Origin of the sequence: Mesorhizobium sp. 1M-11 (genome assembly GCF_001303895.1) — a bacterium.
Taxonomy (GTDB): Bacteria; Pseudomonadota; Alphaproteobacteria; order Rhizobiales; family Rhizobiaceae; genus Mesorhizobium.
Genome location: NZ_LJSD01000038.1, coordinates 1 through 113,283, shown reverse-complemented (window position 1 = coordinate 113,283; position 113,283 = coordinate 1). Strand labels below are relative to the sequence as shown.

The following is a 113,283-nucleotide window of genomic DNA, read 5'->3' as shown; positions in this document are numbered from 1 at the left end:
GTTGCGGCAGGGGTCACTTCGCCGGCATAGGCGATCTCGGGGCGAGGACCCGGCACCGGCATGTTGACGTTTTTGTAGGTGGCCAGGGTCGTGGCGGCATTTGCCCGCACCAATGCCACCCTCCGGTGATAATCCCGAAAATCACAGGCCGCGAACTTTGCCGCATCCCTGTATCGGAAGGCGGAATGCAGGTTCTTGTACGGCAGCCCTTTCGACACGGAGACCATCTCCTCCGTTTCCTTGGCCGGATCGTCGAGCACATAGAGATCGATATTCTGCGTCCCGCAGATGTACTTGCACCGATCGAGCATGTTGGAGGCATAGTCAGTGCCGACGAATTGCGAATTGGATGCAGGGAAGTAGTAACCATCCTCCTGTCGCACACAGAAGAACATTTCTTTTTTCGACCCCCATGAGGGTTGCGTTGTCGATTGAGCCGGGCGGGACGTGCTCTCCCTGGCGGTCACTTTGGTCGCTTTCCGACTCGCAGAGCAACGCAAGCTGGAATATCTGGCCCGCAGCAATTCCAATCGTCCGGTCGACCCCGATCCCAACCTGCTCAGTTGCGACTGGATGCCTGCCTTGCGATTTGCCAGATCCCGACAGGCATTGAAAAGTCCGCTCATCGAATCCGAACTGCATCGACGCTGCTGCTCCAGCCTTCTGATTGCCGACAACTGCCGCATCAGCGGAAGCGCATCCGCACCGGAAACGGTCCGGTCGGCGGACCTGATCTGGCGTGCGATAACCGAGCAATCGTCAGCCTGGGCGAACGACCAGACGGCACACAATGGCAAGGCGAGAAGTACCGCAATGCCCATTTTGCGACATGAGAACAGATGGGCGAGAAACATCGAAACCTGAGACATGCCCGTACTCCACGCTGAAGGGCAAAAGATGCTCCTAGGAAGAACCGAGTTCGCTGGTGTTCGGTGTCCGCGAGCCGCCTTGCAGCTCCGACAAAATCCGGTCGGCATCCAATCCCGCCACGCATGCAGCCAGCATCAGCCGCAAATATCTGGGCGGATTGGGGTGATCGAGATGACGCAGGGCTGCGATTGGAAGATCCAGCCGCCGGGCAAGGTCCTGTTCCGAAACAGCAAGGGTGACTGTTGCTTGCCTGAGCAAGGCTCCGGCTTTCTTTCGCCTTCCTGCTCTAGGCACCGGAACATTCCCGGCCTGCCCTATTCCACGCGTACCCGAACAAGGTCTGCTTACAATGGATAAGTTGCTTCATCAGCCTTCTTTCGAAGCTTACCCACCCGCCCGGATGCTAAATTAGCTATAGGTGAAATACGTTTGCAACCATAAAAGACACGATTTGGACAAATTGTCGTTACCAAGTCGCCACAATTGATCAGCTACATCGGATCACACGGGGCGTTATCGTAGCCGGCAAACTGTTGTCGAGCTCGCGGCTTGCACGCTCGATATGGCGGCGCAGCAAGGCCTCCGCGAATTCGATGTCGCCGTCGCCCATCATCGCTGACGCGGCCAAAGAGAGGCAGCCGCGTCATCATTCCATTCAAAGATCGGATCAGGCCGGCTGCAGCGACAGGGTCGCGCGGTTGTAGCCGCGTATGACGTTGCGCACGGCCTCGACCATCAGGGCGTGCGGCGCCGCGCTGACCTTGCCTGCCGCGACCGCAGGATAGAGCGTTCCGAGATTCTGGCTGATCAACGTCTCTGGAATGGCGCGCCCTTCCAGCCGCTTGAGCAAGGCGTCAACGGCGGCCGAAGCCTCGGGATGCGGCCAGTAGTAGCGGATGCGGTCGCTGTAGGAAAAATGGCGCTGCAGGCGCAGCTCGTCGGCGTCGCCATGGTAATATTTCTCCCAGTTCTTCGGCTCGGCCAGGAGCAGTTTTTCCATCTTGCCGCGCAGGGTCTCCTCTTCCGGCAGGCGGTCGAGGAAAGCGGCGATCTGGTCGAGGCCGAACAGCGCCTCGCGCAGCGCGAAGGTGAGACCCGGACCGACCTTCAGGATCGCGAAGCCATCATGGACCAGGGCCGACAGCGCCTCCTGCGGCTGGTAGTCGGTCGAATGCGCCTCGAAGACGAATTGCGGCATCTGGCGAAGCACACCGCTGAGCTGGGTAGCCTTGGCGCTGTCATAGACGACGACATTCTCGTTGCCGAACTCGACGCCGGGCTGCACCACCACGCCGATGGCGCGGGCGAAGGCGTCCTGAAGGCCCAGTGCTGCGAAGGCGCGGCGATGCACCTCGACCGTCTCGATGGCGGCGGCCGGCGTGGTCAGCTCCAGATGATCGAGTGCTTCCATCGCGCCGCCCGGGATCGGCACCTCGGTGCCGATGATGTAGACCGGCAGGTCGTAGCCTGCCTCGGCCGCCGCCTTCTCCGAGACCTTGGCCAGGCGCGCGGCGCGCTCGGCCGTCACCGCATCCGGCAGCGCCACCGGTTCGCCGGCACAGCCCATCGAGGTGTCGAGGTGGATCTTGGTGAAGCCCGCGCGGACGAATGCATCCATCATGACGTCGGCGCGCTGCATCGCCTCATCGGCGGGCAGATGCTTCCAGGGATTGGGGCCGAGATGATCGCCGCCGAGGATCAGGCGGCTGGTGTCGAAGCCGAGGCGCCCGGCGATATCCTCGACAAATTGGCGGAAGTCGGCCGGCGTCATGCCGGTGTAGCCGCCTTCCTGGTTGACCTGGTTGCAGGTGGCTTCGATCAGCACATCCGTGCCGGTGGCGATGCCTTCCAGAAGGGCGGCCTCGATGACCAGCGGATGCGCCGAGCAGATCGAGGTGATGCCGCCGCGTTCGCCCCTCGCGTAACGGGCGGGCAGATCGGCGAGTGTCCTGGTGGCGCTCATGCCGCAACTCCTTGGCTGTTCAGGAATGTCTCGATCTCGGCCATGGTGGAGGTGCCCTCCATCGGCCCCTTGACGCTGACGGCGCGCGCGCCGGTGGCGTTGGCGATCGTCAGCGCCTTTCCGGGCGCCATGCCGCGCAGCCAGCAGGTGACGAAGGCCGCGCCGAAGCTGTCGCCGGCGCCGGTCGGGTCGACCTCCTCGACCTTGAAGGCTGGGGCGGAGACCTCACCGGTGCGGTCGAAATAGCTGGCGCCTTCCGCGCCGCGCTTGACGACGATGGCCTTGATGCCGCGATCGAGCAGTTCGGCGACGGCCGCCGCCTCTTCCGTCGCCCTGGTGAAGAGGAAGATCTCCGGGCCGCTCGGCATGAACAGGTCGGTGTTTTCGAGCGCATGGGCGAGGGCATCGCGCATGCCGGGCAACTCCAGCATCTCCTTGCGGATGTTGGGATCGAAGGAGACGGTGCCGCCCTTCGCCTTGATGCGCTGCGTCGCCTCGAAGATGGCCGAAACGATGCCGTCGAAGAACAGCGCCGAGCCCATGATGTGCAGGTGGTCGGCGCTGTCGATCAGCGTCTCGGCCTCCGGCGTCAGGCCGATGGCGCTGCAGGCGCTGTGGCGGATGTTGTAGATGAAGTCGCGGTTGCCGTCCGGACGGTAGCGCACGAAGGCACTGCCGGTGGCGGCCGTCGGATGGACGCCGATGGCCGAAACGTCTGCACCGTCGCGGCGCAGGCGTTCGACATTGAGTACGCCGAAATCATCATTGCCGACGGCGCTGACAATGCCGCAGGGCTGGCCGAGCTTGGCCACCTGGTCGATGAAGATCGCCGGCGCGCCGGACGCGAAGGGACCGATGAGCGAGATGGCAGTGGTGAACCCGTGCCCCGGCTCGACGGCCATGATCTCGACGACGATCTCGCCGATGGTGATGATCTTTTTCATGATTGCATTCCGATGGGGATCATTGCCGTCCGGTCCGGGCAGTTGCGTATGAGGTTGCCCCTCTCCGTCTCGGCTTCGCCGAGCCACCTCTCCCCGCCTTCGGCAGGGCGAGGAACCGCAGTTGCAACGTCGGCGCTTTTCCAGCCTGGGTTCCTCGCCCCCATGAAATGGGGGAGAGGTGGCACGCCCAAAGGGCGTGACGGAGAGGGGGAAACGGCTCAGAAGACGGCCACGAAGCAGTGACGGAGCGTGGGAACCTCAACGCGATGCCCCTTCCCTCAAGTCCGCGCCGACTTGCTGCGCACATCGAGCCAGACGGCGACGAGGATGACGACGCCCTTGACGATGAGCTGGTAGAAATAAGGCACCGACAGCATGTTCATGCCATTGTTGATGACGCCGATGATCAGCGCGCCGAGGATGGTGCCGACGATGGTGCCGACGCCGCCGGCCAGCGAAGTGCCGCCGAGGACCACTGCCGCGATGGCGTCGAGCTCGTAACCTGTGCCGGCGTTGGTCTGCGCCGACGACAGGCGTGAGGAGAGCAGCATGCCGCTGATCGCCGCCATCATGCCCGAGATGGTGAAGACGATGATCTTGATGCGGTCGACGCGGATACCGGAATAGATCGCCGCTTCCCTGTTGCCGCCGGTGAGATAGACCTGCCGCCCGAAGATCGTCTTGGACAGGATGATGTGGTTGACCACGAACAACACGGCCATGATCCAGATGATGATCGGGATGCCAAGCCAGCTTTCGCCGCCGATGGCCAGCCATGTGTCGTTCTCGATCATCGCCGGCGCGCCGTTGGTCGGCAGGCTGACCATGCCGCGGTAGATGCCCATCGTCGCCACCGTCACGATGAAGGAGGGCAGCATCAGCTTGGCCGACAGCGCGCCGTTGAGCGCGCCCATCAGCGCGCCAGCCGCCAGCGTCAGCGCCACCGCAGGCAGGAAGCCGAACCCCATGGCAAAGGCCTGCGCCGCCACCATGCCGGAGACGGCGATGATGGAGCCGATCGACAGGTCGATGTCGCCCAAAAGGATGACATAGGTCATGCCGTAGGCGGCGACCGCGATGACGGCCACCTGCTGCATGATGTTCATGAAGTTGTTGAAGGCCAGGAAGCGCGGGCTCATCACCGAGAACACGACGCAAAGCACCGCCAGCGAAATGATGATGCCGCCATACTGGCGCACCGTCGGCGACGCGAAGAAAGAGCGGCGGACCTCTGTGTCGGCGGCCTTCTTCTGGATGTCCTGAACATTGCTCATGCGTGTATCCCCGCTGCATAGGTCATGACGGTTTCGGGTGTGAGGCCGTCGGCTTCGAGCACGGCGGCGACTGTCTTGTTGTGCATCACCACGACGCGGTCGCTGAGGCCGAGAACCTCCGGAAGTTCGGAGGAGACCATCAGGATCGCGGTGCCGTTGGCGGCGAGCTCGCGGATGATGCGGTAGATCTCGAACTTGGCGCCGACGTCGACGCCGCGGGTCGGCTCGTCCAGGATCAGCACGCGCGGCTTGATCTGCAGCCATTTGGCCAGCACGATCTTCTGCTGGTTGCCACCGCTCAGTGAACCGGTTCTGGTGTCGATCGAAGCGGTCTTGATGGCGAGGCGCTTGACCTCGGCCCTGGCCGCTTCGCGCTCGGCGGAGGCCCGCATCAGGCCGAGCGGCCCGGAAAGCTGGCCGAGCCCGGCCATGTTGATGTTGCGCTCCACGCTGTGGAGCAGCACCAGGCCCTCTTCCTTGCGGTTTTCGGTGACGAAGGCGATGCCGCTGCGGATCGCCTGCGCGGCCGAACGGAAGGTCACCGGCTTGCCGTCGAGCCGGATTTCACCTTCTGGCTTGTACATGCCGAACAGCGCCTTCATGACGTCGGAGCGGCCCGAACCGACCAGCCCGAACAGGCCGACGACCTCGCCGGGTTTGACGTCGATCGAGACGTCGCGGAACTTGCCGGCAAAGCTGAGGTTCTTCGTCGCCAGCACCGGCGGCGTGTCGGCCGACGGCCGCGGTGCCTCTCGCGGCGGATAGATGTCGTTCATGGCGCGGCCGACCATCAGCGTGATCAGCCTGTCGATGCTGGTCTCGCTCTTCTGCGTCGTCATCACATATTCACCGTCGCGCATGACGGTGATGTCGTCGGAAAGCCGCATGATCTCTTCCATGCGGTGGGAGATGTAGATCACCGCCTTGCCCTGGCTTTTCAGCCGCTCGATGATCGTGAACAGGATCTCGGCCTCGCTGTCGGACAGCGACGAGGTCGGCTCGTCGAGGATGACGACGTCGGCCGGCAGGCTGAGGCCCTTGGCGATCTCGACCAGCTGGCGTTGCGCGATCGACAGGTCGCCGACCTTGGCGCGGACATCGACCGGCAGGCCGAGCTCGCGGATGAGCTGCTCGGCCGCCGCATTCAACGCACGGTCGCGGATGAAGCCGAAACGGCTCGGTTCGTGGCTCGCGAAAATGTTCTCAGCCACCGACAGGTTGCGGCTGAGGCTGAGCTCCTGGAAGACGATGGAGATGCCGTGCGCACGCGCGTCGCGCGGGTTGCGCGGCGTGTAGGCCTCGCCGTTCAGCACGATGCGGCCGGCAGTCGGCGTGAAGACGCCGGCGAGGATCTTCATCAAAGTGGATTTGCCGGCGCCGTTCTCGCCGAGCAGCGTGTGCACGCGTCCGCGCCGCACCGTGAGGTTCATACGCTTGAGCGCGGCAACCGGGCCGAAGGACTTGGCTATGTCGTGGATCTCGAGCACCACATCGCCCGAAGGATTCGAGGCAGCGGCATGCGGCGTCTGGCTGATGGCTGTCACGGATTGCTCCTCCATAGGACGGAATGCGATCGAGACGGCATTCCGCAGCATGCGCGAGCGTCGGCCGGCATCGCCGGAGAAAGGACGGCGGCGAGTTCCACCACCGTCCTTTGCCTTATCTTACTTGGTTTCGCCGTCCTTGGTGACGACGCCAGGAACGATCGGCTGCTTGGCCTCGACGGTCTCGCCCTTGATGACCTTGGCCGCAGTCTGGACCGCAACCTTGCCCATCTGGTCCGGGTACTGGGCGATGACGCCCACCATCACCGGGTCGTTCTTGACGGCATTGCGGGCTTCTTCCATGCCGTCGAAGCCGATCACCTTGACCTGCGAGTCGAGCTTGGCGGCCTTGACCGCGGCAGCGGCGGCGAGTGCGGCGTCGTCGCCGAAGCCGAAGATGCCGACGATGTCGGGATTGGCCTGCAGAATGTTCTGCGCAGCGGCGAGCGCTTCGGGACGGGTGATGCCCGGCTGCACCGCCACGATCTTGACGTCGGGATGCTTCTCCAGGCCCTTCTTGAAGCCTTCGACGCGGTCGACCACCGACTGCACGGTGGGATAGTCGATGACCGCGACATTGCCCTTGCCGCCGATCGACTTGGCCATCAGCTCGGCCGCCTTCTCGCCGCCGGCGAAATTGTCGGTGCCGACGAAAGAGGTGACATCGACATTGTTGGCGGGCACGTCGACGGTGATGACCTTGATGCCGGCCTTCTCGGCCTTGTTGATGGCCGCCTTCACGCCCTTGGAGTCCACCGGCGAGATGATGATGACGCTCACGCCCTTGGTGATGAAGTCCTCGACATCGGCGAGCTGCTTCGAGAGATCCTGGTTGGCGATGGCGATCTCGAGCGGCACCTTCTCGGCCTCCGCTTCCTTCTTCATCGCGTCGGCCAGCGAAATGTAGAACGGATGCTGCTGGGTCAGCAGCGATGCGCCGACGCCTTCGGCGGATGCGATGCCGGCCATCATGGCAAGAGCGGCACCCGACAGGAGAATACGGCCAAGCGTTTTGCGAAACATGAGTTCCTCCTTGGAGCCGGCATCGGCCAGCCCGTTGCTGATTAGAACGCGAACGAAGCGCCTCCCGCCTTGCGGACCAATATCGGCCGCCACCTCCGGGGCAGGAACTTCGGCCCGAAACCCGAGCCGCCATTCAGATGCCTCACTATCTCCTATGTGTCAACTTATTTTTTTACACGTGATAAAAACTTGCATAAACCAATAAATATGGCAACTATCGCATCAATTGAAACGCATCGCACAGGAAACGATCGTTTCGGAACGCCCAGCGACTTGCCTCGGTCAAAAAATAAATTTACGCATGGAAATAAATCGATTTATCCCGTTCGGGCGCGCCCGCAGGCCAGGAAGCCGAGCATGAACGAGCAGAAGATCCGGACCATGGAGGAGTTCGCGGCAGCCACCGGCCTGTCGCGCCCGACAGTCTCGAAGTATTTCGACAACCCCGACAACGTGAAACCATCCACCCGGGCGCGCATCGAGAAAGCGCTCAAGGACTACGACTACCGTCCCAACATCTTCGCCGTCAGCCTCAACCGCAAGCAGCCGAAGAACATCGGCGTGATCGTGCCGCACATCTCCGACCCCTTCTATGCCGAGGTCGTGCGCCAGATCGAAATGCGGTGCCTGGCCGAAGGCTATTGGGCGATCGTTCTGTCCTCGCATGGCGAACACAGGCTGGAGGCGCGCGCGATGCGCACCCTGATGTCGCTCAACATCGCGGGCGTGCTGATGGCGCCGCTCGGCTTCGAGACCGACGCCACGCTGCTCGCCAGCCTCGTCAGCACCATGCCGATCGTCTTCCTCGACAACCGGGTCAACACCGATCAGTCCTTCGTCGGCACCGACAACCGGCAGAGCATGGGCATGATCACCGAATATCTGTGCCGCACCGGCGAACATCCCTGCTTCCTGGAGATGCCGGCGGTGAACCAGAACGCGCTGGAGCGGCGCGCGGCCTATGTCGCCACCATGGAGCGGCTCGGCTTCGAACCCATCGTGCTGCCGACCTCGGCCAAGGGCTGGGAGTTCGAGGAACTCGGCTACCGCGAAGCCGGCCGCATCCTGGACGGCGGCGGTTTTCCGACCCGGACCGTGCTTTGCGCCAACGACCGCCTTGCTTTCGGGGTGATCGCTGCCGCCTTCGAGCGCAAAGTAAGGGTGGGCCGCGACGAAGGCTGCGAACTGCGCGTCGCCGGCCATGACGACCACCCTCTCAGCCGCTTCACCTGCCCGCCGCTGACGACCGTGGCGCAGGACTACCAGGGCATCGCCGCCGCCGGCGTCGACATGCTTTTCACCCGCATCGCCGGCGTTCCGGAAGCGCTCGCCGGCAAAGCTGAGGTCAAGCAGCTGGAAGCCAAGCTGATCATGCGCGGTTCGGCTTGAGCCTACCGCGAAGAGCGAGCCGACGATGCCCGTTCGACGAGCAGCGGCGCCGCAATCGGCTTCGGTGACGACGACCTTCCCTCGATCAAACCTGTGAGCATGTCGATGGCCGTCTCAGCCACCTGGTCGAGATGCAGATTGACCGCCGTCAGCTGCGGCGAGGCCAGTCTGGCGCGCATGCCGTCATAGCGGGTGGCGAGCCTGAGATCGTCCGGAACAGAAAGGCCAAGCGCGGCGGCGGCGCGCAACGCGCCAGCCGCGAAAGCGTCGACCGGCACGCAAAGCGCGCCGATATCGGGGGTCTGACGCAGGAACGCCTCGACGGCGACGGCAGCTTCGTCCTCGCCGCCGCGCTCGTCGATGCGCATCGCGGCCGGCGTAAAACCTTTTTCCGCACAAAAGGCAGCGTAGACGGCCTCCATCTCGATATAGGAGTTACGCCTCTGCGAGCCGGTGATCAGGCCGACGCGCTGGCCCTGCTGGCCGAGATGATCGAGCAGCAGGCGGGCGGTTTCCGCGCTGCGCAGGTCCACGGCGGGCAGATCGGGCCTGCCCGGCGCGCGGCCGATGGCGACCACCGGCACGGCCCTTTCGAAGAAGAAATCGAGCACGCTGTCGTCGAGCGCGGGTTCCACGACGATGGCGCCGTCGACGTCCAGCGCATCGAGTTGCGAGCCGCGCTCCAATGGCGGCACCAGGCACAAGGTCGTGTTGCGCGACAGCGCGGTGACCGCGGCCGAGGCTGCGATCTCCATGAGGAAGCCGAGCCGCGACGGACCCGCGGCGACGGCAAAGGGCATTGACGACACCAGCGCGACAGAGCCGCCGCCGCCGCTGCGCAGGCGGCGCGCGGTGGGGTTGGCCCGATAGCCCATTTCCTGCGCAAGCGCGACGATGCGTGCCTTGGTGTCGGGGTCGACATAACGCCGGCCGCTGAAGGCATGCGAGACGGTGGTAGGCGACACGCCCGCCGCCTGGGCCAGATGCACAATGGTCGGCCTGGTCATGTGCGCTCGTTCACCGGCATCGCGATCCCGTTCCTCGTCCCTCCCGCACACATACCACTCCCCCGCCCATAAGCAAAACGATTTGCACGGCGCCAGAATTATGATATTGGGCTCGTATGCAAAACGTTTTGCATACCGGCATGGAGGTGCCGGGAGGAGGAGAAACGATGACACAACAAAATGCCTGGACCGGGGATCCGGTCGATGAGGTGCTGCCGGCGCGCAACCTTCTGCTTTTCGGTTTCCAGCACGTGCTGGTGATGGCGGCATCGCCGATCACCGCCGTTTTCCTGGTCGGCAAGGCGCTGAATTTTTCCGACGCGGTGACGACGTCGCTGATCTGCGCAACGTTCCTGGTCTGCGGACTGGGATCGATCCTGCAGAGTTTCGGCCCCGCCGGGTTCGGCGCGCGGCTACCTTTCATCATGGTGCCCGGCGGCGCGCCGATCGCCATTTTCCTGGCGATCGCGCAGCAGACGGACGTGCAGACCGCCGTCGGCGCGGTGATCCTGACCGCCGCATTCTATTTCGTCGCCCTGCCCGTCTTCCGGCGGCTGCTGCGTTATTTTCCGCCGGTGGTGGTGGGAACGATGCTCCTGCTCGTTTCCATCAATCTGGTTAGGATCTATGGCGGCACCATCACCGGCAAACCTGGCAGCGAGGGCTTCGCCGATCCGGTCAATGTCGGACTGGCGCTGGCGACGATCGTGCTCACGGTCATCTTCGCACGCGTGTTCACCGGCACCTTGCGCCGCATCGCGGTCATGCTCGGGCTCATCGCCGGCTCGCTGCTCGCCTTCGCGCTCGGTCATATGAACGTGAGCGGCGTCCTGGATGGACCGGTGGTCGCACTGCCGCAGCTGATGCCGTTCGGCATGCCGAAATTCGACCTTTACGCGGCGCTGCCGCTGATCGTGTTTTCCATCATCTCGATGGCCGAGGCCACCGGCCAGACCATCGCGACGGCCGACATCGTCGGGCGCCGCGGCGATGCTCATGCCATCGTGCCTTCGACCATCCGTGGCGACGCGGTCGCCTCGCTGCTGGGCGGTCTGTTCGGCACCTCGCTCATCATCACCAGCGGTGAGAACGTCGGTATCGTGCGCGCCACCGGGGTGAAGTCGCGCTATGTCACCGCTACCGCCGGCGCCATCCTGGTGCTGATGGCGCTGTTCGCGCCGGTCGGCCGCCTGGCGACGGCGCTGCCCGGCCCGGTGGTCGGCGGAACAGCGGTGATCGTGTTCTCCATCATCGGCGTGATCGGCATCGATCTTCTGCGTCGTGTCGACCTGCGCGAACACGGGCCGATGGTCACGTTGGCATCAGCGCTTTCGATGGGCCTGCTGCCGATCCTGGTGCCCGGCGTCTACAGCCAGTTCCCGCAATGGGCGCAGATGATCCTCGGCAACGGGCTCGCCGCCGGCACCATCACCGCCGTCATCGTGAACGCGATGTTCGGGGCGACGTCGGGACAGGTTGATCCCTCAACGAAGGAGGCTGGCCGCGAGGCCGTGGCGGAATGAAGGAGAAGACCCAAGTGACTGCCCAAGTAGATGCCTTGCGCGATGCGCTCCACGGCAGAACCGAATTGCTGCTCCGCCCCGGACAGGTGCTTTTGCCCGAAGGACCGAAGAGCGGCATGGCTGTGGTCGTGCGCGACGGGCGCTTCGCCGAAGTCGATGTCGAGGAAATCGTGACCCGGCACAATCCGGGTCTGGTTCCGGTCGACCTGCCAGACCATCTCCTGATGCCGGGCTTCGTCGATGCCCACACCCATCTGACGCAATCGCTCGGCAAGTCGCTCGTCTTCGGTGAACCGTCCGAGATCTTCCGCCGCATCTGGGTGCCGCTCGAAGGCAGTCTCGACGAGCGCATGGTCTATCTTTCGGCCAAGCTTTCGGCACTCGAATGCCTGCGCGGCGGCTTCACCACCGCCGTCGATGCCGGCACCCGCTCGGCAGGCCAAACCGGAGCGCTGGCCCAGGCCGCGCGCGAGACCGGCCTGCGCAGCGTCGTCGGCTTCATCTGCAACGATCTCGGCGGAACCGCCGTGGTCGCGGATCGCGCTGCGATCCTGAAGAATGCGGCAGCCCATCTGGCCGCTTACGAGGCAGACGGGCTCGTCCATCCCGCGCTCGCCATCTCCATCCCCGAGGTCGCCAGCGACGGCATGCTGGCCGATATCTCCCGGATGGCCGCCGAAGCGGGCGCCATCTTCCAGACCCATGTCAACGAACATCTGGTCGCCGTCGAACGCTCGCTGGTGGCGAACGGGCGACGGCCGCTCGAACATCTCTCCCACGTCGGCGCGCTCGGCCCGCATGTGCTGATCGCGCATTCCACCCTGGTGACGCCGCATGAACTCAACCTGCTGCGCGACAGCGGCACTGCGGTCGCCTACAACCCGGTGGCGAGCCTCTGGAAGGGCAATGCCGCAGCACCAGCGCTGCAGATGGCCGCACTCGGCATTCGCTTCGGCCTCGGCACGGACGGCACCCGCGCCGACGGGTTCAGGCTCGCCGACGCCGCCGAGGGGTTGCAGCGCGCCTGCTTCGGCCTGGCCGCCGGCGATTCCTCTTGCGGCGGCGGCTGGCTGTGGCTCGACCGGGCGACGCGGGGCGCGGCCGATGTAGCCGGCTTGGCAACGACGACGGGCGCGATCCAGAAAGGCCTCGCGGCCGATTTCCTGCTCGTCGATCTCGACCGGCCTGAATTCACGCCGTCACACGACCTCACCTGGGAGCTCGTGCGTTACGGCAACCGCGACCAGATCGACGCAGTCTTCACCGCCGGGCGCCTGAGGCTCTGGCAGGGATGGCCGGTCGACTGGGATGCAAAGGCATTGCTTACCGAAGTTCGCGAAGTCGCGGCCGCAGCGATCGCCAGTGCCCCGATCCAGCGGGTGCATGCCGTGTCGCAGGATCACCAGGCCCTGGGGCACTATCGATGAGCCTCGGCCTCTTCGCTATCCTGAGCGCGGTCACGCTCGCCGCCGCATTCCTGCAGGGCGCTGTCGGCATCGGCTTCGCGCTCATCACCGCGCCGGTGCTGGGCATCCTACAACCCGAGCTGCTGCCGGTGACGCTGCTGCTCCTGATGCTGCCGCTGAACTTCCTCGTCGCCTGGCATGAACGGGGCGCCGTCGACTGGTCCGGCGCGAAGTGGATCACGGTCGGCCGCTTCGCCGGCACGTTCCTGGGCCTCTGGCTGCTCGCCGCGCTTTCGGCCGGGCAGCTCGATCAGGCCGTGGGCTGGTTCACCCTGCTGGCAGCGGTCGCCGCACTCGCAGCGCCGCCTTTCTCGCCGGGCCATCGCAGCGCGCTGGGCGCCGGCCTGTTCACCGGCGTGACCGAAACGGCAACAGGCATCGGCGGCCCGCCCCTGGCCCTGCTCTACCAGCATGCCAAGGGCCCGGTCCTGCGTTCGACGGTCGCCGTGTGTTTCTTTGTCGGCGAAGTGATGTCGCTGGTCGTGCTCGCCGTCGCCGGCCGCATCGCAACGCATCAGATCCTGGCCGCTCTCTACCTGATGCCGGCGGTGCTGATCGGAAGCGCGCTGTCGCGCATGACGCACCATATCATCAGCCCGAAGGCGCTGCGTCTCGGCGTACTGGTGTTTGCCCTGGTCAGCGGCTTGTTCCTGATCCTGAGATGAGGCTATTTTTCTCGAAGCGCATTGGCGAGAGGCTCGATATGTCGACGGGCGACCGTCGTCCTGCGGCCAGGTCAGAAAGGACCTTTCCGGCCATCGGGCCTGGGCCGAAGCCGTGACCGCTGAATCCCGTCGCAACGAGCAGGCCCGATACGCCATCGACGGCCCCCAGGGCTGGAATGACGTCCGGCATGACGTCGATGATCCCGGCCCACGACGTCTCGATCTCCAGACCGGCCAGCGCCGGAAACAGATCGGCAAATTCGCGACGCGCCTGCTCGACGCGAAAGGCCTCTGGCCGCGGGTGATCCCGGCTTGGTGGGAAATCGGCCAGCGGTGAAATTATCCTGCACGGCAGCAGCCGCTTCACCGGAGCAAGATAGTCAATGCGCGCCGCATCGGGATTGGACTTTCGCGTGGCCTCGTACCAGCGCATGTGACGCCAGGAATCCAGGCGCAGATCGTATTCGCCGCCCGCGACGGAAATCACATAGGCCCCGTTCACGTCCTGGCGGATGCCGGTCTGCTGGCCCGAGATACAGGCAGCTATGCGCTGATCGGGCGCGGCAACCGTCCGTGCGACCGTTGCCCGTATGAACTCCTGCGGCAGGTTCAATCCCACCTTGCGCAACAGGGCACCGCTACCGGCGCCGGCGGCAGTGATCACCGTATCTGCGCGATGGAGCCGGTCACCGATCTGAACGCCGTAGACCTTGCCGGTACTCACCTCGATGCGGTTGACGGGTTCGCCGAAGCTGACGGCTACGCCCAATCCGAGTGCGGCATCGAAAAAGGCACGCGTCGCTCGCGCGGGCTCGGCTTTCCCGTCGCTCGGCGTGTACATCGCCCCGACGACACCGCGACCGGTCGCCAGTTGCGGTAGCATGGCATGGGTTTGTTCTGTCGACAGCATGCGGGTATCGAGGCCGAACTCTTCGGCCGCCCGCCGTTGCCAGTCATGCCGTGAAACAAGGTCGGCATCGCTGAACGCGAGCGACAGGTTGCCGCCCTGCTGCCACCCAACCGGGCGCCCCAGCTCGGCTTCGATGCCTTCCCAGATGCGCAAGGCGCCGATCATCAGCGAAAGTTCGCGGAAATCCCGGTTCTGCTGGCGGACGAAACCCAGATTGCGACCGGATTGTGCCGATCCCGGCGCGTCCTGTTCCACGATCAGAACCCGCATACCGCTCAAAGCGGCGTAGTAGGCCGCCGAGCATCCGACGATACCCGCGCCAATGACGATCACATCCCAGTTGCGGGTGGATTGCGTTCCCATCGGCATGCCGTGTCACTGCACCCTGGAAAGGAACGCCCGGGTCCGTTCGAAAGCCGGACTGTCGAGGACCTCGGCAGGCTTGCCGCATTCGACGATCCTGCCTGCCTCCATGAAGGCGATGCGGTGGCAGACCTCGCGCGCGAACGACATTTCGTGCGTGACGACCATCATCGTCATGCCGTCGGAAGCGAGATCGCGCATCACATCGAGCACTTCGCCGACCAGTTCCGGATCGAGCGCGCTGGTCGGCTCGTCGAAGAGGATGACTTTCGGCTTCATGGCCAGCGCGCGGGCGATGGCGACGCGTTGCTGCTGCCCGCCGGAAAGCATGCGCGGGTAGTTGTTCATCTTGTCCGACAGCCCGACCCGGGTGAGCAGCTTGACCGCCTGCGCTTCGGCCTCCCGGCGTGGAATGCCCAGCACATGGACGGGCGCTTCCATCACATTCTCGAGCGCGGTCTTGTGGCCGAACAGGTTGAAATTCTGGAAGACCATCGCGATGCGGGCACGCTGCCTGGCAATCAGCTTCTCGGGCAATTCGTGGGCGAGATTGCCGACGCGCCTGTAGCCGATCAGCTCCCCATCCACCGTAATGCTGCCGCGTTCGATCCGCTCGAGGTGATTGACGCAGCGCAGAAGCGTCGACTTGCCGGACCCGGACGGTCCGATCAGGCTGATCACCTCGCCCGCGGCCACCGTGAGGTTGATATCGCGCAGGACGGAGAGGTCGCCGAAATTCTTGGACACCCGGTCGAACACTATCATGGGAGCACGCATGGCTGTGGTCTCTGGCAGGGAATGCATCATGTCGACACGTTTCGAGAGCGGGCGAAGTGCCGTTCGATCCGGCTTTGCAGCCAGCTCAGGATGGTCGTTGCCAGCAGGTACCACAGGCAGGCGACGATCAGCAGCGGAATGGTCTGGAAGTTGCGGGAGTAGATCGTCTGCGCCGAATAGAGCAGGTCCGAGAGCGAGATCACGCTGACCAGCGACGACGTCTTCAACATGCCGATCGTCTGGTTTCCCGTCGGCGGGATGATCACCGGCATGGCCTGCGGCAGGACGATGCGCCACAGCGCCTTTCTCGCCGTCATGCCCAGCGAAGTCGCGGCCTGGCGCTGGCCGGGGTCGACCGCAAGCAGGCCGCTGCGGATGATCTCGGACATGTAGGCACCCTCATTCAGACCCAGCCCCAGCACCGCTGCGGTGATCGGCGAGATGAGCGTGTTGGTGGGCACCGACACGCCCCAGGACGTGAAGGGTATGCCGATGGAAAGTTCGGGAAACAGCGCCCCCAGATTGTACCAGAAGATCAGCTGGACCAGCACCGGCGTGCCGCGGAAAAACCAGATATAGGCATTGGCCACGGTCGAGATCACGACGTTCCTGGACATCGCCATGACCGCGAAGACCGTCCCGAGCACGACGCCGATCGCCATCGTGACGAGCGTGAGCCAGAGGGTGAGATAAAGACCGGAGAGGATGCGGGCGTCGAACAGATATTCGCCGACGGTCGACCAGCCGAAGTTGGAATTTCCCGCGATGGAGACCAGGAAATAGACGACCGCCAGCGACAGCAGGACCGCGGCCACCCGGGTTCCCCAGGCGCGGGCGGGGACATAAGTCAGCATGGGTTCGTCCGGCTGTTGAGAGCCCGACGGCGCTCGATCATCTTGCATGGCTATGGACATGGTCGCTCGAGTGGTTTCGCAAGGACAGGGCCGACGGTGTTCCCGTCGGCCCCTCGACACTATTTCGCCGGCACGGTCTCAAGGTTGATGCCGGGCTCGTGTTCCATTGCCATGGGCGTGACGCTCCAGGTGGAATAGATCTTCTCATAGGTGCCGTCCGCACGGACCTCCTTGAGTGCAGCCAGCAACGCCTTGCCCAGGTCTTCTTCATTCTTGCGGAAGGCAATGCCGCTCGGCTTGCGCGGCAGGATGGGCATCGGCACGACCTTCACCGGGTTTGGCGCCGCCTTCTGGATCTCCTGGGCGGATGCCGCGGAAGTCAGCACGAAGTCGGTGCGCCCCGAATAGACGGAGAGAAGCGTGGCATCCGAAGTTCCGAATTCGGAGACCGTCGGCGCGGGCTTGCCGGCTTCGGTGCAGGCCGTCGCCAATTCCGCCGTGATCATTCCGACCCATTCGGTTCCGCTCTGCGCCGCGCCCTTCAGGCCGCATAGTGCCAGATGGTCGTTGATGTCCGCGCCCTTCGTCTCCAGCACATAGGCGGACGACGTCGTGTAGCCGTAGTCGACGAAGCTTACGACCGCCTGGCGCTCGGCATTGTCGGTGATGCCTTCCATGGAGACATCCCAGCGGCCGGACTGAACGCCCGGGATCATCGAGTCGAACGACACCGATGTCACGTTCATCTTCACTTTCAGGCGCTCGGCGAGCGCGTTCCACAGATCGACCTCGAAGCCGACCATCTTCCCGGAATCGTCGATATACTGGAACGGCGGATACTTGGCGTCCGTCACCAGGTTGATGACGCCGGCGTCACGATATTTCTTGGGCAGGAGGTCGGCAGCGCCCTCCGCCTTGGCGGCGCCTGCTGCCAGCATCAATCCCGAAGCGGCTATCGCGAAACTGGCTGCGGTTTTGCTGCGCCAGCATTCATTGCTCTTCTTCATTACCAGTCTCCCATTGTTGTTATGGCCCCGCCTGCCGGTTCGCAGCCGGGATCTTCTTCATTCGGTCCGGCTCCCTGCGGCTGCCGGACCCGTCGCCATCAGCCGATGACGAAGGGGTTGGCGATCTCTTCCGCGGTCGAGAGCCAGACGGCCTTGGTCTGCAAGAACTCACGGATCCCCTCGATGCCGTTCTCGCGGCCGATACCGCTCTTTTTGTAGCCCCCAAAGGGGGTGGTGTAGGACACGTCCCGATAAGTGTTGACCCACACGCTGCCGGCTTCCAGACGCTCGGACATCAGGATCGCGCGGCGCATATCCGCGGTCCAGACGCCGGCCGCCAGGCCGAACTCGCTGTCATTTGCGATTGCAATGGCTTCTTCCGGCTCATCGAACGGGATCGCCGCAAGGACGGGACCAAAGACTTCCTCGCGCGCGATGCGCATGTCGTTGTTGACGCCGGCGAAGATCGTCGGCTCCACGAAATATCCAGCTTCGCATTCGGCGATGTCGGGACGCTTGCCGCCGAGGATCAGGTCGGCACCTTCCTGGACGGCGATGTCGATGTAGCCGAGGACCTTCTCGTATTGCATCGAATTGGCGATCGGACCGATGCGCGTGTCGGCATGCCTTGGGTCGCCGATGCGGGCGGTCTTCGTGAAGGCCGAGAGCTTCTCGAGGAACTGGTCGTGGACCTTGCGATGCAGCAGGAGGCGCGAACCCGCGATGCAGGTCTGCCCCACAGCGCCGAAGATGCCGCCCACGACGCCGCGAACGGCGTTGTCCAGATTGGCATCGTCGAAGACGATGTTCGGAGACTTGCCGCCGAGTTCCAGGCTGACGCGCTTGATGTCCTTTGCCGCCAGCGAATAGAGATGCGCGCCGGTCCTGGTGGAGCCGGTGAAGCCGACATGGCGCGTGAGAGGGTGGGTAACGAGAGGCTCACCAACCTCCGGGCCATAGCCGGTGACGACGTTGATCACGCCGGCCGGGAAACCTGCCTTCTCGACCAGCTCCATCAGCTTGATCGCGGTAGCCGACGTGTATTCGGCCGGCTTCATCACCAATGTGCAGCCCGCGGCCAGAGCAGGCGCCGCCTTGAGCGAGAACAGGAACAGCGGCGCGTTCCACGGCACGATGCCGACGCAGACGCCGAGCGGTTCGTGGCGCGAGAAACTCAACGCACTCTTGTCACAGGGATGAACCGCACCCTCGATCTTGTCGGCAAGGCCCGCATAGTAGTGATACCAGCGCGGGATATAGCGGATCTGGTGCCGCATCTCGGCCAGCAGGCGGCCATTGTCGCGCACCTCGATCTCGGCAAGTGCGTCTGCGTTTTCCTCGATCAACTCGGCGAAGCGCTGGATGATGCGGCCGCGCAGGCTCGGGTGCATCGTGCGCCAGAGACCTTCGGTAAAGGCTTTATGGGCAGCGCGGACAGCCCGGTCGGCATCCTCGGCATTGCCGCGCGGCACGAGTGCCCATGGCTTCGCGGTGAAAGGATCCACGGTTTCGATATACGCCCCTGAGGCCGGGGCCACCCATTCGCCGCCGATATACATGGATAGTTTTGGCAGGCTTTCGGTCGGCATGACCCCTCCTTGGTACGAACTTCTGCGCCGGCGGATTGCTTCGGGGCACCATTGCCCGATGCTTTTCAGCCATTAGTGATATCACTTTAAAAGTGATCTGATATTTTTTTAGATGTCAACGGGAGAGATTATGAATGCCAAAAAATAACAGAAACCGAGAGGAAAACCGCAAAAAGGCATGGATGATGGCGGGTTTTGGGCTATGTCGAGCTACCGATGGCGGAATCGGTTGAAAATTGGGCTTGATGTTGGCGGTGTGTATATGAGAGTTATCGAAGGGATAATGATATCATTATGGATAAGCGCGTGACCAACGACCAACCCCTCTACGAGCAGATCAAGACCGCCATCGATCGCCGTATCGAAACGGAAGAGTGGCCCGCCAACTTCCAGGTCCCGTCGGAGGGAGATCTCGCCGGGGAGTTCGGGGCTTCCCGGCTGACGGTTCGGCGGGCGCTGCGCGAACTGCAGGCCGATGGCCTGCTCGTGCGCATCCAGGGCCGCGGCACCTTCGTCATCGGACCGCGCATGCAATGCGCGATATTCAGCCTTCCGGACATCACGGAGGAGATTTCTGTATCCGGCGGGGCCCACAGCTGCCGGGTCCTGCAACATTCGATCCTCGGGAAGGACAGCCCCGGCCGCAACATGCTGCAACTGCCACCCGAAGACGTCGTCTTCTTCTCGCGGCTCATCCATCTCGAAGACGGAACCCCGATCCAGCTCGAGGACCGCTATGTCAACGGGGCGGAAGCGCCGGGTTACATCGAACAGGACTTCACCAACGTCACGCCGCACAACTGGCTGCTGCGCGAGACCACGGTGACGACGATCGACAACACCATCCGGGCAATCCGCCCCGATGAGGACGTTCGCAACTTCCTGCAGATCGATGCGAGCCAGCCCTGCCTGCTGCTCGATCGCTCCACATGGCGTGACGGAATCCCGGTCACCCGCAGCCGCTTCATCTATCCGGGCGACCGCTATCGTCTGCGTTCGACCCACGAAGCACGCACAAATCGCATTCTTAGCGCGCCCGGCAAGGGCCGCTGATTACCGGAGGTTGGTATGAGAGAGTTTGTCCGCAAGCTTGAGGAGCGCGGCGATGTCTTGCGGGTCGATCGCGAGGTCGATCCCGCCCATGAGCTTGCCGCGGTCACCCAGCTGGCGCAGAAGAAGTGGGCCAAGCCGGTGCTGTTCACAAACGTGAAAGGAACCCGGTTTCCCGTCATCACCAACGTCTACAGCACGCGCGAGCGGCTGGGCGAGATCATCGGCATCGACGCCGGCGACTTCTGTCGCCAATGGAGCAAGCTCGCCTCGCTGGGCACGTCGGAGATGAAGGAGCCGCTGGTTCCGGCAACGGAGATGCCGCCCTACGAGGAGGTCAAGCTTTCGGACCTGCCGCTCATAACCTATTCCGACAAGGACGGGGCTGCCTATTTCACCTCGGCCATGTTCATCGCCAAGGACCCCGAAACCGGGGTCGGCAACCTGTCCTACCATCGATCCATGTACATCAACGACGGCGAGCTGCGTTGCCGCCTCGCCCCGCGTCATCATCTGACCATCTACCACGAGAAGGCCGAGAAGATGGGCAAGCCGCTTGAGGCTGCCATGCTGATCGGCCCGCCCGCCCATGCCTTCCTGACCGCGGCGGCCCCGCTGCCCTACGACGTGGATGAGCTGGAAGTGGCCGCGCGCCTGCGCGGGCGGCCGATCGCGATGCGCAAATGCAACCACATCGATCTCGAAGTGCCGGCCGAAACCGAGGTCGTGATCGAAGGGCGCTTCCTGCCCAACGAACGTCGTCCGGAAGGTCCTTTCGGCGAATTCATGGGTTACTACGTGCCGGTCGGCCCCAACGCCGTCTTCGAGGTCCTCGGCGTCACCGTGCGCAAGGACGCGCTGTTCCACTCGATCCTTTGCGGCTCGCCCGAAGAGGTGCTCACGCTCGAGCTTTCGGTATCGGCCAACATCTACCAGCGCCTCAGCGCCGCGCTGCCGGGGATCGTCAACGTGACGTGCCAGCCCTTCGTCAACCATGCGATCGTGCAGATCGAGCCGCAGTTCGAGGGCCATGCCCGCCAGGTGATGCTGGCGACCATCGGCGCCGAACCGATCTGGGCCAAGCAGATCACCGTCGTCGACACCGACGTGAACATCTACAGCATGGACGATGTGCAATGGGCCATCCTGACCCGTTGCCGCCCCGACAAGGACATGATGATCATCCCCGAGACGCCTTCCTTCTACCGCGACGAGCAGAAGGACCATTGGGGCCGGCTGCTGGTCGACGCCACGAAGCCCTGGGGGCGTGAAGCCGAGTTCGAACGCAAACGCCTGCGGCTGGCTGACACGGTGCGGTCCGAAGACTGGTTCCCGGGCCGGTAATCATGGCGTCGCGGCGACTCATCATCGGCATCTCCGGCGCATCGGGGGCGGCATATGGCCTCGCGGCGCTGGAGATGGCGCGATCCGCCGGGGTCGAGACACATCTCGTGGTCTCCCGCTCGGCCATGCTGACGCTTCATCAGGAGCTCGGCCTGAACAAGGCCGGTCTCGAGGGACGTGCCGACGTGATCCATCCGGTGGCCGACGTCGGCGCGACGATCGCCTCGGGATCGTTTCGAACCATGGGGATGCTTGTCACCCCTTGTTCGGTGAAGACCATGTCGGAGATCAGCACCGGGGTCACCTCGACCCTGATGAGCCGCGCCGCCGATGTCGCGCTCAAGGAACGGCGGCGCCTTGTCCTGATGGTGCGCGAAACCCCGCTTCACCTCGGACATCTGGAAACCATGGTGCGCCTCACGCAAATGGGCGCGATCATCATGCCGCCCGTCCCGGCCTTCTATACAAAGCCGGCGAGCGTCGACGACATCGTCAGCCACTCTATCGCACGGGCGCTGGACCTCTTCGACATCGATACGGGCGCGATCAAGCGGTGGGGCGGGCTCAAGGAGAGCATTCGCGACACGCTGCTCGCGGAATGAGTGAAAGGCTGCTTTCTCCAGCCTGGCCGAACGAGGCCGTTCAACTGACAAGCCAGGGGGCCAGCGTGGAAAAGGCCGACAACGACAAGGCGCCGCTCGATCTCTGGGCATTCATGCTCGGCGTCTATGCCCGTCCCGATGTCGCCCCGGCCTGTCTTCGATTGCAGGACGCCCACGGGTTGGACATTCCGCTGATGCTGGCGGTGCTGTACGGCGGCGTCTGCGGGCGCGTTCCGGATCCGGAACAGATCCGGGCGTTCGACGAGAACTGCCGCGTCTGGCGCGAGACGGCGATCCGGCCGTTGCGGGAGGTGAGGCGCGCGATGAAGTCCCACGACTGGCTCGCATCCCAGCCACGGGCACTTCTTCTGCGCGAGCGCGTCAAGGCGGCCGAATTGGAGGCAGAGCGGGTCGAGGCGGATGTGCTTGAACGGATGCTCGGCGACATATCGCTGGGCTCCAGGCAGATCGATATCGACGGGCTGATCGACCTGACCGTGACGGTGCTCGATCTTTACGACCCTGGAAGAGCGAAACGGGTGCCACCGGACGTCGACACGATCGCAGCCGCGGTGCTGCAGACGGTGGAATGATCGGAGGCGAAGCCGATCATGCGTGGCCCGGCGCGGGTCGGTGTAACGACGCGGACGAACGGCTTCTTCCACGATCATCAGGCGTAGCCCGTTTTATGATGCGGGCACCGGTCTGATCCGTCATCAGATCAACTTGTGGCCCGATCTTCCGCTGCGATATCATCCGGCCATGAAGCTCAGCCAGAGCATCCGGTTCTGCACCTCGGCCGACGGCGCCCGTATCGCCGTTGCGTCGTGCGGAACGGGACAGGTGATCCTGCGGGCGGCGCACTGGCTGAGCCATGTCGACTACGATCTCGAAAGCCCGATCTGGCGGCCGTGGCTTCAGGCTCTTTCGGCGCACAATCGATTTGTGCGCTACGACCCTCGCGGCTGCGGGTTGTCGGACAGGCATGTCGCCGACCTGTCCGTAGAAGCATGGCACGCGGACATGGACGCAGTGGCCGCTTCGATCGAGGAGCCTCGCTTCGTCCTCCTCGGCCTTTCGCAAGGCGGCGCCCTCGCCCTCGCCTTTGCGATGCGGCACCCGGAGCGTGTATCGCATCTGGTCCTCCTGAATGCTTACAGCCAGGGCGCCCGGGTTCGGGCGCGGACGGAGGCCGAGCGGCTGGAGGCAGAGACGCTCGTCAACTTCGTTCGCATCGGCTGGGGGCGCGACAATCCGGCATTCTGCCAGTTCTTCACCAACCTGTTCATACCGGACGGGACACCCGAGCAGCACCGCTGGTGGGGCGACCTCGAGAAGGTGACGGCAACGGCCGACGTCGCCGCGCAACTGCTTTGGCACATGCAAGGTATCGACGTGCTGGACCTCGCATCCGGGCTGCGCGTCCCCACCTTGATCGCGCATAGCCGTTTCGACATGCGCGTGCCTTTCGAGGAAGGCCGCAGGCTTGCCGCCACCATACCGGGCGCGCGCTTCGTGCCGCTGGAGAGCAAGAACCATGTGCTGTTGCCGAGCGAGCCGGCATGGGCCGCGTTCCAGGCCGAACTTTCCACTTTCCTCGGCCGGGATCGTCCGGAACATGCGCGCGCAATCCGCGAAGCCGGCCTGACGGCCGCCGAAGCAGCCATACTGGATCTCGTTGCCGAGGGGCTCGACAACCGGACCATCGCACAACGGCTCGGCAAGAGCGTCAAGACCATCCGCAACCAGTTGTCCGCGATCTTCAGCAAGCTCGGTGTGCACAGCCGGTCCCAGGCCATCATCATGACGCTGTCCGGCAGGGAGTGACCGTCCCGGAGGCTGGGATGGCCCTCCACCAGGGACATCTGCCTCTCCACGTAACCGGATTTTTGTCCTCGTGCGGGACTGCCGCCTCATGTCCTGCGCCATGGTATGTCTCATCCTTGGACGGCAAACAAGGAGGAGCATGGACATGACACAACTCAACGAAACCGTCCTCAATGAGCTCGTCGGCCGCGTCCTTGGCGATCTTGGCGGAGCCGTCAGCGTGCCGCTGGTGCGGATCGGAGACGCGCTTGGCCTGTACGCGGCCTTGAAGCGGACCGGACCGGCAACGGCCGAAGAACTCGCCGAAGCGTCGGCATGCGCACCCCGCTACGTGCGCGAATGGCTGTCGGCGCAAACGGCCTCGGGCTACGTGCATTATGAGCGCGGGACGTTCTCCCTGACGCCGGAACAGGCCTTCGTCTTCGCCGAGCCCGACAGTCCAGTCAACCTGATCGGCGCGTTCGATACTGCCGCGGCGATGGTCGAGAACCAGGCGAAGGTCCAGTCCGCCTTCAAGACCGGGCGGGGCGTCGCATGGGGCGATCAGGCCGGCTGCATGTTCTGCGCGGTGGCACGGCTGTTCCGTCCCGGTTACGTGAATGCGCTCGTCCAGGAATGGCTGCCTGCGCTCGACGGGGTGGTCGACAGGCTGAAGGCCGGCGCGAAGGTCGCCGATGTCGGCTGCGGACACGGCCTGTCAACGATCCTCATGGCGCAAGCCTTCCCCAAGTCGCGCTTCACCGGTTACGATTTCCATCCGGCTTCGATCGCCGCGGCGACCGCTCATGCGAGGGCGCATGCTGTGACCAATGTGAGCTTCGAGGTCGGCAGGGCGCAGGACTTCGCCGGACGGGATTTCGACCTGGTCACCTGCTTCGACTGCCTGCATGACATGGGCGATCCCGCGGAAGCGGCGGCGCATATCAGACGGGCGTTGAAAGACGGCGGCACCTGGATGGTGGTCGAGCCGATGGCCGGCGACACGCTGGAGGACAACATCAACCCGGTCGGACGGCTCTACTACTCGGCTTCGACGATGATCTGCGTTCCCACCTCGCTGGCACAGGAGACCGGCCTCGCGCTCGGCGCGCAGGCGGGAGAGAAACGGCTGGCCGAGGTGATCCGCTCCGGCGGCTTCACCAGGGTTCGCAGGGCCGCCGAGAGCCCGCTCAACATGGTGCTCGAAGCGACCTGATGGCGGCGGCGCCCGCGTTTGTTCCCATGTTGCGCGGGCGCATTCCTGCCGTCATGTCGCCAGGCTTCGGCAGACGCGGTCGACCGGATGAGCGGCGGAAGCGGTACGGTGGTGATCGGCCGGTCCGTCTGGTCCAATCCTATTTTATCGACTGACTTGCACGAAGATGAAACCATCGTCCCGCGATGGGCGACGCTTTGGGGGCACTTGGCGAGAAGCTCATCGAGGATGACATGTCAAAAATTGTGAGATCGGCTTTCGTGCTGGCGATGGTATCCATCCCGGTGGGTTACGCGCAGGCGCAGGAAAAGGTGGACGAGAAGCGCCTTTCCGACCATGTGAAGGTGCTGGCGTCGGACGAATTCGAAGGACGCGGCATCGCCACCGAAGGCGAGAAGAAGACCGTCAAATATCTGTCCGAGCAGTTCGAAGCGGCCGGCTTGCAGCCGGGCGGCGACAAGGGCGACGACGGCAAGCGCGGCTGGACGCAGGCCGTGCCGCTGATCAAGTCGTCCTTCGACGGTCCGGTGACGGCGACGCTGGGCGAGGGCAAGCAAGCGCCAAAAACCCTGAAGCAGGGCGAGGACGTCGCGATCCTGCCCGCTCAGACCGACGACACCAAGATCGCCATCGAGAACGCTCCGCTGGTCTTCCTGGGCTATGGCGTCAGCGCGCCCGAGCGCAAATGGGACGATTTCAAGGGTGTCGACCTGAAGGGCAAGATCGGCGTCGTGCTGATCAACGATCCGGATTTCGAAACCGGCAAGGGCGATTTCGGCGGCAAGGCCATGACCTATTATGGGCGATGGACCTACAAATATGAGGAGGCCGCCCGCCAGGGCGCACTCGGCCTGCTGATCGTGCACGAGACCGCGCCGGCCGCCTATGGCTGGGCGACGGTCAAGAACTCGTTCACCGACGATCAGTTCGACATCATCCGCGACAACAATGCCGGCGTGCATGTTCCGCTGAAGGGCTGGATCCAGCACGATGTCGCGGTCGAGCTGTTCAAGAATGCCGGCCAGGATTTCGACGCACTGAAGACCAAGGCGCAGACGCGCGACTTCTCGCCGGTGCCTCTGGAAGGCGCAACGCTTTCGGTCGCCTTCAACGCCAAGCACGACAAGATCGTCACCAACAATGTGATCGGCTTCGTGCCCGGCAAGAAGCAGGCGGACGAGGCGGTGATCTATTCCGCGCATTGGGACCATCTCGGCGTCGGTGAGCCGGATGCGAAAGGCGACAAGATCTACAACGGCGCCGTCGACAACGGCACCGGCCTTGCTTCCCTGCTGGAAGTGGCCCGCCTGCAGGCCAAGGCGCCGCCACCGGCGCGCTCGGTCGTCTTCCTGTCGGTCACCTCGGAAGAGACCGGACTGCTCGGATCGATGTATTATGCCGCGAACCCGCTCTATCCGCTGCCGAAGACCGCCGCGGTGCTGAATTTCGATGCACTGACCACCAACGGCCGCGCCAAAAACATCAGCCCGTTCGGCAATGGCGATGTCAGCCTCGAGGACGAGGTCGCCAGCTACGCCAAGGCGGAAGGCCGCGTGTTCACGCCCGATCCCAAGCCGGAGGCTGGGCTGTTCTACCGCTCCGACCATTTCTCATTCGCCAAGGCAGGTGTCCCTGCCATGTCGTTCGGCCTGGATGGGGCCAGGGACCTTGTCAAAGGCGGCAAGGAGGGCGGCGAGGCGTGGTACAAGACATACGTCGCCGAACGCTATCACCAGCCGGCCGACGAATGGAGCGCCGACTGGGATCTCTCCGGCGTCGCCGAAGATGTCGGCCTGGTCTACAAGATGGGGTCGGAGCTCGCCAATTCGGACAAATGGCCGGATTGGCATGATGGCTCGGAATTCAAGAAGGTGCGGGAGGAAAGCGCTGCGGAGCGGCAGTAGGGATTTTCCCGCGCCGTCATAGCTTGCGCCATAGGCGAACGATGGGCGTCGGCCGAAAGCAACGCGTTGGCCGTCCCCATCCCGGTTCTCACCCGATCCTCGTTCCGTTCTCGTGATCAAAGACATGAACGGCGCCGTGGTCGAGCTCGAGCGACCGCTCCATCCCAACCGTGAAATCCGGCCGCTCACGCAACACCACCGAAACCAGCTGTTTGCCCAATTCCATTTCGACAAATGTTTCCGAGCCGGTGGGCTCGACATTTCGGACGACAGCCTTCAGCGGTCCCTGGGGTGACAGGCGAATTTCCTCAGGGCGCTTGCCGACAAGCACCCTGTGGCCGTCGGACAATCCGACGGGGGCATTCAGTCCGGTCCGGCTGCCGTCATCCAGAACAAGGACGCCTCCCTTGGCGGTTGCGGGGAACAGGTTCATGGCGGGCGAGCCGATGAACTGCGCCACGAAAGCGTTGGCCGGCCGATCATAGAGCTCCAGCGGCGTGCCGATCTGCTCGATATGCCCGCCCTGCATGACCACGATACGATCCGCCATCGTCATGGCCTCGATCTGATCATGGGTGACGTAAACCATCGTCGTGCGAAGCCTGCAATGCAGTGACTTGATTTCGCCGCGCATCTGGACCCTGAGCTTGGCGTCGAGGTTGGAAAGCGGTTCATCGAAAAGGAAAACCTGCGGGTTGCGCACGATGGAGCGTCCCATGGCGACACGCTGTCGCTGTCCTCCCGAGAGCGCTTTCGGCTTGCGGGTGAGCAAGTCGGTGAGCCCGAGTATTTCCGCCACCTCCCTGACCTTGCGCCTCTTTTCCTGCTTGTCCGCGCCGGCAAGCGTCAGCGAGAACGCCATGTTCTCTTCGACCGTCATATGCGGATAAAGAGCGTAATTCTGGAAAACCATCGAGATGTCGCGGCTCTTTGGCGGCATGTCATTGACCACTTTGCCGCCGATCGAGATCCGGCCGTCCGAAATCTCCTCAAGACCCGCAATCATCCTCAGCAAGGTCGATTTCCCGCAGCCGGAAGGACCAACGAGAACCACGAACTCGCCATCGTTGATTTCGGCATCGATGACGTGGATGACCTGCACGCCGCTATACCGCTTGACGATCTTGTCGATCGAGACGTTCGCCATGGCTGCCACTCCTATGCCGGACGGATGCGGATGCGGGTTGCCGAGAGCGCCCCCTCGTGGATGACCATGCCGGCCGCGCCGCCGGCAAAAGCATCATCGACAATTTCGGCCACGGTTCCGCCCAGTTCGACCCGCAACCGATTTCCCTTCGCGGAGACAATCATCGTGAAGGCCTTTTCGAACGGGACATGCAGGGGAACGGCCGTGAGCACATCTTCGTGCTCGTCTCTGCGGCGAACGATCTGCAGTTCACCGTCGCGGGTTACGCGCGCCGCATAATAGCGGCGCTGTCCCTGAGCTCGAATAACCAGACCACCATATCGGCCGAGGTGCAGCATCAGGTCCGCCTCCACCGCATAGTCGGTCCAGTCGCGCGTGCCCTGCAGGATCAGACCCTCGCCATGGTTCTGGCTGATGCGGAAATCCTGCGGGAAGTGCTTGGAAAACACGCTGACATTGCTGACCCAGGCTCTATGCCAGAAGTCGCCGGTACCGGCCGGCCGGCGGAACGTGACGTCAGGACAAGCGTCCCAGTTCAGCTTTTCGACAAGAACGCGGCCGTCGCATCGGCCTTCCGGGCTCGCAAGCACGATGCCCACTTCCGCGATGGGCTGAAATCCCGTCTCCGGAACCCTCCAGGACAACTCGCCGGAGCGACCCGGCAACAGCAGGACCGGGTTGGGCATGTCGATCTCGACCAGCCCGTCATTGCCATCATAGTGGCGGATGCGCAGTCTTGCCTCGACGGCGCCACGGTTGTTGGCATCGGCGCGCAGTGTCGCTTTGAGAGCCTGACCGGTGTGGATGCGCGGACTGGCGACCAGATCGTAGGTCCGCATGCCCTTCACCTCCGGTGGCGTAAAGACCGCGGTGGTGACAGCAGCCACCCTGCCAGGCGCCAGGGCGGAGAAATCAATCGCCAGTGCCTCTCCTGTGCCGCGGACGCTGACGGTGTCGAGACATGTCTGATCCTTCTGTGGCCGGAAGCCCTGTACCGAGCCCGGCAGGGAGAAATGGAATTGCGCGCCGCCTTTCGGCGGGGGCAGTGTCGCCGCGCCCGCCAGCTTGCGCCCGAGATTTGCCAGCCATATCGCAATCTCGACGGCATCGGTGATCGAGCGTCCGCCGTCCGCGGTCGAGATGAAGAGCCGGTCGGCTACCGGCCCACGCCAGTCCGGTCCGGCTTCAAGCCCCTCGAGACCGAGCATGATGCCGTGGAGGCAACCGAGATTGCCGGCATTGCAATCGGTATCCCAGCCCGACGTGTTGACGATCATCTGACCGCGCTGGAAGTCTTGCGGAGCGTGGAGCAGCGCCATGACCATAAGCGCGTGGTTCGGCACGACATGACAGTTTCCCGGATATTTGTCGTAGCCGTAATTGTCCTCGATCTTCTGGCGCGTCGCTTCCCAGTCTTCATTGCCTGACGCCCATTTGCGGATGTCGGCGACAAGCTTTGCGATCAGACAATCCTTCGCGATAAAGGAAAGGCCGGTGTCGAGCAGATGATCGACATCGTTGCTGACGAAGGCTTCCGCCTCCATCGCCGCCCACAGAACCGCTGCGTTCACAGCCTCTCCATCGTGGCTGACGGAGCCTGCGGCACGCGCAAGCTTTGCTGCCTGAGCTGGATTGCCCGGCGAGACGAGCGCCCAGCCGTCGATGAAAATCTGAGCGCCGATCTGCTCCGCGACCGTCAGACCATTCGTTGCAATCGAGCCGGATTTCGGCGCGGGAATGCCCCGCACGAGATTGAGCCACGCGGTATGTTCGGTGGAATTGCCGGCACCGCCCCACCACAGGATGGAACGTTCTTCGATGATGTAGTTGAGCCAGGCGCGGCCGATATCCTCCGACGACAAATCCGCGGAGATGCCATAGTCGTCCAGGGCACGGGGGAATGCGAAGGTGCCTGCGACATCGTCGTCGGTAACAACCAGCGGCTGTCCCAGCCGATCGTGGACGTAGTAGGTGATGGGACCGAGCTTTTCGAGTATATCCCGGTAGCGCCAGTTCTCGAACGGCCGGCCAAGGTAAACACCAATCAGTTTGCCGAGAACGCCGGCATAGACACGGTTCAGATAGTCTGCGGGAATTGGCATGAATAGCTCCTTGTCAGCCCTTCACCGATCCGCCGGCCATGCCTTCGATGAAACGGCGTTGCAGCAAGATGAAGAGGATCACGATGGGTAGGATGATGATCAGTGCGGCGGCCATGATCACGCCCCAGTCGGAGCTGTACTGGCCGGACAGAAGGAAGAACGAGACGACGGCGGTCAGCCGGTCCTGCTCCTGCAGGAAAGTCGTGGCAATCAGGAACTCGTTCCAGGAGTAGAGGCCTATGATCAGCGCCACGGTAAGAATTCCAGGCGAAACGATCGGCAGGAAGACACGGCTGAAAATCTGCCAGTGGGTTGCGCCGTCGATCAGCGCGGCCTCTTCGAGTTCGCGTGGCACTGCAAGGAAATAGGTCCGGAGCAGCATGATCGCGAAAGGGGAATAGACGGCGGTGTAGATGAACGACACCGCCACCGGGTTGTTGATGAGGCCCAGCTGGGCAAAGCCGAAATACAGCGGAAACAGGAAGAGCTGGATGGGCGCCGTCGTGGTGGCGAGCAGATAGAAGGTCAGGATCTTCCAGGTCTTGATCTTGCGTCGGGCGAGAACATAGGCCGTCAGCGAACCGGTCGTGCAAACGAGCACGATCGTCATGCAGGTGAGCACGGCCGAGTTCCACAGCGTTTGTCCGAAACGGGCATCGCTCCAGGCCCGCGCAAAGTTATCCCAGCGCAATTGTGAAGGCCATGCGAGGGGATTTTGCACGATCTCGGCGGATGGCTTCACCGAATTGAGCACCAGAAGGACGATCGGGAACAACGCGACGATCAGAAGTGCCGCGAGCGCGACATAGACCAGCGTCAGGGTCAGGCGACTTTCCGTGAGGTTCATCAGTCGAATTCCCTGGCCTGGACACGGATGTAGAAGATGGTCGCCGCCAGCCCGAAGAGGCTGATGACAACCGAGATCGCGGCTGCCTTGCCGACTGCAAGATCGTAGAAGGCTGAACGGTAAGCGAAGGTCGACAGAACCTCCGACGAATAGGCTGGGCCGCCCTGGGTCAGAATGTAGACGAAGTCGAAAACCAGGAAGGACCAGATGACCGTCATGATCATCATCAACGTGATGGTGGGGCGAATCCCGGGCAAAAGCACGTAGCGTATGGTCTGGAAGAAAGTCGCGCCCTCAACCCGCGCCGCTTCGATCTGCTCGGCCGGAACCTGCCGAAGCGCCGCGAAGAAGATCACGCACAGAAAGCCCCACCAATGCCACAGGTCGACGGTGGCGATGCCATAGAGCGCGGTTGACGTTTCCGTCAGCGGATTGGTGGCTTCAAGGCCCAGGCGCTGCAGGAGACCGGCGACACCGGTGACCGGCGAATAGATCATCCCTTGCCAGACCCGCGCGGTGATCGCCGTCGCAATGATGACGGGCAGAAAGTAGACAACCTGGAAGAAGGTCGAGCCTCGTCGGGCAACCAGCATCATTGTGGCCGCCAGCAATCCCATCGCGATCGGCACGGTGAGAAAGATCACCGTCCAGATGACGTTGTTCGTCAGCGCCGTCCAGAACACGCCGTCGGTCCACAGATCACGGAAGTTGTCCAGGCCGACGAAGACCGGGGCGCCGATGCCATCCCATTGAAAGAAGGCCAGCACGATCGTCATCATCGCGGGTATCGCGATGATGACGATGTTGATCAGGAGCGTCGGCAAAACATAGAGACGATGCATCTTCATACCTTTCGCCCGCGCGACACCGCTGCCTCTCGCGGCCGGGCCGGGAAGGAAATGGGTGCGCACATCGAAGTGCGCACACGTGCTTGCTTGATCAGCGGGCTGGTACCGCCGGTATCTTTCCGGCCTGCTTTTCCTTCTGGAAAGTGGCGTCCAGCTTGGCCAGGTAGTCTTCGGTGGTCGTGCGCTTCAGCCAGACTTCCTCGATGCCGTTGATGAGGTAGCCATCTGTTGCCGGAGGCAGGAAGGTCCAGGTGGTGTAGCCATAGTTGCCGTCGTTGACGGCCTTGGCCAGCGTGGTCATCGTCTGTGTGAACAGCGGCATGACGTTATCCGCCATCTTTACCTTGGACAGGTCCTTGAGCGGGATGTTCCATTCTCCCTGCCAGGCCGAGTTCATCGAACCGTAGACGGCGGGTGAAAAGACGAAATCGATGACCGCGGCCGCACCGTCGGGATATTTCGACTTCGCGGCGATTGAGAATGTCGAGCCGACGCCGAGCGGAAAGATGGGATCGCCGCTGGCGCTGGGGAAGCCGACGAAGCCAGGGGCAGCACCGCTCTTGCCGAAATAGGTGCTGACGTTCTGGAACTGCCAGGTGCCGCTCGGCATCATCCCGGCTCGCCCGGCGGCCAGCATGTCGGCCGTTTGCTCACTGCTCGTCAAAGAGAAATAGTTCTTGCCGAAATAGCCCTTCTGCCACCACTGATCGAGCGTGTTGATCGCCTTGACGAACGGCTCGGCCGTCCACGGCATCTCGCCGCGCAGTGCCTTGTTGATATTTTCCGGTCCCGCGACCGCATTCAGCGCCAGCGTCACGAACCACTCATTGGCGCCGCGCCAATCTCCATTGCCGGCGGCAAACGGCACGATGCCCTCCTTCAACATGGCATCGGCAACGGTGTCGAGTTCGCCGAGCGACGTCGGCACCTTCCACCCATGCTTGTCGAACAGCGACTTGTTGTAGAAAAGACCGAGGGTCTCGTAGGTCTTGGGCAGCGCATAAAGCTTGTTGTTGTAGCGGCCCATATCGAGCAGGACCGGAAGCACGCGATCGTTCCAGCCGTATTTGGCCGCAAAGTCGTCCAGTGGCAGGAGTTGGCCGGACTGTGCCATCGGCGCGACATAGCTCGGCCCCGCGGTGTAGACCACGTCGGGCCCGCTGCCGGAAAGCATGGCCACACGAAGCTGCTTGTCGAGTTCGGTGCCGCGATAGTCCACGGTCAGGTGATACTTGGACTGCGACTTGTCGAACGGATCGACGATGTTGCCCTGGATGAGCTTTTGCTGATCGGGGGTGGCCTGTTCATACCACCAGGAGACGCGCTCCTGCGCGGTGGCGAAATGGGTTGTCGCCGCAACCAGGGCGGCTGCGGCAAGCAATGTTCTTATCTTCATGAATTCCTCCCTTGTTCTGTGGTGCCTCGCCCATTCCCGGGCGGCGCGACGGACGCGCGAATGACGAGTTCGAACGGCATCTCTTCGGCCTGACCGGGATCGGCGTTTTCGTTGGCGAGGCGCTCAAGCAGCCTTTCGGCCGCCCTGGCGCCGAGTTTGTCCTGGAATTGCGCAACCGTGGTCAGCGAAGGCGTGACCAGGGCCGAGGCCAGAATATCGTCGAAGCCGGCAACCGAGACATCGTTCGGTATGGATATTCCACCGGCCATCAGGCTCTGCATGACGCCAATCGCCATCAGATCGTTTGCGGCAACGATTGCGCTCGGCAACCGGCCCGCCGTCGCCATCCATGTTCCGACCTGCCGGCCGGCTTCGAGCGTGAAGTTTGCCGCCTCGACCACGGCAGGCTCCACGCCGATGGTCGCCATGGCTTCCAGATAACCCTGGACGCGCACGCGTTGCGGCCCGCCCGGAGCTGCAATCATCGTGATCCGGCGGTGACCAACATCGATCAGATGGCACGTGAGGGCCCGGGCAGCAGCCACATTGTCAATGAACAGATCATCGATCGGCAGCGGCCCACCGGCCTTGCGGCTCGCTTCGATACGAACCACGGGAACGCCGACTTTGCTGAGCTGCTGAAGGTTTCCGACGCCCAGATTGAAGAACACGCCGACAATGCCGTCGAAACGTCCTCGCTGGGCAGCCAGAACGACCTGCTCTTCATTGGAGAGCCGCCCCTCGGTGTCGATGGTGATGACCTCGTATCCGGCGGCACGCGCGACTTTCTGAACTTCAACCACCAGTGCCGGGTAGAAGGGGTTCGTGAGATCAGGAACGACGCACGCGATCACGTGGGTTCGTTGCGTACGCAGCGCCTGGGCAAAGCGGTTCGGCTGATAGCCGAGCTCGGCAATAGCCGCTTCAATTCGCTCCGCGGTTTCCAGCGCAACCTTGTCGCGTCCGCCGTTCAGAACGAGCGAAACCGTCGCCTGAGCGACACCGGCTCGTTCTGCGACCTCCTTTTGCGTCACTCTCCAGCGCGGCATGCATCACCTTATTGATACGTAGCAATGCGTAATTAATACGTATCAATATGTCAACATCCGATCGCGGCATGTCTGGTCCAGGTTTCGGCAGATTGGGAAGCAAGGACCCGCAGTTGCTGCCCTCCCCATCAGATAGTTGCAGCTTTGGCCGACGCTGGGGTATCCGTTGGCCAACAGTGTTCGACCGGGAGTTCCAAGCAGTTGAGCGTCGCATTTGCCAAGGAGGAAAGCGCCGAGGCCGCATCGGAAACCATCCTGCCGCCTCGCCCTATCCCCGACCGGATCAACCTGGTCACCGAGGCCGGCCTCGAAATGCTGCGGGATGAACTGACCCGTGCGCAGCAGGCGCTCGAGGCCGCCAGCAAGCTGGAAGATGTCAATGAGAGGCGACGGCAGTCGGCCGTACCGGTGCGAGACACACGCTACTATGCCGAGCGCGTCCGCACGGCCCAGCCCATGCCGGCACCTACCTCCAATGCAGTGGTTGCCTTCGGTCATTCCGTCACCTTCAAGCGCGACGATGACCGCATCCAGACCTTCCGCATCGTCGGCGACGACGAGGCCGACCCGTCTCAGGCTTCGATATCGCACGGCTCGCCGGTTGCCATTGCACTGCTTGGCAAAGCCGTGGGCGACTTTGTCCAGTTCGGGCAAAGCGAACTCGAGATCCTCTCCATTTCGTGACGTGCCTTGCGTGGGTGGACAGCGCCCGCACGGTGCGCGGCCATAGCGCGAGACGATAGCGCGTCTATCCGATGTCCGGACAGGATTCGCGATTGACGCCGCAATATATACATGTCAGTGTATATACATGGAAACACAGATAACTATCCTGCAGGCGCTCGCGGATCCGGTTCGTTTTCGCATTGCCGAGGCCATGAAAGCGGGAGAATGCGCGGTCGGCGACATTGTCGAACGCGTGGACATCCAGCAGTCCGGTGTCTCGCGGCACCTGCGCATTCTTTCGCAGGCGGGGATCGTGCAGATGCGCCCCGACGGTCAGAGGCGCCTTTATTCCCTGCGCAAGGAAGCCTTCGATCAGCTCGAAGCATGGGTTGAAGGATATCGCCGCCATTGGGAGGCCCGTCTTGACCGATTTGGCGCGGCACTCGAACAAAATCGAGCATCGGCTCGCCCCCGGGAGAAATCGTGATGAACACAGCATCTGGCGCGAGAGCTCAGTTCTCGGTTCGGCGCAGCTATGCCGCTTCGATCGAAGCCGCGTGGGCACTTTGGACCACGAAATCCGGTATCGAATCGTGGTGGGGACCGGAAGGGTTCGAAGTGAAAGTCGTGTCGCTCGATCTGCGTCCAGGTGGGGCGCTGGTCTATCTGATGACCGCGGTGGCGCCGGAACAGGTGGCGTTCATGAAAAAGGCCGGCATGCCGCTGACGAGCGAATGCAAGGTCACCTACACCGATATCTCACCGCCAAACCGGTTGGCCTATAACACTTTGACCGATTTCGTACCGAATGTGGCTCCCTACGAAACAGCCACCGTCGTCGAGTTGGAAGCGACGACCGACGGTGTGAAACTGACCGTCACGTTCGACGCCATGCACGACGATATCTGGACCGAGCGCAAGCGTGCCGGGCATGAGAGCCAGCTGCGAAAACTGGATGCTTTGCTTGCCGCGCAAGGCAAGGGACCGCGGTCGTCATGAGGCCGTGGATCGCCAGCGCCATCGCGGTGGCCACTGGCTTCCTCGCTACGGCGGTTGCCTCCATCGCGACGGACCAGGCGATGCACGCGACCGGCGTTTTTCCATCTGTGCCACAAGTGATGGCCGATCCTCTTTTCGCTTTGGCCGCGGCATACCGCGCGATTTTCACGGTCGCCGGCGGCTACATCACCGCGCGTCTCGCGCCCGACCGGCCAATGCGCCATGCCTGGCTCCTGGCAGGTATCGGTCTTGCGGCGGGTCTGGCGAGCCTGATCGCCTACTATGGCGATGGCAGAGCCGCGCTTGGGCCTGCCTGGTACGCGATCTCGATTCCAGTGGAGGCGATCCCTTGCGTCTGGCTGGGAGGTCGCCTCGGCACCTGGCATCGATCGCTTGCACGCACGCCCCGAGCGCATGGCAATCGACCGTAGACATGAGTGGGCTTGGCCGTTGCAGATGCGGTCAAAGCCTCCCGAGGACCGCCAGTCACGCCATCTGCTACCTCTGTGAAACAGCCCCCCTGTCGGACCATCCAGGAGGCAAACCGAATTTACCCGTAACCAGGCCCGCTACCCCCGGCGCGCGACCGAATGTCCGACACGCGGCGTATTTGGCTTTCCCGCCCAGGGTCGACCATATCTTTTGGCCGGATGGAACCTCAGGCCACCGGCCGAAGGGCGATTTTCCGTTCACGACCAGCTTCGCAAAGTCGTCACCGAATTTGGATGCCAGGCTGTATGCGTCCCCGACCTGCGACATCCGGGGCTTCTCCGTGATCGAATTGGCTCCCCTCGCCCAGAGCATGGCGGCCTTCTGTGTTCCATCGGTTCCAAGCGCCTCGGCTTCAACTGCAATTCCTCCCAGACCCAGGGGTATCCGCGGCAAGGAAACAGGCAGGACCATCGAACTGCCAAATGACGTGGCCACTGCCACGCCGGAGGCGACGACATTTGTCGGCACAAGAGCCGTAATGTTGGCATGCACGGTCAAATCGGCGTTTTCACCATAACCCACGACTTCCAGACGATCGCTGAGGGATACGCATAAGGACCGATCGATCGCGTTGGCGACGAGGCGAAGGTCTTTCGGTTCCTTGATCATGGTCGTTGCCGCCGGAGAGAACTCCGTCGGGACGATCCGTACGGTGCGCGCTTCGAGGAGGGTATCGCGGTCGGCCTTCATCGCCGCTTTGGTCAACAGCCCCTTGTGGGCGGCGAGACCTTGGTAGGAGGTCAGCGATGTTCCTTGCTGCAGCGGAACGTTTGCACAACCGGCAAGGCAAAGGATGGGCAAGAGCCCAATCACCGCCTGTAGCCGTTTCGACCGGAAAGGCAGGGCTTTCATAAGCATCGACGGTGATCCATTGGAACGGATTGAGCGAGAAGCCATCAGGTCGAGGAGCGCCATGTCTTGCGCGCAGTTCTGGCCGGTGACTCAACTCCGGTCAGAAAAGCTGAACCAGGGCGGGGACCGTACCGCGCGCCTGAAGCCACTCGATAAGCTCGGATACCGGCACGGCGCTGAAGAAGAGAAGGCCGTCGAAAAAGACCGCATAGAGCCGCTTGGGATTGGCCACCACGCAATCCACATCGGCGAATGCGGAGAACCGAGGCAGAAAGCGGGGCACGCGCGAACAGTAGTTTTCGTAAGACGCGCCAAAGGCCTGGTGAAGGCGTACTTCCTCGGCTCGAATAACGAAATGGAAGATCAGCCAGGTGCACACGGCGAATGCCACGGCGACCATGACGCTTCCCGTTTGCGCTCCCGCGCCCGTGGCGCCCATTGCCGAGAAGACGTAGAGAGGATTGCGCGTGATCGAGTACGGCCCGGCCTCGACCAGTTCACGGGTCTTGCGGCCACCGATGTAGAGCGTGGACCACAGACGGCCAAGAATGGCCGCGGCGATCAGGCCGATCCCGATGGCCTCGACAAGGCTCGCAGTGAATTCGCTGCTGCGGGCGTTGATGAAGAACAAGGCCCCGGCCGCCGGAAAGATGAGCAGGAAAATCATCTGACGCCGCCGGCTGTGGAATTGGTCCAATGAAACCGGGAATGGGTACCGATCTGTTCGCGCCGCAGCGGCGTCGGGCAAAGCTTTCCGAAGGTGGGGCTGTGTGTGCGGTGACCGCAGCCGGTTCTCCAGATGCCCTTCACGGTGCTGGAGCCTGTCGACGTCAGGACATGAGGGGGCCGGCGGCTCTCCCGATGTGTCGTGCGCAGATCGAATGGTACGATAGCCGGGAGCCTGCATCGCCAACGCCCTATGTGGAGGGCCTAGCCTTACCGGCCTGGGCGTTAAGTGCTGTCAAGCCAATGTAAAGTTATGTAAAACCGCTCGGCTCATCTGCCCGGTCCATGGCAATGGGTTTCGAGGATCATGAGCGATCTGACCGATGGCAAAGGTATTGTTGATCGATGACGACGAGGAGCTGACTTCGCTCCTCATCGAATATCTGAGCGAGGAAGGTTTCGTTTGCCGAGCGGCGAACGATCCGCGTCTTGGCCTTCAGGAAGCCATCTCGGGCCACCACGATATCGTCGTTCTCGACGTCATGATGCCCCGCATCAATGGAATTGACGTGCTGCGGAAGATCCGTGTCTCCAGCGAGATTCCGGTGCTGATGTTGTCCGCGCGAGGAGAAAATATCGACCGGATCACCGGGCTCAATCTTGGGGCCGATGACTATGTCCCCAAACCCTGTTCTCCAGACGAGATTGTCGCGCGCCTGCGCGCCATTCTTCGCCGAATGGGGGGGTCTGCCGGCGGTGTGGCGCCCGGCGTGCTTCGGGCGGACGCGCTGGAAGTCTACCCGGGATCGAGAACGGCGACATGCGAAGGCCGCCGGCTGGAGCTAACCGGAACCGAATTCAGCCTGCTGGAAGTCTTGATCCGCGAGGCAGGACAGATCGTCACGAAGAATGATCTGTCCAGGCAGGTCTTTGGCACAGCACTCGCTTCTTTCGATCGGCGTATAGATGTCCACATAAGCAGCATCAGGCAAAAACTGGGCTTGCGCGACGACGGACAGCCATGGATCAGGACGGTGCGGAGACAAGGATACCAGCTCACTCAGACGTCTTCATGAACCGTCTGTTCCGAAGACTGTTTTTGACGATCTGGCTATCGATGGCCGGGATGATCGGCACCATAGTTCCCCTCGCAAAATTCGCCGAATCCCAGCTTCCGGCGGAGAACAATTCCCGGAACTCGCCGCCCCTTACGCTCGATCTGATCGAAAACCTGATCACGACAGACCACGTCGATACCGCCCGGAAGGTAGCTGCAGCGCTGGCCTCGGTCTCCTCCTTGCGTCCGGAGATCGATGAAATTGCCGTGGACGCCACGTCCCGGCGTTGCCCGACAGAAGAGCAACATGCCGGTTTCGACAGCCGCATCATTGCCACCGGCGACCGGTGTTTCAAGATCGCGGTCACGCGCCCGGACAGCGCGTACCAGCTCTTCAAGTCGATTTTTTTCTTCCCCCTGCTCGGCTGTGTGCTGGCCAGTCTGCTTGCCTCATTCTGGCTTGCGAAATACCTCACCGGCCCCATTGTCATGCTCAAGGACGGCCTTCACAGGTTAGCGAACGGAGACTTTGCGACGCGAATTGGGGAGAAGCTCAAAACACACCGGGATGAGGTTTCCGACCTCGCGCGTGATTTCGATGTCACCGCCGAAAAACTGGAGACTCTGCACGCGAACCGGCAGAGGCTTTATCAAGACATTTCGCATGAGTTGCGGTCTCCGCTTTCCCGCCTCCAGGTCGAGTTGGGTGTGCTGCGGCAAAAGCCTGCGGAGGCCGGCACGATGCTTGCCCGGATGGATCGCGAGATTGAGCGGTTGAACACCTTGGTCGAGCAGATCCTCATTTTGGCGCGTCTCGGGTCGGGGGTGCGTCTGGGATCGGGATCGCTTGTGCCAGCCGAACGCCAACGAATTGACGTGATCGGGTTGCTCAAAATCATTGCCGAAGACGCATCCTTCGAAGGGCAAAAGAAGAATGTCGACGTTCGGCTCAGTGGACAGAAGACATTCGTTGCCGAGGTCGACGGAGAGCTGCTCTTTCGGGCGTTCGAGAATGTCATACGCAACGCGTTGAACTACACGGCCGCAGGCACCACCGTCTCCGTGCATGCATCGCTCGAACGGGACCAGCTTCTGAGAGTAACGGTCAGTGATTGCGGCCCGGGCGTTGCGCCCGAACATCTCGCAGAGATATTCATCCCATTCGCGCGCGTTGGAGACCATCCATCCGTCGGCGGCCACGGTCTCGGCCTTGCCATCGCCAAGCATTCGCTTGAGCTCCATGGCGGGCGCATATGGGCGCAGACACCTGCCGAAGGCGGGCTTGTCGTAACTATGGAGATACCGGCCTTCCGCTGATGACCCGAGAATCAAGATCCGAAAGCGTCGTCGCCGCGAGCGCGGGGAGACGGACCTCGATGAGAGTGGCGACCGCATGCATAGCGACCAGATGCACATCGAAACAGAGCTGGCGCGGGACTTGATCCGTGATCAGTTTCCTCAGTTCGAGGGCGAGAAAATCGTAGCGGTGGCAACCGCAGGAACCGTCAATGCAATTTTTCGCATCGGTTCCAGATACGCGGCACGCTTCCCCCTGCGATCGATGGATCCAACCGTGTGCAGCAACCTGCTGCGCGCGGAAGCTGCTGCCATGAACGAGTTGAGGGCGTGTTGCCCATTCCCAAGTCCCCGACCCGTCGGGATAGGCAAGCCCGGCCCGACATATCCGATGCCCTGGCTCGTGCAGGACTGGATAGAAGGGAAAACGGCAACGCCGAACGGGTTGAGCGGCTCAACGGCCTTTTCCCTCGATCTCGCCCGCCTCGTGACCTCGCTTCGCACGGCGGATGTGAGGGGGCGGCGTTTCGACGGGCAAGGGCGAGGCGGACACCTCCCCGATCATGACGATTGGATGGCGGTATGCTTCTCCAACAGCGAGGGCCTCCTCGATGTGGCACGTCTGCGGCGCATGTGGGCTGTACTGCGCGAGCTGCCTTCCACGGGGACCGAGGCAATGAGCCGGGCCATCTTTTTCGACGCGACGCAGGCCAGCGAGTTGGAACGGCGGCGAAGCGCCGCCTGGGCGTTTCAGCAGGCGATGGGCCTTGTCTGGTACTACCGACTGACCAATCCAACCATGAGTGCTTTGGGGCGAAGCACGATCTCGCGCCTCCTCGAGGATTTCATCCCATAAGGCACGCTACGCGGCCGCTAGCGCGCCAGCAGCTATTTCGGAGCAACGACGTCGCGGACCTTCGCGGCGAGTTCCCGAGCCTCGGATTCGGTGTTCACAGTCAGGAGGAACCCTTCCGACCGCACCGGGTCAAGAATCTTCGGCGTCATGACTATCTTGCCGTCCACGATGATCGCGAGCGTTCGACCGATGTTGTCGGTGGTAACCTGCTCGCACTTCTTCATGCCTTGCGGGGTGAGCCGAACGTTGAAACCCGGCTTGCCTTCGACCCATTCCACGTCGCCGACGGCCACGAAATCGGACGGCCCCAGGAGCGTTTGGGATTCAACCTCGACCGTTCGCTCCCCGCCCAGGACGGCAATTGCCGTTCCATGCGCCGGCTTTTGCACGACGAGGCGGATTTCGATTGGCGCAAATGCCGGATTTGCCTGAGATGATGCCACGCCGGCGAGAAACAGCCAGACGACGGCACCAAGGACCTGCATTGCTCGCATGAATTTGTCCTCCGCAATGACGCATGGCGAAGATAGGTTTTACGGCGACGTTCTCCAAATGCCGGCAGACAGGTGAGGCGACGCCGACCGTCGGGGTTGCCTCTCCCCTCACCCGTGCTCGGCGATCACCGACAGAAACGCCGGCCCGTAGCGGTCGAGCTTGGCTTCGCCGACACCGGGCACGCCGGCCATCTCAGTGCGCGAGGCGGGGCGCGCTGCCGCGAGCTCGATCAGGGTCTTGTCGTGGAAGATCACATAGGGCGGCACGTTCTGCGCGCGGGCGATTTCCGTGCGCTTTTTGCGCAACGCCTGGAACAGGTCGTTGTCCTGGTCGGGGATGGCGGACTGCGCGTTGCTGCGGGCCACCTTGCCGCGCCGGGCGCGCGGCGGCGCCGGCATGCGCAGCATCAGGGCCGGCTTCTCGCGCAGGAAGTCGCGGCCGGTCGGCGCGATCGACAGGCCGCCATGGCCGGCGAGGTCGACCGAGATGAAGCGCAGCGCGATCAGCTGGCGCAGGATCGCCCGCCATGTGCGGTTGTCGTGCTCTTTCCCGATGCCGAAGGTGGAGATCTTGTCATGGCCGAACTGGGCGATGCGCTCGTTGTCCGCGCCCAGCAGCACGTCGACGACATAGGCCTGTCCGAACCGCTCGCCGGTGCGGTAGATGCAGGACAGCACTTTCTGCGCGGCAATCGCCCCATCGAACAGTTTCGGCGGCTCCGCGCAGGTGTCGCAATTGCCGCACGGTTCGCAATGGTCGCCGAAATAGGACAACAGCACCTGCCGGCGGCAGCGCGCCGTCTCGGCAAGGCCGAGCAGCGCATCGAGTTTCTGCCGCTCCATGCGCTTGCGCTGGTCGGGCGCCTCCGACTCCTCGATGAAGCGGCTGCGCAGCGCGATATCCTCATGGCCGTAGAGCATCAGCGTATCGGACGGCAGGCCGTCGCGCCCGGCGCGGCCGGTCTCCTGGTAATAGGCCTCGATGCTGCCCGGCAGGTCGACATGGGCGACGAAGCGCACGTCGGGTTTATCAATGCCCATGCCGAAGGCGACGGTGGCGACCATGATGACCGCCTCGCCATGCTGGAAGCGCATCTGGTTGGCTTCGCGCGCCGCCTTGTCCATGCCGGCATGATAGGCCAGCGCATCGTAGCCGAGGCCCTGCAGCCAGGCGGCGATCTCTTCGGTGCGGCGCTTCGACAGGCAGTAGACGATGCCGCTCTCGCCTTCGTAGCGCTTGAGGAATTCCTTGAGCTGGGCGCGCGGATTGTCCTTTTCCTCGATGGCGTAGCGGATGTTGGGACGGTCGAAGCCGGCGATGAAGGCGTCGGTCTCGGCGATATCGAGATGCGACAGGATCTCGGCGCGCGTCGGCTCGTCCGCCGTCGCCGTCAGCGCCATGCGCGGAACCTTGCCAAAACGCGCCACGACCGCGTCGAGCTGGCGGTAGGACGGACGGAAATCGTGCCCCCATTGCGACAGGCAGTGCGCCTCGTCGATGGCGATCAGCGACAGCTTCACGCCTTCCAGCAACTCCAGCACGTCCGGCCGCAACAAGGTTTCGGGCGCGACATAAAGCAGGTCGAGCGCGCCGGCGCGGATATCGCGCCACAGGGCGCGGCGATCGTCCAGCGCAAGGTCGGAGTTGAGTGCGGCGGCGCGCACCCCTGCCTGGCGCAGCGCCGTCACCTGGTCGGCCATCAGCGCCAGCAGCGGCGAAACGACGAGCCCCATGCCGGGACGAACGATGGCGGGGATCTGGTAGCAGAGCGACTTGCCGCCGCCCGTCGGCATCAGAACGAAGGCGTTGTTGCCGGCAACGACATGCGCGACGATGTCCGCCTGTGGGCCCCTGAAGGCATCATAGCCATAAACGGTCTTGAGGATTTCGAGGGCGGCGGTGTTCATCGGGCTGGCGGTGCGAAGAATCAGGGAGGGATCCTTCTTAGCAGCTTCGGCGGGTTGAGGCGGGGTGTGATCGCTCCTGTATTGTCGCAGGACGTGCGGCAGGCACAGAAGCTGGATCTGGACCGCGGTGCCTTTGTCAGCGTTCCGGAATGGATCCCCGACACTCTCCACTCCCTACGGTCGTTCCGAGGTCGAGGATGACGGGCTTCATTTATGGCCGGCGCTAGTTGTTGACGCTGGCACCCCGCACCGGCGATCTACGAGGGCGAAACGCTGGTAATCGGCGATGGTGAACAGAAAACCAGACCTGCCAAGCGCGCCACGCCGACAATTTGCGCCGGCCACCCATGCAACCGTCATCCTCGACCTCGAAAGGAGCAAAGCGACTGGAGAGTGTCGGGGATCCATTCCGGAACGTTGGTGATATTCACGCCCGGATCGCCCGACATGCCAAGGCAAAGGCCCGGCATCGCCGGGCCTCGCGTGCCAGAAGCGCTCAATCGTGCTTTTCGATCACCGCGTAGAGCACGTTGTGGTTCTCGCCGAAGAACACCTGCACATCGACCTTGTTGCGATCGACGCTGGCGTTGACGACGTTCCACATGTCGGCTTCGGAGCGCAGCAGAAGCACCCAGTTCATGAAGGTTTCGCGGTAGCCGGCGTCCGGATTGCCCTCGGCATAGTTGGCGAACAGGAAGGTGCCGCCCGACTTCAGCATCTGCAGGCAGGTTTTGGTGAGCTTCACCGCCACCTTGTCCTGCAGATAGTCGTAGAGGCCCGACGCATAGATGAAGTCGAACTTGCCGAGCTTGTGGCCCCTGGTCAGCAAGGTGCGCACGGAGCCGTCGACCGTTTCCACCGCGGTGCCGGCGAAGTCGCGGGAGATGAGGCCGACGCTGAGCGGATCCTGGTCGAGCGCGACCCAGCGTTTCAGCCGCTTCTCGCGCAAGGCGGTGGACAGGTTCGCTTCGCGCAGATGGCCGGCGGCGACAGCCAGGACCTCGGTTTCAGGCCCACGCTTTTCGGCAATTGCGTCGACATAGCGGGCGAGCAGGTCGCGCCGCTCCCGCGCCGCCACGCAGGAGGGCACGTTCTGGGTATAGGCATAGAGCGCCTTGCCGATTTCGGAAGCGCCGGCGACGGCGTCGGCGACATGCGGATCGCAATAGATATAGTCCAGCAGCTCGGCGTCGCCGGAATAGCCGCGTGGCTTCTCGAACGACCAGCGTGTCAGCGGGTCTTCCAGGAAATAGTCGAGCACCGGGTGGTTCTGGATGATCGGCGCCAGCGCGTTCCAGGTGTCGTCATGAAGCTTCAGCCGCAGCGCTTCGAGACGCGCCATCAGCGGGCGGATGATTTCAGCCGGCCCCTTCTTCAGGGCGATCTGCTGCTGCGTGGTGAGCAGGATGAGCGCGAGCTCGGCACGCGCCGTTTCGAAGGCTTCGCTTCGGTCGTCGAGCCCTCTTCCCAGATTGGCCGCGATCGTTTCTTCCGTAATCAGACTCTTGCCGTCGAGGACAGTGGCCACCCGAAACCCCTATGGTTAACAACCCGTTAACAGCCCGGCACGTTCATAGCGCGAAGCCGTCCGCCTGCAAAGCCGCGCTGGGTCGCATTCTAACGTTATCGTTAACGCACCATTTACCGAGTTTGATTGCGCCAGAGCATTTCGTGCCGGATTCCGTGCGCGATTAACCCAACCTTGTTGCCTGACCCCGCATAGTCTGCGAGTCGCCGAGATCGCCCTCGCACGTTGGAGCTGTTCTGCGTTGAGGCCGGAAGCAACAAACGGGTTGCAAAAGCCCCTCCTGAGAGGTCTCTCGGCGATGAGCAATTATGCGATATCGGCAGTGGGTGAACTTGCGCCCGTGGAGCCGGCCATCCAGGCGGAGGCTCTGCCCGAGGCCGCCGAATTGCGGGCGCTCTTCCACAAGGAATCCCAGGCCGCACGCAGAACGGCAGCCCGCCCGGGGCTCTACATCGCCGTCGTCATCTACCTGCTGTTTGCCTTCTCGGACATTCTGCTGGTGCCGGATGTCGCGTTCTACACCATCGCGGCGCGCCTCGCGGTCGGCGTGACCGCGCTTCTCACCCTGGAAACCCTGCTGCGCTTCCACGCACCCACCAAGTGGCTGGACGTCACCTGCGCCGGCGCGATCATCCTTGGCTATATCGGCTGGCTGGTGCCGACGGCTGCAAGCGGCAATCAGGAAAGCGTTTCATACTATATGGTTTTCGGAACCATATTCATGATGAGCGCCAACCTGTTCTTCACATTCCAGTTCAGGTTTTCCGTCATCACATCAGCCATTATCCTTTCAATACTCTATGCGGTGAACTATTTCATACCATCGACATTGACCTACAAGCTGGTCTTTGGCGCCTTCTACATTTCGTGCTTCGTCTTCACATCCTACATCAACTGGAAACTGAACAGGGAGCGCTACAACGTCTTCCTGAATGCACTCGAGGCTCGAAACCAGCACAGGGAAGCCACGGAGAGAGGCAAGGCACTGCTGAAGCTGTCGCGGACCGACCCGCTGACCGGGCTGGAAAACCGCCGCGCCGTCGATGAGCGATTGCGGGACCTGTGGCATGGCTGGCAGCGTGATGGCAGCACCTTTGCGGTGCTGCTCATCGACGTCGACTTCTTCAAGCGGTTCAACGACTATTACGGCCACCAGAAGGGCGACCGCTGCCTGATGGAGGTTGCCGACAGCCTGCGCCACCTGGTGGTGGAGCGACGCAACGCTTCCATCGGCCGCTACGGCGGCGAAGAGTTCATCGTTCTGGCCCAACTGAAAAGACATGAAGACGTCCTCGATCTCGCAGAGGACATCCGCCGGGAAGTGGAAGCGCTGGCGATCACCCACAACGAGCGCCGGGATGGTTCCCAGATGGTGACGGTCTCGGTCGGCGCGGCATTCACGCGGGATGAGGCAGGAACCAAGCTCGAGAGGATCATCCAGGAGGCGGACCGGGCCCTGTATCTGGCCAAGGCCGACGGCCGCAACTGCGTGCATCTTTTCGACCCGAACGATCCGCAAACCAGCGACGAAAGCGAGAATATCGCGGCGCTTTTGAAGATCGCCATCGAGCGCAGGCTGGTTTCCCTCGTCTTCCAGCCCATCGCCAATGTGCGCTCCGGCAATGTGGAGGCGATGGAAGCGTTGATGCGCCTGACCATGCCGGACGAAACGGCGGTGCCGCCCAGCCTGTTCATCCCTGTGGCAGAACGGACGGGGACGATCCTGGAACTCGGCCGCTGGGCGATCAGGACAGCCTGCCGCGAACTGATGTCCAACGAGCACATCCGCACGATCAGCGTCAACGTTTCCCCTGTCCAGCTGAAGGCGCCGGGTTTCGCCGCCTCCGTGGCGGCCGCGCTCGGCGAGGCCGGCGTGACCGGCGATCGGCTCGCCCTGGAAATCACCGAGGGGCTGGAAATGGAGATGCATTCCGATGTGCTGCGCTGCATCAGCGACCTGAAGCTGCTCGGCATAAAGGTCTGGCTCGACGATTTCGGTACCGGCTTTGCGGGTCTCTCCTGGCTCAGGCTGATCGATTTCGACACGGTGAAGATCGACCGCTCCTTCCTGCACGACTGCGTGACGCCGCGCGGCCGCGCCATGTTCCAGGACATCGTCGGACTGCTCCGGAACCGGGGCCCCAAAATCCTGGTCGAAGGGGTGGAAAGCGAGGAGCAGATGGCACTGCTGCGCAGGCTCGACATCGACCACGCCCAGGGTTTCCACGTCGGCCGGCCGGCCCCGGCGGAAAGCGTTCGGACTTTGTTCGAGGCACCGAAGCGCCAGAGGCTGGCTTAGCGGGCGGGCTTTTTTGCTACGCTGCGCCCCTCGAAGCCGGGCTTGGACCGTTGCGGCCATCACCGGCGTTCCGGAATGGATCCCCGACACTCTGCGGTCGCTACGCTCCCTGCGAGGTCGAGGATGACGGAGTTTCTCTCCCTTGCGCAAATTTCGAACATCGGCGCCCCCACCAACCGAGAGCGTCGGCGTCGTAACCAACGCTGGAGATTGGCGAGGCCCTATCCACCCTCGTCATCCTCGACCTCGTGAGCGACAGCGGCGAGTGTCGGGGATCCATTCCGGAACCTTAGAGGCGTGACCGGAAACACCAGGGCGACTACGCCAGACCATAGACTTCGTGTATCGATGTCGGACCGCCCTTCCCGGAACACGCCTTCATGAAGCTTGCCCTCGCCGTCTTCGCCTTCATCCTGCCTGCCCCGGCGCTCGCCCAATGCGCCATCACCGAGCCCTTGCTTGCCCAAGCCTATCCGAATGCGCAGCAAAGCGAGAACGGCCTGCTGGTCAAAGGCGGTGATTTCGAGCGCTCGATCCAGCCCGACGACGTTGTCTGCAAGGCCTGGCCCTGGCGGCCGGAACTGATGCTGGCTGCCGTACCGCTGCTCGAGGCAAAACCAGCCGACGAGGGCTCGAACAAGGGCGATGTCGAAATCCTCGTCACCGACCGCGCCGGCAAGCCGCTGGCGCGGCGCCTCGAACCGGGCATGGCCTTCTCCGACGCGATCCGGTTCAGCGACATGGGCCTCGATACGGCCCGCTACGACGTCACCGAGGGCCTGCGCGCCTTCGGCCTGCGCACCACGCAATATGGCAGCTCGCGGGTGAACCCTTACAACGAGCAGGCGCTGTGGCTCTACACCTTCGACAAAGGCCGCATCGAACGCGTGCTGGACGGGCTGATCGTGGAGCGCGGCAATGGCGAGAACGACGGCAATTGCCAGGGTGAGATGACCACGGTGAAGCGCACCGTCACGCTCGGCCCGAAAACCAGCGCGCGCTACCGCGCTCTCGAAGTGGAGCAGACCGAAACCCTCGCCACCTCGAAACCCACGGCGGACGATTGCCAGACCGACGAGCGGCCGGGAAAGACGACACGGCTCGACCTGACCTACGACAAGGGTCGCTACCGGCTGCAAGGCAAGGTCGACGAGCTGTTCTCCACAATCGAGATCGGGGAACGATGAAGCGTGGCACGCGACGTGCGTGAAGCGTCCGATCGACACCGTCATCCCTCACTTGATAATCCGTTGTCCCAGCCTTTAATCTCCCGTCATTGATCGCTGCGGGAGCAAAGCGGATGACCAGTGCGTGCCATAGCTGTCCCTGAAGCGCTGAGCGACTTCGACACGAAATACCCTCACAACAGCACGGCGCGGATTTCGGTTGCCAATCTCGAAGACGTGCCGGAGCATTGGAACCTGCCCTTTCATCAGCACGAGCAGGGCCAGCTGATCTTCGTCACCAGCGGCATGGTCAGGCTCGAGACGCATGAAGGGGTCTGGATTGCTCCCTCGCAGAGCGGCATCTGGGTCCCAGGCAGCATCGTGCATCGGTTTCGCAGCATCGGCGACGCTACCGGGTTCGTCATCTTCATGCAGTCGGCGATCGCCCGAGGCATGCATTCGAGCTGCTTTGCCGTCGGCGTTTCGCCCTTCCTGAAGGCGCTTATCCAAAGGATGGCGCTGCTGCCGGACAGCTATGAGACAGGCGGACCGGAGGATCGTCTCTCCTGGGTGCTGATCGACGAGCTGCTCGCCGCCCCGCCCGGTTTCCTGGATCTGCCGCTACCGCTGGATCCACGCCTGCGTGCCTATTGCGATGCGCTGCTGGCCAAGCCGGACGACAAGAAGACATTGCCGGGCTGGGCGAAAAACATCGGCATGAGCGAGCGCAACATGGCACGCCTGTTCAAGGCCGAAACCGGGTTGAGCCTGGACAAGTGGCGCCGCCACGCCCATGTCGTGGCGGCGGCGACGCTGATGATGCAAGGCCGGCAGATCAAGGAGATCGCACAGGATCTCGGCTACGAAAGCCCCGCTTCCTTCGTGACCATGTTCAAGAAGGAGGTCGGCGTGACCCCCCGCCGTTTCGCGAGCCGGATTCTGGCGGGCTGAACTCCGTCAGGCCCAGCGTTCGTCCAGCACCCTTTTTTCGATCTGTTCGAACTTGCCGCTGTGGAACAGCAGCGGCTCGCCTGTTCCACTCCACAGGCGCGAGACGCGCCCGATATAGAGCGTGTGGTCGCCGGCGTCGTGGGCCTGCTCGAGGCTGCAGGCGACGTGGGCGATCGCGCCGATGACGAACGGAAAGCCGTTTTCGTCGACGTCGATCGCCGTCTCGCCATCGGCGACGGAGCGGCCGGCAAAATGCCAGGCGACGGCTTCCTGCGTGGAATGCAGCACCGAAACGCCGAAGGCGCAGCCGGGCCGGTCGAGATAGTTCCGCATCCTGGCGCGCTTGTCGATCGACACCAGGATCAGCGGCGGCTCCAGCGACACGGACATGAACGCGTTGGCAGTCATGGCGTGAACGCCATTTTCGTGCTGGATCGCGATCACCGTGACGCCGGTGCAGAAACGGCCGAGCGTCTTGCGCATCGCAGCAGGCGAAACATCAGTCATGATCACCACCCAGGATGGTGGCGCAGGCATCTCCTGCGCCACGTGAAGGATTTCACCGACGGCCAATCAGGCTGATGTCATCCGGGTTGACGAAGTCGGGCGTCGTCCACCCGTCCAGGTCATATTCGCCCATGCACTTCTCGACAAAGCCGCGCCAGTCGGCGGCAAGACCCGTGGCCTGCGCGTGCATGAGTGTCTGGATGCGCGTATCCTCGTGGTTGCCGGCATAGTTGCGCTCATAGAGTTCGTGGCGACCGCCAAACTCGCTTCCGATCGCATCCCACAGCAGCTTCATCAGCTTGATGCGATCGACCGCCTCGATGCCGTGCGAGCCGCGCAGATAGCGATCGAGATAAGGCCGGATCTCGCTGCTCTTCCAGTCGGCGGCGCTGGAGTTCACATAGATCAGGCCGCTGGCGACATTGTTCTCGATGATCTCCTTGATGCGCTGGTAGGCAATGGGCGCCAGAACGCGATAGGCCAGGCCCGCCTCGGTGTTGGGCTGCATGGTATCGCCTTCCCATACGGTCGGATTGGCGATCATGGCCTCGGTGAGCGACCAGAACAGATGGCGCCAGGCGATGATTTCGCCGATCTGGGCCTGCACGCCACGGAAATCCTTGACCCCGGTGGCTTCCACCGCCTTCAGCACCATGCCGGCAATGAAATCCAGCTTGACGGCCAGGCGGGTCATCCCATGCAGCGTGAAGCGCGGAATGAAGCCGGAGCGAACCAGGAAGGAACTGCTGCGTTCGATATCACCGTAAGCGAGGACGTTTTCCCACGGCACCAGCGCCTTGTCGAAGACGAGGATGGAATCGTTCTCGTCCAGCCGGCTGGACAGCGGATAGTCGAAAGGACTGCCGACCGCCGCCGCCTGGAATTCATAAGAGGCGCGCGAGATCAGTTTGACGCCGGGCGTGTCCATCGAGGAGATGAAGACCGCGCCATATTCCTTCTTGTTGATGACCATGCCGTAATGGGCGACGAAATTGTAGTGCGTCAACGCCGAGCCCGTTGCCACGACCTTCGCGCCCGAAACGACGATGCCCGCGTCGGTTTCCTTCTCGACATGCACGCAGACGTCGCCGGTGGCGTCTGTCGACAGGTGCCGGTCTATCGGCGGATGGGCAATGGCGTGGTTGAGATAAAGAACGCGGTTCTGCGCCTTCCTGTACCAGTCGCGCGCATTCTGCTGGTAAGGCGCATAGAACGCACTGTTGGCATCCATCGTCGCTAGCAGCGACGCCTTGTAGTCGGGCGTGCGGCCGAGCCAGCCATAGACCATGCGCTGCCAGGCGGCGATGGCGTCCCGGCTTTCGCGCAGATCCTGGGCCGTGCGCGGCGTCTTGAAGAACTTGTGGGTGAACGTGCCCCGGTCGTTGTCGACGGGGGTCGTCAACACGCCGCCGGTATCGTCGTGAAGCGCATCGTAAAGGCGTGCGATCGAGCGCGCGCTGTTCCTGAACGCGGGATGGGTCGTAACATCCTTGACCCGTTCGCCGTAGATATAGATCTCACGGCCATCCCGGAGACTTTCGAGATATTCGGCTCCGGTAAAGGGTTTTTCTTTCATCTTCTCCTCCAAGGTTCCCCTACTCGAAGCCGGCGCGGCTTCAAGTCTTGCGATGCGACCCCGTTGATTGCGCCATGCGAAGCGCAAGCCGCCCCTCCGCCGGCCGCTCCCACGGCTGCGCGCAACAGAAACATCAACGAGAAATCCACCCTCCAGACAGCGTAGGCGAGGCCGTCTCTGTCCGAAATTGGCGATCAGGACAAATTATTTGGCATTTCGGCCAAACTCGGCGGGTCTCGCGGTGCGTTGCCGGTTACCGGTCGCGCGGTTTGCCCTTCTGTCCCCGCGTGAGGCTTCGTGACGGGTTGATTAGTCGGACAAAATATGGTGGCTTCCCGGGCCATGAGAACAGCCTTGCTCACCGCGCTCGCCATCCTGGCGGCCAGTTCAACAGCCCATGCCCTCGACAGTCGCCTGAAAGCCGGATTGCTGAAGCTCGATCCGCAGACGCGGTTGGAACAACGCTGTGACGCGGAGGTGCTCGACCGGATCACGCATGACGACCCGCACTACAAGGCCGACCGGGTCGTGGCCTATGCGTTCGGCCAGCCGGAAATGACGGAAGATTCCATCAAGAGCAAGGTTGCTGCCTTCCGCAGCCGGGGCGAGTGGTACCGGCTGAAATTCAAATGCGAAACAGCGCCCGATCATATGGAGGTGCTGAACTTCGGCTACCGGATCGGAGACAAGATCCTCAAAGAGGAATGGTCCAAGTACTACCTCTACCCGTGACCGGTCCGACCTGCTTCCTTAGCGGCATTCCGGTCATTTTTGCAGAATCCGGCCGCCCCGCGGTCAGCTCCGCATCTCGGTCTATTCCGCCGGGCTGTCCAGCAAAGATACGACGCGCTGAAGCTCCTGCCACAGCTCCGCTTCGTCCTCGAGACCGATGCTGACGCGCAGCAGAAGGCTCTTTCCATACGGGCCGAAATGACGGTCGTTCTCCACCGACATCGGTGCGAGAAGGCTATGCGTGCCCCCCCAGGATGCCCCGATGGCAAACAGCGCGAGGCCCTGAAGCGATTCGTCGAGACGGGTTGCGGCCTGTGCGGGAAACGCCACGCTGAACACCCCGCTGGCTCCTTCGAAATCCCGTTTCCAGATTTCATGGCCCGCGGCGCCTGGAAGAGCGGGATGCAGCACCGTGTAGCCGGCCTGCGGATCGGACAGGCGCTCCGCAAACCCCTGGGCGACCGCGCCGACATGCCGGAGCCTTACGGCCATCGTTTCGATGCCACGCAGCGCCAGCGAACATTCATCCGGCGAAACGCCGATGCCCAGCGTCGACATCGTCTCCCTGAGCAAGGCGAAATGATCCTTGTCGCGGACGGTTATGGAACCCAGCAGCAGATCGGAATGCCCGCCGATATATTTGGTCAGCGCCTCGACCGCGAAGTCGACGCCGTGCAGCAGAGGCTTGAACAGGAGCGGCGTCGCCCAGGTGTTGTCGCAGCCGACAAGGATATTCCGGGCGTGGCAGGCCTGGACGATCGCCGCCACGTCCTGGACCTCCATCGTGGTGGAACCCGGCGATTCGATCCAGACCAACCTGGTCCGTGAATCGAGCAGGTCGTCGATCGGGCCGACCGGATCGTAGATGACATGGTCGATCCCGCGGGCGGCCAGATAGTTGCGGCACAGCGCGCGGGTCGGAGGGTAGACGGTATCGGGAATGAGCACGCGATCGCCGGGCTTCAGCACAGCCAGCATGATCATCGCGATGGCTGCCTGCCCGGATGGCACGATCACGGTATGGCTGCCCCGATGAAGGTCGCTGATCTGGCGTTCCAGAACCTTGGTCGTGGGCGTTCCGGAAAGGCCGTAGGTGTAGCCGTCGGGACCCCGGTCCTTCCGCGCCGCATAGGCGGCGGCGCTGTCGAATACGATCGTCGAGGCGCGATGCGTCGGCGTCGTCAGGCTGGCGTAACCTGCCATCGGAGCTTCGGGATGCTGAACGCAAATCGTATGATCATGCATGGAGGTGGTCTCTGGTCGCGAGAATATGTTTCTATAATCGAAACACTGTTACGATTATGAATAGCTAACGTGCGTGTCCCGCGCCTGTCAAGGGCGCCGACAGCTTTCCAGGGAACGGCCTGTTACTTCGAGGCGTAGCCGAGCTTGGCCGACAGGCGACCCGCAGCGTCCATCAGCAGGCGCGCCGCAGCCTCGACCGTCAGGTCGGGACAGAATTGCCGCACATAGGCTGCGCTCAACGAGGCGATGATCCGCCCGGAAACGCCGCGTACGGGTGCCCCCACGGAGGTCACGCCGGCGATATTCTCGTCGACGACCGTGGCGTAGCCATTGGCGCGGATGCTTTCCAGTTGGGCCAGCAATTGGCGCGGATCCGTGATGGTCGCTTCCGTGACCCGTGCCATCGGCCCCGGCCCCATGAGGGTCGCCGCCTGTTCGTCGGTGAGCGATGCGAGGAGGACCTTGCCCATCGCGGTGGTATGCAGATGGGTCACCTCTCCCGGCTCGTTGCGGATCGCCACCGGTCCCTTCCCCTGCACGGAGAGCAGGTAGACCGCGCGTGTTCCATGGAGCGTACCGAGATATCCGTTGAGCTGATGCTCTTCGGCAAGTTTTTCGAGCTCGGCATGGGCATAGGTGATCAGATTGTCCGTCCGTGCCAGCGACATGCCAAGGCTCAGCGCGCGGTAACCGATGCTGTAGCGCCGGGTCTCCTCGTCCTGCTTGACATAGTTGTGGTCCGCCAGGGTCTTGACGAGGCGCTGGACGATCGTCGGGCTGAGGGAAACCTGACGCGCGATCTCACGAATGCCGACCGGCCTGGGCGAATTGTCGAGGAGCTCGAGCACCGCCAGGCCGCGATCGAGAGATTGGCTTCCAGACATCGATTTGCTGTCCCGATTATAGAAACGCGGATTTATTCCGTTCATTTCGAGCCCCTGTCAAGCTGGCGGCCAGGGCCGCACAATTTGCATTGACCACTCCGACTCATTCAGTTAACGGTACAGTGAACCGATTATAGATACACATCAAGAACGCATCAATCGGGGAACAAGGAGGATCCATGCGTGTATTTGCATCCATCGGCAGGTTTGCGCTGACGGCGGGACTTGCTTTTTTCATGGCGCAGCAGGCGCCGGCCCAGGCCGACGAGAAACCGTCGGACACAATCGAAGCGGGCATCCTGATGACGGCGCCGCCGTTCTCCTACGTGAACAACGGCCAGCAGAAGGGCATCACCTACGATCTTCTCAACGCCATCGCCAAGGATCAGGGTTTCAAGATCCACCTGAACCCCATGGGTTTCGACGCCATGATCCCGGCCATGCAGGCCCATCAGATCGATGTCGCGGTGGCGGGTTTCTTCGTGACGGACGTGCGCAAGAAGATCATCGATTTCTCGGAGCCCTTCTTTACCGAAGGGAGCGCGCTGGCCGTGCCGATCGACAGCCCGATCAAAAGCTATGACGACCTCAAGGGCAAGACGATCGTGTCACAGCAGGGGTCGGCGGCGCTTTCCGTTCTGCAGGGCATCGCTCCCGAACGCGGTGTCGACGTGCGCGCCATGGCGGATGAGGCGAACCTTTTGATGGCCGTCCAATCGGGGAACGCCGACGGCATATTCTTCGATTCGGCCATCGTCGCCTATCGGATCTCGCTGGAGGGGGACAAGCCCACCCTGCGCATCGTCGGCGAGGTGCAGCACCCCACGGACATCGCCTTCGCCTTGCCGAAGGACAGCAAGTGGACGCCGATCCTGAATGCCGGGATCGAAAAGCTGAGAAAGTCCGGCGAACTGGAAAAGATCGTCAAGACCTACGTTGCCGAATGACTTTCCTTCGCACGCATCTGGCGACAGGTGCGTGCCTTTTCGGGCATGACCATGGAACCGATCCTCAATTATCTGCCGGCCCTGTTGCACGGAGCGTGGTTCACCATCTTCGTCACGTTCCTGGCCATGGTGCTCGGCTCTGTCCTGGGAGCGGTTCTGGCTCTCATGCAGATATCGAACAGCCGTGTCGCGAAAGCCATCGCGAGAAGCTACACCAGCCTGATCCGCGGCCTGCCGCTGCTCATCCAGATCCTCTACATCTACTTCGGCCTGCCGCTTCTGCTCGGCGTCAGGATCCCCGCGATCGTCGCGGGGACCATCGCTATGACCCTGTTCACCGGCGCCATGCTGTCGGAGATTTTCCGTGCCGGAATAGAGTCGGTCGACCGGGGGCAGACCGAGGCCGGCAGGTCGATCGGCTTCACCTACTGGAGCACGATGCGTCTCATCGTGTTCCCGCAGGCCGTGTGGCGGATGATCCCCGCGCTGGCGAACCAGTTCAGCATAACGCTCAAGGACACGTCCCTGCTTTCGGTCATCGGCGTCGCCGAGCTGACGATGTCCGGCCAGACGATCTACTCGATGAACTTCGACACGGTCCGGGTGCTGACGATGGTGGGCATCATCTACTTCCTCATCTTCCTCATCGTCGAACGCCTGTCGTTCGCGCTCGAGCGGAGGATTTCACGATGATCGAAGCCAAGGCGGTGACGAAGGAATTCGGGGCGCTCAGCGTGCTCAAAGGGGTGAACCTGAAGGTCGACAAGAAGGATGTTGTCTGCATCATCGGCCCTTCCGGTTCCGGCAAATCGACGTTCCTGCGCTGCCTCAACCGGCTGGAGGAGCCGACGGGCGGGGAAGTGCTGTTCGACGGCGTCGATATCCTCGACAGCAAGTATCCCGTCGACCGGCTCAGGCAACGGATGGGCATGGTGTTCCAGCACTTCAACCTGTTCCCGCATATGAGCGTGCTGGACAACATCACGCTCGGGCCGGTGCGGCTCAGAAAAATGAGCAGGGCCGCGGCCGAGGAGCTTGCGCACGGACTGCTGGCAAAGGTCGGACTTGCCGACAAGTCCCATGTCCGGCCGGATCGTCTTTCCGGCGGCCAGAAGCAGCGCGTTGCCATCGCGCGGGCACTGGCCATGGAACCGGAGGCGATGCTTTTCGACGAGCCGACCTCGGCGCTCGACCCGGAAATGGTCAAGGAGGTGCTCGAAGTCATCCGATCCCTGGTCAGGGAAGGCATGACGATGGCGATCGTCACCCACGAAATGAGTTTCGCCCGCGAAGTCGGCGACCGCATCGCTTTCATGGACGGCGGGGTGATCGCCGAGGAAAGCGCACCCGCGGACTTCTTCGCCAATCCGCGCTCGCCGCGAGCCAGGGAATTCCTGTCGAAGGTTCTCTAGCTCCGTTTCCCATCCCGCCCCAACCCAGAACGGCACATGCCGTCCAAAGCCCAGAAACGGCGCATGCCGTCCAAAGCAATGAGCAATGCAATGACCTTCATTCCGGTACCCGTGTCCCTTTCCGAACTGGCCGCGCAGCGCCTGAAGCGCACGCGCGAATGGCTCGCGCGCTCCAACGCCGATGTGCTGATCGTCAGCTCGCCGGAAAACGTCCTCTACGTCAGCGGCTATGAGAGCATGCCGGCAATGCTGAACAGGTCGCATCCGTTTGCCGTCATCCTGACAGCCGACCGTCTGATGCTGGTGGCGCCGTCAGCCGATTTCGCGCCTGCCATCGACAGTGGATTGTCGCCCGACGATGTGGTTCCTTTCGGCCGCTTCTTCTTCAGCGGCCAAACGCGCTCGTCGACCCTCGATGTCGCCCATGCCGGCTTCGACGCGGCTTTGAAGGACGCACTCGGCCGGTTGCGTGGCGCGAGGGCGCTGGTCGATTGGCATGCCATATCCGACAAGGCCAGAGCCGTCGTCGAGGCCTGGTCCGCAGGCGTCGAGGATGCGGGACAGTGGATGCTCGATCTCAGGGCGGAGAAGCTGCCGATGGAACACACGCTTCTCAAGCATGTCGCCAACATGACCGAGCGCGCGCTGGACGCCGGCATTGCCGCCGCCGCGGTCGGGGTGACCGACAAGGAGGTATCGAACGTCGTGGCGGCGGCCATGTCGGCTGCCGGGGGCTATCCCCGCAACGTTACCGTCGCCGGCGGCTCCGCAAGCGCGCTGGCCGACGTGCTGAGCGCGGAACGTCCGCTGGAAAAAGGCGATCTGCTGCGTTTCGACATCGGCTGCAGCTATTACGGCTACAAATCCGACATCGCGCGCACGGCGGTGATGGGCGAGCCGACCAAGCTGCAGCAGTCCCGCTACGATGCTCTTCTCGCAGGCCTGGAAACCGCCTTCGAGACGGCCAGGACCGGCGCCGTTGCCCGCGACGTGTTCGACGCAAGCGTCGAGACGGTCGAGAAGAAAGGCCTTTCGCCCTACAGGCGTCAGCATGTCGGCCATGCCATCGGCCTGTCGGTCTACGAATGGCCGGTCATCACGCCCGAGAGCACGGCCGTCCTGCGGGAGAACGCCACGTTCTGTCTCGAAACGCCCTATTACGAACCGGGCTGGGGTGGGATGATGGTGGAAGACACCGGCTTCATCACCCAGGAAGGCTTCAAGTCCTTCACCACGCTCGACAGGTCGCTGCGCGTGATCGGCGCATGACGGGTCACGCCTATCCTGGACGAAGAATGCGGCAAACCAACGTCTAACCCCTCTCACTCGGCCCCTACCGCCAAGAGACAAGCTAGGCCGCCGTCGGCAGGTAGATCCTGTCTCCGGGCTGGACGAGATCCAGGAAAAAGATGTGATCCATGTTGAGCATGGCGGTCTCGGCCACATCGGCAAAATGGGCGTTGGCAATGGTGCGAACACTGTCTCCTTCCATCACGTCCACCCACAGGTAGCCTTCTTGCTCGAGTTTCGGATTGTAGCGTCCGGGCCCTGAAATCCGGGGAGATTCATCCTCTTCGATTTCTGCTTCCTGATCGACTTCATCCGCCTGCTCGACGGGCTCGCCAGCTTCATCCTGAGCGATCGTGCTCATCAGCTTGTCCACGGCCAGCAGGCCCATTCCGATGCTGAAGCCCGCACCAAGCGCAATCCGATCGGCCATTGCCCACCTTGCATCCGACTTTGCAGCTTGCGCTATCTCGGCGAGCGTCCTCGGAACGGGCTTGTTGTAGACCTTGTCGGTTCTGATCGCCGAAGCCCAGAATTCGGCGCTGGCGAACGTAAACAGCAGACCTGCCGTCGTCGCCATCGGGGCACCCCCGGCATGCATCGTGAGGGAGGCCGAGCCGACAAGGTAGGCAAGGTTGCCGGCATGGTCACTCAGGAAGCGGAGCACGGGCGCCCCGGCCAGCCCTTTATAGATCGACCCGGGTCCATAAATCAGGTTGCCGCCCATGGAGGCCCCATCGCCGATCCGATCCGAACCGCCCAGGAATGATAGCCACGTACCCGGAGAGGAGCCCAGGAATGAAAAGCCGCTTGAGATGTTGAGGCTCCGGCCAAGCTTCGTGTCCGAAGCGGTGGCGTTGGGAAACAACGACTGCGTGCCGAAGACAGCCGAGCGGATGGTATAGGCTCCCGCCGTCACCAACCCCAATTCGGGCATCATGACATACATGGAGTGCGACGTGTTGAACATGGATACGAGGATATCGATGCCCTGCTGGTATTCCCGCATCCTGGCAAACGAGAGAGCCAGTTCCACGGTCGCCTTCTGGTCGGGAGTCATCGTTTTTCCATGCGTTCTTTGGTACGGCCTCAGTTTGGCAACCGACAGCGCATCCAACTGTTCCGGTGACATCCATGCCACCTGCTCCGGCGCGAACTTCCGGAATTGTCTGGGCGCGAGTGAGGAGAGCTGCCCTGGCGACAGGCTCTCGATCTGCGGGCGCGTCAGCGCCTCCATTTCCCAGACGGAGTAAGAGCCAAGTTCTTTTTTGGATAGCGCTGCGACTTCCTCGGGAGACAGTGCCGAAACATGGCTCGTATCCGGCCGGTCCGGATCGAGCGGCGCCCCCTGCTTGTCCGGATCTTTGCCGTCGGGCAGAGGGTCGGATCGATGACCGTCAGACTGAACGTCGAGCACGAAAAATGGCTGCCGCAAGGTTTCGGTGTCCATCCGGTACCGCTGCTCCCCGCCCGGACCGAAGCGGTCAGGCCCTCTAACCGGCACGGCCGATTCAAGGGTCGCGGTGTCACCGTGATCGGTCAGGAAAAATACGTCCTCGACATGGACCTTCCCGTTGGTCTCCGCATTGAGCTTTGTGGCTATCTCTATCCTTCTGGTTTCGTTCGGATACGCCTTGGACGGAATAACGACAGCGTGCCTGACATGACGGCCTTCCGTCTCGATATGCGGGTGGCGCTTGTTGATCTGCTCATACAGTTCCCTGATGCTTTGGGTCCTGTGTTTCCTGAAATTCTTTACCTCCAGCGCCAGGAAATTGGTCGGCCGGCCACTGCCCCATTCCTGTTCCAGATAACCGTCCGGATGGGCATGTTTGCCGCCGAGATCGCGATCGATGATCTTGCCGTTCAAAAACCGGGTTTCACCCGCAAATTCGGGTATGGACCAACGGAGGATTTCGCGAACACGTCCCTCAAAAAGACTATCCTCTGCCTTTTCGAAAGTTATTTTGGCCTGTTTCACGTCTTTCGCGGCTTCTTCCCGGCGGGCTTCCACCTCAGCCAGTTCTTCCTTCAGGCGATTGGCCTCGTCGGCCTTCTTCTGTTTTTCAGCTTCCCTGATCCTCTTATTCAACCCCTTTCGTATGCCGATAAGCTCCCGTTCGGCGCTGAAGGCCTGTTGATACGTGTCGCCTGCGCTCTTCACCACAGCCGACAGAGCGGCTGTTTCCGCTGCAGAGCGTTGAGCTGTCAGGACGTGATCGTGATTGATGTCTGGGACAGCGGTTGGATCGCCGTCGCCGAAGATCGGAGCAACCGTTGTCCCATCGGCTGACGGGGGCGCGATATCAGTTGGCAATGGTTCGCCGGGCACCGTGCCTGAGCCGTCCGACCATTGCCTGTCGGCTCTGTTGGACAACGTTCCCCTTGCACCCAGGGCTGCAGCTGCAAAACCGCTGGCAAAACCCGCGAGCGCGTCGGCAATCTCCAGGCTCGACATCTGATCCCAATTGAGGATCAGGTTTTGCGCGCTTACCGCCGCGAGTGGGGTGCCGATCCCCATTGCCGTGCGATCGGCAACGCGGGCCGCCAGACTCCACTCGCCTCCCGTCCTGAGATAGCTGTTGATTGCTTTGGCATTCGGCGCGGCGATGACGCTCGTCGAGCGCACGGTGCCCAGGCTCGCAAGATAGATTTCGCCCTTGGAGAGGTTGCCGAGGTTTTTTACCGTGCCCGCCCAGCGCAGCGAACTGCCTGCGATCGGCAACACGCTTGTTGCCACCGACGCTACGTTCATCAGCGATCTGCTGTCGAAAAAATCGCCGCCGTGGCTCAGATAATCCACCTCGTCATTGAGGGCGCGACCTCCGAGATAGGCACCCCCGACCAAAGCGATCGGCGCGGTGAACGGAGTCAGCACCGGAATGACAGACAGGCCGGCAGCTGCCGTGGTGACAATACTGACGGAGGTGTCGACGACTGTTTCCACTTCCGAAGTGTTGTGTCCCGCAACGACCTCAAGCGGGATCTCTCCGGTTCCGTCCTGCTGCATCTGAAGGTCGGAGGGAATGACCAGCTTGGCATCCGGGGAAAACAGACAATTGCTTTCCTGAAAATCCTGGATGCTTTCGAACGTCATGCCTGACTCGTCGACATACCATGTCTTTTCGTCGGAATCCTCGACTGCAAACAGCGCAGTCCTGCGAGCGCCAACGGCTTCTTCAACATGGAAGAACGGTACGATACGGACCTTGTCCATGTCGCCGATCTCATTGATCTTGGCTGAAACCAGTTCGATGGTTTCCTTGCCGGGCTCAGTCGCCGGATCTATCTGGAGTGCTTCGGCGATGCGATTTTCACTCAACTGAGGGAATTCATTGCCGTATTCCGACGCAAGCGCCTGAATCTGCGGCTGGAAAAAGCTGTCCAGCATTTCCTGCTCATGCTGTTCAAGGTAGGTGCTCTGCATGCGCGCGATCTCCGCGGGCGAGTCCAACGGGCTGATCGGCTGGGTGAGCTGGAATGATGAGTAGCTGACCGCATCCCTTACCGCTTCCCTGGCATCCTCGAGTGAGGAGCCCGTCTCTTGAGCGGCATCAAGCGCTATTTTTGCCACGGCCAGTTCGGCATCGACCCAAACCTGCTGCCCGTCGATTTCGATGCGCACCGGCTGTCCGAGATCCGAAATCGCTTCGATCCCTGTCTCTTCGTAGGCCTTGGCCACCTCCTCCGACACAAGAACCGTCTGTCCTGCCACGGTTATCTCAACCTGTTCGCCTTCCGGCGGCTCGACATTCTCCGACCCGAGTTCGACATAAAGTTCATCGAACTCTTCCTGAAGGTCCTCGATCAGAGCATCATTGTCATTGATCTGGATATCCAGCTGGTCTTCCAGCGTCTCGTTCAGTTCCTTGCCCGCGACAAGTTCGTTCTCCTTCAGGTCAGATAGGTCTGGCCCGATCGCCTGCCATTGCTGGTTGAGCTCGGAGTCGCGGATTTCCTGCGGGGCGTTCGGGTCGCAGATGTCATAGGTCAGCTGCCATTTGACGTCTTGGGTTTCGTAATGCAGGACGAGCCAGAGCTGGCCGTCATCGTCGACAAACGTCTCTGTCCCTTCAAGCTTGCCCAGGAAAGCCCCGTTTCCAGCGATATGGTTCCAGTCTGGATCCTCAGGCATGGGGTTCTGTTTTTGCCATTCCTCGACGATCTGCTCTTGGAGTGACTGGACAGAAGCGAGATCTCCTCTTGCGTTGTAGTAGTCGGCGTAGGCACTCGCGAGGTCCGACTTGCTCTCGAAAGCTTCCTGCAGGTCTTTGGCTTTCTGCAGTTCGCCGTCGAAATATTCGTACTCCTCGGATCCCTCCTCGAGCGTATCGAGTTTGTCCTCGAGTTGCGCGACCGTGTAGTCGACCGACAGGCTGTCGCCCTCTGTCGTCAGCGCATCGATCTCGAACAAGGTGGCATCGACCTGGTCCGGGTCCGTGAATGTGTCTCCGGTCAGGCTTGCGGCTTCCGCGTAGGCTTGCACCGCGCCGTCAGCCAATTCGCGAGCCGCCGAAGCTTCGTCCAACCGTGTCTCCGCTTCGGCCAGCGTCCCGCCAGGAGCAGGGCTTTCCCATGACACGCCATGGGGCGAGATGGCCTCGTTCAACGCGTTCGCGGCATCCGACATGGCTTGATCGAAGTCGGCATCCAGCGCCCAGGCATCGAGTTGAGCAAGACCTTCTTCAAAGGTCGCCGGAAGCGCGTTCAGCTTGGCATTGGCGAGATTCTCCGCCCTGATTGCCAAGGCCACTTTCTGGTCCACCCAATGATACTTGCCGTCCAGGGATACCGGCACCCAAATCCCTGAAGGTGTCTCCTCATCGGGAGGTTCGCCAAAGAGATTCACGATCTGGTTGTTGCGGCCGTCGGTGTCTACGGTCGGTTCCGTTTCTGGCCCGATGCCATAGGTGTCGATTGCGGATTGGACGTCTTCCGCCTTCGCTGCCGCCTCTTCCAGCAGAGCCTCGTAAGTCTTGCCTGCGAGAAGCCCCGTGACCACGGTTGCGATGATTTCGCCTTCCTTCGCTTCTTCAGGATCGCTGCTGTGGGGATTTGCGGAAAGCAGGAGATGGGCAAGGGTTTCCTCCAAGCTGCCGGAAGCGATCTGGATCACGGTGCCGTCGGCGTAGGTCAGTTCGACGCTCCCGTCCGGGTAAGTCGTCAATGTCTGGCCATCGAACTCGATCGTGACGGTCGTTTTCGAGCCTTCTTCGATGATGATCGTTTCGCCGGGATGAATGAGATCGGGATCGCGCGTCTCGAAAAGTTCGGGATTGCTTTTCGCCAGTTCGGCAAGCGTGATGCCGTAGAGTTCGGCGATCTCGGTAAGGCTTTCGCCGTCCTTGACTTCGTGTTCGGTCGGAGAACCATCCCCGACCGGCTCGACTTCGGTTGTCGTCACGCGGCCGTCGGTGTCGGTCACAACCTCGACCACCGTCCCGTCGCTGTAGGTGGTGCGGCTGACCTGGTTGCCGTCACCATCGACGAAGTAGATGTAGGTGACGGCCCAGGGTTCCTGTGAGGCGGTCTGCCCCTGATCGTGGAGATGTACGGCGGCAACCTCTCCATCGGGGTCGAGGATCTCAACGCCAACGACGGTTCCGTAATTGATCGGATTGAAGGTGTAGCCTTGCGCTTCGAGCTCCTCGATGACCTCTTCCTCGGTCACACCGAGTTCCTCCGCGATCGCGGCGGTGGTCTTGCCGGCCTCGATACCGTCGATCATCTCGTCGGTCTGTGTTTCCTTGTCGGTCTCGACGTCCGCCGTGATGTCGATTTCCTCGACGGTAGAGCCCGGAGCAATCCGGAAGGTTGGAGCAAGATGAAGCGGGAGCATCGTGCCGCCCGTTTGCCGCACGCCGGGCATCGCCGTCGATTGCCGGCGCCCGCCCTCCGAAGATGTTTGCTCGATATGCCTTGCCATCAAGTCATTGAACCGCTCCACATTCAGCGCGCCGGCGCGCGGAGAACCGGACTTCGCCACGGCATTGTGGTGCGAGGGCTGATGGATTTGGCGAACGGTCATCGTACTTGCCTCCGAGCAAAACGGCCTTGAATAAAACGACAAATTTTTGAAGTAACGATCGCTCTTTCAAAGAGTAAAATTCAGTTTCGATGCATCATCGATGTATCGTCACTTTGGCGATGAATGCGTCCACGGCTGCTGCCTGACGTTTCCATTCGGCCGATGGGCAGGCTGCGACGATCAGCAATTCCACCGCCTCCACCCATTGGGTTGCGATGCGGTTGCGGTAATGGATGCCATCTTTCCCTCGATAGCTGGCCTCCTCCGACAGGAAGGCCACCGGGTCTCCTGTGCTGGCGCGCAGCTTCAAGTCAGGCAATTTGTTCCTTGCCACGTCGCCAACCTGCGATTTCAGTTTTCGCGCATAGGCCTCGATCGTATCGCCCGGCGTTCGACCTGCTGCCCTTGCCGCATCCGCACCGAGATTCTGGGCAAAGGTGATCTGACAAGCGCCTGAAACCTGCCGAAACCTGTACATGCCGTTCTGACCGACGATGTCCGGCCGCCAGCTTTCGACGTTGATCGGCATTTCGAAAGCCACAGTGGATTCGGGGCTCTGTGCATGCGCCGGAAACCCGGAAACAAGCCAGCCAGCGAGGAGAGCGCCCGCAGAGATCCGCTTCATAGATTGTCTCCCGAAAGCAGAAGTCAGCGATCTGGTCTTCGGCGATCCGATCGAAATCCCCTCGCGCAGCCTGCGCGGCCAATGTAAGATTCCAGCTCGCAATTCATGTCTCACCGGGGCTTCCTCAAGGCGAAGAGACAAGGGATCAGCCTATCGTGGGAAGCACCATAAGAAAGAATGAACTGGAGTTCAATCCTTAATGGCCTATCGCCGGACACCCAAGATGCAAGGTCGCATCGATGCTGCACGCGAGCAGATCCTGACGGCGGCTCACCGGCTTGTGGCAGAAGCCGGTTATGGAGGTACGGCCATTCCCGACGTCGCAAAGGCGGCGGGCGTTTCCACGGGCAGCGTCTACACTCATTTCCCTTCGAAGACGGCTCTGTTCTCGGAAGTGTATCAGCGAGCCGCCCGGCATGAGATCGAAGTGTTTCGCGAAGTTGCCGACACGAAGGGCACACCTCGCGAACGCCTGACCCAAATGGTGGAGACATTTGCCCGACGGGCGCTCGCAGGTCGCAAGCTCGCATGGGCATTGCTGGTCGAATCCGTCAACGAGGAAATCGATGCGGATCGGATGAGGTTCCGTGAACCCTACCGGGCGATCATCGAGGATGTGATCAATGAGGGCATCAAAGCAGACGAATTCGTCGTCCAGGACGCCAAGGTCACTTCCATGTGCATTGTGGGGGCTATTGTGGAAACCTTGGTACGGCCCTTAAGCCGGGCGCAACAGGCTGACGAAGAAGAGCGCCTGGTCTGCAATCTTATACAAGTGTGCCTGAGATCTGCCGGCCCGATCATGCGCTGATGACAACAAGCGTCTACTCCGGGACCGGGTGCGGACGTTCGGCCTCTGGCGGCCCCTGGGCAGACTTTCAAACCAGGCGCTTCAAGGCAGAAGCTGAACGCCACGCGTAGGTCACTCCCTGTCGATTTCGGCAACACAGGTGATGTGGTTGCCAGATCGGATCACCCGGATCGGCACGCCATAGGTCTGCGACAAGGTCTCTTCCGTCAGGATTTTGGATGTCGGCCCGACCGCAGGCGGATGATCGCGTGAGAGCACCAAAGTGCGGTCGGCGAGCGTGTAGGCATGGTCGGGCGCGTGGGTGGTGAAGATTACCGCGAGGCCGGTCTCGACCAGGCGGCGGATAAGCGCCAGGAAGCGCGCCTGATTGGCGAAGTCGAGATGCGCAGTCGGCTCGTCAAGGATCATCAGCTTTGGTGCCTGGACCAGGACGCGGGCGATCTGGACGAGTTGGCGTTCGCCGCCGCTGATTTCGGTGTAGGCTGCTTCCGCCAGATGGCCGATCCCAAGCGTACTCAAGGCTGCCAGCGCAAGTTCCGTCACCTCTTTTCCTGGCACATCGAAGAGGCCCAGATGCGGCGCTCTTCCCATTTCGACCACGGTGCGCACGCAGAAAGCAAAGACAGTTTCATGGCTCTGCGGCACAAGCGCCAGCTGCCGGGCGATTTCCGGACGCGACAGCGATGCCATTGACCGCCCGTCGAGTTCGACCTTGCCGGCGTTCGGCTGCGAGAGCCCGGCCAGGCAGCGCAGCAGCGTCGATTTGCCGACGCCGTTCGGACCGAGCACGCAGACAACTTCGCCCGCCGCGATATTCAGGCTGAGATCGGAAAAGATCCGCTCCGGCCGGTCCGGATAGGAAAAACCGAGCTTGTCGGCGGACAGGATCATGGCGAACCCGTCATGCCCAGCCGAGCCTGCCGCGGCCGAGCAACAGCATGAAGACCGGCGCGCCGATCAGTGCGGTCAAAATGCCGAGCGGCACTTCAGCCGCGGTCACCGTGCGAGCGACGTCGTCGATGATCAAAAGGTAGCAAGCCCCAAGCGACAGCGCTGCCGGCAGGAGCCGGCGGAAATCCGGCCCGACGAGAATGCGGGCGAGATGCGGGACGACCAGGCCAACCCAGCCGATGATGCCGCTGATCGAAACGGCGGAAGCGGCAATCAACGTCGAAAGAAGGATTATCGCCAGCCTGAGCCGCGCCACCTCGACGCCCATGATGCTTGCCTGCTCGTCGCCCATCGCCAGAAGATTGAGCCGCCAGCGCAAAGCGAGCAGCCCGAGCACGCTTGGAATGGTGACGGTGAGGACGGGCACGAGGTCAGCGGTCGAGACCGAGGAAAGCGAGCCAAGCAGCCAGAACTCGATGACCGGCAGCTTTGAGTTCGGATCGGCGACATATTTGAGCAGGGAAAGCAGCGCGGTGAAAAGCGAGCCGACGATGACGCCGCCCAGCACCAGAGCGATGGTCGAGTTCAGTCGGAAGAAGCGGTTCATGGCGAAGCAGATGGCGACCGCCAGCAGGCCGAAGGCAAATGCGCAGGCCTGCGTGGCGTAACGCTCGCCGAACAACAGGATCGCCGCCGCCGCGCCGAAGCCGGCGCCGGCCGAGACGCCGAGCGTAAAAGGCGAGACCAGAGGGTTGCGGAACACGCCCTGATAGCAGGCGCCGGCGATCGCCAGGCCGCCGCCGACCACCATCGCCGCCAGGACGCGCGGCAGCCGGACATCGAGCACCACCGAGGTTACGACTGGCGGCCAATCCGGCGAGACAGGCAGAAGCTGCGCCGCGATCACCTTTATGACCGTTAGTGGTTCGACCGGATAACGGCCAAGCAGAAAGGACAAAAGGAAGATCGCGACGGGCAGAAGAATGAGAAAGACCGCCGCGAGGCTGCGCGTCGGTTTTTGATGAACTGGCGCCGGCAACGTCACGGCTCAGTTCGGCCCGGTGTACTTCTGGCCGTAGAACAGGGTGTAGTAGGCGTCAGCCTGCTCCTGCATGTCGATGTCGGCAAAGCGCTCGGGATAGAGCTTCTTCGCCATCCACAATTCGCCGAGAGCCAGCGCCTCGGGCAGCGGGTAGCCCCAAGGTTTTACATATTCGGGCGTGATGTGGATGCGTTCGTTCTCAACCGCGTCGACATGCTGCCAGGCAGCCCCCTTCCTGATCTCGTCGGCAACCGGCGCGTAGCGGTCCTGCACGAAGATCACCTGGGGGTTCCAGGCCAGCACATCCTCCATTGACACTTTGGTGGCGCCGCGCACGCCGGCGGCGACATTGATGCCGCCCGAGCGCTTCATGATGACGCCGGTATATTTGCCGGAGCCGTAAGTGCTCATGTCGGGATTGGCCATATAGAGCTTCACCCGCTCTCCATCCGGAATAGAGGCGACACGATCCTCCACCTTCTTGCGCTGGGCAAAGGCGTAGTCGATGAGTTGTTCAGCCCGGTCGCCCTTGCCGACGATGTCGCCGATCAGGCGCACGCCGATCTTCAGCCCTTCCGCATAGGCGACATCGTCATCGACGAAGGTCGGGTTGAGTTTCGGAGCCTCGACACCCTCGCCTTTTGACAGCGAGATCGCCACGACCGGCAGGCCGGCCTTCGCGAGCTGATCGATCATCGCCGGCGGCGCGTAGTTGGTAACGAAGACCACATCCGGCTTCAGCTTGAGCACCTCCTCGACATTGGCGGCCTGCAGATCGCCCGGCGTCGGCAGGCTTGCAATCCGAGGCGCGTATTTGTCGAGGCCGGGGATGAGCTTCTGCCAGGTGCGCAGCACGCCGACGATTTTGTCCGCGGCACCGAGCTCGACCAGGATGTCGAGCGTCTGATGCTGAAGGACGACGATGCGCTCGACCTTATCGGGAACGGTGACCGTGCGGTTGAGCTGATCGGTGACCGTTCTGGCATCGGCCGGGCTGAGCATCAGCAGCGACAAAGCAACGGCAAGGGCCAGCAACGGGCCGCGACGCAGGTTCATGTGGAAGCCTCTCAAGATGCCCGGAACCGGGAACGATATGTTTTATTGCATATAGCGTTGAGTGCGAGGCGGCAAGGCAGATCCAGCCGATCTCCCCTTGCTTTCGGGACAGATCGGCAGCTTCTCCGCCCCGCCTCACTTTTTCTGCGGCAGCGCCACCGGCTGGAAACCGAAGTCGCGCAATATCCCTTGACCGGCGGCTGAGAGGACAAACAGCGCGAAGGCCAGCCCCGCCTCCGAGCAGCCCTGCAACGTGGCCAGCCCATACTCAGGCACGACATTCACCTCGGGCGGAATCTCGACGATCTCGGTGTCTTCGAGTTCAGCCACCAGTCCGGTCAATCCGGTGCGGTAGCCGAGGAAGACATGTGCTTGCCCCGCCGTCATCGCGGCCGCGATCGGATCGTAGCGGCCAGGCGCGTTCGAAGTTTCGGAACCGCCGACCAATTTCTGCGCCTTGGAGTCGAGCAGCGCGAAACTGCCGGGTCTCTTCTCGTCAATCCGCCGGAAGATCGCCCATGCATAGTCCCCGGACGGGTCTTTCTGGGGCGTCGAGGTGGCGATGCCGATGGCCGGGTCGAGCAGCCGGTCGACGAAATTATCCGTCGCAATGCCGGCGTCGCGGCGTACGGCGGCAGCCATCGTGTTGCGGGCGAAGACGATCGCCGGCCGCGCCAGCTTTCGCTCCGCAAGCCGCGCCGGATGGGTGAAACTTGCCGACAGGAAAATATCCGGACGCTCACCGGCTTCGATGCGCTCGCGCAGCAGCCCGGCGGGGCCGAGCCGCGTCTCGGCCATCACGCCGGTCGAAGCCTCAAAAGCGCCCAGCAGAGACGGCAGCACATGGCGCAGGCTGCCGGCGGCATAGACCATCATCACGACTTTCTTCGCTGCAGCCAATTCTCAACCTCTCTTCCGTCGCCAAAATGGCATCTATCGTCTCGGAATGACGCGGCACAATGCCTGTCGTGTCATTCCACGTTCAAATTCGTAATATCACATCTGATACAACGATTGCCTATGCGAATGGCGCACCGGGATCAGTGCATCGTGCCAGATCGATGAAACAGGCAATCTTCGTCGGAGTTTCACGCGCTGCGGCCTTCAGCGAACCCGGCAGGCCATCTTTGCAGCACGCCTTGCAGGATCGTCTGCTGTCTATGATGCTTGCCACAAGTGCGTGGTCACCGGCTAAGCATGTTCCGGAGCATCATGCTCCACAGAAAGAGACTGGGATGCGGATACTTTCACACCTTTACCTTGTCGTACTCGCCCTGATCGGCATTGCCGTTGCAGTCGCTGGGGGCTGGCTGATCGCACTAGGTGGTTCCCCATATTATCTGATCATCGGAGTCGCATGGTTCATCGGCGCGCTGCTGCTTTGGCGGGGTAAGATGGCGGGCGCATGGTTGACGGTACTCGTCGCTTTGCTGTCGGTTCCGTGGGCAATCTGGGAAACCGGATTCGATTTCTGGGGACTGTTCGCCCGCCTGATGTCACCGCTGGCGCTGGCGGGCTTTGCATTGCTCTTCACGCCGTCGGTGGCGCGGCAGGCGCAACGGCCACTGTATTATGGTGGCGCGGCCTTCGCCGCCGTGCTGTTTGCCGTCGGCTTCGCGCTCGCCTTCCAGCCGCATGGCATCATCCACCCATCCGCTGCCGTTCCAGCTTATGAAGCCGCGAAAGGCGACAATGCGCCCGTCGACTGGACGTCTTACGGGCGTACGACCAAGGGGTTGCGCTATTCTCCCTTCGATCAGATCAACCGTGACAATGTGACCAGGCTGGACCTCGCCTGGACCTATCGCACCGGCCGCGGCACCACGGGCTTCGACCAAAACACGCCCCTGCAGATCGGCGATACGGTCTACACCTGCACGACGGCGAACGTCGTGGCGGCCGTGGATGCGGACACCGGGACGGAGCGTTGGAAGTTCGACCCGAAGGCCACGGCTCCGTTCTGGCAGCGCTGCCGGGGCATCGGCTATTTCGAACTTCCGAAAGCCGAGCAGATCACCGATCAGCCATGCAATCAGCGTCTGATCATGACCACCATCGATGCGCGCCTGATCGCGATTGATGCCAAGACAGGCGCCTACTGTCCCGGTTTTGGCGAAGGCGGGACAGTGCAGCTGTCCCAGGGCATGGGTGAGGTCAAGAAGGGTTTCTATTTCCAGACATCGGCGCCGCTCGTCGCCCGCGACAAGGTGGTGGTGGGCGGCTGGGTCGTCGACAACCAGGAGGTCGGCGAGCCTTCGGGCGTGATCCGCGCCTTCAACGCAGTTACCGGAGAGCTCGACTGGGCCTGGGACCTCGCAAATCCGGCGATCACCGGCCTGCCGCCGGAAGGTTCGACCTATACCCGCGGCACGCCCAATCTGTGGACGACCGCGGCCTTCGATGACGAACTGGGCCTCGTCTATGCTCCGCTCGGGAATACGACGCCGGACTACTATGGCGCGTTACGCCCAGCTTTCGCCGACGAATACAACGCGACGCTCGTGGCGCTCGATGTCGAGACCGGCCGGGAACGCTGGAAATTCCAGACTGTGCATCATGACATATGGGACTACGACCTGCCGTCGCAGCCCGCGCTCATCGACGTGCCGGATATGAAGGGCGGCACGGCCAAGGCCGTGCTGCAGACGACCAAGCGCGGGCAATTGTTCCTGCTTGATCGAGCGACAGGCAAACCGCTGGCGGAGGTCGCCGAAAAGCCGGTGACGACGGAGGGGGCTGTCCCCGAGGAGCTGCCGCGTCTGTCGAAGACGCAGCCCTATTCGGTTGGCATGCCGACGATCGGGGGCGCCCGCCTGACGGAGAAGACCATGTGGGGCGTGACGATGTTCGATCAGCTTGCTTGCCGCATTGCCTTCCAGCAACTGCACTATGACGGCGATTTCACGCCGATCAGCCTGAAATACACCATCGAGCAGCCCGGCAATGTCGGCGGCTTGAACTGGGGCAGCGTTTCGGTCGACGTGCATAACAATCGCGTCTTCATGAACGACATCCGCGCGCCCAGTATCTTTGCCCTGGTGCCGCGCGAAAATTATCCCGACTTCGCCAAAAAGGCCCATGCCGATGGCAGCGGCCACGGCCCGTCGCCACAAAATGGCACGCCCTATGGCATGGCGACGGAACTGTGGGTTTCGTCGCTGGGCATACCCTGCGTGACGCCGCCGTTTGGAACGGTCACGGCGATCGATATGAACACCCGCACCATCGCCTGGCAGGTGCCGGCGGGAACCGCCGAGCAACTGGGGCCGTTTGGTATCAAGTCCGGCATGCGGATGCCGATGGGGCTACCGACCTATGCCGGCACGAGCGCCACCGCGGGCGGCCTGGTATTCTTCGCTGGCACGCAGGATTATTATCTGCGGGCCTATGACGCCGCTGATGGCACGGAACTGTGGAAATACCCGCTTCCGGTCGGATCGAGCGCCACCCCGATGACCTATGTCTCGCCCACGACAGGCAAGCAATATGTGCTGATCTCTGTCGGTGGCGCGCCTTATTCACCGGACAAAGGCGACTATGTCATGGCTTTCACGCTAAAGGCCTCGAACTGAGCGCAAAACAGAAATCGGTGGTTGTGATCTGTGACGCCAGGAGCCGGCGGAATAGCGAGCAACGGGGCGGCAGGAAGAGCAGGAGTTCGCGGTCAGGTCCGCGCCGCTCCTGAGGTCAGTTGGTTTCGCCAGTTCGAGATCAGTGCCCCGTCACGCCACCGCTCACCGAACCACAGGATGAGCATCAGCAGGAAGGGGTTCGCCAGTTGCAGCAAGACAACCACGGCTATGCTCAAGCCGGAATTGAGGAACAGCAACAACGGGGCCGCCAGAACGATGTGAGCAAGGATCCCGCCAGCCACAAGAAGCGCGAGCGCGCCGTAGCTCATCCGGCCTGGACCGAAGCAGGCGCGGATGATCCACACGGCCAAGGCCGCGAACAGCAGTGAAGTGAAAAATCCTCCACCGAAGTTGCCGCCAAGCGCGGCCACCATATGTGTCAGGGCGTTGATCATTATGATGCCGTAGACGGAAAGCCCGACGAGCGGGTGTCGTCCGCTCAGCAGGGCTGCAATGGGAGCTGCGACCCAGAACGCAGTTACATTGACCGCAAGGAAAAATACCGGCGGGATCGGGCAGTTCGGATAAGGCGGCAAACCGAGCTGCGCGCAGATCATACCCGGAAATGCATGGAACCTCCCGAGCCCATCGATGCCGTACTCTTCGACGTTGTGAAGCAGATAGGCCGCCATCCCGAGCCAGGACAACCACACCCGGTCATGCCATCGCGAGCGGCCTGGATCGCTGCGGAGACGGTCCGTTGCAAAAAGCAGGACCACCAGGACGATTGCGCCGACGCCACCAATCCAGGGAAATGCGATGTCGAACCAGTGCCAGTGATGCATGGCGCCCTCCCGGGAACAACAGAATCCACAGGCAGTCATCGCTATCATGAATTCTTCGAGCAGCGACACAGCCTGCCGCCCAGCCGTTCTGAATGCGTATTGTGGGGCAGAGGCTCTCGCTGAGTTGAACGTCACTGTCTGCGCGAGGCCCCTATCGGGACGCTTGCGCTTGTCGCGAGCAGACCATACACTGAACTATATGGTTCAGTATTTAGACTCCCCCCTCGATCGCTCGTTTGCAGCGCTGTCCGATGCGACCCGCCGCGGGATAATCGATCAGCTTGGCCGGGCGGACGCGTCGATCACCAGTCTCGCGGACAGGTTCCAGATGACGCTGACCGGCATGAAGAAGCACGTCCAGGTTCTGGAGCGGGCGGGGCTCGTCGTCACGCAGAAGGTCGGACGGGTAAGAACCTGCAAGCTTGGGAAACGCGGCCTCAAGGCGGAGGCGGAGTGGATCGAGGCGCACCGCAAGCTCTTCGAGGCCCGCTTCGAAGCATTGGACGAAATCATCAGCGAAATGAAACAGGAGGAAAACGATGGATCGGCAAGCTAGCAGTGCAGGTGGCGCGCAGAACCGCACATCAGTCGAGCGCAGAGGCGATCGCGAACTCGTCGTAACGCGGACATTCGATGCGCCGCCGAGCACGGTTTACACGGCGTGGAGCCGGCCCGAGCTGTTCCAGCGCTGGTGGATGCCGAAATCGGTATCCGGCGTTTCGCTCGTATCGTGCGATATGGATGTCCGTACCGGCGGAAAATATCGGCTGGAATTCGGCACCGGCGGTTCGGAGACCATGGCCTTCTACGGCAAATATCTCGAGGTGGTGCCGAACGAGCGCATCGTCTGGACCAACGACGAAGGCGAAGAGGGCGCGATCACGACCGTGACCTTCGAGGACCAGGGCGGCAGCACGCTACTAACTTTCCACGAGCTCTATCCATCTAAAGAGGCGCTTGAGGAAGCACTGCAGGGCTCCGCGGCCGGATTGCCGGAGCAGCTGGATCAGCTCGACGAATTGCTTTCCGGCATAGGTGAATAACGCGGGTCGGGAAACGCGCCTGGAAGGCGGTGCGAAGGCCGGCTGGTCGTGCCGCCGCCTGTGCGCCGTGCCCTCGAAAGAGACCCACCGAAGGCCTTGCCGATCCAATCCATTCTTTCATCCATGCCACCTCGTTTCGAGATAGGCTGAACCGGCAGAACACAATTCATTCCGCATCATGGTGACGATGGCGGCCTTGCCCGTCCTCACCTTCACCATCAAGGGCACCTCACCCCTCTATTCATGGTCCTGGCCGACAGCCGCCGGCTTGCTGGTCGTCACCGCATTCCTGCTGCTCGAGACAGTTCGCGTATCGCTGCTGCCTTAAATGGCCACCGGTTTTCACCCGGGATCAATCTTATTTGACCGCGACGGCAGCCTCTTCGATAAGGGCGGCGACTTCTTCAGGGTGTGACATCTGTAGCAGATGTCCACCGTCGATCTCGATCACCTTGGCCCCAGAGCGTTTGGACATCTGCCGCTGAAGCTCCGGCGAGATGGTACGATCCCCGGTCGCAATGGCCGCCCATGTCGGCGCTATATGCCATGCGGCAGCCTCCGCCGTGTACCCAAAGATGGACGTATTCGCAGGCGTCTGAAACACCGCCGTGTATCGTGCGTCATCTTCGGGCAGCCCATTCGCGACATCCGTGATCCACACTTCGGGTTTGACCACATAGTAGCCGTCGTCGAACACACGAAGCGCGTCCTGTGGCATTTCGGCCGGAATCGACGCGTTGAGAGAAGCCAGGCTTTCGCCTATCTCTGGTTGGAACGCAGCCACGTATACCAGCGCCTTGACGTCGGGGTGTGTACCGGCCTGACTGATCACCATCCCGCCATAGGAATGGCCGACAAGCACAACGGAGCCATCCTGTACATCGATGGCGCGCCGCGCCGCGGCAATATCGTCTTCGATCGAGGTCATCGGAAGCTGAACAACCGTGACGTTGTAGCCGTCGCTGGTTAGTCGTGCATAGACCGCGCGCCAGGACCCACCGTCCATGTTCATGCCGTGGACAAGGACGATGTTGTCGGCCTTCGCAACCGCCGCATCGGGAAGGATCATCGGGGTGGTGAGCGCGATGCCGAGCGATGCCAGAAGGGTTCGGATCTGTTTCATTTCACGTCTCCGGCTGGAGTTGAGTTCAACGGCAATCTGGGGCCGTGCCCTGCTATCTGCTAGTGTGATTTGCATGATTAGCTCTATCACTATGGGTGATAAATGGACCGCCGCGATATTGCCGACCTGCTCATCTTCCAAGCCATCGTCGAGGCGGGCAGTTTCACTCGAGCTGCGGCGCGGATGGGGCGAGCGCAGTCTGGTCTCAGTCAGGCTGTCAGCGCCCTGGAGGCGCGGCTCGGGGTTCCGCTGCTTGCGCGGTCGACACGCAGCGTCCGCCCGACTGAGGCAGGAGAACGCCTTCTCCAACAGGTCACGCCTGCTCTGCATCAGATCGAGTGTGGGTTGTCGGAGATCCGCCGGGAGCGTGACCAGCCATCAGGGACATTGCGGCTGACGGTAATGGAGTATCCAGCTCGCGCGATCCTCGTACCGGCGCTACCTGATTTCCTGGCGCGCTATCCCGGCGTAACAATGGACCTTCACGTCAGCGACCGGTTCACTGACATCGTCAAGGGAGGGTATGATGCCGGCATCCGCTTCGGCACCCATCTTGAAAAGGACATGGTCGCCGTTCCGGTCGGTCCCGACATCAGGGCGGCGATAGTCGCGGCTCCTTCATACTATGCTCGGCGCGGCCATCCTGATCGGCCTGACGATCTTGGCGCGCACGATTGCCTTAACTACCGCACCGCCAGCCACGGCGATCTTTTCCGCTGGATGTTCCGCCAGGATGAACGAAATATCGAAGTCCCGGTCGTGGGGGCGGCCGTCTTCAATGACGCGCCGGTCATGATCGAGGCTGCATTGGCTGGACTAGGTCTGGCGTATACCTTCGAACCCCACGTCGCCGAGCATCTGATCTCTGGACGACTGTCGACCTGCCTGGAGAGGTTTTGCCCGGTATGGTCAGGCTATCATCTTTACTATCCGAGCCGGCACCAAAAATCGGCGGCACTTTCGGCTTTGGCAAAGCTCTTGCGGTATCGCCGCCAGCGGTAATGCTTCAAACCAAAACGACTTTTTGCAGCTTTTTTGCGTTTATTTCAGAAGGAGCAGTGCAGCGGCGCATCCTCATGGCGCCGGCAGGCCTATCTGTTGAGGTGATCCCGAAAGCGATCGCGCTATATCGGTGATGACCGCCCGGAGCCACTTGTGCGCTGGATCATGACGATATCGCACATGCCAGGCCAGTTCGACCGGGAAGGTTCCGAGATCGACTGGAGAGGGCAGCACCTTCAGGCGTGGATCGCGCTCTAGAGCCCGGCAGATCAGTATTGGCAATGTCGCGCAGTAGTCGGTGACGGCAATCATCTCGGGAACCGCCAGAAAGTGCGTTACGGAGACGGCAACCTCTCGATTGAGGTTTTGCTTTCTCAACGCCTGGAACAGACCGGCGCGGATTCGGCCAGGCGGAAGCACATTCACGTGCTTCAATCTCTCAAACTGGTCCCGGGAAAGATTTTCGCCGACGTCTGGATGGTCTCGCCGCACGACGCAGGCAAGGCCCTCGTCCATCAGATGCTGAACAACGAGATTGTCCGGGGGGTCGACGACCCTCCCCAGCACCATCGCGGTTGTCCCTGAAATCACGCCGGTCTCGGCGAGATCGTTGCCGAATGGCGTCATTCGAAGTTTGATGCCAGGGGCCTGTTCCCGCAGCCTCGCAACCAGCGCTGGCATCAGGACCAGTTCCACGTAGCTGTTCGGCGCGATCAGAAACTGGCGCTCCGCGTCCGCCGGTTCAAAATCCTGCTGGTGGACAACGACCTCGTCAAGCTGGGCCAGCGCGGCCTCAATCGTTGGAGCGATCTCTTCGGCAAGCTGCGTCGGTTTGATGCCGTACCTTTCGCGGATGAACAATGGATCGCGGAGCATCTCGCGAAGGCGATTGAGCGAGTTGGAAAGCGCCGGCTGCGTTATTCCGAGCCGGCTGGCGGCGCGTGTGACGCTCCTTTCCTCCATGAGAGCCACGAAGACCGGCAGCAGGTTGAGATCGTATTTCATCGAAATATGCTTTGCGTGAATATCTAAAATCAAACAAGTAAATTTCTTAAATATCTCGGCCAGTGCCATGTTCTCTTCATCGAAAGGCCGATGCGGCTGATCGAAATCGGTCCCTAAAGGATACGACGATGAAAGTTCTCATGGTATTGACTTCTCACGACAAGCTCGGTGACACCGGCAAGAAGACCGGTTTCTGGCTGGAAGAGCTTGCAGCCCCCTACTACGTCCTCAAGGATGCCGGGATCGAAATCACGCTCGCCTCGCCAAAGGGTGGCCAGCCTCCGCTCGACCCGAAAAGCGACGAGCCGAATTTCCAGACCGACCTGACACGGCGCTTCAAGGCCGATGAGGCTGCCAACGCTCAGCTTGCTGAAACCCTGCGCCTGGATAGCGTCGACCAGAAAGATTTTGACGCAGCCTTCTACCCCGGTGGACACGGACCGCTGTGGGACCTGGCCGAAGATCCGAACTCGATCAGCCTGATCGAATCCTTTGTCGCAGCCGGCAAGCCGCTTGCTCTGGTCTGTCATGCACCGGGCGCTCTGCGTCGGGTGACCAATCCCGATGGCACGCCGTTCGTCCAGGGTCGCTACGTCACCGGGTTCACCAATGGCGAGGAAGCGGCTGTCGGTCTTACCGACGTCGTGCCGTTCCTGGTCGAGGACGAGCTCATCAGTCTTGGAGCGGTCTTCTCCAAGGTCAAGGACTGGGGTGTGCACACCGTGGTCGATGGCCAGCTCATCACCGGTCAGAGTCCCCATTCCTCAGCCGAAGCGGCGGAAGCTCTTGTGATCGCCTTGAGCCAGACGCGGAACCGGGCTTCCTGAGCGGTCCCGACCGGAAAGTGTCCGGGGGTGGCGCGGCAAGCATCGCCCCTGATCCTCGACAGTCAATCGACGCCAGTCCTTCAGGCGCCCGATCTTCTGTCGTCAGGCGCAGGTGCGCCCTCCCGAAAGGGTTATCAGAGGAGCAAGTCATGAAAGTTCTCATCATAGGCGCAAGTGGTGGCGTCGGTCACAGGGTTGCCTCCCGGCTGGTCGCCGCAGGTCATCGGGCAACAGCCCTGGTCCGCCGCAGCGAGCAGGCGGAGACGTTCTCCGCTCAGGGCATCGATGCGGTGGTTGGCGATGTCGCCAGAGACAGGGTCGAGGCCCTCGCAGATATCATCCGGGGACATGACGCGGTCGTCTTTACGGCAGGCGCCGGTGGCCGGGATGGTCCTGAGGCCACGACCGCCGTCGATGGCGAGGGACCGGGGAAGGTCGCGCAGGCGATGAAGATCGCCGGCGTGAACCGCTTCTACCTCGTCTCCGTCTTTCCGGAAGCTTGGCGCGAACGCCGGATGGACGACGATTTCGAGCATTATATGGTCGAGAAGAAGAACGCTGAAACCCGGATCGTTCTCACCGATCTCGACTGGGTCATCTTGCGGCCGTCTGCCCTGACCAATGAGCACGGCGTCGGAACGGTTGATCTGGGACTTGCCAAGATCCACCGGGAAATCCGACGCGACGATGTCGCCGACACGCTGATCGCACTGATGGATCGCCCGGAAATTCGTCGCTCGATACTGGAAGTTACGGGAGGAAACATCCCGATCGCAAATGCGGTCGATGCCCTGACCCGATCGCACGGGCAAGCATGAGCATGACCCCGTCCAGTCTCGATCTCACCCGCCGCGACACGCTGGCCCTCGGCGCTGCGTTTGCGACCCTGTTTCTCACCAACCCGCTAACCGGAACTGCATCTGCAGAACTATCCATGAAAGGAGACCTCATCATGAGCACTGTAACCACGAAAGACGGAACGAAAATCTTCTACAAGGACTGGGGCGCGCGCGACGGCCAGCCCATCGTATTCGCTCACGGCTGGCCGCTGTCTTCGGACGCCTGGGATGCCCAGATGTTGTATTTCGGCCAGAAGGGGTTTCGCGTCATCGCTCATGACCGTCGTGGACACGGGCGCTCCGACCAGCCTTGGGATGGCAACAACATGGACCAGTATGCCGACGATCTGGCCGAGGTTCTCGATGCGCTCGACCTGAGAAATGCCGTGTTGATCGGCCATTCGACCGGCGGCGGCGAGGTGGCTCACTACATCGGCCGCCATGGTTCGGATCGGGTTGCAAAGGTCGTGCTGGTGGGGGCAGTGCCGCCGCTGATGCTGAAGACCGCGGACAATCCGGAAGGCACGCCGATCGAGGCTTTCGACGGCATCCGGGCGGGCGTTGCGTCCAATCGCTCGCAATTCTACTACGATCTGACGATCCCCTTCTACGGCTTCAACCGTGACGGCGTGGAGGTGAACGAGGGGTTCCGCGAAAGCTTCCGGCTTCAGGGCCTGGCCGGCGGCATCAAGGGCCAATACGACTCCATCCACGAATTCTCCGAGGTCGACTACACCGAAGACCTGAAGAAGATCGACCGGCCGACGCTGATCATCCACGGTGATGACGACCAGATTGTGCCGATCGCTGCTTCTGGCGACAAGGCAGCAAAACTCGTCGCGGGCTCCACATACAAGGTCTATGAGGGCGGCTCGCACGGTCTCGCCCAAACCGAGGCCCACCGCTTCAACGCTGACGTCCTCGAATTCATCAAGGCCTGACCAACAGACAAGCGCAGAGGCCTTCCGGGTCTCTGCGCTTGAAGCCGCAGCCGGCGAACCTGAGGAAGAGCCCGCGAGTGAGACCACGATCGGCAGGCAAGCTCGACGGCAATCCGACAGGCGCGGCATCTTCTCCCGACACTCCTTTACAATCACGACGATCGCCGCGGCGGTGGTCGGAAACTCTATGTTGGACCTGGCTGCAAGCTAGTGTTGGCGACGGCCGCCACAGGTGTTCTCCGTGACCTGTCAGCATTCGCTGAGGTTCTGGATGACTGGGAAAGGGAGTAGGCTGAACACGTGTAAGCAATCGATCGTCCCTCTGGAAGTGTTCGCGTGAAAACCTTTGCCCACATCGATTGAGCCCTGAGATTTCAATTGAGCAACGCATCGAGCGATCCGTGATTGCTCTGGGGCAATCGCTAGACTCGCGCCCCGCCATCTATCTCGACACCAAGTTCTGGATCCTTTTGCGCGATGCAGAGCGGCGCCCCGAACAATCAGACGCCTCAGAGTTGTTGGGCGCAGAGGCGTAAACTCCGGGCGTCTATTTTGCCCGATTAGGCGGCCTTGGCCTCGGCACCGTCATCACCAGCACGATCTTTCTGGCCGCCATCGTTGCGATCGTCCTCTTCATGAGCTTGCGGTATGAAGATACCGCTGCCGATGACGAAAAGCTGGCGAGGCGGACATGAGCGCGCGATCAGCCGGCCTGCCGATGTTTCCGAACCAGCCGATATTCGTGCCAGATCAGCCACATGACGATGACGTCGAACACCGTGAGCACGATCAGGCCCCAGCCATGTGTGTAGGAAAAACGGTAGAGCTGATAGGCGATGAAAAGCCCCAGCACGACGAGGGATGCCGGATAGGCCCACAGCCTGTTGCGCAGAAGTCCGGCCACGAGGAACAGTTTCACCACACCGTGGCTCACCAGGTAGAAGGCATAAAAATGCCGCGTTTCCACCGAAAAGCCCTGTGCCCAGGCCAGCAGATGGCTGGCTAAATAATCGTTCGGGTCTTCGAGCAGTTCCTCTTGCGTGAGCACCTTGACCAGATCAGTGATGGTATCGGTACCGATGAGCCAAAGGGCTATGCCGCCTGCGCATTCGAGCAAGGCATGGGCGCCTTTGGCGAGGACACTGAGTTGAAAGATCTGGTGTATTCGCCGCTCTTCCACCCTCGACCTCTTCTTCAACCAGACAGAGCCGGTAGATAAATCCATGGACGAACAGATCACGCGCTGGATCAATGCGCCAGCAGGCAGCCATGCCGTGCTGGACCAGATCATGCTTGCCTTCACCCATTACGGCGTGCCGCTGCTGATCCTGGCTGTCGCCGTGCAATGGTGGAGCCGCAGCGAGCGCCCGCATGTGCGCCATGCCTGCGTGGCCGCCGGGCTGTCCTTCCTGATCGGCCTCGGGCTGAACCAGATCATCCTGCTCTTCGTGCACCGGATCCGGCCCTATGATGCCGGCGTCAGCCACCTGATCATGGAACGCAGCGCGGACTGGTCGTTTCCATCAGACCACGCCACGGCCACCTTCGCAATCGCCCTTGCGTTTCTCCTACAGGGCCTGCGCGGCCGTGCCGCCGCGCTGCTGATCGCAGCGGTGGCGGTTTGCATTTCGCGCGTCTATGTCGGCACGCATTATGCGACGGACATCCTCGGCGGCGTCGCCACGGCCGCAGTGGCAGCCCTTGCCGTGCGCGGGCTCTACCGGGAGGACACACGGCTCGACCGGATGGTGACGGGTATCCTCTAGCCAGGCGTGAATGCCGCGGCCGGAATGCGACCGGACCACAATCGAAACCACTGAGATTTGCGAATTGAAGTTGTACCGGCAAATGCGAAAGGGGCCTCTTCGGGTCCAGCGCTATTATTCTTGCTTGCCTCTGGCCGGTTTGCAGCTTACGGGCAATTTTCACACCATCGTTCCCGGCAGGCTTTACCGCTCGGCTCAGCCGAGCCCGCGGGTCCTCGCGCTGCCGTGACGGCGCAAAGCGGCCATTCCGCGCTGGCGATCATAGGCAACTGGAAGCCAAGGCCTCAGGGCGAGCTTCGAAAAGCCCGCCCCCGGCTCACCCCTGCCGTTTCGGTTTGCCCTTGGGTTTGCGGTCTCCAGGCGCGCCCTGGCCGCGGTGAGGCTTCTTTCCCGGTTTGCCGCCTTTGCCGAACTTGTCGCCCTTCGCAAAATCCGGCTTTCCCTTGCCGAACTTCGGCTTGGCCCGCCACGACGATGCCGCGCCACCCTCGCCGGCAGGCGCGATGACGATGCCGCGCTCGGTGCTGCCGGGCTGCCTGATCTGCTCGATGAAACCCGCCGCCTTGTCGGCGGATATCTCGAAGCGGGTTTGCGTGTCCTCGATCCGGATCGAGCCGACGTCGCGCTTGGAGACGCCACCGGCCCGGCAGATCATCGGCAGCAGCCATTTCGGGTCGGCGCGCTGCTTGCGCCCGAGCGACAGCGTGAACCAGACGCCGCCCTCCATGTCCGGACGGCGCGGCTCGCCGTCGCGTTTCTCTTCGATCCCCCTGTCGCGTTTGGATTTCCTCGCCTGCATGTCCTGGACGGGCAACGGCGAGAGGTCCTCGGGCACGGGCCGGGCGGAAAGCTGCTGGCGCAGGAAGGCGGTGGCGATGCGCTCCGGGCTTGCCTTGGCAAGCAGTTCCGCCACGAAGGCGGCTTCCGCCTCGTCGGGCTCGGCGGACGACAGCACCGCGTCGAGGATCTGGGCGCGATAGCGGGTCTCGATCTCCGCAATGCCCGGGGCGGCACGCATGACGGCCGACAGCTTGGCCAGCGCCAGCACGCGCTGGGCGGCACCGCGCCTGTTCTCGGGCACGATGAGCACGCACACGCCTTTGCGGCCCGCACGGCCGGTCCGGCCCGAGCGGTGGAGCAGCGTCGCGGGATTGCTCGGCACGTCGGCATGGATGACGAGGTCGAGGTTCGGCAGGTCGATGCCGCGCGCGGCAACGTCGGTCGCCACGCAGACATGCGCGCGGCCGTCGCGCATCGACTGCAGCGCGTTCGACCGCTCCGACTGCGCCATCTCGCCCGACAGCGAGACGACCGAGAAGCCGCGGTTGGCCAGCCGCGCGGTCAGGTGCCGCACCGCCTCGCGCGTGTGGCAGAACACCAGCGCGCTGGCGCTGTCGGAATCCAGCAGCGTGTTGATGACGGCATGTTCACGTTCGTCGCGCCGCACCAGCATCATCTGGTACTCGATGTCGGCATGCTGCTCGGTGGCAGCGGTCGCGGCGATGCGCACCGCGTCGTTCTGGAAGTTCCTGGCCAGTTCCGCGATGCCGCGCGGCACCGTGGCCGAGAACAGCAGGGTCCGCCGATCCTCAGGCGCAGCACCAAGGATGAATTCGAGGTCTTCGCGGAAACCGAGGTCGAGCATCTCGTCGGCTTCATCCAGCACCACGGCGCGGAGCGCGCCGAGATCGAGCGCCCCCTTGGTGATGTGATCGCGCAGGCGTCCCGGCGTACCGACGACGAGATGGGCGCCGCTCTCCAGCGCGCGGCGCTCCCTGCGCATGTCCATGCCGCCGACGCAGGTCGCGATCCTGACGCCGGCGGCCGCGTAGAGCCAGTCGAGCTCCCGCTGCACCTGGATCGCGAGTTCGCGTGTCGGTGCGATGACGAGCCCGAGCGGCCGGCCGGCTGCCGGGAACCGTTCGGCGCGCCCAAGCAGGGTCGGGGCGATGGCGATGCCGAAGGCGACCGTCTTGCCCGAGCCGGTCTGCGCCGAAACCAGGAGGTCGGCCTCGACGTCGGCGTTGGCCATCTCCACCTGGACAGGCGTCAGCTGGTGATAGCCTTTCGCTTCCAGCGCGGAAGCGAGGGCGGGGTGGATGGGCAGGGATGCTGCCTGGTCGGTCGATGTCATGATTGCGGTCTCTCTGTCGAAGCCGCGCATACCACGGCATCGGCCAAGTTGTAATGACCGCTCTTCAGCGCGCGGAATTGCCGCTGGATCGCTTCACGATCTTACGGGTCCTGCAACATCGTGCCTGTCGCATACCCCCACCCCTAGCCCCTCCCCTCAAGGGGGAGGGAACGATGTTGTCGCCGCGTCCGTGATAGCCGTAGGGGAAAGCGCTGACGCGGAATCCCCCTCCCCCTTGAGGGGTGGGGTTAGGGGTGGGGGTTCCCCAGGCGATTGGTGGGAATTCCCTTCACCAAGCGATTGCCAGTGCAAGCCAGCTAGCTTGCCGTTGGGTTCGCTTTCCCACCGGCAGCTTCGATGATCACGTCGATCGGGCCGCCTCGCTTGAGGGTGTTGTAGATCGGGCATTTCGATGTGAAGTGAGCGACGTAAAGCTCTGCCTTTTCCCGCGCCGCACCCTTGAACTGGAAGGTCAGCGTCAAGGAGGCGAAGCGCGTCGGGTCCTCCCCATCGCGCAGGAACTCGGCTTTCAGCTTCACATTCGGCCCGGGCTCCTCGCGTTCGCGCGCGCTGGCATGGACCAGACCGAGCCCGCACGACACCAGGGATGCGAGCAGCAGCTCGCCCGCCGAGATGGCCTCGCCCGGCGCGCGCTGCGAAGCCCGTCCGTCCGAGATCAGGTGGTTGGAGCGTGCGGAAAGCACGACGCGGCCATAGGTTTCGTCGGCCCTGCCTTCGACACGGCTGCCGACATCGGGATCGAGCGCGGTTTCCGTCATTTCGTTACCTCGTTCTAGAGCAAAGACAAAAGAGTTAGGGCGCGTTTCCGCGTTTCCGTGAAAAACGGAAACGCTCTAGTGATGCAGACGCTGCCAGTCTCCGGCAGCGGGGCGAGCGAGGTTCAGGTGATCGCGCAGCGTGCTGCCGGAGTATTCCTTGCGGAAGAGGTTTCGGCGCTGCAGTTCCGGGACCACCAGCCGCACGAACTCATCGAAGGCGCCCGGCTGCCAATGCGCCGCGACCATGAAACCGTCGCAGGCGCCGGCCTCGAACCACTCCTGCATCCTGTCGGCGATCGCGTCGGGCGTTCCGATGAAGTCGCCTTCGTAGCGGTTGGCATACATGCGGCCGACCTCGGCAAGCGGCAGCCCGCCCTTGTCGGAGGCTTCGCGCATCTCGTCATAGTGGCCGGTCACGCCGGGGACCTTCAGATGCGGGAGAGGCTCGTCGAGCGGATAGACGGAAAGATCGACATCCAGATGATAGGACAGAGTGGTGAGGCCGGACACGGGCTCGATCAGGTCCGCGAGCACCCGCCGCTTTTCCGCGACGATGGCATTGGTCTCACCGACAAGCGGGGTAATGCCCGGCAGTATCTTGAGGTCCTTGGGATTGCGTCCGAACCGCGCGGCACGCTCTTTCATTTCCCGGGAGAAGGCCACCGCGCTTTCCAGCGAGTAATGGGTCACGAAGATCAGGTCCGACCAGCGCGCGGCAAAATCCCGGCCTCGGTCGGATGCGCCGGCCTGGATCAGGACCGGATAACCCTGCGGCGGACGCGGAATGTTCAGCGGCCCGTCGACCTTGAACCATTCGCCCTGGTGGAGGATTGGACGAACCTTGTCGGGCGCGGCGAAAAGCGGCTCGGCGCGATCGGCCACCAGCGCATCGTCCTGCCAGCTGTCCCAGAGCTTGTGCGTCACTTCCAGGAACTCGTCGGCGCGATCATATCGCTTCTCGCGCGGGATATGCTCTTCCCGCGAGAAATTGCGTGCCTCGGCGTCCTGGAATGACGTCACGATGTTCCAGGCGGCCCGCCCGCCGCTCAGATGATCGAGCGTGGCGATGCCTCGGGCAATGTCGAAGGGCTCGTAGTAGGAAGTCGACTTTGTCGCGGCGAGCCCCAGATGCCGGGTCGCCCCGGCCATCGCGGCGAGCACCTGCAGGGGCTCGAGCCTCAGCGCGCCGAGCGCCCCATACCGCAGCTGGCTGTCATGCGAATTCCCATAGCGGTTGGGCACCGCCAGAATGTCGGCGAAGAACGCCAGGTCGAACCGGCCCCGCTCCAGAACCTGGGCAATGCGCCGGTAATAGTCGATGTCCAGCCAGCCGTCCTCGGACTGGGGATAGCGCCAGCCACCCGGACGTCCGGGTCCCGCGATGACGAAGGCTCCAAGGTGGAGCTGCCCGTTTCGATTGAAGCTGGTCATGATCAGGCGGCCAGTGCCCCGGCGACCGCCTCGCGGACGGGATCGAAGCGCGGGTCCAGGATGAAGCCCGGCAGGTTGACCTCGCGCGGAAGCACTCCATGCTTGTAGAAACTCGTCGCCAGCACCTGGGTGGCATCGGCAGCCTGCCTGTCGGCCGGACGAAGGTCCACCGCCGTCGATTCCGACACGCGCTTCTCGGTCAGAAGCTGCTCGAAAGCCTTCGCCTCGATGCTCCCGGCCTCGAAGCCCCCATTCGCGGCCCAGATGGCGACCGTCCCGGCGGGGTCGGCGTTGATGCGTCGCTGGACTTCGCGGACAGCGACCGCGAGCCTGACCGCGATTTCCGGATGCTCCTGATGGAAGCCCTCCCGCGCGACGTAGAATGCGTAGTCATAGGTCGGCACATCGTCTAGCCTGTTCACCTGGTCGGCCAGCCGTGCGAGCCCGATCGTCGCCGCCGGTTGCCAGTGAAACCAGGCGTCGACTTCGCCCTGCGACAAGGCGGTGAACCCGTCGGCGCCGGTGAGGCTGACGCCCTGGACCTCGCTGAAATCGACCCCGGCAGCCTCGAGATATTTCAGCAGGCTGAAGTGACCGGTCGTGCCACGCTGGTAGGCGACTTTCCTGCCGCGCAGGTCGGCGGCTTGCCGGATGCCGCTCTCCTTGCGCACGACGCCGTCGACCGTGTTGACGGGCAAGGGAAAGGCGGCGATCGGAACGATCGGAATGCCGACGTCCACTGCGTTCACGACCGCTGTCGAGGTTGCGAAGGTGAAATCGACATCGCCCGAGCGGATCGCTTCCATCACGGGCAACGATGCGGTGAAGCCGGGCTGCCAGCGCGGCCTGGCGCCGATCGCCTTTTCGAAGTCGTAGCCGGTGATATCCGCCCGGGCTGCCGCCCACGGCCCGGTGCGGCCGTCGCCGATGATGGCGATGGTGACTTCCGGCTTGTCCTGTGCGAGCGCCGGGATGCTCAGTCCGGACATGGCCAGCGACGATGCCCCGGCGGCGATGAAGCTGCGACGATTGAGAGTGAGCATGAGACGCTCCGATCTAGGTGTGAGGTTGAAGTTCGCGCTTGACGCGCCGTGGCTTGTCCGTATCGGCCGTGCCTTCGTCGTGCAGAAGGCTTCCGATGAGTTCTTCTTTCAGACGGGCGAGTTCGGCGTCGCCGCGCGGTCTTGGCCGCGGTCCCGGCAATGCGAGGCTCCGCGCGATCCTGCCTGCCCGCATGACGATAACGCGGTCCGACAGAAGCAGGGCTTCATCGACATCGTGCGTGACCAGAAGGACCGTGCGCGGCGATTGCCGGAGCAGGGACGACAGCAGTTCCTGCATCGCCGCGCGCGTCAGCGCGTCCAGGGCACCGAAGGGCTCGTCCAGAAGCAGAAGATCCGGCTGATGCAGGAGGGCGCGTGCCAGCGCGGCACGCTGCCGCTGTCCACCCGACAGCACGGCCGGATAGTCGTCCCCGCGCTCCCCAAGTCCCACGGCGTGAAGGATTTCCGCTCCGTCAGCCTCACGCCCCCTGGTACCCAGAACGACATTGCCGAGGACGGTCCGCCACGGGAGCAGACGGTCCTCCTGGAACATCATCCTCACCTCGGGTCGCTTTGTGCCGGCATCGACACGAAGGATCCCCGCAGTGGCTTCGTCGAGCCCCGCGACGATCTTCAGCAAGGTCGACTTGCCGACACCGCTCGCGCCGATCAGTGAAACGAACTCGCCCGGCGCGACATCGAGGTCGACGCCGTTCAGGACGGCGTTGCCGCCGAAGCTGCGTTCCAGGCGACGGATCGTTACGGCCGCCCCGCTCATGATCGGGCGGCTCGCGAGCTGTAGGAGGGATGCCAGGAAAGCAGCCTGGCTTCGATGGAGCGCGTCAGCAGATCGGCGAGCCAGCCCGCCGCCGCATAGATGAGGATGACCAGGACGATCACGTCCAGGCGCAGCAGTTCGCGCGCGTCCTGGACCAGGAAACCGAGCCCTTCGCGGGAGGCGATGGTCTCGGCAACCACCAGCGTCAGCCAGGCGACGCCCAGGGCATACCGGATGCCCGTCAGGATCTGCTGGAGCGCTCCCGGAAGGATGATCGACCAGATCAGCTGCGGCTTCGTAAGGCCGTAGCTGCGTCCCATCTCGACGAGCTTCGGATCGACGCTGCGGATGCCGGAAACGGTGTTGATGTAGACGGAGAACACGACGCCGAGCGCCACCAGCAGGACGCGGGGCTCCTCTCCGATACCGAACCAGAAGATCATGAGCGGCACCAGCGCCAGATGCGGCACCGTGCGGACCATCTGGATGGTGAGATCGGCGAACTGGCGGGCGGTCGTCGACAGCCCGACGACGATGCCGAGCGCCAGCCCCGTCACCGCGCCCAGGCCGAAGCCGACGGCGACGCGCCGCAGGCTGACGATCAGGTGATGCTGCAATTGACCGCGCTCGATCAGGGAGATCGCCACGTCGACGACGTCCAGCGGGCCGGGCAGGACGCTTCGGTTCAGATGGCCGCTGACTGCCGACCAGTGCCACAGGACCAGGAGCACGAAGGGAAGAAGCCAGGGCAGCAGATGCCACCCGACACTCCGTAACAAGCCGGGCACACGCTCCTGCTGCTCGACGATCCGGGCCGGCGCGGTTTTGTCGACAGCATCAGTCATCGGCAGGCTGACGGCCCTTCGATGGCTTGCCTTGGGCGTTGAGATTGAAATGCCAGAGTCTGCCCACCAGTGCCCCGTCGTCCGATCCGTTTTGATTAGTCTACTGAATTAGTAGAATAAACGGTCGGCACTGGCTGGATACGAACCAAATTCCAATTCCAGCACCAATCGAGAAAAATCCTCGACGTCAGCAGCGGTGCGTTCTCAGGCTCGAGCGCCGCCGCCAAAGCCAGTCGCCGCGGGATAGCCATGGCGGTTGCGGCCGGCTCCCCGGCGGAAGCCGGTTTCCGATTTAACAGCGCGGATGCGTGAAAAGTGGATTGTTTGGCTCCGCTTTAATGACTAAAGCGATGTCAGTGTTCATGCAGAGGGCATCGCGATGGCGAACGCACGTGGAATAGCGACTCTCTTCGGCCTATTGGCCGCGCTGATGACGGCCGGCCCCGCCGGTGCCGAGAGCGCCCTCACGATAACGGACGATCGCGGGGTCACGGTGGAGGTTCCGGCACAGCCGAAACGCATCGCCTCGATCTCCTATTTCGCGGACGATGTCGCGCTCGCCCTCGGCATCAAGCCCGTGGCGAGCACCTACATGACGGCCGGACGCGAGCCCGAATTCCTGCTCGGTCTGACCAGGGACATGAAGCAGATCGGCCAGCGCGCCAAACCGAACCTCGAGCTGCTTTCGCAAGCCAAGCCCGACCTGATCGTCGCGATCCGCCGCTACACGGTCGGCAATGCGCCGCAGCTGGAGAAGATCGCGCCTTACGTCGCCTACAATATGGAGCTGCTGGACGGCAGCGACCGCGAGATCGCCGAGCTGTCGAAGATCCTCGGCAAGCCCGAGCGCGGCATCCAGTTGAACAAGGACTTCCGCGAGCACCTGGCCGACTTCACCGCTAGGGCGCCGAAAGACGTGCATCCGCGTTTCGCGATCATGTGGGGCGGCGAGACGCCCTTCGCCTTCCACACCGAGAACACGGCGGCATCCATCGTCGCGGCGATCGGCGGCGACAACATCGCCGGCAAGATGACGCCCGGCGGCGAGTTCGGCATCGATCTCAGCCTCGAAACCATGCTGGAGAAGGATCCGGAAGTCCTCTTCATCTACGATTCCGGTCCCGACCGGCCGCATGAGAACAATCCGATCTGGCAGGAGCTCTCGGCGGTGAAGAACAAGCGGGTCTTCTATGTCGGCGATCAATGGGTGGAAACGAACGGCCCGATCGCCCGCGAGATCGTGCTGCGCGAAGCCGCCCACTATCTCTATCCCGACGCGTTCCCGGCGGTCGACGTGAAGGCGGAAGCTGCCAGGATCATCCCGGCCGAGGCCCAGAAGTAACCAGCCGATCCGCACGACGATGGACGCACGGAAATCAGTCATAGCCATTGCGTTGATCCTCGCCGCGACCCTGTCTGTCATCTTGTTCGGCCTGATGCCCGGCGCCAGGATTTTGTCCCTCCACGATGTGCTGCGCGTGCTGTGGGCGCCCGACGGCAGGATCGAGTCCATCCTGGTCTGGACGCTCAGGCTGCCGCGAAGCCTGGCGGCCGCCGTCGCGGGGGCCGGCCTCGCCGTCTCGGGCTATCTGCTGCAGGCGCTGACCCGCAATCCGCTCGCCGATCCGGGCATCACGGGCGCCACCGCCGGAGCCATCGCCCCGATCGTGGCCTGCTTCGTCTTCCTGCCCTGGCTGTCGTCTGCCTCCTATCCCTTCGTTGGCCTCGCCGGCGGGCTTGCCGCCTCGGCGGTGACCTTCTGGGTGGCGCGCGGCGGCAATAGACGTCCGCTGCATCTGGCGCTCGGCGGCATCAGCGTGTCGCTGTTCCTCGGCGCGATCACGATCTACGTGCTGCTCTTGGCCGGCCCGCAATCCACCGCCCTGCTGTTCTGGCTGTCGGGCGGCTTCCAGGGCCGAAGCTGGGCGCAGCTCGTCCACATGCTGCCATGGGTCGCGCTCGGCGTGGCCGGCGCGCTGGCGCTGCACAGGGTGGTGGCCATGTTCGCGCTGAGCGATCATGCCGCCGCAGGCATGGGGCTTCAGCTCAACGTCTGGAAGCCCGTGCTGCTCATCCTCGCCATCCTGCCCGTGGCCGGCGTCGCCCCGATCGCCGGTCCCGTCGCCTTTGTCGGCCTTGCGGCTCCGCACATGGCCCGGCTGCTGGGCCCGAAAGGAGCAGCCTGGGAGATTGCGCTGACGGCAGCCATCGGCGCGCTGATCGTCACCTGCGCCGACCTGGCCGGCCGCACCGTCGCGATCCCGAAGGAGCTGCCCGTCGGCATCATCACGGCGCTGCTGGGCGGACCGGTCTTCATCTACCTCATCCAGCGCGGCCGGCTCGACTTCAAGGCGCAGCAGCCATGACGGCGGCCTCCCGGATACCGCGCAGATCGAACGCCTGGCTGCTGCCGGCCGCGGCCGCGTCGGTTCTGCTTTCGCTGCTTGCTGCGGTGTTCCTCGGCGTGGTGGACGTTCCCGCCGCCGACGTCGTCTCGGTGCTGACCGGAGCCGGCTCGCCGGAAGCGCATTCCATCATCTTCGAGATCAGGCTGCCGCGCATCGTCACGGGCATGCTGGCCGGAATCCAGCTGGCGGTCGCCGGCCTGATCCTGCAGACGATCACGCGCAATCCGCTCGCCGACCCGTCGCTGATCGGGGTTTCGCAGGGCGCGACGCTGACGGTGACGCTGTTCCTCCTTTTCACCGTCTATATCTTCGACCCGGGCTCGAACACCGTGGCCGAGCTTCCCGTGGCCTGGCTGCCGCTGGCCGGAATGGTGGGCGGAATGGCAGCCGGGGGCATCATCTACCTGCTTGCCTTCCGGCTCGAGCTCAGCCCGCTTCGCATCACGCTGTGCGGCATCGCCATCGGCGCCGTTCTCCACGCCATCGCCATCGGCTTGATCGCCGGCTGGGGATCGGCGCGCATCGAGATCATCCTCGAATGGATTTCCGGCAGCCTCTATGCGCGCACATGGGATCATGCGCTGTTCCTGCTGCCGTTCACCGTGGCTGGCCTCGCCGTGCTGCCCCTGATCTATCGCCCGCTGGTGCTGCTGCAGTTCGATGCGCCCGTCGCCCGCTCGTTCGGCCTTTCGTATCGCCGGCAGTTTTCCGTGCTGCTGCTGGTCTCCTGCGCGCTGGCGGCAAGCGCCGTCGGCGTCGTCGGCCCCATCGTCTTCGTCGGGCTGGTCGTGCCGCATCTGGCGCGGTTCCTGGCCGGGCGGCATTTCGCGCTGATCCTTCCGATGACGGTTGCCCTCGGCGCCGTGATCGTCACGCTGGGCGATCTCGCCGGCCGCCTCGCCGGCGGCGCCGAGGAAGTGCCGATCGGCGTGATAACGGCATTGGCCGGCGTGCCGGTGCTGCTCGCCCTGCTCCGCAAAACGCCCTGAGATCGCCATGCCTCTGACCTGCTCGCAATTGTCGGTTCGTTACGGTCCCCGCCTTGCGCTGGACGGTTTTGAGCTGTCCCTGCAGAAGGGCGAGATCCGGGCGCTGATCGGCCCGAACGGTTCCGGCAAGAGCACGGCCCTGCAAGCGCTTGCCGGCCTGATCGCGCCCGCCGGCGGACAGGCGGCGATCGAGGGTGTCGCGGTCGCGTCGATGTCGCGACGCGCCATCGCCAGGAAGCTCGCCTTCCTGCCGCAGCAACCCGCCGCGCCCGACGAGATGACGATCGCGCAACTGGTGCGGCAGGGCCGCTTCCCTCATGTCGGGCTGTTCCGCTCCTATGCGCGCCGGGATGAGGAGGCCATCGAATGGGCGCTCGAAAGCACGGGCCTGACGAGCCTGGCGGACCGGACGCTGCAGGAGCTCTCCGGCGGCGAACGCCAGCGCGCCTGGATCTCCGCGGCACTTGCGCAGGAGGCGGGCATCCTCTTGCTCGACGAACCGACCTCGTTCCTGGATATCGGCTATCAGGTCGAGGTGCTGGACCTCGTCCACCGCCTCAGCCGGGAGAAAGGCGTGACGATCGTCATGGCGATCCACGACATCAACCAGGCGATCGCCGTCAGCGACCGCATCTCCCTGCTCGAAAAGGGCGAGCTGCGCTTCGACGGCGAGCCGAGGGCGCTCGCCGAAAGCGGCCTGATCGAAAAGACCTTCCGGGTGAAAGGACGGTTCGTCGAGGTCGCCCCCGACAAGCCGCCGCATTTCGACGTCGAGCTTGCCCGGATTACCGGCGCGGCTTGACGAGGCGGAACACGATCTTCGTCTGGGTGTAGTAGGTCAGCGCGTCGGCGAAATCGGGCGTCCAGCCATCCTCGACGAAGGGTATGAACCCGTCATATTCCAGCTTCCGGCCGGAGACGTCGAAACCCGCCTTGGCGAACGTCCGTCCGTAGTCGGAAATCGAGCGGTCCTGCACGACGGTGTTGGTGCGCTTCGCCACCAGCTCGCGCCATTTCGGCCAGAGCGGATTGTCGGTGTGGCAGCCGGTGACGGCGTAGTAGACGCCGCCAGGCTTCAGGGCCTTGAAGATGTCCGCGGCGTGGGCGTCGATGTCCTCGACGAGGTAGATGACCTCGTGGCTTATCGCCAGGTCGAACTCCTCGACCCAGCCCTCGAGACTTGCGCCGACGGCGTGCTGGACGGGAAGATTTCCCTTCAGGGCCTCGGCCCTGGCGATCGACTGTTCGGCGATGTCGATACCGAGCGCCTTGCGGAACGGCCGCATCGCGTGGAGATGGCGCAGCAGGCCGCCCTGGTTGCAGCCGAAATCCAGAACGCTTTTTTCCGACAGGTCGCGTTCGACCATCATGTCGATGAGATGGCGCCAGATCGGCGCATGGCCGTCCGCCATGCGGTCTTCCGCGTCAGGGTCGACATACCAGGTGGTTATGGTCTTCCGGTCGCTCATCCGCGGTCCCTCCGATGCGATTCACCAGGCCGTTCTCATAGGGTGGCCAGAGCGATGTGGATAGGCAAAAATCGGTTGGCGCCTCCTTCTCCCACTTGCGAGGCACGCTCATTGGCGCTGCCCCTCAGCGCCCTGCCTGGCACTTCTCCCCGTCTACGGCAGCGCAGTCGCAAATGGCGCAAGACCCCCTCTCCGTCTTGCCCTAGCGGCGGCAAAGCCGCCGTGGGCAAGCCACCTCTCCCCCATTTCATGGGGGCGAGGAACCCAAGCTGGAGAAGCGCCGGCATCGCAACTGCGGTTCCTCGCCTCCGCAAAGCGGGGGAGAGGTGGCTCGGCGAAGCCGAGACGGAGAGGGGGTCTTGCGCCATATGCCCTGGTGCGGACGGCGAGAAGGTGCGGCAGGTGTGGCGCCGCGGACGGCGCGCTGCACCATGCGCTCCGGGGCGCTGGCAGCATTGCCCTGGCCTGCGCAAGCCGATATTGCAGCGCAGCATATCAGCGCGACGCAGCGCAGGAACGGCCTCATGTCCACCTCCCAGACAGACGCAGCAATCCTCGAAGGCGAGCCGGCCGTGCAGCCCTGGCTGGTGATGCTGGCGCTCGCCATCGGCGGCTTCGCCATCGGCTCGACCGAATTCGCGGCGATGAGCCTGCTGCCCTACATCGCGGCCGGGCTCGGCATCGACGAGCCGAAGGCCGCGCATGCGATCAGCGCCTATGCGCTGGGGGTGGTCGTCGGCGCGCCGATCATCGCCGTGCTGTCGGCCCGCGTGCCGCGCCGCACCCTGCTGATGGCCCTGATGGCCGCCTACGGGGTCACCAACTGCCTGACCGCCTTGGCGCCGGATTATCAATGGCTGCTCGTCTTCCGCTTCCTGAGCGGCCTGCCGCACGGCGCCTATTTCGGCGTCGCCGCGCTCGTCGCGGCATCGCTGGTCGGCCCGAAGGAGCGCACCAGCGCGATCGCCCGCGTGATGCTCGGCCTGACGGTGGCGACGATCGTCGGCGTGCCGGCGGCGACCTATCTCGGCCAGGCCTTCGGCTGGCAGGCGGGCTTCGCGCTGACCGGCCTGCTGGCACTCGCCACCTTCGTCATGGTCGCCCTGTTCGCGCCGCGCGACAGGCCGGACGACAGCGCCAGCCCGCTGCGGGAACTCGGCGCCTTCCGCAACCGGCAGGTTCTGTTGACGCTGGCGACCGCCACCATCGGCTTCGGCGGACTTTTCGCGGTCTATTCCTACACCGCCTCGACATTGCTCGAAGTCACCGAAGTCGATCCGCGCGTGGTGCCGCTGGTGATCGGCCTGTTCGGCGTCGGCATGACGCTGGGCAACCTGGTTTCGGCCTGGGCCGCGGACAAGGCGCTGAAGCCGACAGCGACCGTGCTGATCGTCGCGAGCGCCGTCGCCCTCTTCGCCTTCCCCTATGCTGCCGGCTCGCTGTGGTCGATCTCGCTCGTGGTCTTCCTCGTCGGCTGCACCACGGGCCTTGCCATCGTGCTGCAGACCTATCTGATGGATGTGGCACGCGACGCGCAGACGCTGGCCGCCGCCGCCAACCACAGCGCCTTCAACGTCGCCAACGCGCTCGGCCCCTGGCTCGCCGGCCTCGCCATCACCGCCGGCTACGGCTTCCCTTCCGCCGGTTACGTCGGCTGCGCGCTTTCGCTGGCCGGGCTGGTGCTGTGGCTGATCACCCTGTGGGACGCCAAGCGCAGATAGCAGCGTAGCCTGAAGATCGTCGCGGATGCCGCGCAGCGCGCCGTCCCCTTGGCTTGCCTGCGCGGCGCTTGACGGCGCCGCAGTGCCGCAGTCTGTAATCGGGCTCAACCGGGAGGAGGACACCCATGGAAAAGATCATCCTGGACTGCGACCCGGGGCACGACGACGCCATCGCCATCCTGCTTGCGGCCGGCAACCCGAACATCGACCTGCTCGGCATCACGACGGTGTCGGGCAACCACAATGTCGAGAACACCACGCGCAACGCGCTTTCCGTGTGCACCGCTTACGGCATCAAGGTGCCGGTGGCGAAGGGATCGCCCGGCCCGATGCTCAGCGAGCAGGTCCTGGCCATCGAGATCCACGGCGAGACCGGGCTCGACGGGCCGGTGCTGCCGCCCGCCTCCTTCGAGCTCGACAGGCGCCATGCCGTGGATTTCATCATCGATACGGTGATGGCGCATGAGCCGAGGACGGTGACGCTGGTGCCGGTCGGGCCCTACACCAACATCGGGCTCGCCGCCCGCAAGGAGCCGCGCATCGTCGAGCGGGTGAAGCGGGTCGTCGCGATGGGCGGCAGCTATACGCGCGGCAACATCACGCCCGCAGCCGAGTTCAACATCTATGGCGACCCGGAAGCCGCCGATGTGGTGTTCCGCGCCGGCTGGGACGTCACCATGGTGGGGCTCGACCTCACCCACCAGGCGCTGGCCACCCCGGAACTGCAGGACAGGGTGCGCGCCGTGGGCGGCCCGATCAGCCGGTTCATCCTCGACATCTGGAAATTCATCGCGACGACGCATGGCGGCCTGCTGCAGATCGCGCATCCTGCCGTCCATGACGCCTGCTGCGTCGCGGCCCTGATCGACCCGACCGTCTTCACCACCGAAAAAGCCGACATCCGCGTCGAGATCGCCGGCCGGTGGACCAAGGGCATGACCGTCTGCAACTTCGAGAAGATGGGCGGCATGCACCATTTCGGCGGCACCGCCAGCGAGCAGGTCAACTTCCGCCACACCGTGGCGATGCAGCTCGACTGGCCGAAATTCGCCGACATGATCGTCGATGCCGTCGAGAGGCTGAGCAGCGGCAAGGGGTGACCGGCGCGGACTCTGCGTGAAGCGTCCGCTTCGGGGGCCGAAAGCGGAAAATCCGCTGAAGGACATAATCGTCGGAGAGCTGCTATTCAGCAGTCGACGTCATTCCTGCCGTTCGCGGTCGCGCAGCAATATCAACTCCACGCCCCTTCTGGCAGACACCGCGCATCGGCATTCACACCCCTAGCTCCTTTCGCGACGCAAGGGCGAGTGCAGCGATGAGTTCGTCCGGAATGGGCTTGCTCGGCGAGAATGTGACGCCAGTTTTCGACGCTTTGAGCCCGGCTGCGGCAATGTCGTCCGAATATGCGCTGATCGCGCCCTTGCTGACGTACAGACCACACTGTTTGCTGAATGCCGCATAGCCGGCGATGATTAAACCCGCTGAACCGAACCCTGGCATGTCGTACCGGATGATCTCTTCCGCATCAGGGAGCGTTTGCGCCAGCCGAGCGCGTACGAACGCCAGCAGTGGCTGGAGCGCTTCTGGAGCCGCAGCGATGTAGGCATCGTGGTCGGCAAACACGGTCATGTATTTATCATCGGCAATCGGATGTATTCGCGCAAGCGGAGAAGTGTCTGCAACGGGTCCATCCGAGAGTCGTCGGTCCGAACTCCACCCCAGGGCAGTCTCAATGCCGCTCCGCCGAGGCAATACCCGGCGGCAGGCGTGTCAGGTTGACCCCGAAATTGCGAAGCCCTGCACATCACCCAGCTTTCGTCGTTCCGCCCCACCATGCTCGGCCAGAACACTTTTGGAGGGCGGCCTTGTCTTGAATATCCGAAAGCGCATTTTCGAATGCTGACGCAAATTCGCCAAAGTCTGGAATTGATGAAGATGCACGATTGGGATCATCGAATTGAAATTGCGCCGATACATACGAAACGCTCTCATCGGGTTCAGCTCTGCCGTTCTGCTCTGCCTCGGTGGATTGGGAGCTTTGCAGCTGACCGGGAATTTCCACACTGTGGTTCCGGGCAAGCTCTATCGTTCGGCGCAGCCGAGTGCGGGAAACCTTGAAGTCTACGCCAAACAGTATGGCTTAAAGACGCTCATCAATCTGCGAGGGGCGGCCCCCGGCGCACGATGGTACGAAGATGAGAAGCGCGTCGCCAAGGCCATGGGCCTGACGATGATCGATTTTCAAATGTCGGCAAGCCATGAATTTGAGGTTTCCCGAGCCAAGGAACTGGTAGCCCTCCTCAAATCCGCTCAGACTCCAATTCTGATCCACTGCAAAGCTGGGGCAGATCGATCCGGCCTGGTGTCGGTCATCTATGCGAGCCAGGTGGCAGGCATGGACGAGGAGGACGCTGAAAGACAGCTTTGGCCAATCTATGGGCACCTTGGCATCCCGGTACTGTCATCCACCTACGCAATGGACAAGAGCTGGGAAGCACTGGAACCCGTCTTCGGCATCAAGAGCTAGCCACAGCTCACATCCGGATGTCGGCAATCGGAGCCAATCGTCCAAGATTGGGCTGGATGCCGGCCTGCAGGCGATGACTGCGGATACCGAGAGCAAAGCGTTGTGAGCGGAACGGGACCGAAGGTTCAGGATCGCGACGCCGCGCGCTCCGGCAAATCCGGCCCCTCAGCTCCAGTCGGCGGAAGGCATAGGCTCCAGTCCGGCAATGTCCGGCGACAATGCCGTTGCGAATCCGGGAGCGCGTAGCGAACCCGTTGCGACCTTGCCACCTTCAAGCTTCAGCCGAACCACACCATTCTGGAGATGATAGAGGTCGCCATGTGCGGCAAGGAAGGCCGTCGCTTCGCCGTGGGGACGATTGGCGAAGCCATCGATGAAATGGTGGGCATTCTTCTCGACATGGGTGAGCCCCAGCCAACTGACGAGGGCAAGATCCTGCTGCAAGGAGATGCCCGGCTCGCAGGTCAGATCCTCGGCCGAGAGAAAACAGCGCGCCGCACCGTCGCCATTCCAGACTTGCGCCCGCGCTGCGTTCAGTATCGATTTGTAGAGGCCCTTGCAGGTCTTCGACGACACGCCCGTATAGCCCAGCGAGCGCGCGGTCGGGAATGCATCCAGACCGCCATCCGACTCATCGATCATCACCGGAATTCGGGCAGCGAGGCGATGCACCGGCTCTTCCAGGGCCCGGTCGCGCCGCACCGGCTGTTCGAGACACAGCAGCGCCTTGCTGAACCGGCGAAGCGCCGGGTCGGCTTCCACCCGGGCAAAAAACGCCGCAATGGCGTCGCCATCGGCGAACTGTTCGTTGCCATCGAGGGTCACGCGGTAGTCGACGCCGCTTTTGTCCAGCAGCGAGGCAATCCGGCCGAGACGCTCCAGATCCGCTTCCGCATCGCCGCCGATCTTGATCTTGTAGTAACGGCAGCCATAGGTCGCGATGACCTCCGACAGCGTCTCCGGCAAGCCGTCGTTCACGCGGCTTTCCTGATCGCCGGGCACCAGAGGATCGACCAGCCCCACGGTGTGGCGGATGTCGATATCCGGCGCGGGGCGACGGGAAGCAAGGAAGGCATCCAGATCGAAGCCGTCCAGTTCGGGTACGAGCGGCCCGGTGCGCATGCCTGCCAGATTGATGGACATGGCCTGTGCGAAACCAACGCCCTGCGCCCGGCACAGGGCATCGAGAATGGCGCGATCGAGCATCGCCATCCCGAAGCTCGCGATCAGTGGATTGAGCGCCTGCGCGGCACATGCGTCGTTCAGCTCGGAATAGCTGGTTTCAAAGAGGCGGTAAGCGGTTTGCGGACCGGAGGCAAGACGGGCCTGCGCGGCCAGCTCGATGGAGCGGCGCAGCTGGTGGTGGCTCTGCTCATCGGTGAGCGAAGGGTTCTTGTCGAACCATTTGGCGCTCAGCGCCTCGGCTGCCCAGCCCGTGGCCTCCTGCCCGCTTTCCTGACGAATGCGGACCGAGACCACGGCCTGCCTTCCGCCCGTCGCGGTTTTCACGCCAAAACGGAACGGGATGCGCATGCGGTAGGGCCGCTCGTAACAGCAGACGTCGACGACCCTGAGCCGCAAGGTCATGCCGGCACGAAACGAGGGGCGTCGCCGCTCTGCCGGCCGGTGAGCATGTCGTAGATCTTCAGCGACAGGGCGCCGAATTCCGGCGTGATACGGCTTTCGACGGTGCGCGGTCGTGGCAGATCGATATCGAGCACGGTGTCGATCCGTCCCGGACGCGGCGACATGATCACCACGCGATCCGACAGGAACACGGCTTCGGGAATGGAGTGGGTCACGAACAGGACGGTCTTGCGCGCACCCGAGGCCTCGCCCCAGATGCGCAGCAGTTCCAGGTTCATCTCGTCGCGCGTCATGGCGTCGAGGGCTCCGAAGGGTTCGTCCATGAGCAGCAGCTTGGGATCCAGAAGCAGGCCACGACAGATCGCGGCGCGCTGCTGCATGCCGCCGGAAAGTTCACGCGGCAGTTTGTTGGCGAATTCCCGGAGCCCGGTGAGTTCGAGCAGTTCCATGGCGCGCTGGCGGTAGTTGCGCGGGTTCAGGCCCGCCAGTTCTGCCGGCAACAGAACATTGTCGAGGATGGTGCGCCATTTCAGCAGCACAGCCGCCTGAAACACCATGCCCACATTGGGGATCGGCCGCATCACCTTCTGGCCATCCACCGTGACCGTGCCGGCGCTGCGCTCACGCAGGCCGGCGACCACGCGCAGCAGGGTGGATTTTCCGCAACCGGACGGGCCGACGAGCGAGATGAACTCGCCCTGCCGGACCGCCAGATTGATGTCACGCAACGCTTCGACCGGCCCCGAAGCGGTGCCGTAGGTCATCGAGACCCCGTCGAGCAGGATGGAAATGTTGTCCACGCTGTCTAGCCTGTCTTCAGAGGTCATTGAACGTCGAAGGGAAGCTCTATCCTGGTCAGGAAAGTGTCGTCATAGGCGTCCGCACAATCTATCTTCGTGGACAGTCCCATATAGGTGTTCACGAGGTCGACCGATCCGCACATCTTTTCCTTGTCGATGGCTCCGATACCCTTTTCCTTGAAGGTCCGGGTCTTCATGAGTTCGAAACCGAGATCCATGTTTTCGCGCAGCGCCACGACATCGATCTCGGGTACGGCCTTCTTGTAGATTTCCATCGCGCCTTCAGGATCTTTCATGACGTCCTGCCAGCCCTTGTACGCAGCCTCCAGAAAACCGCGAAGCGCCTCGGGCCTGTCCTTGATGGTGGCTTCGCTGGTCATTATCGACATGGCGTAGAGCTGGAAATTGTAGTCGGCCCAGTTCAGCGTCGCGGCATTGCCCTTGCCGACGGCCTTTTCCGCCAGCGGCAGCCCGGTCGTGTAGTCCGACACCGCATCGGCGCGCCCTTCGGCGAGCGCTACATATTTGGCCGAAGGCTCGATGTTCACCCATTTGATGACGTTGGGATCGAGGCCGTTTGCGTTGGCGAATGCCGGCCACATCAGGCGCTGGCTGTCGCCGGGAGGGGCGCCAACCGTCTTGCCGGGAAGGTCGGAGGGCTTGGTGATCGGAGCGGAGGTTTTGGAAAAGAAGTTCATCGGCGTGCGGTCGAAGATGACGCCGACAACCTTCACGGTGGTTCCTCGGCCGCGTGAGCCGATGACGACCGCTGCGTCGGCAAGGCCGGCATCGGCCCGGCCGGTATCGACCTTGGCGATGGAATCGCCGGAGCCCTTGGAGTTCTCGATCACCACGTCGAGGCCCTTCTCGGCGAAGTAGCCCTTCTCCTTCGCCACCCAGTAGGCGGCGTGATCGCCAACCGGAAACCAGTTCAGCGCGAAGGTGAACTTTTCGTTGGCCATGGCCGGTGCTGCCGCGAGCGCGGCTACCATGGCCGTTGTGATCATCAGTGCAGTCTTCATCCCGTTCGCTCCCTTTTTTTCAGTTATCGGATGGTGACGATGATTCAGGCTCAGGCGTCGGTCCCCTCGGCCCACGGAGCCAGATAACGCGACATCAGGCCGACGACCGCGAACAGCAGCAGACCGATGATCGAGATATAGATGAGCGCGGCGAAAGCCAGCGCGGTGTTCATGCTGCTCTGGCTGGTCACGATGACATAGCCGAGCCCGGTCTGCGAGGCGACGAATTCGCCCACGATGGCGCCGACGACAGCGGACGTCGCCGTGACCTTCAGCGCCGACAGGATGTAGGGATAGGCATTCGGAATGCGAATCTTGGCGAACACCTTCCACTTCGGCGCGCTGAAGACGCGTCCGAGATCGATCATGTCATGGTCGATCTGCGAGAGCCCCACTGCCGTGTTGATGACAACCGGGAAGAAGCCGATCAGGGCGCCCATCAATATGTTGGGAAGAATGCCGTAGCCGACCCAGATCAGGAACAGCGGCGCAATGGCCACTTTGGGAAGGGTGTTGAGAAACACCAGGAACGGCATCAGCGCCCGCGAAAGCACCGGCGACCACGCAATCATCGTGCCCAGCAGAACGCCGCTCGCCGCCGCCAGCACGAAAGCGCCCACGATGGCGAGGCCGGTGGCCCATATGTGGCCCCACCAGTCAATCGAGGTGTCGAGCATGGCGTCCAGCACCGAACGCGGACTTGGAAGCAGATAGGGCTTGACCCCGCCCCAGCTTACAGCCGCCTGCCATATGGCCATGATCGCGACGAAGAGAACGACGGCGGGCACCAGTTCCAGAAATTTTCCGCGCAATTTCGCCATCGGGTCAGTCCAGCCAGCGCGGGAGATTGGCGCGGACGAAATCGTCATCCGCGAGGTCGGCGTGCAGGCGGCTGACACGGGTCAGTTCTTCCGCCTGGCCCGGCGAAAGCCCCTCCTCCGGATCGAGACACCAGATCCCCTCCAGCAGGCCCTGCCGGCGCAGGATTTCGTGGCAACCCGCAATGCAGCCGTGAAAATCGTTGACGACATCGAAGAAGGCGCTGTTGCAGTCGGTCACGCGGGAGTCGAGCGCAAGCATTTCGGCGGAAACCGCATCCTTCGCCGCTTCCGCGCGGCAGCGCTCGAAGATCTCGACCGCACCCTTCGTCCACACCGACCAGTGGCCGAGCAGCCCGCCCTTGAAGCGCAGGGTGACGGGCTGGCCGTCTCGCATCACGGTGAACGGTGTGACCAGATCGAGAATGATGTGGTCGTCATTGCCGGTATAGAGCGTGACCTTGTTCTCAGCCCCGGCACTGACGATACCGCGCACCACATCGACGGTGCGATAGCGGTTGAATGGAGCAACCTTGATCGCCACCACATTGGGGATGGCTGCAAAGCGCGCCCAGAATTCGGCCGACAGGTGCAGCCCGCCTACGGCCGGCTGCAGATAGAAGCCGATCAGCGGAATCTCGGCCGCGACCTGCTCGCAATGTGCGATCAGCGCATCCTCGCTCTGGCCCTTGAGGGCGGCAAGGCTGAGCAGACCGGCATGGTAGCCGAGAGACATGGCCGTCTTCGCCTCCCTGACCGCCTGCGCGGTGGGGCCGGCAAGGCCAGCGACCATGACCAGCGTGCGGTCGGTCCAGCTTGCGGCGGCTTCGGCGGCAAGCGACAGCACCCGGTCATAGAGCCCGACCTCGCGAATGGCGAACTGGGTGGTGTGCACACCGACCGCCAGACCACCGGAGCCCGCATCAAGGTAATAGCGCGTCAACGCCCGCTGGCGACGCTCATCGAGCTGACGATCGGCATTGAGCGCCAGGGGATGCGCGGGAATGACGGTCCCTTCGCGCAGAAGGTCCATCGCGGCCTGCCGGGCCCGAGGGGTGGCTTTCCCGGTCATGCTCAGAACGCTCCGCTCCGGGCTTCGAACTTGGTGGGCTTGTTGTAGGCGACTTCGCCGCGGGCAACCCAGTCGGCGGTCCAGTCCAGCATCGCCGTCAGCGGCACCGATGGGTAGCCGAACAGCCTGTTGGCCTGCGCGGTGTTGGTAAGCCAGGCGGTGGTTGCCTCGGAACCGAACAGGCGCGGCTCGACATCGAGACGCGACGCCAGTTCCTGGACCAGCCAACGAACCGAAAGGGTTTCCGGGCCCGAAACGTTGATTGGACTGGTGACATCCGTGCAATGGGCAAGGCAGCGCAGCGCCTGCGCGTTGGCATCGCCCTGCCAGACGACATTGACATGCCCCATCAGGGACAGGTCGAGCTGGGTGCCGGCCTTGATGCGGCTGGCGAGATCGTAGAGGACACCGTAGCGCAGATCGATGGCATAGTTCAGCCGGAACAGCCTGCCGGGCGTGCCGTGGACGCGCGAAAAATGCTCGAACATCCGCTCGCGGCCGAGGCAGGACATGGCATATTCGCCCCGGGGCTCGGGCGGCGTCGTCTCCAGAGCGCCCTGCTGCAGCACATCCATCAGGGGATAGATGTTACCGGTCGAGAAGGCGACGATGCGCGAGTCACGATAGGCATTGGCAACCAGCGCCGGCGCATGGGTGTTCATCGCCCAGGTCAGCGCCTGATTGCCCGAAGCGCCGAACTTCATGCCGGCCATGAAGATCACATTGCGCACCTTGGGGAGCGCCTCGACCTGAGCTTCATCCAGAAGGTCGGCCTTGATGGTCTCGACGTCCCAGGATTCAAGCTGCGCCCGCAGCTCCGGCTCGCTGAACCGGGCAACGCCGATCACCCGCTTTTCGGGCGCGGCACGCTTTGCCATGCGCGCAAGCGTCGGGCCCATCTTGCCGGCAACGCCGAGGATGACGATGTCGCCGTCCACCGAGGCCAGATCCCGCACGAGAGCGGGTGTAGGCCGGGTCATGTACTCTTCGAGTTCATCCACGGAACCGAAGCGTTCGGGCAGCGCGGCGGCGGCCAGACCGGAATCATTGGCGACTGTCTGATGCAAGATCGGCTCCCTCATGTTCTTTCTTGCCGATGACACTAGCCGCAGCGAAAAAGGAATTCAACTATTTGGTTGAATTTATGCCGGATTTTTTACCCGGGATTATTTTGCATACTTATCAATGACTTGAACTTGGAAAGCGCGTTCCGGACCGAGGCTATGGATGGCCACAGATGCGGCTCCATGGTTACGCAGCCCGTGTAGTCATCCTCCTCCAGCGCCCTCACCTGCCCGGCCCAGTCGACATCCCCGTCGGCCAGCAACTCCCACGAATTGTCGGCGTGAACGCGGGCATCCTTGAAATGGACGCCGCGGACGAGATGGCGGCAGGCGGCATAACCGTCCGGCCACGGTATATCTCCGTCGATCAGCGCGTTGGCGGGGTCCCAGTTGAGACCGATCGGGGCGCCGGTGGCCGCGATCAGAGCCGCCGAAAGCGCCCCCGTATTGGCCCAGTGGCTCTCCTCATTCTCGATGATCAGCGACACATTCGCGCTCTGCGCCAGTTCGGCCGCATGGGCGAGCAAGTCCGCAACCCGCCCGGGTGCTGGTCCTGAAGGCTGCCCGCCGCGATGAAAACTGAAGGCGATCAGGTGCCGCGCCCCGGCGGCCACGGCGAATTCCAGCGATTCCGGCAGAAGTCTTTCGACATGGTCGCGCAGCAATGCTTCGGCGCCGGCCCATGCGTCGTGAAACTCGCGGTCCATCCACGCAAGATTGGAACTTTGCGCGGATTCCGGCGGCAGGGGAATCTTGAAGAGCCCGGGAGATATGGCGCTGATGCGTACGTCGAATTCGCGGATCGCCCGCAACAGCCGCCGCCTCTGCGACGGGCTCAGGCGCGGCACGCGGGCATCGTGCATGCCGCGCAGTTCGAAATGGCCTACGCCCCATTCAAGGCCAAGCTCGAAAGCGGTCTCGGGCGAATCCGACAATTCGTCGGTAACGATGGCGGGAATCATGATCAGTGGGCCTCCGGCTGTGGCCCTGAGGTTAGACCGCTGCCGGGAACGATTTCAACTATTTGGTTGATTTTGGGATCGGTGACAGACAAGCTGTCCGGCGCTGTCACGTTGTCGGCATCTGGATGGGGTGGGATTTGTGGCTCTGTTGTCAGTTGCCGATGAGCGGGTGTCGGTTCGCCCGTATGGCCGTGCAGATGACCTAGACAGGCCCTGCCTCGCCCACTATCAAACGCGCTGAAGGTGAGCAGGGATACCAGTTCAGCCTGCCAAGGAGGCGGGCCCACAGGGGCCCGGGAAGGGCGGATCGCCTGGCGAAGGCCGGAGCAGGTCCGGCAGATCAACAGAGCTGGCAACACGGACCGTGAATGGCGAAAACTCAAACCCGCGCCGCTCATAAGGCGGGAAACGCCCGCGACATAATTCTGGCCGCTGCACGCGTGGAATTCGCCGAAAAGGGCTTCAACGGCGCGCGCGTCGACAGCATTGCCGCACGCTCCGGTCTCAACAAGCAGCTCGTCTATTATTATTTCGGCAGCAAGGACGACCTCTACCGGGTCACGCTCGAGGAAGCCTATTCAGAGATACGCCTGCGTGAAAAGGACCTGGACCTGCGGTCGCTGCCACCGCAGGACGCCATCGTGCGGCTCATCGATTTCTCGCTCAGCTATCTGGCGCAGCATCGGGAGTTCATCCGCATGCTGGCTGACGAGAACGCCCTTGGTGGCCCCCACGTCCGGGAATCGGAGGCCTTTCAGCGCACCAATTCGCCGCTGATCGAGATGATCGGGGCGACCCTGCGTGAAGGCGAGGCACAAGGCGTTTTCCGCAAGGGCATCGATCCGCTCAACCTCTACATCTCGATTGCCGGCATGACATTTTTCTACTTCGCCAACGGCATCACCATGTCTGCCATTTTCGGGCGCGATCTTTCCACACCCGAGGCATTGGCCGTCTATCGCGATCATATTGTCGCGCTGACGCTGGCGGGCCTGCGCCCCTGATACCGGTGGCTTGATCGGCCGCCACGCTCAAGGCTGCGGCGACTGTGTGTGGGCGCAAGACCGACTCCTTCTCGACACCTCAGCCCGCTCCGGCACAATATGCGCACGCAGGCAATCCGATGAGTCGCTTCAGCTGAGCCCGGCCGGAAGATTAGTTCACGATGAACCTTGATCGCAAAACTGCCGTCAACGTCGGACTTCCCGTTTTCGCCCTGCTTGTGCCGCTCGCAGCCTCCTTTGGTGAATTTCCAATGGAGGATACCAGTTTGCCATTCAGGATGACGCTCATAGCAATGGCCATCGGCCTCCTCGTCGCAACGGTCTTCGTCGTCCTGCGCCATGCCGAGACCGTCGCGCACTATGCCGGCGAACCATACGGCACCCTTGTTCTAACGCTGTCAGTAACCACAATCGAGGCATCCTTGATCGTCTCGATGATGCTTCATGGCGCAAACAATCCCACGCTCGCCCGGGAGTCCGTTTTCTCCACTGTGATGATCGTTTGTGCCGGCGTGGTCGGCGTCTGTATCACGCTTGGCGGTTGGCGCCATCGCCATCAGGATCTCAAAAGGCAAGGGACGAGCGCCTTTCTGGCTATGCTGATCGCCTTGACCGGCTTTACTCTCGTCTTGCCGAATTTCACGCTCGCCAGCGACCCAGGCACTTTCTCCCCCACGCAAATGGAATTTGTCAGCATCCTTTCGATTCTCTTGTACGGCAGCTTTGTGCTGGCACAGATGAAGCGCCATCGAGAAGATTTCGTGGAGGATCTGGATCACTCGACAGCAGAACGGCCGCTTGCTCATGGCAAAGGCGCGGCGGTCGGCTCTGCCCTTCTTGTGATAGGTCTTGTCGGGATAGTCCTGCTGGCGGAAGAGGCAGCCGCCGGCCTGGAAGATGGCCTCGTGAGCCTTGGCATCGAGCAGTCGGACGCGGTAGTCGGCGCGTTCATCGCCACACTCGTCTTGATGCCGGAATCGGTTGCTGCCATCAAGGCGGCGCTCCGGAACGAATTGCAGCGCAGCCTAAATATTGCCCTGGGCTCAGCCTGCGCAACCATCGGCTTGACCATTCCTGTTGTCGCCGCCGCAGGTCTTCTGACGGGGCGTTCGTTGACACTCGGTTTGAGTTCGGGAGATACGGTTTTGCTTGTGGTTGCACTGGGCACCAGCATCGTCAGCTTCGGAACCGGACGAACGACGGTGCTGACCGGTCTCGTGCATCTGGTGGTGTTCTTTGCCTATCTGCTTCTCATCGTAGCACCTTGAAGCCGGCGAGGCTGTCGGCGATGACCTTGCAGCCTTCATACCGGCGAGATGCTGGATGGCACCGGAGATGTCGCAGGCGATATAGAGAGCGGGCGCCACCGCCTGCCGGTCTGGCCGACCTGCCAGTCCGCTCTCGGGAACATAGAAGGTCGTCTTCGACGGCCGAAATGACGGCGCAAAGCTGACTTCGGGAGCTTTGATCCATCACCAACGGCCAAACACCGCACGGAGGCGTGGGGCAACCAAGAACAGCTGGATTGCGAGCCGGCATGGGCGTATTATCCGCCTCTGAATTTTTTGGAGGGACAGCCATGAATGCCGTACCTCAATGGCGTCTAGCAGGCGACTGGTTCGATATCTGCAGTTGCGACATCCCTTGCCCATGCGAGTTCGCACAGCGGCCAACTGGCAATCACTGCCAAGGCGTGCTCGCCTGGCACGTGCACGAGGGCCAATATGGCGACGTGAAGCTGGACGGCTTGACGCTGGTGGCACTCGGCGAGTTCGAAGGCAATCTCTGGGCCGGCGAAGCCAAGGCCGTAATGGGTATGTATATCGACGAGAAGGCGGACGAGCGGCAGCGCGAAGCCCTGCAGACGATCTTCGGCGGCCAGGCCGGCGGCTGGCCGGCGGGCTTTGCGGCCAATATCGGCGAGATGCGTGGCATGGAGTTTGTGCCGATCAGTTTTGAGGTGGCGGACGACCTTGCCACCTGGCGCGTCGAAATTCCTGACCGCGTCGTTGGGCATGCTGAAGCACTTTCCGGTCCAACCACACCGCCCGGCAAGCGGGTCCAGACGATCAACCCGCCGGGCTCAGAGGTTGGCCCGGGCCAGGTTGCCACCTGGGGGCGCTCAGTAGAAGTAAGCACCAAAGGCTTCGGGCTCGACTGGACAGGAACAGCCCGCTCCAGCAAGCACATTCCGTTCGACTGGAGCGGGCCGAACTAGGGTAGCGAGCCGTTGCCTGATGTGCTCCCTAAGAAATGGCGGCATTTCACTCGGGATCTCCGGGGCATGCCGCTGGGCCTCCTTGGAGCACTGGCTGCGCTAACAGCGGCGGCATGGGCGCTCACCATCTACCAAACGATCAGCATGGACATGCCCATGGGCATCACCGTGCGGGGCGGGATGGTGGGTATGGATGGGATGACTGGCATGGCCATGGCCGGAATCGCCGCCAATGGCTGGTCCGTTACAAGCGCCGTCGCCTTTCTCACCGTGTGGACTGTGATGATGGCGGCCATGATGCTGCCAGCTGCCACGCCGATGATCTTCATGTTCGCGACGGCACAGGCGAGACGCGCGCAACACGTTGCCATCCCGACATGGATCTTCGTTGCGGGCTACATCCTTGTCTGGGCGGCGGCAGGCCTTCTGGTGTACGTCGTGGTCCAGCTAGGCAGCGAGGTGGCCGCGAGCCTTGATCCGCCTCAGCGGTCGAAATGGGCGCCGCTCGCGCTTGGGGCCACGCTTGGCATCGCCGGGCTTTACCAATTCACGAGGCTCAAGCACATTTGCCTGAGCCATTGCCGTTCGCCGCTCGCGTTCGTTGCACGGCATTGGCGCGACGGCCGGATTGGCGCGCTTGAGATGGGGCTGCGCCATGGCGTCTATTGCCTTGGATGCTGCTGGGCGCTGTTTACCGTGCTGGTTGCGGCCGGCGTCATGAGCGTCGCCTGGATGCTGCTTCTGACGTTGGTCGTCTTTGTCGAGAAGCTACTGCCGCACGGCCGCTGGTTCGAAAGTGCCTTGGGCATTGCGCTCGTTGGGCTCGGGATCATCGTGTCCCTCGGGGCGATCGAGATGCCCTGGATAAGCAATTAGGGGCACCCCTTAACGGTCGGAACCGTGGGGCGGGGAACCAGGAAGCGCCGATCCCGCTACAGGTGGTTCCTTCTGCCCCATGCTGGCCGGACATGATCCTGCTGTATGTCGCGAACGCCGCAGATACCCAGCAGCGCCATGTCCTGGAGCAGTTCTTTCTCGAGAATTTCGATCGCCCTGGCCACGCCGGACTCTCCAGCCACCGCTGCCGCGTAGAGGAACGGCCGGCCGACGAATACGAACCGGGCGCCGAGCGCGAGCGCCTTCAGGATGTCCGTGCCGCGCCGGATGCCGCCGTCGAGCATCACCGACGTCTTGTCTCCGACGCGTGCGACGATGTCGGGCAAGGCATGGAGCGGAGCGGTTGCGCCGTCGAGCTGCCGGCCGCCGTGATTGGAAACGATGATGCCGTCGGCGCCGGTTGCCACGGCGCGGTCGGCATCGTCTTCATGCAGGATGCCCTTGACGATCAGCCTGCCGGGGAACCGTTTCCTGATCCGCTCGAGATGTGTCCAGTCGAGGTGATCGCGCTTGCCGAAATCGCGCGTCACGGTTGACGAAACGATCGGGGCGCCGCGCGTCGCGTAGGAGTTCTCGAAGTGCGGGATGCCATGCCTGGCGATCGTCCTGAGGAACGTGCCGGCGGTCCAGCTGGGGTGCGACAGGCCTTGCCAGAGAAGAGCGAGGCTCGGCCTGAGCGGCGTCGAGAAGCCAGCCCGGATGTTGTTCTCGCGGTTTGGCAGCGTCGCGGTATCGACGGTCAGGAGCAGCGTCCTGAAACCGGCGGCGATGACCCGGTCGACAAGCGCATCGATCCGCTCGGGCTCACCCGGCAGATAGGCCTGGAACCAGCTGCGCGGAGCGATGCTTGCCACCTCTTCGAGCCGGATCAGCGACGAGCCGCTCATGATCATCGGAATGCCGGCTTCCTCGGCAGCCTTCGCCAGCACGATATCGCCCCGGTAGGCCATCAAGGCGCTGATGCCCATGGGGGCTATGCCGAACGGTGCGGCATAGGTTTCGCCGAACAGCTCCGTCGCGGCCGTGCGTGCGGAGACGTCACGGAGGACGCGCGGCTTGAACACATAGTCCTGGAACGACCCGGCATTGAGCCGGAGCGAGGCGTTGGTCTCGGCTGCTCCGGCGATATAGCCGAACAGGGGTCCCGGCAGGTGCCGTCGCGCCAGGGGTTCGAAATCGTCGAGCGACAGCACCTTGCGCAACCGGCGATCCATGGAAGATGTCATCCCCTGCCCTCAAGCAATTCCAGGAAAAGTGTGTAACGGTTTTCCGTCCGGAATTGCGAAAAAACAAAGGATTGGAGCGTTTCCGTTAAAAAACGGAAACGCTCCAATCCTCGCTGACCTCAAAAGGATGCCGAACAGGATGACCAGCGCGACATCGAAGCCGCGATTGTCCACGCCGGGCTCTCCCTATCAGACTAGTCCTCCCTATCGGAATAGAGCGTATCGGATCAGGCGGCAGGGACGCGCTCGAAATCCCTGTCGAGCGGCCAGAGCGGGCGCGGGGCGCGGCTGTAGCGACGCCGCTCCGCCCGTGGCGTTGCCAGCGCACCCGCATCGCAGACGATGACCTTGCCGGCGATCGGCTCGAAGGCCGCACGGAAATGCTGCATCGATTTCAGCGCCAGCACCTTGCGCGCCGTCGGTTCGATCCCGAAGGCGCGCAACTGCTGGAGGTCGACCATCTGCTGCGCCTCCGAGACGACCAGCACTTCGATCCCGTCGACATCGATGACGGCGGTCGGCCCGAAACTATGGGCAAGCCCGCCCTGGATCGGCCCATCGCCGACATAGGCTCCATCCGAAAGCTTGCGCAGCACGCCTGTCACCGTCAGCGGGCCGCCGCCGAAATCCGGATCGCCTTTGCCGCCGATCGTGACCGTCACGGTCTCGCCCTGCCTGCTGCGGTGCAACTCCCGCGCCGCCTGCGGATCGACCATCGGCGCGAACACGGCGCCTCTCACGCCCGCATCGAGCAAACCCTTGAGCAGCGCCGTCGCGTCGCCATAGGCGCCTGCGCCGGGGTTGTCGGCATAGTCGGCGATGACGAGCGGTCTGTCGCCGCGCCAGGAGAGCGCCTCGGCCGCCGCTTCATCCACCTCGATGAAGACGTTGCGCTTCTTCGTGCGCCCCTGCCAGATCCTGTCCGCCAGGTCCTCCGTCACCTGCCTGGCGGCATCCTCGGCGCCGGGATCGCGGCTGTCATAGGTCGCAAGCACGGTGGCACCGACACAGGAGACATCTGCTCCCGTGAAACCGGCGTTGACCGAGACCGCAAGCAGCCCTCCGGTCTCGGCATCGCGGGCCCGCTCATAAAGTGCGCGCGTCTCGGGAATGTCGGTGCGGCCGGAATTCGCCTCGTCCAGCATCGGCACATGCACCCTGATGGTCCGCGGCGCGATTTCGCCTTTCATCGCGCGGTCGAGGATGCGGGCGGCATGGGCGCCGGTTTCACGCATGTCCACATGCGGATAGGTCTTGTAGGAAACGAAGATCTGCGCATGGCGGACCATGTCCTCCGACACCATCGCATGCAGGTCGAGCGTCACGGCGATGGGAATATCCCCGCCCAGTTCGGCCCGCAGGAGACCCAGGAGATACCCTTCCCCGTCGTCGCAGAAGTCGGGCACCATCGACCCGTGAAGACCGAGGAGGACACCGTCGAGCCGGTTCGAGCGCGCGGCCTCCAGGATGGTGCCGGCGATGTGATCGTAGGCCGCCTTCGTCACCTGCCCGCCGGGCACGGCGTGGGCCGAGATCGCGTGGACGACATTCCAGCCGGCAGGTTCGGCGACATCCATGAAACCGGCGAGTTCGGTGTTGGCGTTGCGCCGGGCGCGGATCGCCTCGTCGCCATGGAACAGCGTATCCACCTGGAATTGCGGTAGGCCGGTCTGGTAGCGCGAGAACGTGTTGCTCTCGTGCATGAATTCGCAGGTGAGGACGGTGAAGGTCATCGAAACTTTCTATGGAATGCTCTGATGTGCGAGGCGGACACGGTGGCTCCGTCCGATCTCGACAAGCTTGCTGGGTTCGGGTTCTTCGTCGGGATCTGGACGGCGCGATATGTCGGGCGAAAAGCGCGCCGCATCGGGCACAGGGGCAGCATCCGGCAGGCCGCGTGCGCCCGCCAGGATCGCGTCGGGGTCGGGAACCGAACCGATCAGGCGGCGCGTATAGGGGTGCGTCGGGCGGCTGAAGATCGAGTGCCAGTCACCCTCCTCGACGATGCGGCCGAAATACATCACGGCGACCCGGTCGCTGACATGTTCGACCACGCTGAGATCATGGGAGATCATGATGTAGCTCAGGCCGAGCGTCTCCTGCAGGTCCATCAGGAGGTTGATGATCTGCGCCTGGATGGACACGTCCAGCGCCGACACCGGCTCGTCCAGCACCAGGATCTTCGGATCCAGCATCAGGGCGCGGGCGATGCCGATGCGCTGACGCTGTCCGCCCGAGAACTCATGCGGATAACGGTCGGCGTGATCCGGCGTCAGGCCGACGCGGGTCAGCATCTCGGCGACGCGGTGACTGGCCTCGCTGCCTTTGGCGATGCCATGCAGGGAAAGCTGCGAGGACAGCATGCGGCCGATGGTCTGGCGCGGATTGAGCGACGCATAGGGGTCCTGGAAGACCATCTGGGCGATGCGCGCGCGATCCTTGCGGGCGGGAGCGCCGGGACCCGTCAACGGCTTGCCCTGGAACAGGATCTCTCCCGCGGTTGGCTCCTGCAGCCCCATCACGGTCAGCGCCGTGGTGGATTTCCCGCAGCCGGATTCCCCGACGATGGACAGGCACTCTTTTTCGTTCAGGGTCAGGTTCACGCCCTGCACGGCGCGCAGCTTGCGCCTTGGCGCGAAAAGCGACTGGCGCGGCAGCGGGAAGTGGACGTCGAGGTCGCGGATCTCCAGCAGGGGGCGGGTCATGCGCTCGCCTCCAGACGGAGGCCGCGCGGCGTCGTCAGCGTCGGCGCGTCGCGCCCGCGTTCTTCCCTC

The 113,283-nt window shown here is 62.9% G+C and carries 103 protein-coding genes and 1 pseudogene (1 of these 104 only partly in view); 48 read left to right on the top strand and 56 right to left on the bottom strand.

What is annotated here, in order from left to right:
- The 6 genes from AO692_RS32315 to AO692_RS17480 form a co-directional block, all read right to left on the bottom strand.
- A protein-coding gene (locus AO692_RS32315; protein WP_161808082.1) for a DUF2865 domain-containing protein crosses the window boundary here: on the bottom strand, window positions 1-869 show its 5' portion. 190 nt of this gene lie to the left of the window's left edge; only the first 869 of its 1,059 coding nucleotides appear in the window; its start codon is at window positions 867-869; the stop codon falls past the left edge of the window.
- Window positions 870-1,537: 668 nt separating this feature from the next.
- A complete protein-coding gene (locus tag AO692_RS17500) occupies window positions 1,538-2,833 on the bottom strand; it encodes a D-tagatose-bisphosphate aldolase, class II, non-catalytic subunit (RefSeq protein ID WP_054311326.1) in 1,296 nt (431 codons plus the stop codon).
- Window positions 2,830-3,777 (bottom strand): sugar kinase, encoded by a 948-nt coding sequence (locus AO692_RS17495; RefSeq protein WP_054311325.1) that lies wholly within the window; start codon window positions 3,775-3,777, stop codon window positions 2,830-2,832. The genes AO692_RS17500 and AO692_RS17495 overlap by 4 nt, the downstream gene beginning before the upstream one ends.
- A gap of 278 nt (window positions 3,778-4,055) precedes the next feature.
- Entirely contained in the window at window positions 4,056-5,051 is a 996-nt protein-coding gene (locus AO692_RS17490) for a ribose ABC transporter permease (RefSeq protein ID WP_054311324.1), read from the bottom strand.
- Entirely contained in the window at window positions 5,048-6,595 is a 1,548-nt protein-coding gene (locus AO692_RS17485; RefSeq protein ID WP_244483392.1) for a sugar ABC transporter ATP-binding protein, read from the bottom strand. Before AO692_RS17485 ends, AO692_RS17490 begins: the two co-directional genes overlap by 4 nt.
- A 120-nt stretch (window positions 6,596-6,715) precedes the next feature.
- Complete coding sequence (locus AO692_RS17480) at window positions 6,716-7,618, bottom strand: substrate-binding domain-containing protein (RefSeq protein WP_054311347.1); 903 nt, start codon at window positions 7,616-7,618, stop codon at window positions 6,716-6,718.
- Window positions 7,619-7,975: 357 nt separating this feature from the next.
- On the opposite strand from AO692_RS17480, the gene AO692_RS17475 reads away from it, so the two are divergent.
- Window positions 7,976-9,007, top strand: a complete 1,032-nt coding sequence (locus AO692_RS17475) for a LacI family DNA-binding transcriptional regulator (protein WP_054311323.1) — start codon at window positions 7,976-7,978, stop codon at window positions 9,005-9,007.
- A gap of 2 nt (window positions 9,008-9,009) precedes the next feature.
- Here AO692_RS17475 and AO692_RS17470 read toward each other — a convergent pair whose 3' ends face one another.
- Window positions 9,010-10,014: a LacI family DNA-binding transcriptional regulator gene (locus AO692_RS17470; protein WP_054311322.1), complete on the bottom strand. Its 1,005-nt coding sequence runs from the start codon at window positions 10,012-10,014 to the stop codon at window positions 9,010-9,012.
- A 167-nt stretch (window positions 10,015-10,181) separates the two neighbouring features.
- Between AO692_RS17470 and AO692_RS17465 the strand changes: the two genes are divergently transcribed.
- The 3 genes from AO692_RS17465 to AO692_RS17455 are packed head-to-tail and all read left to right on the top strand — an operon-like array spanning window position 10,182 to window position 13,668.
- A complete protein-coding gene (locus tag AO692_RS17465) occupies window positions 10,182-11,537 on the top strand; it encodes a uracil-xanthine permease family protein (protein ID WP_054311321.1) in 1,356 nt (451 codons plus the stop codon).
- Window positions 11,538-11,551: 14 nt separating this feature from the next.
- Window positions 11,552-12,964: an amidohydrolase family protein gene (locus AO692_RS17460; protein WP_244483391.1), complete on the top strand. Its 1,413-nt coding sequence runs from the start codon at window positions 11,552-11,554 to the stop codon at window positions 12,962-12,964.
- A complete protein-coding gene (locus tag AO692_RS17455) occupies window positions 12,961-13,668 on the top strand; it encodes a sulfite exporter TauE/SafE family protein (protein ID WP_054311319.1) in 708 nt (235 codons plus the stop codon). Before AO692_RS17460 ends, AO692_RS17455 begins: the two co-directional genes overlap by 4 nt.
- On the opposite strand, the gene AO692_RS17450 is transcribed toward AO692_RS17455, so the two are convergent.
- The 5 genes from AO692_RS17450 to AO692_RS17430 all read right to left on the bottom strand — a co-directional run bounded on the left by AO692_RS17450 (window position 13,640) and on the right by AO692_RS17430 (window position 19,168).
- Window positions 13,640-14,941 carry an FAD-binding oxidoreductase gene (locus AO692_RS17450; protein ID WP_054311346.1) on the bottom strand — a complete coding sequence of 434 codons (1,302 nt, stop codon included), beginning with the start codon at window positions 14,939-14,941 and terminating at the stop codon, window positions 13,640-13,642. The genes AO692_RS17455 and AO692_RS17450 overlap by 29 nt on opposite strands.
- A 12-nt stretch (window positions 14,942-14,953) precedes the next feature.
- Window positions 14,954-15,718 carry an amino acid ABC transporter ATP-binding protein gene (locus AO692_RS17445; RefSeq protein ID WP_054311345.1) on the bottom strand — a complete coding sequence of 255 codons (765 nt, stop codon included), beginning with the start codon at window positions 15,716-15,718 and terminating at the stop codon, window positions 14,954-14,956.
- Between the two features lie 26 nt (window positions 15,719-15,744).
- On the bottom strand, window positions 15,745-16,572 hold the full coding sequence (locus AO692_RS17440; RefSeq protein WP_161808081.1) for an amino acid ABC transporter permease: 828 nt from the start codon (window positions 16,570-16,572) through the stop codon (window positions 15,745-15,747).
- Between the two features lie 119 nt (window positions 16,573-16,691).
- Window positions 16,692-17,579, bottom strand: coding sequence for an ABC transporter substrate-binding protein (locus AO692_RS17435; protein WP_054311318.1), 888 nt, complete (start codon window positions 17,577-17,579; stop codon window positions 16,692-16,694).
- 98 nt (window positions 17,580-17,677) lie between these two features.
- Window positions 17,678-19,168, bottom strand: coding sequence for an aldehyde dehydrogenase (locus AO692_RS17430; protein WP_054311317.1), 1,491 nt, complete (start codon window positions 19,166-19,168; stop codon window positions 17,678-17,680).
- A gap of 294 nt (window positions 19,169-19,462) precedes the next feature.
- Here AO692_RS17430 and AO692_RS17425 point away from each other — a divergent pair, with 294 nt between their 5' ends.
- The 7 genes from AO692_RS17425 to AO692_RS17395 all read left to right on the top strand — a co-directional run bounded on the left by AO692_RS17425 (window position 19,463) and on the right by AO692_RS17395 (window position 27,090).
- Window positions 19,463-20,221 (top strand): UTRA domain-containing protein, encoded by a 759-nt coding sequence (locus AO692_RS17425; RefSeq protein ID WP_054311316.1) that lies wholly within the window; start codon window positions 19,463-19,465, stop codon window positions 20,219-20,221.
- Between the two features lie 15 nt (window positions 20,222-20,236).
- Window positions 20,237-21,562, top strand: a complete 1,326-nt coding sequence (locus tag AO692_RS17420) for a UbiD family decarboxylase (RefSeq protein ID WP_054311315.1) — start codon at window positions 20,237-20,239, stop codon at window positions 21,560-21,562.
- A gap of 2 nt (window positions 21,563-21,564) precedes the next feature.
- Complete coding sequence (locus AO692_RS17415; protein WP_054311314.1) at window positions 21,565-22,164, top strand: UbiX family flavin prenyltransferase; 600 nt, start codon at window positions 21,565-21,567, stop codon at window positions 22,162-22,164.
- A gap of 65 nt (window positions 22,165-22,229) precedes the next feature.
- Window positions 22,230-22,757: a TIGR02444 family protein gene (locus AO692_RS17410; protein ID WP_200911749.1), complete on the top strand. Its 528-nt coding sequence runs from the start codon at window positions 22,230-22,232 to the stop codon at window positions 22,755-22,757.
- A gap of 169 nt (window positions 22,758-22,926) precedes the next feature.
- Entirely contained in the window at window positions 22,927-23,991 is a 1,065-nt protein-coding gene (locus AO692_RS17405; protein WP_054311343.1) for an alpha/beta fold hydrolase, read from the top strand.
- A 145-nt stretch (window positions 23,992-24,136) separates the two neighbouring features.
- Window positions 24,137-25,186 (top strand): class I SAM-dependent methyltransferase, encoded by a 1,050-nt coding sequence (locus AO692_RS17400; RefSeq protein ID WP_054311342.1) that lies wholly within the window; start codon window positions 24,137-24,139, stop codon window positions 25,184-25,186.
- Between the two features lie 233 nt (window positions 25,187-25,419).
- On the top strand, window positions 25,420-27,090 hold the full coding sequence (locus AO692_RS17395; protein WP_054311341.1) for a M28 family metallopeptidase: 1,671 nt from the start codon (window positions 25,420-25,422) through the stop codon (window positions 27,088-27,090).
- Between the two features lie 88 nt (window positions 27,091-27,178).
- On the opposite strand, the gene ugpC is transcribed toward AO692_RS17395, so the two are convergent.
- From ugpC to AO692_RS17365, 6 genes are all read right to left on the bottom strand, one after another.
- Window positions 27,179-28,237 (bottom strand): sn-glycerol-3-phosphate ABC transporter ATP-binding protein UgpC, encoded by a 1,059-nt coding sequence (gene ugpC, locus AO692_RS17390; RefSeq protein WP_054311312.1) that lies wholly within the window; start codon window positions 28,235-28,237, stop codon window positions 27,179-27,181.
- 11 nt (window positions 28,238-28,248) lie between these two features.
- Entirely contained in the window at window positions 28,249-30,339 is a 2,091-nt protein-coding gene (locus AO692_RS17385) for an ADP-ribosylglycohydrolase family protein (protein WP_054311311.1), read from the bottom strand.
- Between the two features lie 13 nt (window positions 30,340-30,352).
- Window positions 30,353-31,186, bottom strand: a complete 834-nt coding sequence (locus tag AO692_RS17380; RefSeq protein WP_054311310.1) for a carbohydrate ABC transporter permease — start codon at window positions 31,184-31,186, stop codon at window positions 30,353-30,355.
- On the bottom strand, window positions 31,186-32,028 hold the full coding sequence (locus AO692_RS17375; RefSeq protein ID WP_082407420.1) for a sugar ABC transporter permease: 843 nt from the start codon (window positions 32,026-32,028) through the stop codon (window positions 31,186-31,188). Before AO692_RS17375 ends, AO692_RS17380 begins: the two co-directional genes overlap by 1 nt.
- A 97-nt stretch (window positions 32,029-32,125) precedes the next feature.
- Window positions 32,126-33,430, bottom strand: a complete 1,305-nt coding sequence (locus AO692_RS17370) for an extracellular solute-binding protein (protein ID WP_054311308.1) — start codon at window positions 33,428-33,430, stop codon at window positions 32,126-32,128.
- Window positions 33,427-34,479 (bottom strand): LacI family DNA-binding transcriptional regulator, encoded by a 1,053-nt coding sequence (locus tag AO692_RS17365; protein ID WP_054311307.1) that lies wholly within the window; start codon window positions 34,477-34,479, stop codon window positions 33,427-33,429. Before AO692_RS17365 ends, AO692_RS17370 begins: the two co-directional genes overlap by 4 nt.
- A 201-nt stretch (window positions 34,480-34,680) precedes the next feature.
- On the opposite strand from AO692_RS17365, the gene greA reads away from it, so the two are divergent.
- The 4 genes from greA (at window position 34,681) to AO692_RS17345 (ending at window position 36,575) form a co-directional block, all read left to right on the top strand.
- Entirely contained in the window at window positions 34,681-35,163 is a 483-nt protein-coding gene (greA, locus tag AO692_RS17360; RefSeq protein WP_054311306.1) for a transcription elongation factor GreA, read from the top strand.
- A 127-nt stretch (window positions 35,164-35,290) separates the two neighbouring features.
- Window positions 35,291-35,632, top strand: a complete 342-nt coding sequence (locus AO692_RS17355) for a metalloregulator ArsR/SmtB family transcription factor (RefSeq protein ID WP_054311305.1) — start codon at window positions 35,291-35,293, stop codon at window positions 35,630-35,632.
- Entirely contained in the window at window positions 35,632-36,144 is a 513-nt protein-coding gene (locus tag AO692_RS17350; RefSeq protein ID WP_054311304.1) for an SRPBCC domain-containing protein, read from the top strand. Before AO692_RS17355 ends, AO692_RS17350 begins: the two co-directional genes overlap by 1 nt.
- On the top strand, window positions 36,141-36,575 hold the full coding sequence (locus tag AO692_RS17345; RefSeq protein ID WP_054311303.1) for a hypothetical protein: 435 nt from the start codon (window positions 36,141-36,143) through the stop codon (window positions 36,573-36,575). Before AO692_RS17350 ends, AO692_RS17345 begins: the two co-directional genes overlap by 4 nt.
- Window positions 36,576-36,642: 67 nt before the next feature.
- On the opposite strand, the gene AO692_RS17340 is transcribed toward AO692_RS17345, so the two are convergent.
- Both AO692_RS17340 and AO692_RS17335 read right to left on the bottom strand, forming a co-directional pair.
- Window positions 36,643-37,551, bottom strand: a complete 909-nt coding sequence (locus AO692_RS17340) for a DUF3313 domain-containing protein (protein ID WP_244483390.1) — start codon at window positions 37,549-37,551, stop codon at window positions 36,643-36,645.
- A gap of 37 nt (window positions 37,552-37,588) precedes the next feature.
- A complete protein-coding gene (locus AO692_RS17335) occupies window positions 37,589-38,155 on the bottom strand; it encodes an isoprenylcysteine carboxylmethyltransferase family protein (protein WP_054311302.1) in 567 nt (188 codons plus the stop codon).
- 382 nt (window positions 38,156-38,537) lie between these two features.
- Here AO692_RS17335 and AO692_RS17330 point away from each other — a divergent pair, with 382 nt between their 5' ends.
- From AO692_RS17330 to AO692_RS17320, 3 genes are all read left to right on the top strand, one after another.
- Complete coding sequence (locus tag AO692_RS17330; protein WP_054311301.1) at window positions 38,538-39,230, top strand: response regulator transcription factor; 693 nt, start codon at window positions 38,538-38,540, stop codon at window positions 39,228-39,230.
- A complete protein-coding gene (locus AO692_RS17325) occupies window positions 39,227-40,528 on the top strand; it encodes an ATP-binding protein (RefSeq protein ID WP_054311300.1) in 1,302 nt (433 codons plus the stop codon). The genes AO692_RS17330 and AO692_RS17325 overlap by 4 nt, the downstream gene beginning before the upstream one ends.
- A 76-nt stretch (window positions 40,529-40,604) precedes the next feature.
- Window positions 40,605-41,363 (top strand): phosphotransferase, encoded by a 759-nt coding sequence (locus tag AO692_RS17320; RefSeq protein ID WP_054311299.1) that lies wholly within the window; start codon window positions 40,605-40,607, stop codon window positions 41,361-41,363.
- Window positions 41,364-41,395: 32 nt separating this feature from the next.
- Here AO692_RS17320 and AO692_RS17315 read toward each other — a convergent pair whose 3' ends face one another.
- The 3 genes from AO692_RS17315 to AO692_RS17305 form a co-directional block, all read right to left on the bottom strand.
- Entirely contained in the window at window positions 41,396-41,857 is a 462-nt protein-coding gene (locus AO692_RS17315) for a hypothetical protein (protein WP_152979870.1), read from the bottom strand.
- Window positions 41,858-41,965: 108 nt separating this feature from the next.
- A complete protein-coding gene (gene recQ / locus AO692_RS17310) occupies window positions 41,966-43,765 on the bottom strand; it encodes a DNA helicase RecQ (protein ID WP_054311297.1) in 1,800 nt (599 codons plus the stop codon).
- Window positions 43,766-44,261: 496 nt separating this feature from the next.
- Window positions 44,262-45,293, bottom strand: a complete 1,032-nt coding sequence (locus tag AO692_RS17305) for a class I SAM-dependent methyltransferase (protein WP_054311296.1) — start codon at window positions 45,291-45,293, stop codon at window positions 44,262-44,264.
- Window positions 45,294-45,591: 298 nt separating this feature from the next.
- On the opposite strand from AO692_RS17305, the gene AO692_RS17300 reads away from it, so the two are divergent.
- The 3 genes from AO692_RS17300 (at window position 45,592) to AO692_RS17290 (ending at window position 49,709) form a co-directional block, all read left to right on the top strand.
- Window positions 45,592-47,592 (top strand): EAL domain-containing protein, encoded by a 2,001-nt coding sequence (locus tag AO692_RS17300; protein ID WP_054311295.1) that lies wholly within the window; start codon window positions 45,592-45,594, stop codon window positions 47,590-47,592.
- A gap of 380 nt (window positions 47,593-47,972) precedes the next feature.
- Window positions 47,973-48,779 carry a hypothetical protein gene (locus AO692_RS17295; RefSeq protein ID WP_054311294.1) on the top strand — a complete coding sequence of 269 codons (807 nt, stop codon included), beginning with the start codon at window positions 47,973-47,975 and terminating at the stop codon, window positions 48,777-48,779.
- 120 nt (window positions 48,780-48,899) lie between these two features.
- Window positions 48,900-49,709, top strand: a complete 810-nt coding sequence (locus tag AO692_RS17290; RefSeq protein WP_054311293.1) for a helix-turn-helix transcriptional regulator — start codon at window positions 48,900-48,902, stop codon at window positions 49,707-49,709.
- A gap of 6 nt (window positions 49,710-49,715) precedes the next feature.
- Here the strand turns inward: AO692_RS17290 and AO692_RS17285 are convergent, their stop codons facing one another.
- Window positions 49,716-50,216, bottom strand: a complete 501-nt coding sequence (locus tag AO692_RS17285) for a flavin reductase family protein (RefSeq protein ID WP_200911748.1) — start codon at window positions 50,214-50,216, stop codon at window positions 49,716-49,718.
- A gap of 52 nt (window positions 50,217-50,268) precedes the next feature.
- Window positions 50,269-51,792, bottom strand: a complete 1,524-nt coding sequence (locus AO692_RS17280) for a 4-hydroxyphenylacetate 3-hydroxylase N-terminal domain-containing protein (RefSeq protein ID WP_054311292.1) — start codon at window positions 51,790-51,792, stop codon at window positions 50,269-50,271.
- A gap of 324 nt (window positions 51,793-52,116) precedes the next feature.
- Here AO692_RS17280 and AO692_RS17275 point away from each other — a divergent pair, with 324 nt between their 5' ends.
- Window positions 52,117-52,524 carry a DUF930 domain-containing protein gene (locus AO692_RS17275; protein ID WP_054311291.1) on the top strand — a complete coding sequence of 136 codons (408 nt, stop codon included), beginning with the start codon at window positions 52,117-52,119 and terminating at the stop codon, window positions 52,522-52,524.
- Between the two features lie 81 nt (window positions 52,525-52,605).
- On the opposite strand, the gene AO692_RS17270 is transcribed toward AO692_RS17275, so the two are convergent.
- Both AO692_RS17270 and AO692_RS17265 read right to left on the bottom strand, forming a co-directional pair.
- Window positions 52,606-53,769, bottom strand: coding sequence for an aminotransferase class I/II-fold pyridoxal phosphate-dependent enzyme (locus AO692_RS17270; RefSeq protein ID WP_054311290.1), 1,164 nt, complete (start codon window positions 53,767-53,769; stop codon window positions 52,606-52,608).
- 122 nt (window positions 53,770-53,891) lie between these two features.
- Window positions 53,892-54,653 carry an IclR family transcriptional regulator gene (locus AO692_RS17265; protein WP_054311289.1) on the bottom strand — a complete coding sequence of 254 codons (762 nt, stop codon included), beginning with the start codon at window positions 54,651-54,653 and terminating at the stop codon, window positions 53,892-53,894.
- A gap of 179 nt (window positions 54,654-54,832) precedes the next feature.
- Here AO692_RS17265 and AO692_RS17260 point away from each other — a divergent pair, with 179 nt between their 5' ends.
- The 4 genes from AO692_RS17260 to AO692_RS17245 all read left to right on the top strand — a co-directional run bounded on the left by AO692_RS17260 (window position 54,833) and on the right by AO692_RS17245 (window position 58,281).
- On the top strand, window positions 54,833-55,600 hold the full coding sequence (locus tag AO692_RS17260) for a transporter substrate-binding domain-containing protein (protein ID WP_054311288.1): 768 nt from the start codon (window positions 54,833-54,835) through the stop codon (window positions 55,598-55,600).
- A 45-nt stretch (window positions 55,601-55,645) separates the two neighbouring features.
- Window positions 55,646-56,293 carry an amino acid ABC transporter permease gene (locus AO692_RS17255; RefSeq protein WP_152979869.1) on the top strand — a complete coding sequence of 216 codons (648 nt, stop codon included), beginning with the start codon at window positions 55,646-55,648 and terminating at the stop codon, window positions 56,291-56,293.
- Window positions 56,290-57,012 carry an amino acid ABC transporter ATP-binding protein gene (locus tag AO692_RS17250; RefSeq protein ID WP_054311286.1) on the top strand — a complete coding sequence of 241 codons (723 nt, stop codon included), beginning with the start codon at window positions 56,290-56,292 and terminating at the stop codon, window positions 57,010-57,012. The genes AO692_RS17255 and AO692_RS17250 overlap by 4 nt, the downstream gene beginning before the upstream one ends.
- 63 nt (window positions 57,013-57,075) lie before the next feature.
- Window positions 57,076-58,281 carry a Xaa-Pro peptidase family protein gene (locus AO692_RS17245; protein WP_161808080.1) on the top strand — a complete coding sequence of 402 codons (1,206 nt, stop codon included), beginning with the start codon at window positions 57,076-57,078 and terminating at the stop codon, window positions 58,279-58,281.
- An 82-nt stretch (window positions 58,282-58,363) separates the two neighbouring features.
- On the opposite strand, the gene AO692_RS17240 is transcribed toward AO692_RS17245, so the two are convergent.
- Window positions 58,364-63,724 carry a LysM domain-containing protein gene (locus AO692_RS17240; protein ID WP_161808079.1) on the bottom strand — a complete coding sequence of 1,787 codons (5,361 nt, stop codon included), beginning with the start codon at window positions 63,722-63,724 and terminating at the stop codon, window positions 58,364-58,366.
- A gap of 123 nt (window positions 63,725-63,847) precedes the next feature.
- Here AO692_RS17240 and AO692_RS33160 point away from each other — a divergent pair, with 123 nt between their 5' ends.
- Window positions 63,848-64,357 carry a hypothetical protein gene (locus AO692_RS33160; protein ID WP_161808078.1) on the top strand — a complete coding sequence of 170 codons (510 nt, stop codon included), beginning with the start codon at window positions 63,848-63,850 and terminating at the stop codon, window positions 64,355-64,357.
- Between the two features lie 64 nt (window positions 64,358-64,421).
- Here AO692_RS33160 and AO692_RS17235 read toward each other — a convergent pair whose 3' ends face one another.
- Window positions 64,422-64,952, bottom strand: coding sequence for a hypothetical protein (locus tag AO692_RS17235; protein ID WP_054311283.1), 531 nt, complete (start codon window positions 64,950-64,952; stop codon window positions 64,422-64,424).
- Window positions 64,953-65,175: 223 nt separating this feature from the next.
- Between AO692_RS17235 and AO692_RS17230 the strand changes: the two genes are divergently transcribed.
- Entirely contained in the window at window positions 65,176-65,763 is a 588-nt protein-coding gene (locus AO692_RS17230) for a TetR/AcrR family transcriptional regulator (protein WP_161808077.1), read from the top strand.
- A gap of 111 nt (window positions 65,764-65,874) precedes the next feature.
- Here the strand turns inward: AO692_RS17230 and AO692_RS17225 are convergent, their stop codons facing one another.
- From AO692_RS17225 to AO692_RS17210, 4 genes are all read right to left on the bottom strand, one after another.
- A complete protein-coding gene (locus tag AO692_RS17225; protein WP_054311281.1) occupies window positions 65,875-66,654 on the bottom strand; it encodes an ABC transporter ATP-binding protein in 780 nt (259 codons plus the stop codon).
- A gap of 10 nt (window positions 66,655-66,664) precedes the next feature.
- The gene (locus AO692_RS17220; RefSeq protein WP_054311338.1) at window positions 66,665-67,693 is read right to left on the bottom strand and encodes an iron ABC transporter permease; all 1,029 of its coding nucleotides are present in this window, start codon (window positions 67,691-67,693) and stop codon (window positions 66,665-66,667) included.
- Between the two features lie 9 nt (window positions 67,694-67,702).
- Entirely contained in the window at window positions 67,703-68,752 is a 1,050-nt protein-coding gene (locus AO692_RS17215; protein ID WP_054311280.1) for an ABC transporter substrate-binding protein, read from the bottom strand.
- 135 nt (window positions 68,753-68,887) lie between these two features.
- Entirely contained in the window at window positions 68,888-69,652 is a 765-nt protein-coding gene (locus AO692_RS17210) for a substrate-binding domain-containing protein (protein WP_054311279.1), read from the bottom strand.
- A gap of 335 nt (window positions 69,653-69,987) precedes the next feature.
- On the opposite strand from AO692_RS17210, the gene AO692_RS17205 reads away from it, so the two are divergent.
- The gene (locus tag AO692_RS17205; protein ID WP_054311278.1) at window positions 69,988-72,324 is read left to right on the top strand and encodes a membrane-bound PQQ-dependent dehydrogenase, glucose/quinate/shikimate family; all 2,337 of its coding nucleotides are present in this window, start codon (window positions 69,988-69,990) and stop codon (window positions 72,322-72,324) included.
- Window positions 72,325-72,416: 92 nt separating this feature from the next.
- Here the strand turns inward: AO692_RS17205 and AO692_RS17200 are convergent, their stop codons facing one another.
- Entirely contained in the window at window positions 72,417-73,169 is a 753-nt protein-coding gene (locus tag AO692_RS17200) for an HXXEE domain-containing protein (RefSeq protein ID WP_054311277.1), read from the bottom strand.
- A 199-nt stretch (window positions 73,170-73,368) separates the two neighbouring features.
- Between AO692_RS17200 and AO692_RS17195 the strand changes: the two genes are divergently transcribed.
- The 3 genes from AO692_RS17195 to AO692_RS33885 all read left to right on the top strand — a co-directional run bounded on the left by AO692_RS17195 (window position 73,369) and on the right by AO692_RS33885 (window position 74,540).
- Entirely contained in the window at window positions 73,369-73,725 is a 357-nt protein-coding gene (locus tag AO692_RS17195) for a helix-turn-helix domain-containing protein (RefSeq protein ID WP_054311337.1), read from the top strand.
- Window positions 73,709-74,212, top strand: coding sequence for an SRPBCC family protein (locus AO692_RS17190; RefSeq protein ID WP_054311276.1), 504 nt, complete (start codon window positions 73,709-73,711; stop codon window positions 74,210-74,212). Before AO692_RS17195 ends, AO692_RS17190 begins: the two co-directional genes overlap by 17 nt.
- A gap of 196 nt (window positions 74,213-74,408) precedes the next feature.
- Window positions 74,409-74,540, top strand: coding sequence for a hypothetical protein (locus tag AO692_RS33885; RefSeq protein ID WP_280138637.1), 132 nt, complete (start codon window positions 74,409-74,411; stop codon window positions 74,538-74,540).
- 30 nt (window positions 74,541-74,570) lie between these two features.
- Here the strand turns inward: AO692_RS33885 and AO692_RS17185 are convergent, their stop codons facing one another.
- Complete coding sequence (locus AO692_RS17185; RefSeq protein ID WP_244483389.1) at window positions 74,571-75,410, bottom strand: alpha/beta hydrolase; 840 nt, start codon at window positions 75,408-75,410, stop codon at window positions 74,571-74,573.
- A gap of 27 nt (window positions 75,411-75,437) precedes the next feature.
- Here AO692_RS17185 and AO692_RS17180 point away from each other — a divergent pair, with 27 nt between their 5' ends.
- Window positions 75,438-76,337 (top strand): LysR family transcriptional regulator, encoded by a 900-nt coding sequence (locus AO692_RS17180; RefSeq protein WP_054311275.1) that lies wholly within the window; start codon window positions 75,438-75,440, stop codon window positions 76,335-76,337.
- Between the two features lie 72 nt (window positions 76,338-76,409).
- Here AO692_RS17180 and AO692_RS17175 read toward each other — a convergent pair whose 3' ends face one another.
- Window positions 76,410-77,342 carry a LysR substrate-binding domain-containing protein gene (locus tag AO692_RS17175; protein WP_054311274.1) on the bottom strand — a complete coding sequence of 311 codons (933 nt, stop codon included), beginning with the start codon at window positions 77,340-77,342 and terminating at the stop codon, window positions 76,410-76,412.
- A gap of 128 nt (window positions 77,343-77,470) precedes the next feature.
- Here AO692_RS17175 and AO692_RS17170 point away from each other — a divergent pair, with 128 nt between their 5' ends.
- The 3 genes from AO692_RS17170 to AO692_RS17160 all read left to right on the top strand — a co-directional run bounded on the left by AO692_RS17170 (window position 77,471) and on the right by AO692_RS17160 (window position 79,949).
- Window positions 77,471-78,169 carry a type 1 glutamine amidotransferase domain-containing protein gene (locus tag AO692_RS17170; RefSeq protein ID WP_054311273.1) on the top strand — a complete coding sequence of 233 codons (699 nt, stop codon included), beginning with the start codon at window positions 77,471-77,473 and terminating at the stop codon, window positions 78,167-78,169.
- 149 nt (window positions 78,170-78,318) lie between these two features.
- Window positions 78,319-78,987, top strand: a complete 669-nt coding sequence (locus tag AO692_RS17165) for an NAD(P)H-binding protein (RefSeq protein WP_054311272.1) — start codon at window positions 78,319-78,321, stop codon at window positions 78,985-78,987.
- Window positions 78,988-79,121: 134 nt separating this feature from the next.
- The gene (locus AO692_RS17160) at window positions 79,122-79,949 is read left to right on the top strand and encodes an alpha/beta hydrolase (RefSeq protein WP_054311271.1); all 828 of its coding nucleotides are present in this window, start codon (window positions 79,122-79,124) and stop codon (window positions 79,947-79,949) included.
- Between the two features lie 703 nt (window positions 79,950-80,652).
- Here the strand turns inward: AO692_RS17160 and AO692_RS17155 are convergent.
- Window positions 80,653-81,129 carry a DUF2127 domain-containing protein gene (locus tag AO692_RS17155; RefSeq protein ID WP_054311270.1) on the bottom strand — a complete coding sequence of 159 codons (477 nt, stop codon included), beginning with the start codon at window positions 81,127-81,129 and terminating at the stop codon, window positions 80,653-80,655.
- A 43-nt stretch (window positions 81,130-81,172) separates the two neighbouring features.
- Here AO692_RS17155 and AO692_RS17150 point away from each other — a divergent pair, with 43 nt between their 5' ends.
- A complete protein-coding gene (locus AO692_RS17150; protein ID WP_054311269.1) occupies window positions 81,173-81,715 on the top strand; it encodes a phosphatase PAP2 family protein in 543 nt (180 codons plus the stop codon).
- Window positions 81,716-82,031: 316 nt separating this feature from the next.
- Here AO692_RS17150 and AO692_RS17145 read toward each other — a convergent pair whose 3' ends face one another.
- From AO692_RS17145 to AO692_RS17120, 6 genes are all read right to left on the bottom strand, one after another.
- Window positions 82,032-83,849, bottom strand: coding sequence for a DEAD/DEAH box helicase (locus tag AO692_RS17145; RefSeq protein WP_054311335.1), 1,818 nt, complete (start codon window positions 83,847-83,849; stop codon window positions 82,032-82,034).
- Window positions 83,850-84,166: 317 nt separating this feature from the next.
- Complete coding sequence (locus AO692_RS17140; protein WP_054311268.1) at window positions 84,167-84,628, bottom strand: OsmC family protein; 462 nt, start codon at window positions 84,626-84,628, stop codon at window positions 84,167-84,169.
- Window positions 84,629-84,703: 75 nt separating this feature from the next.
- On the bottom strand, window positions 84,704-86,059 hold the full coding sequence (locus AO692_RS17135; RefSeq protein WP_054311267.1) for an LLM class flavin-dependent oxidoreductase: 1,356 nt from the start codon (window positions 86,057-86,059) through the stop codon (window positions 84,704-84,706).
- Between the two features lie 2 nt (window positions 86,060-86,061).
- Window positions 86,062-87,102 (bottom strand): NrtA/SsuA/CpmA family ABC transporter substrate-binding protein, encoded by a 1,041-nt coding sequence (locus AO692_RS17130; RefSeq protein WP_054311266.1) that lies wholly within the window; start codon window positions 87,100-87,102, stop codon window positions 86,062-86,064.
- Between the two features lie 13 nt (window positions 87,103-87,115).
- Window positions 87,116-87,880 carry an ABC transporter ATP-binding protein gene (locus AO692_RS17125; protein WP_054311265.1) on the bottom strand — a complete coding sequence of 255 codons (765 nt, stop codon included), beginning with the start codon at window positions 87,878-87,880 and terminating at the stop codon, window positions 87,116-87,118.
- Window positions 87,877-88,725 (bottom strand): ABC transporter permease, encoded by an 849-nt coding sequence (locus AO692_RS17120; RefSeq protein WP_082407411.1) that lies wholly within the window; start codon window positions 88,723-88,725, stop codon window positions 87,877-87,879. Before AO692_RS17120 ends, AO692_RS17125 begins: the two co-directional genes overlap by 4 nt.
- Before the next feature lie 379 nt (window positions 88,726-89,104).
- Here AO692_RS17120 and AO692_RS17115 point away from each other — a divergent pair, with 379 nt between their 5' ends.
- Genes AO692_RS17115 through AO692_RS17100 form a run of 4 tightly spaced genes read left to right on the top strand, consistent with a single transcriptional unit; the run spans window position 89,105 to window position 92,924 of the window.
- Window positions 89,105-90,067 carry an ABC transporter substrate-binding protein gene (locus AO692_RS17115; RefSeq protein ID WP_054311264.1) on the top strand — a complete coding sequence of 321 codons (963 nt, stop codon included), beginning with the start codon at window positions 89,105-89,107 and terminating at the stop codon, window positions 90,065-90,067.
- A gap of 19 nt (window positions 90,068-90,086) precedes the next feature.
- Complete coding sequence (locus tag AO692_RS17110; protein WP_054311263.1) at window positions 90,087-91,091, top strand: iron ABC transporter permease; 1,005 nt, start codon at window positions 90,087-90,089, stop codon at window positions 91,089-91,091.
- The gene (locus tag AO692_RS17105; RefSeq protein ID WP_054311262.1) at window positions 91,088-92,122 is read left to right on the top strand and encodes an iron ABC transporter permease; all 1,035 of its coding nucleotides are present in this window, start codon (window positions 91,088-91,090) and stop codon (window positions 92,120-92,122) included. Before AO692_RS17110 ends, AO692_RS17105 begins: the two co-directional genes overlap by 4 nt.
- Before the next feature lie 7 nt (window positions 92,123-92,129).
- Window positions 92,130-92,924: an ABC transporter ATP-binding protein gene (locus AO692_RS17100; RefSeq protein WP_054311261.1), complete on the top strand. Its 795-nt coding sequence runs from the start codon at window positions 92,130-92,132 to the stop codon at window positions 92,922-92,924.
- Here AO692_RS17100 and AO692_RS17095 read toward each other — a convergent pair.
- Window positions 92,908-93,591, bottom strand: coding sequence for a class I SAM-dependent methyltransferase (locus AO692_RS17095; protein ID WP_054311260.1), 684 nt, complete (start codon window positions 93,589-93,591; stop codon window positions 92,908-92,910). The two genes, AO692_RS17100 and AO692_RS17095, sit on opposite strands and share 17 nt — an antisense overlap.
- 524 nt (window positions 93,592-94,115) lie before the next feature.
- Between AO692_RS17095 and AO692_RS17090 the strand changes: the two genes are divergently transcribed.
- Entirely contained in the window at window positions 94,116-95,312 is a 1,197-nt protein-coding gene (locus AO692_RS17090; protein ID WP_054311333.1) for an MFS transporter, read from the top strand.
- A gap of 125 nt (window positions 95,313-95,437) precedes the next feature.
- On the top strand, window positions 95,438-96,412 hold the full coding sequence (locus AO692_RS17085) for a nucleoside hydrolase (RefSeq protein ID WP_054311259.1): 975 nt from the start codon (window positions 95,438-95,440) through the stop codon (window positions 96,410-96,412).
- 172 nt (window positions 96,413-96,584) lie between these two features.
- On the opposite strand, the gene AO692_RS17080 is transcribed toward AO692_RS17085, so the two are convergent.
- Window positions 96,585-96,941 (bottom strand): DUF1801 domain-containing protein, encoded by a 357-nt coding sequence (locus AO692_RS17080; protein ID WP_054311258.1) that lies wholly within the window; start codon window positions 96,939-96,941, stop codon window positions 96,585-96,587.
- Between the two features lie 409 nt (window positions 96,942-97,350).
- Here AO692_RS17080 and AO692_RS17075 point away from each other — a divergent pair, with 409 nt between their 5' ends.
- Complete coding sequence (locus AO692_RS17075; RefSeq protein WP_244483388.1) at window positions 97,351-97,839, top strand: tyrosine-protein phosphatase; 489 nt, start codon at window positions 97,351-97,353, stop codon at window positions 97,837-97,839.
- A 165-nt stretch (window positions 97,840-98,004) separates the two neighbouring features.
- Here the strand turns inward: AO692_RS17075 and AO692_RS17070 are convergent, their stop codons facing one another.
- The 7 genes from AO692_RS17070 to AO692_RS17040 all read right to left on the bottom strand — a co-directional run bounded on the left by AO692_RS17070 (window position 98,005) and on the right by AO692_RS17040 (window position 105,164).
- Complete coding sequence (locus AO692_RS17070; RefSeq protein ID WP_054311257.1) at window positions 98,005-99,426, bottom strand: enolase C-terminal domain-like protein; 1,422 nt, start codon at window positions 99,424-99,426, stop codon at window positions 98,005-98,007.
- Window positions 99,423-100,226, bottom strand: a complete 804-nt coding sequence (locus AO692_RS17065) for an ABC transporter ATP-binding protein (RefSeq protein WP_152979868.1) — start codon at window positions 100,224-100,226, stop codon at window positions 99,423-99,425. The genes AO692_RS17070 and AO692_RS17065 overlap by 4 nt, the downstream gene beginning before the upstream one ends.
- A 23-nt stretch (window positions 100,227-100,249) precedes the next feature.
- Entirely contained in the window at window positions 100,250-101,248 is a 999-nt protein-coding gene (locus AO692_RS17060; RefSeq protein ID WP_244483387.1) for an ABC transporter substrate-binding protein, read from the bottom strand.
- Window positions 101,249-101,298: 50 nt separating this feature from the next.
- Window positions 101,299-102,069 carry an ABC transporter permease gene (locus AO692_RS17055; protein ID WP_054311255.1) on the bottom strand — a complete coding sequence of 257 codons (771 nt, stop codon included), beginning with the start codon at window positions 102,067-102,069 and terminating at the stop codon, window positions 101,299-101,301.
- Between the two features lie 4 nt (window positions 102,070-102,073).
- Window positions 102,074-103,138 carry a dihydrodipicolinate synthase family protein gene (locus AO692_RS17050; RefSeq protein ID WP_244483386.1) on the bottom strand — a complete coding sequence of 355 codons (1,065 nt, stop codon included), beginning with the start codon at window positions 103,136-103,138 and terminating at the stop codon, window positions 102,074-102,076.
- A 2-nt stretch (window positions 103,139-103,140) separates the two neighbouring features.
- Window positions 103,141-104,205, bottom strand: a complete 1,065-nt coding sequence (locus AO692_RS17045; protein ID WP_244483385.1) for an NAD(P)-dependent oxidoreductase — start codon at window positions 104,203-104,205, stop codon at window positions 103,141-103,143.
- A gap of 89 nt (window positions 104,206-104,294) precedes the next feature.
- The gene (locus AO692_RS17040) at window positions 104,295-105,164 is read right to left on the bottom strand and encodes a sugar phosphate isomerase/epimerase family protein (protein WP_054311252.1); all 870 of its coding nucleotides are present in this window, start codon (window positions 105,162-105,164) and stop codon (window positions 104,295-104,297) included.
- 368 nt (window positions 105,165-105,532) lie between these two features.
- Here AO692_RS17040 and AO692_RS17035 point away from each other — a divergent pair, with 368 nt between their 5' ends.
- Both AO692_RS17035 and AO692_RS17030 read left to right on the top strand, forming a co-directional pair.
- On the top strand, window positions 105,533-106,168 hold the full coding sequence (locus AO692_RS17035; RefSeq protein ID WP_054311251.1) for a TetR/AcrR family transcriptional regulator: 636 nt from the start codon (window positions 105,533-105,535) through the stop codon (window positions 106,166-106,168).
- Window positions 106,169-106,329: 161 nt separating this feature from the next.
- Window positions 106,330-107,436: an ionic transporter gene (locus AO692_RS17030; RefSeq protein WP_054311250.1), complete on the top strand. Its 1,107-nt coding sequence runs from the start codon at window positions 106,330-106,332 to the stop codon at window positions 107,434-107,436.
- A gap of 33 nt (window positions 107,437-107,469) precedes the next feature.
- Here the strand turns inward: AO692_RS17030 and AO692_RS32820 are convergent.
- Window positions 107,470-107,564 (bottom strand): annotated as a pseudogene (locus AO692_RS32820) (FAD-binding protein); the annotation flags it as partial.
- Window positions 107,565-107,747: 183 nt separating this feature from the next.
- Between AO692_RS32820 and AO692_RS17025 the strand changes: the two are divergent.
- Window positions 107,748-108,386, top strand: coding sequence for a DUF1326 domain-containing protein (locus AO692_RS17025; protein ID WP_054311249.1), 639 nt, complete (start codon window positions 107,748-107,750; stop codon window positions 108,384-108,386).
- Window positions 108,387-108,452: 66 nt separating this feature from the next.
- Window positions 108,453-109,262 carry a DUF2182 domain-containing protein gene (locus AO692_RS17020; RefSeq protein ID WP_054311248.1) on the top strand — a complete coding sequence of 270 codons (810 nt, stop codon included), beginning with the start codon at window positions 108,453-108,455 and terminating at the stop codon, window positions 109,260-109,262.
- Between the two features lie 56 nt (window positions 109,263-109,318).
- Here AO692_RS17020 and AO692_RS17015 read toward each other — a convergent pair whose 3' ends face one another.
- From AO692_RS17015 to AO692_RS17005, 3 genes are all read right to left on the bottom strand, one after another.
- Window positions 109,319-110,509, bottom strand: coding sequence for an alpha-hydroxy acid oxidase (locus AO692_RS17015; RefSeq protein WP_054311247.1), 1,191 nt, complete (start codon window positions 110,507-110,509; stop codon window positions 109,319-109,321).
- Window positions 110,510-110,736: 227 nt separating this feature from the next.
- Complete coding sequence (locus AO692_RS17010) at window positions 110,737-112,242, bottom strand: M81 family metallopeptidase (protein ID WP_054311246.1); 1,506 nt, start codon at window positions 112,240-112,242, stop codon at window positions 110,737-110,739.
- 9 nt (window positions 112,243-112,251) lie between these two features.
- Entirely contained in the window at window positions 112,252-113,214 is a 963-nt protein-coding gene (locus AO692_RS17005; RefSeq protein WP_054311245.1) for an ATP-binding cassette domain-containing protein, read from the bottom strand.
- Between the last annotated feature and the right edge of the window lie 69 nt (window positions 113,215-113,283).

What these genes read in the sequence shown, in the direction of transcription:
- AO692_RS17395 (WP_054311341.1), top strand. Translation starts at nt 25,420, where the DNA reads ATGTCAAAAATTGTGAGATCGGCTTTCGTGCTGGCGATGGTATCCATC.
- AO692_RS17175 (WP_054311274.1), bottom strand. Translation starts at nt 77,342, where the DNA reads ATGAAATACGATCTCAACCTGCTGCCGGTCTTCGTGGCTCTCATGGAG.
- AO692_RS17370 (WP_054311308.1), bottom strand. Translation starts at nt 33,430, where the DNA reads ATGAAGATAAGAACATTGCTTGCCGCAGCCGCCCTGGTTGCGGCGACA.
- AO692_RS17250 (WP_054311286.1), top strand. Translation starts at nt 56,290, where the DNA reads ATGATCGAAGCCAAGGCGGTGACGAAGGAATTCGGGGCGCTCAGCGTG.
- AO692_RS17165 (WP_054311272.1), top strand. Translation starts at nt 78,319, where the DNA reads ATGAAAGTTCTCATCATAGGCGCAAGTGGTGGCGTCGGTCACAGGGTT.
- AO692_RS17215 (WP_054311280.1), bottom strand. Translation starts at nt 68,752, where the DNA reads ATGAACCTGCGTCGCGGCCCGTTGCTGGCCCTTGCCGTTGCTTTGTCG.
- AO692_RS17320 (WP_054311299.1), top strand. Translation starts at nt 40,605, where the DNA reads ATGCATAGCGACCAGATGCACATCGAAACAGAGCTGGCGCGGGACTTG.
- AO692_RS17430 (WP_054311317.1), bottom strand. Translation starts at nt 19,168, where the DNA reads ATGCCGACCGAAAGCCTGCCAAAACTATCCATGTATATCGGCGGCGAA.
- AO692_RS17400 (WP_054311342.1), top strand. Translation starts at nt 24,137, where the DNA reads ATGACACAACTCAACGAAACCGTCCTCAATGAGCTCGTCGGCCGCGTC.
- AO692_RS17260 (WP_054311288.1), top strand. Translation starts at nt 54,833, where the DNA reads ATGCGTGTATTTGCATCCATCGGCAGGTTTGCGCTGACGGCGGGACTT.
- AO692_RS17060 (WP_244483387.1), bottom strand. Translation starts at nt 101,248, where the DNA reads ATGAAGACTGCACTGATGATCACAACGGCCATGGTAGCCGCGCTCGCG.
- AO692_RS17450 (WP_054311346.1), bottom strand. Translation starts at nt 14,941, where the DNA reads ATGGGAACGCAATCCACCCGCAACTGGGATGTGATCGTCATTGGCGCG.
- AO692_RS17070 (WP_054311257.1), bottom strand. Translation starts at nt 99,426, where the DNA reads ATGACCTTGCGGCTCAGGGTCGTCGACGTCTGCTGTTACGAGCGGCCC.
- AO692_RS17280 (WP_054311292.1), bottom strand. Translation starts at nt 51,792, where the DNA reads ATGAAAGAAAAACCCTTTACCGGAGCCGAATATCTCGAAAGTCTCCGG.
- AO692_RS17145 (WP_054311335.1), bottom strand. Translation starts at nt 83,849, where the DNA reads ATGACATCGACCGACCAGGCAGCATCCCTGCCCATCCACCCCGCCCTC.
- AO692_RS17225 (WP_054311281.1), bottom strand. Translation starts at nt 66,654, where the DNA reads ATGATCCTGTCCGCCGACAAGCTCGGTTTTTCCTATCCGGACCGGCCG.
- AO692_RS17315 (WP_152979870.1), bottom strand. Translation starts at nt 41,857, where the DNA reads ATGCGAGCAATGCAGGTCCTTGGTGCCGTCGTCTGGCTGTTTCTCGCC.
- AO692_RS33160 (WP_161808078.1), top strand. Translation starts at nt 63,848, where the DNA reads ATGTACGGCGGCAACCTCTCCATCGGGGTCGAGGATCTCAACGCCAAC.
- AO692_RS17445 (WP_054311345.1), bottom strand. Translation starts at nt 15,718, where the DNA reads ATGCGTGCTCCCATGATAGTGTTCGACCGGGTGTCCAAGAATTTCGGC.
- AO692_RS17160 (WP_054311271.1), top strand. Translation starts at nt 79,122, where the DNA reads ATGAGCACTGTAACCACGAAAGACGGAACGAAAATCTTCTACAAGGAC.
- AO692_RS17480 (WP_054311347.1), bottom strand. Translation starts at nt 7,618, where the DNA reads ATGTTTCGCAAAACGCTTGGCCGTATTCTCCTGTCGGGTGCCGCTCTT.
- AO692_RS17440 (WP_161808081.1), bottom strand. Translation starts at nt 16,572, where the DNA reads ATGCTGACTTATGTCCCCGCCCGCGCCTGGGGAACCCGGGTGGCCGCG.
- ugpC (WP_054311312.1), bottom strand. Translation starts at nt 28,237, where the DNA reads ATGGCGAACGTCTCGATCGACAAGATCGTCAAGCGGTATAGCGGCGTG.
- AO692_RS17270 (WP_054311290.1), bottom strand. Translation starts at nt 53,769, where the DNA reads ATGCATGATCATACGATTTGCGTTCAGCATCCCGAAGCTCCGATGGCA.
- AO692_RS17385 (WP_054311311.1), bottom strand. Translation starts at nt 30,339, where the DNA reads ATGCCAATTCCCGCAGACTATCTGAACCGTGTCTATGCCGGCGTTCTC.
- AO692_RS17005 (WP_054311245.1), bottom strand. Translation starts at nt 113,214, where the DNA reads ATGACCCGCCCCCTGCTGGAGATCCGCGACCTCGACGTCCACTTCCCG.
- AO692_RS17190 (WP_054311276.1), top strand. Translation starts at nt 73,709, where the DNA reads ATGGATCGGCAAGCTAGCAGTGCAGGTGGCGCGCAGAACCGCACATCA.
- AO692_RS17375 (WP_082407420.1), bottom strand. Translation starts at nt 32,028, where the DNA reads ATGCATCGTCTCTATGTTTTGCCGACGCTCCTGATCAACATCGTCATC.
- AO692_RS17405 (WP_054311343.1), top strand. Translation starts at nt 22,927, where the DNA reads ATGAAGCTCAGCCAGAGCATCCGGTTCTGCACCTCGGCCGACGGCGCC.
- AO692_RS17335 (WP_054311302.1), bottom strand. Translation starts at nt 38,155, where the DNA reads ATGATTTTCCTGCTCATCTTTCCGGCGGCCGGGGCCTTGTTCTTCATC.
- AO692_RS17295 (WP_054311294.1), top strand. Translation starts at nt 47,973, where the DNA reads ATGAAGCTTGCCCTCGCCGTCTTCGCCTTCATCCTGCCTGCCCCGGCG.
- AO692_RS17035 (WP_054311251.1), top strand. Translation starts at nt 105,533, where the DNA reads ATGGCGAAAACTCAAACCCGCGCCGCTCATAAGGCGGGAAACGCCCGC.
- AO692_RS17420 (WP_054311315.1), top strand. Translation starts at nt 20,237, where the DNA reads ATGAGAGAGTTTGTCCGCAAGCTTGAGGAGCGCGGCGATGTCTTGCGG.
- AO692_RS17265 (WP_054311289.1), bottom strand. Translation starts at nt 54,653, where the DNA reads ATGTCTGGAAGCCAATCTCTCGATCGCGGCCTGGCGGTGCTCGAGCTC.
- AO692_RS17135 (WP_054311267.1), bottom strand. Translation starts at nt 86,059, where the DNA reads ATGACCAGCTTCAATCGAAACGGGCAGCTCCACCTTGGAGCCTTCGTC.
- AO692_RS17435 (WP_054311318.1), bottom strand. Translation starts at nt 17,579, where the DNA reads ATGAAGAAGAGCAATGAATGCTGGCGCAGCAAAACCGCAGCCAGTTTC.
- AO692_RS17185 (WP_244483389.1), bottom strand. Translation starts at nt 75,410, where the DNA reads ATGCAAATCACACTAGCAGATAGCAGGGCACGGCCCCAGATTGCCGTT.
- AO692_RS17345 (WP_054311303.1), top strand. Translation starts at nt 36,141, where the DNA reads ATGAGGCCGTGGATCGCCAGCGCCATCGCGGTGGCCACTGGCTTCCTC.
- AO692_RS17055 (WP_054311255.1), bottom strand. Translation starts at nt 102,069, where the DNA reads ATGGCGAAATTGCGCGGAAAATTTCTGGAACTGGTGCCCGCCGTCGTT.
- AO692_RS17125 (WP_054311265.1), bottom strand. Translation starts at nt 87,880, where the DNA reads ATGAGCGGGGCGGCCGTAACGATCCGTCGCCTGGAACGCAGCTTCGGC.
- AO692_RS17255 (WP_152979869.1), top strand. Translation starts at nt 55,646, where the DNA reads ATGACCATGGAACCGATCCTCAATTATCTGCCGGCCCTGTTGCACGGA.
- AO692_RS17110 (WP_054311263.1), top strand. Translation starts at nt 90,087, where the DNA reads ATGGACGCACGGAAATCAGTCATAGCCATTGCGTTGATCCTCGCCGCG.
- AO692_RS17465 (WP_054311321.1), top strand. Translation starts at nt 10,182, where the DNA reads ATGACACAACAAAATGCCTGGACCGGGGATCCGGTCGATGAGGTGCTG.
- AO692_RS17200 (WP_054311277.1), bottom strand. Translation starts at nt 73,169, where the DNA reads ATGCATCACTGGCACTGGTTCGACATCGCATTTCCCTGGATTGGTGGC.
- AO692_RS17470 (WP_054311322.1), bottom strand. Translation starts at nt 10,014, where the DNA reads ATGACCAGGCCGACCATTGTGCATCTGGCCCAGGCGGCGGGCGTGTCG.
- AO692_RS17325 (WP_054311300.1), top strand. Translation starts at nt 39,227, where the DNA reads ATGAACCGTCTGTTCCGAAGACTGTTTTTGACGATCTGGCTATCGATG.
- AO692_RS17275 (WP_054311291.1), top strand. Translation starts at nt 52,117, where the DNA reads ATGGTGGCTTCCCGGGCCATGAGAACAGCCTTGCTCACCGCGCTCGCC.
- AO692_RS17245 (WP_161808080.1), top strand. Translation starts at nt 57,076, where the DNA reads ATGCCGTCCAAAGCAATGAGCAATGCAATGACCTTCATTCCGGTACCC.
- AO692_RS17090 (WP_054311333.1), top strand. Translation starts at nt 94,116, where the DNA reads ATGTCCACCTCCCAGACAGACGCAGCAATCCTCGAAGGCGAGCCGGCC.
- AO692_RS17130 (WP_054311266.1), bottom strand. Translation starts at nt 87,102, where the DNA reads ATGCTCACTCTCAATCGTCGCAGCTTCATCGCCGCCGGGGCATCGTCG.
- AO692_RS17015 (WP_054311247.1), bottom strand. Translation starts at nt 110,509, where the DNA reads ATGACATCTTCCATGGATCGCCGGTTGCGCAAGGTGCTGTCGCTCGAC.
- AO692_RS17415 (WP_054311314.1), top strand. Translation starts at nt 21,565, where the DNA reads ATGGCGTCGCGGCGACTCATCATCGGCATCTCCGGCGCATCGGGGGCG.
- AO692_RS17300 (WP_054311295.1), top strand. Translation starts at nt 45,592, where the DNA reads ATGAGCAATTATGCGATATCGGCAGTGGGTGAACTTGCGCCCGTGGAG.
- AO692_RS17010 (WP_054311246.1), bottom strand. Translation starts at nt 112,242, where the DNA reads ATGACCTTCACCGTCCTCACCTGCGAATTCATGCACGAGAGCAACACG.
- AO692_RS17050 (WP_244483386.1), bottom strand. Translation starts at nt 103,138, where the DNA reads ATGACCGGGAAAGCCACCCCTCGGGCCCGGCAGGCCGCGATGGACCTT.
- AO692_RS17150 (WP_054311269.1), top strand. Translation starts at nt 81,173, where the DNA reads ATGGACGAACAGATCACGCGCTGGATCAATGCGCCAGCAGGCAGCCAT.
- AO692_RS17285 (WP_200911748.1), bottom strand. Translation starts at nt 50,216, where the DNA reads ATGACTGATGTTTCGCCTGCTGCGATGCGCAAGACGCTCGGCCGTTTC.
- AO692_RS17120 (WP_082407411.1), bottom strand. Translation starts at nt 88,725, where the DNA reads ATGACTGATGCTGTCGACAAAACCGCGCCGGCCCGGATCGTCGAGCAG.
- AO692_RS17350 (WP_054311304.1), top strand. Translation starts at nt 35,632, where the DNA reads ATGAACACAGCATCTGGCGCGAGAGCTCAGTTCTCGGTTCGGCGCAGC.
- AO692_RS17085 (WP_054311259.1), top strand. Translation starts at nt 95,438, where the DNA reads ATGGAAAAGATCATCCTGGACTGCGACCCGGGGCACGACGACGCCATC.
- AO692_RS17100 (WP_054311261.1), top strand. Translation starts at nt 92,130, where the DNA reads ATGCCTCTGACCTGCTCGCAATTGTCGGTTCGTTACGGTCCCCGCCTT.
- AO692_RS17380 (WP_054311310.1), bottom strand. Translation starts at nt 31,186, where the DNA reads ATGAACCTCACGGAAAGTCGCCTGACCCTGACGCTGGTCTATGTCGCG.
- AO692_RS17115 (WP_054311264.1), top strand. Translation starts at nt 89,105, where the DNA reads ATGGCGAACGCACGTGGAATAGCGACTCTCTTCGGCCTATTGGCCGCG.
- AO692_RS17475 (WP_054311323.1), top strand. Translation starts at nt 7,976, where the DNA reads ATGAACGAGCAGAAGATCCGGACCATGGAGGAGTTCGCGGCAGCCACC.
- AO692_RS17105 (WP_054311262.1), top strand. Translation starts at nt 91,088, where the DNA reads ATGACGGCGGCCTCCCGGATACCGCGCAGATCGAACGCCTGGCTGCTG.
- AO692_RS17040 (WP_054311252.1), bottom strand. Translation starts at nt 105,164, where the DNA reads ATGATTCCCGCCATCGTTACCGACGAATTGTCGGATTCGCCCGAGACC.
- AO692_RS17455 (WP_054311319.1), top strand. Translation starts at nt 12,961, where the DNA reads ATGAGCCTCGGCCTCTTCGCTATCCTGAGCGCGGTCACGCTCGCCGCC.
- AO692_RS17490 (WP_054311324.1), bottom strand. Translation starts at nt 5,051, where the DNA reads ATGAGCAATGTTCAGGACATCCAGAAGAAGGCCGCCGACACAGAGGTC.
- AO692_RS17025 (WP_054311249.1), top strand. Translation starts at nt 107,748, where the DNA reads ATGAATGCCGTACCTCAATGGCGTCTAGCAGGCGACTGGTTCGATATC.
- AO692_RS17195 (WP_054311337.1), top strand. Translation starts at nt 73,369, where the DNA reads ATGGTTCAGTATTTAGACTCCCCCCTCGATCGCTCGTTTGCAGCGCTG.
- AO692_RS17235 (WP_054311283.1), bottom strand. Translation starts at nt 64,952, where the DNA reads ATGAAGCGGATCTCTGCGGGCGCTCTCCTCGCTGGCTGGCTTGTTTCC.
- recQ (WP_054311297.1), bottom strand. Translation starts at nt 43,765, where the DNA reads ATGAACACCGCCGCCCTCGAAATCCTCAAGACCGTTTATGGCTATGAT.
- AO692_RS17140 (WP_054311268.1), bottom strand. Translation starts at nt 84,628, where the DNA reads ATGACGGAAACCGCGCTCGATCCCGATGTCGGCAGCCGTGTCGAAGGC.
- AO692_RS17230 (WP_161808077.1), top strand. Translation starts at nt 65,176, where the DNA reads ATGCAAGGTCGCATCGATGCTGCACGCGAGCAGATCCTGACGGCGGCT.
- AO692_RS17355 (WP_054311305.1), top strand. Translation starts at nt 35,291, where the DNA reads ATGGAAACACAGATAACTATCCTGCAGGCGCTCGCGGATCCGGTTCGT.
- AO692_RS17365 (WP_054311307.1), bottom strand. Translation starts at nt 34,479, where the DNA reads ATGCCGCGCTGGAGAGTGACGCAAAAGGAGGTCGCAGAACGAGCCGGT.
- AO692_RS17340 (WP_244483390.1), bottom strand. Translation starts at nt 37,551, where the DNA reads ATGGCGCTCCTCGACCTGATGGCTTCTCGCTCAATCCGTTCCAATGGA.
- AO692_RS17205 (WP_054311278.1), top strand. Translation starts at nt 69,988, where the DNA reads ATGCGGATACTTTCACACCTTTACCTTGTCGTACTCGCCCTGATCGGC.
- AO692_RS17180 (WP_054311275.1), top strand. Translation starts at nt 75,438, where the DNA reads ATGGACCGCCGCGATATTGCCGACCTGCTCATCTTCCAAGCCATCGTC.
- AO692_RS17330 (WP_054311301.1), top strand. Translation starts at nt 38,538, where the DNA reads ATGGCAAAGGTATTGTTGATCGATGACGACGAGGAGCTGACTTCGCTC.
- AO692_RS17095 (WP_054311260.1), bottom strand. Translation starts at nt 93,591, where the DNA reads ATGAGCGACCGGAAGACCATAACCACCTGGTATGTCGACCCTGACGCG.
- AO692_RS17030 (WP_054311250.1), top strand. Translation starts at nt 106,330, where the DNA reads ATGAACCTTGATCGCAAAACTGCCGTCAACGTCGGACTTCCCGTTTTC.
- AO692_RS17020 (WP_054311248.1), top strand. Translation starts at nt 108,453, where the DNA reads ATGCCGCTGGGCCTCCTTGGAGCACTGGCTGCGCTAACAGCGGCGGCA.
- AO692_RS17500 (WP_054311326.1), bottom strand. Translation starts at nt 2,833, where the DNA reads ATGAGCGCCACCAGGACACTCGCCGATCTGCCCGCCCGTTACGCGAGG.
- AO692_RS17080 (WP_054311258.1), bottom strand. Translation starts at nt 96,941, where the DNA reads ATGACCGTGTTTGCCGACCACGATGCCTACATCGCTGCGGCTCCAGAA.
- AO692_RS17495 (WP_054311325.1), bottom strand. Translation starts at nt 3,777, where the DNA reads ATGAAAAAGATCATCACCATCGGCGAGATCGTCGTCGAGATCATGGCC.
- AO692_RS17170 (WP_054311273.1), top strand. Translation starts at nt 77,471, where the DNA reads ATGAAAGTTCTCATGGTATTGACTTCTCACGACAAGCTCGGTGACACC.
- AO692_RS17425 (WP_054311316.1), top strand. Translation starts at nt 19,463, where the DNA reads ATGGATAAGCGCGTGACCAACGACCAACCCCTCTACGAGCAGATCAAG.